This window comes from Mesorhizobium sp. WSM4842, assembly GCF_055901575.1.
The window spans coordinates 228,894-343,122 of sequence record NZ_CM148372.1 but is presented as its reverse complement, the minus strand read 5'-3'; the positions used below and the strand labels follow the sequence as shown (position 1 = coordinate 343,122).

The following is a 114,229-nucleotide window of genomic DNA, read 5'->3' as shown; positions in this document are numbered from 1 at the left end:
GGCCCGTCTATCCGCTGGCATTTCATCGCCCATAGATTTGCGCCGAGGCGACACCGAAAGGAAAGACTGGACGGGGCGAATGATTTTGACGATGCTTTGCTTCGCACCTGCAGCATAAGCGCCGGCTGACGCTTTTTCAAACAGCCGGCAGTCGTTGAGAACGAGAGCTGCATTGGACATTCAACGGGGAAGGGCGAGGAATCGGAGCTACCGTGCAGTCGAGAGGCGAATTGATGACAGAACCCCAGGTCTGCGTGATCATCGCTGCCCGCAACGCGGCGCGGACAATCCCGGTTGCCATCGCATCGGCACTGCGCGAGCCGGAGGTGGCGGAAGTCGTCGTCGTCGACGACGCCTCTACCGACGATACCGCGAAAGTCGCTCGGGCGGCCGACGATGGCAGCGGCAGGCTTTCCGTAATCCGGCTTGACGTCAACGGCGGTCCTTCCTTCGCCCGCAACGCCGCGATCGCCAGCTCCAAATCGCCGTTCATCAGCATTCTGGACGCCGACGATTTTTTTCTTGCGGGCAGATTTCGCGAATTGTTCGCCAGCGCCGATTGGGATTTCGCTGCCGACAATATCATGATGATCAGGGACGACGCGGCCACCGACGTCTCGAAAATCGCCCCTCCGCGGTTCTCGCCCGATCCGGAGTTCCTCGATTTCGAGCGTTTCATCGAAGGCAACATCTCCAGTCGTCGTGTGCAGAGAGGTGAGTTGGGTTTCCTCAAGCCGGTGATCAGCCGTGCTTTTCTCGACCGGCATGGGCTGAACTATGACGAAAACCTGCGACTGGGCGAAGACTATGAACTCTACGCGCGCGCGGTGGCTTGCGGTGCGCGCTTCAAGGTCATCAGGTCCTGCGGCTATGGCGCGATCGTCCGCGCGGATTCCCTGAGCGGCCGGCACAAGACGCAGGATCTCAAGCGTCTGGCCGACGCGGATCTGGCGCTGCTGGCGATCGACAGTTTGCCGGAAGGTTCTAAGGCCGTGCTCAGAAGGCACGAACGGCAGGTACGCGACAAGTACCGGTTGCGAAACTTCCTCGACATGAAGAATGAGCAGGGGCTGACATCGGCTGCGGCCTACGCCCTGGCCAGCCAATCCAACCTTATCCCCATCGTCCGCGGCGTGGCCGCCGACAAGCTGGATGCGCTGTTTCGCCGCGCTGGCTTTGGCTCAAAGCAGCCTGTGCCGCCGTTGCGCTTTCTCATGGCCGCAACCAGCCCGGCCGGCGAGACTTAAGCTTGTCCGCAGCCCGTGCCATGCCGATCCTGTCAACAGGCCCTTACCCCGCCCCATTGTGATGCGAATTTCCGATTCGCCACACTAGGTGGTTGCCTACTCGCCTTGGGGATGGCATGTATGTTGCGGTGCAGCAATTTTGGTTGGCTGTTTGAATCGGCCCGAAAATGTCCCCCTGTCAGAGGAGCTGGACGATGCGACAAGGTTTTGTTGGCCCGGATGGGCACGGGGGTGGCCTCAGGCCGACCATGAGTGCCAGGCCGACCATGACAGGAAACTGAGCGGATGGTCTCGATATTCGGCTTTAGATCAAGGGATCCGGCCCGAGACAGGCAGACCGACATCTCGCGCCTTGACCGCCTGGCAAAGCTGCTTGACCAGATCGCAGCCGAGGTCGAGGCGGAGAAAAACGGCCTTGAGAATCGCTATCGGACCAAGGCCACCAACGCGGCCTTCCTGGTCGAGGCGATGGAGAATGGGGCGGTCTCCTCCAGTAGATCCGCCGAGGTCAGCGAACTGACGAAGTCGATCCTGAATTGCGAGCGGCGCATCGCGGCGCTCGCGCGCCAGAACGAATTAATGAAGGATCTCCGTCATTCGCTGGATGCAATCTTCGACGAAAGCGTCGAGCGTAGCTCCACAACCAAGGCTGATTTCGCCAAGCCGGCTGCCGGCACGGGGTGAACTTCAAGGATCCTGGGTGGCGCCACAGGCAAGGGGTTTGGTGCCACAGCAAAAGGCTGCACAGGACAAAAAAAGCAACACAAGGAAGGTATTGGCAGACGGTCAAGATCATCTCGTTTCGTCATGGTTTGAACGTCGACTTTGGGTTGGGGGCGCACAGCACAAAGGTGAGTTTGGTATGAATGCGGATCCGAAAAGCACGTCCACCCCAGCAACCGGCGACAGGCCGTTCACGCGCACGATCAGGCAAGGGAACCTGAGGCAGCTATGTTCGGACGGCGCGTTTCTGCTGGTCGCACTCGGCAGCCTGATTGCAGGCCCGACCCCTTCCCGTTCGCAGGACATCCCGACTGCGCCATCGTTCGTCGATGATTTCACCAGCTTCGACCGTGCGCGCTGGTACATTGCCGACGGCTGGACAAACGGCAAATTTCAGAACTGCACCTGGTCCAAAAGCCAGGTCAAGCTTTCCGACGGCAAGCTGACGCTCGGTTTCGAAAAGCGGAAGCTGAAGGATCGCGACTTTGCCTGTGGCGAGATCCAGACCAAGAAGCGCTTCGGCTATGGCACCTATGAGGCGCGGCTGAAAACCGATGCGGGCTCCGGCATCAACGCCGCCTTCTTCACATATATCGGCCCCACCGATAAGCAGCCGTGGGATGAAATCGACTTCGAGGTGCTGACCAAGGACACGTCCAAGGTGCAGGTCAACGCCTACATAGCCGGCAAGGGCAACAATGAGAAAGTAGTGGATGTAGCTGGCGGCACCGACAAGGCTTTCAACGACTATGCCTTCGTCTGGGAGAAAGACCGGCTGCGCTGGTACGTCAATGGCCAACTGGTGAACACGATCACCGATCCGGCAAAGCTGCCCAGCCATGCGCAAAAGATTTTCTTCAGCCACTGGGGCAGCGACACGATGAAGGAATGGCTGGGGCCGTTTTCGGATCCGGGCCGCAAGCTCACCATGCAAGTTGACCGCGTCGCATTCACGGCACTGGGCCAGCCATGCCAGTTTCCGGAATCGCTGGCATGCAGCATAAAGTAAAGACTAATCTGAACCGGCCGGACCGAAAGCGCTCCGAAGTCTTGAACAGGAATGACACCAAATGAATTTGACGGTCTTTGGAATTGGTTATGTCGGTCTCGTGCAGGCGGCGGTGCTTGCCGAAGTTGGACACCAGGTGGTGTGCGTCGACATCGACGTGAAAAAGGTCGAGCGGCTCAATCAGGGCCTCATCCCGATTTTCGAGCCCGGGCTCGAAAACCTCGTCAAGGAGAACCATGCGGCCGGCCGCATCAAGTTCACCACCGATGCCGCGGCCGCCGTCAAGCATGGCCAAATCCAGATGATCGCCGTCGGCACGCCTCCGGGCGAGGATGGTTCGGCCGACCTCAAATATGTGCTGGCCGTTGCCGAGGCCATCGGCCGGGAGATGGACGCGCCCAAGATCGTCGTGGGTAAGTCGACCGTGCCGGTCGGCACCTGCGAAAAGATAAAGGCCAAGATCGCCGCGACGCTGAAGGCGCGGGGCCGCGAGGATCTGACTTTCGACGTCGCCTCCAATCCGGAATTCCTCAAGGAGGGCTCCGCGGTGGCCGACTGCATGAAGCCCGACCGCATTATCGTCGGCACCGGCAGTGAGGATACCGAGACGGTGATGCGTGAGCTTTACGCTCCATTCAACCGCAACCACGAGAAGATGATCGTGATGGATGTGCGCAGCGCCGAGTTCACCAAATACGCGGCTAATTGCATGCTGGCGACCAAGATCAGCTTTATGAACGAAATGGCGAATCTGGCCGAGGAGCTGGGTGCCGACATCGAGGAGGTCCGCAGGGGCATCGGCAGCGATCCGCGCATCGGCTATCACTTCATCTATCCGGGCCTCGGCTATGGCGGCTCATGCTTCCCCAAGGACGTGCGCGCCCTGATCAAGACCGCGGAAGGCGTCAAGTTCGATGCCAAGCTGCTGCGCGCGGTCGAGGAACGCAACAATGAACAGAAGTCGGTCCTGTTCGACAAGGTGAACCGCTATTTCGAGGGCAATCTGAAGGGCAAGACCTTTGCGCTGTGGGGCCTGGCTTTCAAGCCCAATACCGACGACATGCGCGAGGCGCCGGCGCGTGTGTTGATGGAAGCGCTGTGGAAGGCCGGTGCCAAAGTGCAGGCTTACGATCCCGAGGCGATGCAGGAATGCCAGGCCATCTACGGACTGCGCGAGGATCTGCTCTTGTGCGGCACCAAGGAGGCAGCGCTGCGCGGCGCCGATGCTCTCATGATCGCCACCGAGTGGAAGAACTTCCAGGCGCCGTCGTTCGATGCGATGAAGGATGCGCTGATCACGCCGATCATCTTCGACGGCCGAAATCTCTACGACCCGAAGGTCATCGCTCGCTACGGCATCGAATATCACAGCATCGGCAGGATGGCGGCGTGAGACCATGCGGGAAAGGCCGGTGACAAGGCCGGCTCGGACATCAAGGACGATCACGAGGGCGCCGATGAACGCGCTCGTGTCAGCAAGGGGTCTTATCTGATGGTGTTGGGCATCAGGCCGGAACAGATCGCCAACGAACATTTTGATCTTGTCGCTGTCGGTTCCGGTTTCGGTTCGGCCTTCTTCCTGCATGCGTTCGCCAAGCAGCGAAAGGCGCGCATTCTGGTTCTGGAATGGGGCCGGCACAACACGCATGAATGGCAGCTCGAGCAGAACGTCAACACCGACATCGAGGACGAGACCACCTACAAGACCAACTCCGACAAGCCGTGGAACTACACCATCGGATTGGGTGGCGGGACGAATTGCTGGTTCGCGCAGACGCCGCGCTTTCATCCGAACGACTTCAGGCTGAAAAGCCTCTACGGGGTCGGCAACGACTGGCCGATCAGCTATGACGAGCTCGAGCCGTTCTACTGCGATGCAGAGGACGTCATGTCGATCTCAGGCGACCCCGACATGGCGGCGATGATGCCGCGTTCCAGGCCGTTTCCCCAACCACCGCATCGCATGTCGACGCCGGACCGGATGATGAAAGCGGCGCAGCCGGACCAGCATTTTGTCGTGCCGACAGCCAGGGCGCGGGTGCCGACCGCGCAGCGGTCTTCGTGCTGCGCCAATTTGCGATGCGGGTTATGCCCGGTCGACGCGAAGTTCACCGCCAACAACGGCCTGATGCACGTCTTCGAGCATCCCGACGTTTCGGTCTGCCTTGGCGCTGAAGTGCGCCGGCTCGACCATGTCGGCGGATCGGTCCGTTCGGTCGCATTCGTTCATGAGGGCAAGGAGTATTCGGTCAGGGGCGATCTTTTCATTCTGGGCGCCAATGCCATCCAGAGCCCGGCGATAATGTTGCGGTCGGGCCTATCGGGCGAATTCGTCGGGCGCGGCCTGCACGAATCCTACGGATGGAACTTCGAAGCCTATCTCGACGGTGTCGACAATTTCGACGGAAGCACCATCACCACCGGCTTGAATTTCGGCCTTTATGACGGCCCTCACAGATCAGACCATGCGGCGGCGCTGGTCTATTTCGAAAACCGCTGGCAACACGGGATGCGCCCCGAAAAGGGACGTGTCCGTCAGACGCTTCCCCTCATCATTGTCACCGAAGACCTGCTCGACCCGGAGAATCTCGTGGTCCTGGACGAGGATGAAAACGCCTTCGTCAGTTTCAATGGGGCATCCGACTACGCGGTCAAGGGCATGGCGCGGGCAAAGGAGAAATTGCCGGCGCTTCTGGCTCCGCTGCCGGTCGAAGAGATTTTCGATCGCGGCATCCGGCGGACCGAGTCGCACGTCCAGGGCACGTTGAGGATGGGCGTGAGCCCGGCGGATTCGGTTGTCGACCGCGACATGATCCACCATCGGCTCAGGAACCTTGTTGTCGTCGGCTCGAGCACATATCCAAGCTGCTCCTGTGCGAACCCGAGCCTGACCGCGGCAGCCCTCTCCTTGCGGGCGGCGAGCCGGATAGCGGGAAAGGAAATGGCCGGATGATCAAGCTTTCGCGACGCGCGGCACTGGCCATCATGGCTGGCGGAGTTGCTTCGACCGGCATCGCCTACGCCGCCGTTTCCTCGCTTTCGGATGAGGACCTGGTGCGCGTCACGCTCGAAAGATATTTCGGCAGGCTGAACATGCGCATCGAGCATATGCAGCAGTTCGTTTTGGAGTTCCAAAAGCGGAATCCCTGGATATTTCCAAACGAAAAGCTGGGCGATGCGGTCACTCTGCTTGAGGCGCTGAAATTGGGCGCCGCCCGCCGGTTGCTGCCCGAACGGAAAAAAGAGGATCTGGGGCATTTCGACCGCTGGGTCATTGCCGAGTTCCATATGCTGACCGACTACGCCCGGCGCAGTTCGCCAACCGACCCGATCCGATTCACCGGATGGCAGCCATGCACCAATCCGTTCGCCAATTTAGAGATGCAGCAGGGTGCCTGAAGGCGGGTTGCAGTCACCATCCGTAAACAAGCGATCCGTCATCGTCCGTAAACTTGAGAATGCGACAGGAGCCGAAACCATGAAAGTGCTTTTTGCAGGCGGCAACGGTTACACGCCCCAGTTCAGCGGCGGTGTCCAGTCCAGCACTCATCATCTTGCCGAGCAGCTGCTCGAGCGCGGACATGAGGCGTCGGTGCTCGCCGCGCTGTTCGGCCAGGGCGTCTTCGGCTACAAGGCGCGCGCCAAGATGAAGCTTCTGAGGCAGCGAGCGGTCATCGACAGCTATCCGGGCTATCCGGTCGTGCGGGCTTGGTTTCCCTGGGAGGCGGCGGGTTTTGCCGTCGAAAAGCTGAGGCCGGACGTCGCCGTGGTCCAGTGCCACAAGTCGGTTCCGATCGGCAAGGCGCTGCAGGCCGAAGGCGTACCGCTGGTCGTGTATCTGAGGAATGTCGAGTTTCATGAATTGGGCGGCGATCTGCGCGAGCTGCATTCGGCGCTTTACATCGCCAATTCCGAGTTCACGGCGCGCTCCTACAAGGCAAAATTCGATATCGATTCGACGGTTATACCGCCGACCATCAATCCCGCACTCTACAGCACGCCGACGACGGGTGCGTTTGTCACGCTGATCAACCCCTATGAGGAAAAAGGTTTCGAGCTTGCGGTGCGCATCGCCGCCGCCTGCTCCGAAATCCCGTTCCTGTTCGTCGAAAGCTGGAAGCTCGATGACGATCATCGGGCCCGGATCGAGCAGACGATCGCGCCGCTCGGCAACGTCACGCTGGAGAGCCGGACCAGCGATATGAAGACGGTCTATGGCCGCACGAAAATCCTGCTCGCACCCAGCAAATGGGAAGAGGCCTGGGGCCGAGTGGCGTCGGAAGCGCATTGCAGCGGCATTCCCGTCGTCGGCTCGCGTCGTGGTGGCCTGCCCGAAGCGGTCGGCTCCGGTGGCGTGGTGCTGGACTACGACGCCCCACTCGCCGACTGGGTGGCAGTGGTCAGGCGTCTGTGGACCGACAGCCAGGAATATCGGCGGCTTTCCGCGGCGGCGCGTGCATTCTCCGAGCGCCCGGAACTCGATCCGGCGAGTCAGTTCGCGACCTTCTTCTCGATGCTAGAGAGGGCGACACGACAGCCTTCGCGGCAAGCCGCCTAATGCATGTCGCCCAAAAGTGCGTAGCGGTTTTGGGACAACGACTGCATAAAACAAACCTTAAAGCGCGTCGCGTGACGCGCTTTAAGTCCCGAAACCAGGTTCAGGCCGGTCGTTTGACCCGGCTCTTGAGCGTCTCGTAGCCGCGTTCGCCAAGCAGCGTGCGCGCGACGGTCTTGATCGCCGTCTTGCGCCCGTCGGGCGAACTGATCTCCTGCAATCTGTCCGGAAGGTTGCGTGCCGTCTGTCGAAGTGCCGGAAGCGACAACGTGTCGGGATAATTTATCACATGCGTTTCCACGCACAGCACCGGTTTGCCGGAAAGCTTGGCGATTTTTAGCGCCTGCTGGTGCTCGCTTTCGATGAACAGGATGGCATCGGATTTGCGGTAGAAATCGGCCTTGAAACTGCCATGCACGCCAAGCCGTTGCCGTTCCGCCTTGCTCGGCAGGTCAAGCATGATCAGCTTGTCGTATTCGATGCCGTGCTTTGCGAGCCATGCTTCGGTAAGCGCGCGGTATCTCTCGAGCCGGCTGGTGACGAGCCAGCCGATCTTGCGGGTCGGGCCAAAGAGAGGCAGTGCTTCGCTCAGAAATTTCTCATAGGCCGGGCCGTCGTCGTTCTCTGCTTCGGTCGGATCCAGGCAGAGCACACCGTCGATGTCGACGCAGCATTGCGCGAGGAATTTGTGGTGCATGAAATTCCACTGGAACATCCTTGGATGCGGCACGACTTCCAAGACGATGTCGGTTTCCTCGTGCTGTGGCAGCAGGCCGAACACAGCGGCAAAGGTGAAATCCGCCTTGATGCCGGCGGCCTCTACGCGGCTGCGTGCCTCGCGCATGGCGGCGCCGCCGCTGACGCTGTCGTCGATCACCAGAACCTTGCGCATGTCGGAAGCCTGCCGGTCGAGCGCGGCCCGGCGTTTGGTGACCCCCGAAGTATAGATCTTTCCGGCAAGGAAACTGTCTAGATCGGTCATAGGGATGTTCACCGTCAGGCTGAGCAGCGTGGCGGCGAGAATGCCGCTTCGGGGAACACCGACCACCAGGTCGATATCGCGCGGCAACCGGTGAAGGTTCCTGACAATGGCATCGTTCATGTCGGAGATCGATCGGTAGTGCATGGGATCAGGCCTGGTCCTCGTATGGATGTCCGTGCAAGTTACTTCGCCTCGCTTGGTGCCGCCGTGGGCGCCCGTGCCGGCAGGAGCTTCAGTGCCTCCCGAAACGCCTCGCGGCCGGAAGCAAACGCTAGGGCGACCACGATGGTGATTATGTAGGATAGCACCACCGCGCTTGCCATGGCGAGGATGTGCTGTTGCGGCAGCAGCGGCTTGGCGAACCAGATAGCGGCAAGCGCCAGATGTGCACCAAGCACGAAGGGCGTTGCCGCGCGAAGAATATGGCTTGCCCGCAGCGGCCCGGTCTTGCCGATATAGAGCCACAGGAAAGGCGTTCTGAGATACTCGCTGACTGCATAGGCGATCGCCACGCCCAGCGCGCCATAGGGCAGGCCGACGATGAAGGCCAGCACCGAGGTCAAGGCTGTTATGATGCCCCAGCGCATAAAATCGCCCGAGCGGCCCTGGCTGATGAAAAGCCATCCCGCCGGGTTGTTGAGCGGCTGCAGCAGCCCGGCAAAACCGAGCGCCAGGAAGATGCTGGAACTCTGCCGCCACTGCTCGCCGAGCACGAACGGTATCAGCACGTCGGCCATGGCGGTGGCGAAGGCGACACCTGGAAGTGCAACCAGCAAGATCAGCGGCATGACGCGAAGATAGGCGCTGCGGTAGCGGTCCGGCTCGTCCTTCAGCCTGGAAAGAGCCGGCACCATGACCTTCGACAGCGGGTTGGTGATCTGGCTCAGCGGAAACAGAAGCAGCTTGTAGGCGCGGTCATAGAGCCCAAGCTGCGCTTCGCCCCAGTATTTTCCGATCAGCACATTGTCGAGATTTCGGGCAAAGAAGTTGGCGAAGTTGAATCCGGTGATGCCGGCGCCGAAATTGATCAGCTCGCTGATGCCGCCAACCTTGCGCGGCAGGCTGGGGCGCCATCGCGAGCTTGCCCAGAAGCAAGTCGTGGGCAGCACGGCTGCTGTCAGCGTGCCAGCAAAAAGCGCCCAGTAGGAACGGTCGATGAAAGTCCAGGCGATCGACACGACGAGGCCGGCGATGGCACTTGCGACGTCGATGATGGCCAGGCGGGCGAACTGCATGCGGCGTGTCAGCAGCGCCAGATGCTGGGCGCCGAGCCCATAGGCTATGATCTGCAGCCCGAGCGCGGCCACCAGATCTGCCACCCGCGGCTCGCCGTAGAAGGCGGCGACCAGAGGCGCCGCGCCGACGAGCACGCAAGCGAGTAACACGCTGACCGCGACATTGATCCAGAAAAGGTAATTGATCTCTTCATGCTTGATTCCGCTTTTCTGGATCGTCGCCTGGGTTAGGCCAAAGTCCTGGAACAGCGCGATGAAGGCAAGCACCGGCGCACACATTGCCACCACACCGAAGTCGTGCGGCGACAGCAGGCGCGACAGCACGATGACGGAGGCGACCTGCGTCGCGACCCGCACCGATTGCGACAAAGCCGTGACGATAGCGCCGCGTCCGACCGATCTTCGGAGAGAGCCCTCTGGCGGATCGAATGCATTGGCTTGCAAATTCAGGATCCCTGATTTTTGTGCCGGTCCCAATATCCGACCCATGGCCGATGCCACCATCAAACTACGGCATTAATTTTGCAGTGCAACAAAAAACATGGATTCCTGCCCCGCTGCACCAAAAATGTTGCGATGCAGCAAAAGCTGTACTAGGGTTTTTCCGGGCGGGCCAACAGCGGTCGAGTTTTCATGCTGCATGTCTTGTACTTGGTACACGACGTCTCCGATCCGGCAGTGCGCCGGCGGATCATAATGCTCAAGGCAGGCGGCGCCCAGGTCACGCTGGCGGGCTTCCGTCGGACTGTAAGCCCGATCGCGGATGTCGAGGGCTTGCGGCCGATCGATCTTGGCGCGACGCGCGACGGCCGATTCGCCCAGCGTCTGGCAGCAGTCACAAAGGCGGCGGTCTCGATCGGTTCGAAACTAGGTTCGATGCCAAGACCCGACCTCATCGTCGCACGCAATCTGGAAATGCTGGCGCTTGCCCGGCGTGCCAGATCGGCGTTCCAGGCAACGGTGCCGATCGTCTATGAGTGTCTCGACATCCATCGTCTGATGCTTCGCGACGACTTTCTGGGCAGGGCCATGCGCGGCGCGGAACGCTATCTGGCCAGGGATGTAAAGCTGCTGGTCACCAGTTCGCCGGCCTTCATCGCCAATTATTTCAAGCCATTCGGGCAGATTGCTGCGCCGGTCGAACTGCTCGAAAACAAATATTTCGAGATTGCCGCGGTTTCGCTGGATGATCGCACAGCGGTGGAGGCCCCCACCCCTCCGCCTTGGCGGATCGGCTGGTTCGGCGCACTCCGATGCCGCCGCTCCCTAGAGCTTCTGGCCGAATTTTCCCGACGGCTCGAGGGCCGCTTCGAAATCATCCTCAGAGGCCGTCCGGCGCTTTCCGAATTTCCGGATTTTCACGGTTTCGTTGAATCCGAGCCCTGGCTCTCGTTCGGCGGGCCCTATCGGAATCCCGAGGATATGGCTACGATCTACCGTGAGGTCCATTTTTCCTGGGCCATCGATTTTTTCGAGCAGGGGCTGAATTCCGAATGGCTGCTGCCCAACCGCCTCTACGAGGGCTGCCGCTTCGGCGCCGTGCCGATCTCGATGGGCAACACCGAAACTGGCCGGTTCCTCGACCGGCAGGGGATCGGCGTTCTTTTGCCTCAAGCCACTCCCGAGGCACTCGAAGCCGCCCTGGGCGAACTGGAGGAGCATCGTTTCGGGAAATTGCGGGCGCGTGTTCTTGCCCGCAATCCGCGAACCTGGAGCCACGACCGCAGCGATTGCCGGGCGCTCGTCGAGAAGCTTCGCAGGTTGACGGCCGTGCCCGATTCATATGCTGCCAAGGCACTGGCTTAGGATGGCGTTGGATGGACATGGGCCAATGATGCAGACCAAAATTCTTCCGTCCGGCCTCATCGTGATTCCGTGCCTGAACGAAGCGTCTCACATCGGCGCGCTTGTTCACGAGCTTCGCCCGGCGGCCGAGAGGCTCGGTGCCCGGATCATCGTTGCCGATGGCGGCAGCAGGGACGGCACAAGGGCGATCGTCGAGGAGATCGCCGGCAAGGATCCGCGGATCATCCTTCTTCACAACGAAAAGCGCCTCCAGAGTGCGGCGATCAATCTCGCCGTGGCCAGTTATGGCGAAGGGGCTGAATATGTCATTCGCATCGACGCGCATGGCGGCTATTCCCCGGATTATTGCGATCGGCTGGTCGAGGAGGCGCGGATCACCGGCGCGGATTCGGTCGTCGTCTCCATGCTGACCAGCGGCAGCGGTATGGTGCAGAAAGCGGTGGCGGCTGCACAGAATTCCAAGCTCGGCACTGGCGGCTCCAAGCACCGGCATCTCTCAGTGGGAGAGTGGGTCGATCACGGCCACCATGCGCTGATGCGAATATCGGCCTTCAAGGCGGTGGGCGGCTATGACGAGACGTTCAGCCACAACGAGGATGCGGAACTCGACTACCGGCTGCGCAAGGCCGGTTACCGGATCTGGATGAGCGGCAAGACGCAAATGATCTATTACCCGCGCTCGTCGCTCGCCGACCTCTATTTCCAGTATCTCGGCTATGGCCGCGGCCGGGCAAAGAACATTCTCAAGCACCGCATGATACCGAAGGTCCGGCAGATGGTACCGCTTCTGGTGTTCCCAGTCGTCCTTCTCGCTGCTTTTTCCTTCGTGCATTGGCTGGCAATCACGCCGCTGCTGGTGTGGGCGTCGGTCTGCCTCGGCTATGGCGCGTGGACCGCGATCAGCCAGCGCACTCCGGACAGTGCGCTTGCCGGGATTTCGGCGATGGTCATGCATTTCGGCTGGTCCGTCGGCTTCTGGCTGCAACTGCTTGGACCCCGATCACAGCGTAGAGTGGCGTGATGGGTGTGGCCGAAAAAAACCGCAGCATTGACATCTGCGTCTGCACCTTTCGGCGGCCGGAGCTTGCTGACACGCTTCGCTCGATAGCCGCCCTTGACGTGCCTTCGGGATACGACATCCGCGTCATCGTGGCCGATAATGATGACGGCCCGACGGCAGAGCTGCTGGTGGCGACGTTGGCGGAGACGTTGAAGTTGCCGATCAGCTACCATCATTGCCCGGCGCGCAACATCTCGATCGCCCGCAACACCTGCCTCGACGCCAGCACGTCGGATTTCGTCGCCTTCCTCGACGACGACGAAACGGCATCGTCCAGATGGCTCGCCGAACTGGTGGCGACGGCGGAGGTGAGTGGCGCCGCCGCAGTGCTCGGGCCGGTGCGGGCGCGCTATCGGCCGGACGCGCCCGACTGGATGCGCCGCGGCGATTTCCACTCGACCCTGCCCGTCTGGGTGCGCGGCGAGATCCGTACCGGCTACACCTGCAACGTCCTGCTCAGGATGGGCGCCGACTGCCTCCGCGGCCGACGGTTCAGCCTGGCGCGTGGCCAGACCGGCGGCGAGGACACCGAATTCTTCGATCATATGGTCAAGGAAGGCGGCCGCATCGCCTTTTCGCCGCAGGCCTGGGTCGATGAAGTGGTGCCGCGCGCCAGGGCCGCATTCGACTGGCTCCGCCGCCGCCGGTTCCGCGCCGGGCAAACGCATGGGCACCTTCTGGGGCGCGACGCGAATGGGCTCGCGCTGGTGAGGCAAGTTGGTCTTGCCTCGGCAAAGGCCGTCTTTTGTTTCGCATCGGCAATCCCGGTCGCCATCAATCCCGTGCGCAGGAACCGCAGCGTGCTGCGCGGCGTCATGCATGTCGGCGTCGTGAGCGGTCTCGTCGGTGTGCGTGAAATCCGCCAGTACGGCCTGCCCTCGCCGCAGGAAGGGGGCAAGCATGCAGCCTGACGTCACCTTTGTCATTGCCGCCTACAATGCGGAACTGACCATCGAGCGGGCGATCGCCAGCGCCATCGCCCAGCGCGATGTCAGCGTCGAAATCATCGTCGTCGACGACCAGTCGCGCGACCGGACGCTCGCTCTGGCGCGATCCTACCCCCAAGACATCGTACGCGTTGTCGCACTTGAGCAAAACCGTGGTCCCGGCGGCGCCAGGAATGCCGGCCTTGAGCTTGCCCGCGGCAGGTGGGTCGCGGTCCTCGATTCCGATGACGCGGTCTATCCCGGGCGAGTCTGCACCATGATTGACCGTGCGGAGAAAGCGGGCGCCGAGATCGCGGTCGACAATCTCCAGGTCGTTCGCGAGGACGGCGTTGCCGAAGAGACGATGTTCCCGGCCGACTACCTGGAGGGGCTCGGTGAAATCTCGCTGGCGGACTATATCGCCGGCAACGTGGTCTTCGAATCCAGGTTCAATCTCGGCTATCTCAAACCGATTTTCCAGCGACGCTTCCTGAGCGAAAACGGGCTTCGCTATGACGAAGGCCTGATCATCGGAGAAGATTACATCCTGCTGGCCAGTGCTCTGGCCAAGGGCGGCAAATGCGTGGTCGAGCCGACGACCGGCTATGTCTACCACATCCGGACCGGCTCCATTTCCCGCGTGCTTGAACTTCATCACGTCGAGGCGATGCGCAAGGCCGACCTCGTTTTCGCCAGGACCCATTCGATGGACGCAGCCGCCGAGGCCGCTTTCGCGAGGCGCACGCGCAGCCTGCGCAAGGCGGCGTCTTTCCTTTCGTTGGTCCAGCACATCAAGGCCCGATCCCCCCTCAAGGCGGTGTGGACGGTGCTCAGCGATCCGGCGGCGGTTCGGCATATGGGAATGCCGATCGCCGTTCGGCTGCGAAGGGTGGCGGCGCAATTTGCCGCGGGTGCGGGGGAGGTGAAGGGTGCAGGCAGCTGAAAAACAGTTTGGCGGCCTGCGACAGGTTGAAGTGATCTCCTCAGAAGGAATATGCAATGAAGAAAGTCAGGAAGGCAGTCATACCGGTAGCGGGGCTTGGAACGCGATTCCTGCCGGCGACCAAATCGATGCCGAAGGAAATGCTGCCGGTCGTCGACAGGCCTGTCGTGCAATACGCGGTGGACGAGGCGTTCGAAGCCGGCATCGAGCACATTGTCTTCGTGACGGGCCGCAACAAGGCGGTCATTGAGGATTATTTCGATCTGCATCCCGAACTGGTCGGGACCTTGGAGCAGACCGGCAAGACGGCTCAGCTTCAGGCGCTCGAAAGCCTGCTTCCCGTGGCTGGCGCGACGAGCTTCATCCGGCAGCAGTCGCCGCAAGGTCTCGGCCATGCGGTATGGTGCGCCCGGGAGGTCATCGGCGATGAGCCTTTTGCGTTGCTGTTGCCGGACATGGTGTCCTTCGGCGGGCGCGGATGTCTCGCCGAAATTGCCGACCTCTATGCGCAGACCGGTGGAAACGTTATCGCTGTCGAGCGCTGTGATCCGACCGAGACCAGCAAATATGGCATTGTCGGCTGCGGCGCGGATGTCGGCTCGGGTTTCGAGGTCACCGCCATGGTCGAAAAGCCGGCTCCGGCCAATGCGCCGTCGAACTACTACATCAACGGCCGCTACATCCTGCAGCCCGAGATCTTCGCGCTGCTCGGCAATCAGCAGCGCGGCGCCGGCAACGAGATTCAGCTGACCGACGCCATGGTCCGCCTTGCGCAGAGCCAGGCTTTCTTCGCCCAGCCCTTCAACGGTCGAATGTTCGACTGCGGCTCGAAGGAGGGGTTCATCCAGGCCAATGTCGCATTCGCGCTGGCGCGTGACGACATGAAGGGGTCGATCTTCGAGATGCTTCAGGAGTTCGTCCGGTCGCATGAGCGCCGGGTGGAAGCCGCATAAAGCCCATTATTTGGGAGCATTAGCAAATGGATGATGACGCAAGACACGCCGGTATGTTTTGCTGCCCAGGTCTCGCGGTGTCTGGCATGAAGCTTGCATCGTAGATATGCTGATGCTCTCGATTTTGCTCTAGCGTCTGCAACTTGAGCATCGGACCCAAAGTGGAGACCGGTTTTGGGAAAATCCGATGTTCGACAAAAATAGAGCGGCGGCACAGTTCGACTTGAGAGACCGCCGCTCTAGGTACAAACTAGAATTGGACCGAAGATGAATTATGCCAATTTTCCTCTCGACAAGAGGAAGCCATTGCCGAGTTCGGACGCAGTCAGCGCCGAAGACTTTATCGATGTCGAGCGCTTGCTCGGCATGGCAGCAAGGCAGGCAAAGGTTGTTGCGGCATGCGCCGCCATCGGACTTTTTCTGGGCGTGCTCTATTTGCAGACCACGCCTCCCACCTATATGGCAATGAGCCGCGTGCTGATCGACGAAGGCTTGAACAAGGTCGTTGATGAGGTCTCGGCGGCGTCGGTGAGCATGCAGACCGACTCCGCCATTTTGAGCCAGATTGAAATTCTCCACTCGGCGAGGCTGGCGGCGGTGGTCGTCGACAAGCAGAAGCTCGATCAGAACGACGCTTTCATGGACCCTCCGACGTCGGCCGTGTCGAAAGCTGCCGATTTTGTGCGCGGCGTGGTCCGGTATTTCCGTCCCAGTCCCGCCGTGGGTACTACCGACGTTACTCAGCTTGATCCGGCGACGCGTGACGCGATGATTGCGTCGTCACGCCGCGATTACGCTATCCTCAAACTGCAAAACGAGGTGCAAGCCGAGCGCATCGGTCGAAGCTATGTGATCTCCATCGCCTACCAGGCGACGGACCCCGCTCTTGCGACCGCGGTCACCAAAGCCTATGCCGACGCCTATCTCGCGGATCAGCTCGATGCGAGCTTCGATGCGACCGAGCGGGCGGCGGTCTGGCTGCAAGGCCGGCTGACGGAGCTTCGCGAAAGTTCCCAGGCAGCGGCGCTCGCCGTCGAGAAGTTCAGGGCCGAACATGGGCTGGCCGTCGATGACGGCCAGTTGATCAGTGACAAGCAACTGTCGGACCTCAATGGCCAGCTCATTGAGGCGCAGGCCGATACCGCCCGCGCCAGCGCCCGTTACCAGCAATACAAGTCGATCGTCGAAAGCGGTTCGGACAACGCATTCAGGGACGCCGCCATATCCGCCGACCAGCCGAGCAACTCGGTCATTTCAACGCTCAAGACCCGCTATCTCACTGTCGCCAAGCGGCAGCAGGATATCGAAGCCAATTTCGGGGCTGAGCATCCCCAGGCGGTCGCACTTGCCAAGGAAAAGGCCGACATTTCGGCGCAGATTTTCGGCGAGCTGAAGCAATTGACCGAAAGCTACCGCAACGAATACGAAGTCGCTCTCGCACGCGAGACGGCGCTCCGCGCAAATGTCGCGCTAGCGGCTGGCAAGAGTTCCATCGACAACCAGTCGAAGGTCAAGCTGCGCGAATTGGAGCAGAAGGCAACCGCGCTGTCGACGCTCTATCAGACGTTCCTTGGCCGCTACGAGGAAGCGTCCCAGCAGCAATCCTTCCCGGTCGGCAAGATCCGCGTCATCTCCGACGCGACGCTGCCGAAGTCCGCGGCAACCCCGCGCATGTCCATAGTGCTGGGACTTTCGCTTGTTCTTGGCATGATGATGGGAGCCGGGGTTGGCGGCCTGAATGAATTCAGGGAACGGTTCTTCAGGACCGGCGAAGACGTTCGCGATCGCGTCGGCCTCAAATTCCTCGGCTACCTGCCGATCATCGGCAGCAAGGTCGTCAAGGATGACAGGCGCGATGACGGTCAGGCGGACCTCAAAACCGCTCACTCACCGTCGATCGCTGAAAGGCGCGCGCGCATGCGGGTGAGCATCGACGCTCCAGCATCGATGTTTTCCGAAACGCTCCGCAGCGCCAAGATTGCCTTCGACGTCGTGATGGAAGGGCAAGGCAGCCGGGTCATTGGCGTAGTCTCGGTCCTTCCCGGCGAGGGCAAGTCGACCGTGGCGGCGAATCTGGCCGGATTGCTTGCCGCCAACGGGTCGAAAACCCTGCTGGTGGACGGCGACCTGCGCAACCCCGGCCTCAGTCGCAGCCTTGGCATGGAGGCCGAGCAAGGCCTTATGGAAGCGGTGGTGAGTGGGCAGACCTGGCAGTCCGTCGGCAAGATCGACCGGCAGACGAAGCTGGCGATCGTCCCGGCCGTCCCGCGCGGTCATTTCTCGCACACTAGCGAGCTTCTGTCGTCGGCCGGAATGCGGCGTTTCATCGACAACGCCAAGGAAACCTTCGAATACATCATCGTCGACCTGCCGCCGCTCGGACCGGTGGTCGATGCCAAGGCCTTTGCCCCGCTTGCCGACGGCTTCGTGCTCGTGACCGAGTGGGGGCGCACGCCGCGTGCGATGGTGCAATCCATACTGAGCTCGGAATCCTATATCGCCAACAAGATCGTCGGCGTCGTCTTGAACAAAGTCGATTTGAAGAAGCTGGCGAAGTATGGATCGATCGGCGCCTCGGAAAAATTCTTCGACAGATATTCGAGCTACTATCTGGAAAAATCGGAAGCGCGGACGAAGGCAAACACCTGAGGCGGTATACAAGAACGAATGTTGAGCACGGCGTCGTCGTCCTGCGCGGCGAGACCGATACCGAGCCTGATGCTGGCGCATGAATGCCCTCGAACAGAGCATGATCGGCAGCCTTGCGCATGAAGCTGACTTGGTCGGCGGGAATGTCGCTTCTGGTGCTGGTCGATCTCCTCGCTTGACCCGAGAGGTCGCCGAACCGCGCCGGGTCGACACGGTTGGAAAAAGGGCTCACCACTGCAGAAGATGATCCACGATAGAAAATAATTCTCGCTTGGGAAGTCGCGTCGTCATGCCGCAAAAGCGTGGACACCAATTTTCGCGCCGCACGTTCACAGCAGGACTTTGCAGCCAGGAACCGGCGTGACACGCCGGCGCGGTTACGCGGCCTTGAGCCGATAGCGGAAGATGGTGTGGTCGAGCAGAAGCCGGATTCGCGGTTCGGCCTCGATCGCAATCAGCCAGCTCGCGGCGATCATGGTCGCGCCGACGATGACCACCGAAAGCAGGTATGGCACTCCCGCGCGCATCAAGGCCCCGAGAATAGCCGCGCCGACGACATTATGGATCAGATAGAGAGGGTAGGTCATCAGCCCGATCCGACGCCAGCCGCGCCAGGACAGGTCGAGCCGTAACGACCACGCCATCAGCGCCATGGCAGCGAGAAACAGGACGATCGGCGGCGCGTAGGGCATCGCGGCTTCGACCTTGATGCTGCGGACGTCGACAGCACTGACGATCTGCAGCACGCCGCCGGCCACGAACAAGGCGCAGAAAACAAGGCGGGCGGGCGTCACTGCCTTGAAACGCATCAGCCAGAGCAGCACACCTGTCGCGAAAAAACATCCGTGATGCACCAGGAGCAGGTCGAGCCAGCGCGCCTCGGCAAGGTCCGACCAGTCGAATGGATAATACAGGCACCAAAAAAGCGTGCTGATCGCGCCGAGCGCAACTGCCACCGCTTCCATCAGATCGAAGCGGCCGAGCCGCAGCAGGATCCAGACGACGGCATAAAAGGCGATCTCGATGCCGAGCGTCCAGTAGACGCTGTCGACCCAGGGGTTGAACGGAACGAACAAGGCGGTGCGCAAGAGCCTGGTGACAGCGTCCGTCGGCCAACTGAGATCGACGAAAAGCAGCACCATCACGGTGACTGGCGCGCAGATCCAGACGGCCGGCGCCAATCGTTTCACCCTTGCCTCGAAAAACCGCAGCGGTGTCGAATGCTCGGCGCTGAAGGCGATGACGAAGCCGCTGATGACGAAGAATATCTGGACGCCGACCCATCCGAATTGGACCAGCCCGCCTATTTCCGGATGGGTCGGGATGCCGCCCGTCGCGCGCGCCGAAACGCCCTCCGGGAACGCCCACACCCAGAAGCCGTAGTGGTAGAACATCACGAGGACGGCGGCGAGAAAACGCAGGATGTCGATGCCGCCGAATGTGGTTTTTTGCTGAGCCATGCCGTGCCTTCGGAATGGCCCCCCACGCAAAGTTTAAGGGCTATTGCTGCATTGCACAACAGACGATTGCAGTGCAGGATGAATTCGTGAATTCGTCCCACGCCGCGATCCGCCTGCCGCGCTCCGAAAGCAACTAAAGCCCGATGCCGCGCCCTTTGAGCGCCGCAGTGATCTCGTCGAGAATGGCCGGGTCGTCGATGGTCGCCGGCATCGTCCATCCTTCCTTGTCGGCAATCTTCTGCATGGTGCCGCGCAGGATTTTGCCGGAGCGCGTCTTTGGCAGGCGCTTGATCGTCACCACCGTCTTGAGGGCGGCGACCGGGCCGATCCGCTCGCGCACCAGGGTGACCACCTCGGCCTCGATGGCGCCGCTGTCACGCGCGACACCCGCATTCAGCACCACGAAGCCGAGCGGAACCTGGCCCTTCATCGCATCGGCGATGCCGATGACGGCGCATTCGGCAACGTCGGGATGCGCGGCCAGCACCTCCTCCATGGCGCCGGTCGACAGCCGGTGGCCGGCGACATTGATGATGTCGTCGGTCCGGGCCATGACGAACAAATAACCGTCCTCGTCCATCATGCCGGCATCCGCCGTTTTGTAGAAGCCGGGGAATTCGTCGAGATAGGCTTGGCGAAACCGGTCATCGGCATTCCACAGCGTCGGCAGGCAGCCGGCCGGCAGCGGCAGCTTGACGACGACATTGCCCAACGTGCCGCGCGGGACTTCGTGCCCGGCATCGTCGAGCACGCGAATGTCGTAGCCGGGCATCGGCACGCCGGGCGAGCCATATTTCATCGGCAGCAGGCCCAATCCGGCTGGGTTGATCGTCATCGGCGAGCCGGTCTCGGTCTGCCACCAATGGTCGATCACCGGCACGTTCAGTTTCTGCTCCGCCCATTTGATGGTTTCCGGATCGGCGCGCTCGCCGGCGAGGAACAGCGTGCGGAACTTCGACAGGTCGTATTTCGGAACGAATTCGCCCTTGGGGTCCTGTCCCTTGATGGCGCGGAAGGCGGTCGGCGCGGTGAACAGCGCGACGACTCCATGCTCGGCGATCACCCGCCAGTAGGTGCCGGCGTCCGGCGTGCCGACCGGCTTGCCCTCGAACAGGACGGTTGTGCAGCCATGCAGCAGCGGGCCGTAGACGATGTAGGAATGGCCGACCACCCAGCCGACGTCGGAAGCCGCCCAGAACACCTCGCCCGGCTTGACGCCGAACTCGTTCTCCATCGACCATTTCAGCGCAACCATGTGGCCGCCATTGTCGCGCACGATGCCCTTGGGCTGGCCGGTCGTTCCGGACGTGTAGATGATGTAGAGCGGATCAGTGGCGAGCACCGGAGCGCAGTCGACATTGGCGCCCGCGGCCCGCTCGCGGGCGACGGCGTCGGCATAGTCGATGTCATGGTTTTCCCTGAGCTCGCAGCGCAGTTGGTCGCGCTGCAGGATGAGGCAGGCCTCGGGCTTATGCCGCGACATCTCGATCGCCGTGTCGAGCAGCGGCTTGTAGGCAACGACGCGCCCCGGCTCCAGACCGCAAGAGGCGGAAATGATCAGCTTCGGCCTGGCGTCGTCGATGCGCGTGGCGAGCTCGTGCGAGGCAAAGCCGCCGAAAACGACCGAATGCACGGCGCCGATCCGGGCGCAGGCAAGCATGGCGAAGGCCGCTTCCGGCACCATCGGCATGTAGATGATGACTCGATCGCCTTTTTGGACGCCGCGGTTCTTCAGCACCGACGTCAGCGCGATCACCTCGCGTTTCAGTTCGGTATAGGTGAATTTCCTGATCGTGCCTGAAATCGCGCTGTCATGGATCAGCGCGGTCTGATCGGCGCGGCCACCCGCCACATGGCGGTCGACGGCGTTGAAGCAGGTGTTGCAGGAGGCGCCGCCAAACCAGCGCCCATAGACGCCGGCATTCGGATCGAAGACCGTGTCGAACGGTGAGAACCAGTCGATGGCTTTGGCCGCATCCGCCCAGAATTTTTCCGGGTCGCGTTTCCAGCCGTCATAGACCTCGTGGTAGCGTGACGCCATCCGGCTTACTCCCCAGGAATGTTTGCTGCCTTTGAAATAGCGTATGCTGTTTTTGCAAGCATGTGCAATTTCGTCGTTTGGCGTTCTCGCCTTGGTCGCAAATACCCGGCATGATGGTCTCGGGTCATAATTGCAGTCTGGTTCATAATTGGGGGCAAGTCGCAATGAAGTTGCGGTGCAAGGTTGGATCTGCCGTTTTGGCGGCGATGCTGTTGGTGGTCGCTTCCGCCGCTCAGGCCGGCGATGCGGCGGCACGGCGCATTATCGGCTTTTCGCCGGACGGTAGCTACTTCGCCTTCGAACAATACGGCACGCTCGATGCCGGCGCTTCGGATTCGGGCTGGTCGGAGATCGACATCATCGACACGCGCACCGATGAATTCGTCGGCGGTAAGCCGATCCGCATCATCGACGAAACCGAGGAGGCGACGCTCACTCTCGATCAGGCGAGGGCACAGGCTGCCGCGCAGGCGGCGCCGATCCTCGCCCGATATGCCATCGCGCCGCGCGGCGAGCGGACGGCTGTGGACAGGTTCACCTTTCCCGACGACATGGTCGCTTACCAAGACATTGCGCGCCTCGAGCAGGTTTCGCAGAAATCGCTTTCGCCGAGCTATGACGTGCTTGGCATCTCTAGCATCCAGCTCGACCAGATCCTGGCCGACAGCACGACGGATTGCTCGTCAAGCTTCGACGAGACGCAGCAAGGCGCCGCGACCGGCAAGGCGTTCGGTTTCCGCCTGACGCTGCAGGGACAGGATGGCAAGCCGTTCAAACTGCTGCATCAGGACAAGGCCGTGCCCGGCTCGAGGCATTGTCCGACTTCCTACAGCCTGTCGGAATCCTATGCATTCACCCCGGACGGCAAACCGGCTGTGCTTGCCGTGCTCGTGCAACGCTTCAGTCAGGGATTTGAAGGACGGGACCGCCGCTTTGTCGCAGTGACCGGCCAGGTGCGTTGAAAAGCGCCTGCTTGCGCTCAAATGCGGTTCTAAAGCGGCAGCGCCGCGAGCATGAGGCCGACACCGCCGGCGATCAGCAAGGCAGCGACCAGCGCCTTTCTGTGACGTTCGAAACCGGTCGGCGCCCGATCCCAATTGTAACGCATGTTCTGCCTCCAAAAACCCGCCGGATTTTCTTACCTTACCAAAGGTAAAGGAAAAGCAACATTGTGCCTAACTCCACCACACTGGCCTGACAATGCTCGGCATAGCGCATGACAGTGTTGTCACCGACTGTCTTTGGGATTCCCTGCAAAGGCCCGCTTCGCAGACCGAAGCGGGCTTTGCTTGACGGCCACTTCTTGTCGTAAGCCGCAGCGCGGCCTTGGCCGTGCTACATCCCCCGGCGTAGCGCAGCCGTATGTACCGGCGCGTCCCACAATGCGATCGTCTCGTCGTCGAGCATGGTCAGCGTGATCGAACAGCCGGCCATGTCGAGCGATGTCACATAGGACCCGACCAGTGAGCGAGTGACCGTCACGCCGTTTTTCTCGAAGATTTTCCGGGCACTGTTGTACATCAGGTAGAGCTCCATCAGCGGCGTGCCGCCGAAGCCGTTGACGAAAAGCAGCGCCGGGCCTTTTGCCCTGTCACCGAGATCGCCTGATATCGCCGCGCAGATCTCCTCGGCGATGGCGTCAGCGCTCTTCAACGCGTCGCGGCGGCGGCCTGGTTCGCCATGGATGCCGACGCCGAATTCCATCTCGCCGTCGCCGATATCGAAGGTCGGCTTGCCGGCGGCCGGCACGGTGCAACTGGTCAGCGCAACGCCCATAGAGCGCGTTGCGCCATTGACGCGCTCGCCGAGCGTCTTCAACGGCCTCAGTGCCATGCCATGCTCGGCTGCGGCACCGAGGATCTTCTCGACCACCAGCGTGCCGGCAACGCCGCGCCGGCCAGTGGTGTAGGAGGAGTTCTCGACCGCGACGTCGTCATTGGTCACCACTTGCATCACGCCTTCCGACATTTCGGCGGCCATCTCGAAATTCATTACATCGCCCTCGTAGTTCTTGACGATGAACAGGCAGCCGGCACCGGTGTTGACCGCTTCCGCGGCCGCCAGCATCTGGTCCGGCGTCGGCGAGGTGAACACCTGGCCGGGGCAGGCGGCATCCAGCATGCCATGCCCGACCAGCCCGCCATGCAGCGGTTCGTGGCCAGAGCCGCCGCCGGAGATCAGCGCCACCTTGCCGGGCTTGAGTGTCCTGCGGCGCACGAATTTATGCTCGTCGCCAAGCGCCAGTATGTCGGCATGGGCGGCAACGAAGCCATCGAGGCTTTCGGTCAGCACCGTGTCTAAAGAATTTAGAAACTTCTTCATGGCCGTCTCCTCCCGAAATAGCTGAACTTGGCGCGACTATGTCCCGCCCTTGCCGGCGATGCTGGTGATCTTCTGGATGAAATCGTTGACCGCCCGATCGAGCGCCGCATTCTGCTTGTCGTCGCCGAAATCGGGAACGATCAGCGAGACATGCCGCGTCTTGCGCATGCCTGATGCCACCGACATTTTCCCGGGATGCGCCTGATGGTAGGCGGCTAGAAAATGGTCGCGTTCGGCCGGGCTGAAATGGCAGACGGAGAAAATAGCCGGCAAATGTTTTGGCGGGATCGGGATCGAGTAGGCCGGGCTGGAAATCTGCGTGACGAAGCTGCGATGCTTGCCCAACGCGTCGGCGAGGCGCTGGCGCATCCCGGACGGGCGCTGGTCGAGGACCTGCGACAGGATCGTCTTATAGGCGCGGATCGCCTCTTCGGAGCCGGCTTCAGGTGTCTTGTCGGCCATGCCGGTGCCTAGATCGAAACGTCCGCAATGGCCGCCTTGGCCATTGCGAGCTGGGCGGGAACCACGGAAAGGTCGCACAGGCCGGCCTCAATCAGCGCCGGGATTGCCGCCGGATCGCCGCCGGCGTCGCCGCATAGGCTGACCGGAATCCTTTGCACGCGGCCGAACGCCGCAACCGAGGCGATCAGCCGAAGCACGGCCGGATGCCTGATCGAATTGAGATGCGCAACCAACGCGTTGTCGCGCGCGGCCGCCATCACATACTGCGTAAGGTCGTTCGAGCCGATCGAGAAGAAGGCGACCTCGGTAAAAGCCTCAGGAGCGATCGCCACCGACGGCACCTCGACCATGATGCCAAGCGGCGGCATTTTTTGCGCGACGCCGCGCGCGGTAAGCGCGGCCTGCTCTTCCGCGAAGAGCGCGGCGGCACGTTCATATTCGTCCCTAACGGCGACCATCGGGAACATCACCTTCAGATTGCCATGCACGGCGGCGCGCAGCAGCGCCCTGATCTGCAGCCGAAAGACCTCCGGTCTTGCCAGCGACAGCCTGATGCCGCGCAGGCCAAGGAACGGATTAGTTTCCGCCACGGTGAAGCCTGGCACCGGCTTGTCGCCGCCGGCGTCGACGGTGCGAATGGTCACCGGTCTGCCTTCAGCCCATTCGAGCACCTTGCGGTAGGCGCGATACTGCGTTTCCTCGTCCGGCAGCGCTTTGCCGAACAGGAACTCGGTTCGCATCAGCCCGACGCCGTCGCAGGTCGAGACATCGATGTTGTCGACATCGGACGGATCGGCGATGTTGACCTGCACCCGCACCGCCGTGCCGGCTTTCGTCACCGCCGGCCGGGCCAAAAAAGTTTCCGCCCTGTCGCGACGCGCCGCGAAAGACGACGATGATCGCCGGAACGCCTCGACCTCTGCCCTTGATGGCGCCAATATGATGCCGCCATGCTCGGCATCAAGCAGGGCGACGCCGGCAAGAAGAGCCGGCGAAGCACCGAGCCCGACTGCCCCAAGCCCCACGACCATCGGCACGCCGCGCGAGCGCGCCAGCATGGCGACATGGCTGGCGGCACTGCCCGCTTTCAGCGCAATACCGCCGCCGGAACTCCAGTCGGTTTCGAGAAAGCGCGTTGGCGCGATGTCCTCGCCGTAGAAGATAGCTCCTGCCGGCGCCGCAGGGTCGCTGTCCTCGGTCAGTGCGCGCAGCACCTGGTCTCTGATGTCGCGCATGTCGGCGGCGCGCGCCCGGAAATAATCCTGGTCTGACGTTTCGTAGCCTACAATTTCGGCGTCGAGCGCCTGCCGCCAGGCCACATCGGCCGGCTGGCCGGCGGCAATCGCGGCAAAGGCCGGGCCGGTCAGCGCATCGTCATCCAGCATGGCGAGCTGGAATTCGAGAATGTCGGCGGCGTCGCCCTTGGTCGCTTCGATGAGCGTCGCAAGCCGGCCTGTCGCTGCCTTGATTGCCGTTTCGAGCGCGAGCCTCTCATCCGCGGCGGTCGCCTTACGGCCATAGCGCGCGACAACCGGATCGAGGTTGAACAGCGGCCCTTCGGCATAGCCGGCCGAAGCCGAAATCCCCTGCAGCCTAAGCGGTTCGGGCATGGTCCACGCCCTCGTCGAAATCGCGCCGCACCAGCTCGACCAGCGCGCCGACCGCCTCGCCGGCGCCGTCACCCCTCGCTCGGATATGCAGGACCGTGCCTTTCGGCGCCTTGGCCGCCATCACCTTGACGATGCTCTTGGCGTCGAGCCACGGCCCGTTCGCGGCGAGCGCCACTTCGACCTCAGCCGAAAATCTCTTGGCCAGCTTGGTGAACTTCACCGAAGGGCGCGCATGCAGGCCGACCTCATGGGTGATCAGAACGGTGGCTTCGGCGGATGCGGACATGCTGTCAAAATTCCTGTTCATTCACGATGGCGACAATTCGTGTGCTGTCGCCACCACTTCCCTGAGCGAAGCGCCGCCGGACGCCTCCGTCGCCGCCATCACCGCGCCCTCGACGATCGGCGCATTGCAGACGATGATCTTGTGCGCGCGCGGCTCGCCGATCATCTCGACCGCCATCTCGCTGTTGGTCTCGGCGCCGCCGAGATCGACAAGTATGGCGACACCCGCCTCCGACCAGGCCTTGTCGATCGCGCCCATGATCGCCTCGACATTGGTTCCCAGCCCGCCATGGCCGTTTCCGCCGCACCATGCAAGCGGCACTTCGTCGCCGACCATCTGGCGCACCATGTCGGCCGTGCCCTCGGCGACCAGCGGTGAATGCGATACGATAACGATGCCGACATTGCTCATGCGTGCCCCTTGATGGTCTCAGTGACAGCCCGCACCAGAAGCGCGACCGAGCGCCCGCCGGCATCCATATGGCCGATCGAGCGGTCGCCGAGAAACGAAGCGCGTCCGCGCAACGCCTTCATTGGCACGGTGGCATCGGCCGCACTGTCCGCGACATCGGCGATTTCCGCCTCGGTTTTTCCCTGCAGCAGGGCGTCATGCACTGGCTGCAGCACGTCGAGCATGGTCTTTTGCCCGACCTGCGACTTGCCCCTGGCTGCCACCGCCTCGATTGCCTTACCGAAAGCCATAGCCAGGTTGGCGCGATCCGGCTCTGCGGAAATCTCCTTGCCGAGCGCCATGAACAGCGTCCCGAACAGCGGGCCCGAGGCTCCGCCGACGGTCATCACCAGCTTGGTGCCGATCGCCTTTAGCGCCTCCGGCAATGGCTTTGCCGCAAACGCCTCGGCCTCCGCCCGCACTGCCTCGAAGCCGCGCTTCATGTTCAGCCCATGGTCGCCGTCGCCGATCGTCTGGTCGAGCGCGGTCAGTTCGTCCGCGTGGGCGGCAATCGTGTCGGCGGTGACGGATATCAGTGTCTTCAGGTCAACCTTGTCCATCGTCCCAGTCTTGTCCATCGACCCAGTCTTGACCATCGTTCCAGCGCTCATCGGTTTGCAATCCTATTGCCGGCCTGGTCGAAGAACAGCGGCGCCCGGTAGCGGATAATCACCCTGTCGCCCTTTTCCAATTGGATGTCGGGGTCGGTCAGCGTCACCAGCTTTCTGCTCCCCACCGTCACATGCAGGTGGTTCTGGTCGCCCAGATGTTCGACCCAGTTAACAACGCCGTCGGCGGGGCCATTCGATGCCTTGCCGATCGACAGATGTTCTGTACGCGCGCCGATCGTTTTGGTTCCCGCCGGCATATCGCCATCCGGCAGCAGGCCGGTCGGCAACAGATTGATCGCCGGCTGGCCGAGCCTTGCGGCGACATGAAGGTTTGCCGGCTCCGAGTAGATGGTGCGTGGCGTGCCGATCTGCACCAGCACGCCGTCGGCGAGAATTCCGATGCGATCGGCCATCGTCATCGCTTCGATCTGGTCGTGCGTGACATAAAGCATGGTGGCGCCGAGCTCGGCCTGGATGCGCTTGAGCTCGAGCCGGAGATCGGCGCGCAGCTTGGCATCGAGCGACGACAGCGGCTCGTCCATCAGATAGATCGAGGGCTTGCGCACCAGGGCGCGCCCGATGGCGACGCGCTGCATCTCGCCGCCGGAAAGCTTGGTGGAGCGGTTGTTCAGCTTGTGGTGGATACGCACCATCTTGGCCACATCCTCGACGCGGCGACGCACCGCGGCCTCGCTCAGCCGCCGCGCCGGCGAGCGCAGCGGAAAGGCCAGGTTGTCGTAGACCGACAGATGCGGATAGAGCGAATATTGCTGGAAGACGAACGCGGTGTCGCGCTCGGCCGGCGACAACATTGTCGCATCGCGGCCGCCGATATGGATTGAGCCCATATCCGGCCGTTCCAATCCGGCGATAAGCCGCAGCGTCGTCGTTTTGCCGGCGCCGGTCGGGCCGAGCAGCACGACGAATTCGCCATCGGCGACGTGCAGATCGAGAGTGTCCACGGCGACATGCTCGCCGAAGCTCTTGGTCACGCTCTTGATGTCCACGTCAGCCATGATGCGCTCTTCCCTGGGAAGCCGCGTCATGGATTGCGGTTCGCACCGCGCGGCCGGAGCCCTTCTCGAACAGCGACAGCCGTGCGCTGCTCAGCGCCAGGCCGACATGGTCGCCCGCATTGAGCCGGATTTCGGCCGGCACCCGCGCCTTGACGATGCCGCCGGATGTCTCCACCGCAACGATCTGCGTGGTGCCGAGATATTCGGTGCCATAGATGGCGCCGCGCAGCTTCGACGCGTCGTCGAAGCGGATGTGCTCCGGTCGGATGCCGAGCGCCATGTCGGCCGGCGCGATGTCCTCGCGCACCTCCGGCACCGCCACTTTGGCGCCTTGCACCACGATCTCCCTGGCGCCCTTTGAAAGCCCGCCGCCGAAGCCGAGAAAGTTCATCGGCGGCGAGCCGATGAAATCGGCGACGAACATGGTCGCCGGCCGGTCGTAGATTTCGCGCGGCGTGCCGAACTGTTCGATGACGCCGTGGTTCATAACCGCGATCTTGTCGGCCATCGACATCGCTTCCATCTGGTCATGCGTGACGTAGACCGTGGTGGCGTGGATGCGGTTGTGCAGTTCGCGCAACTCATGGACCATGAGATCGCGGAATTCGGTGTCGAGCGTGCCGAGCGGCTCGTCCATAAGGAAGCATTTTGGCCGCCGCACGATGGCGCGGCCGAGCGCGACGCGCTGGCGATCACCGCCGGCAAGGCCGGAGACCGATTTGTTGAGCAGATGATCGATGCGCAACAGCTTCGCCGTCTCTTCGACGCGCTGGCGGATTTCGATGCCTGGCATACCTTGTGCCAACAGCGGGAAACCGATGTTCTTGCGCACATTCATATGCGGATAGAGCGCGAACAGCTGGAAGACGAAGGCGATGTCGCGCTCGCGGGCACGCCGCATGGTGACGTCCTCGCCACCGAGCAGGATCTTGCCGCCGGTCGGCAGTTCGAGCCCGGCAATCATGCGCAACGTCGTCGTCTTGCCGCAACCCGACGGCCCCAGCATGACGAAGAACTCGCCATCCCCGACGACGAAGTTGGAATCCTGCACGGCGACGAAATCGCCGAATGCCTTTCTCAGATGCTCGACCCTGATCTCCGCCATCGTCTACTCCGGAAACTTCGAGACGATGATGAACATCGCCGTACCGGCCAGCATGGTGATGAACGAATAAGTGTAGAGCGAGAGCGCGAAGGGCTGGAACAGCATCAGGAAGCCAATGGCAATGATCGCGGTAGCGATATTCTCCATCAGTCCGCGCCTGGCCCATGCCGGCCAGCGCGACTTCCGTTTTGCGGGTTGGGTCAGGCTCATTTGCGCACCGCGCCGAAGGTGATGCCGCGCAGCAACTGCTTGCGAAGCAGGATGGTGAACACCAGGATCGGCACCAGGAAGATCGTCGTGCCCGCGGCGACCGCCGGCCAGTCCTGGCCGCCTTCGCCGATGATGGTGGGGATGAAGGGCGGTGCGGTCTGCGCCGTGCCCGAGGTCAGCAATGCGGCGAACGCATATTCGTTCCAGGCGAAGATCAGGCAGAAGATGGCGGTCGCGGCAATGCCGGTGGTCGCCTGCGGCAGCACGGTGCGCCAGAAGGCCTGCAGCCGCGTATAGCCGTCGATCATCGCCGCTTCCTCATATTCGCGCGGGATCTCGTCGATGAAGCCCTTCAGTAGCCACACTGCAAGCGACACGTTGACCGCGGTGTAGAGCAGGATCATGCCGAGCGCGGTGTCCGACAGGCCAAGCTCGCGATACATCAGGTAGATCGGGATGGCGACCGCGATCGGCGGCATCATCCGCGTCGACAGGATGAAGAACAGGAGATCGTCGGCCAACGGCACCTTGAAGCGCGAGAAGCCATAGGCCGACAGAGTGCCGAGGAACACAGCGCAGAAGGTCGAGCCGAAGGCGATGATCAGCGAATTGACGAAGCGCGGCATGAAATTGGACGGGCCGGCGATCACCATGTTGCGCTTGCGCACTGTCTCGTCGCAGACGCCCGTCGCCGGTCCCAGCGAGTTGATGTATTCCGGTGTCTGCCGGGTCCGGGTCGAGAACAGATTGCAGTAGCCCTCGAGGCTCGGCTGGAACAGGATCTTTGGCGGATAGGCAATCGAATCCGGCGGTGTCTTGAAGCTGGTGGCGAAGATCCACAGCAGCGGCACGATTGAGATCAGTGCGTAAAGCACGATGATCGTGCCGGCGACGCGCTTCGACGTGGCCGAGGGTGCGACGACCGAGTGGGCTGACGTCAGGCTCATCTCTGCTTCACCTTGTTGAGCGCCTTGACGTAGATGTTGGCAAGTCCGAACACCGCGACGAACAGGATGATGGCGAAGGCCGAGGAATAGCCGGTCCGCCAGCTTTCGAAGGCCTGCCGCTTCAGCGTGATCGAGGCGACTTCGGTGGTTGATCCCGGTCCGCCGCCGGTGAGCAGGTTGACCATGTCGAACATCTTGAAGTTCTCGATGCCGCGGAACAGCACCGCCAGCATGATGAAGGGCAGCGCCATCGGCAGCGTGATCGACCAGAACTGCCGCCAGTTGGAGGCACGGTCGACTTCTGCCGCCTCATAGATGTATTCGGGGATCGAACGCAGGCCGGCGAGGCAGATCAGCATCACGTAAGGCGTCCACATCCAGGTGTCGACGATGACGATCGACCACGGCGCCAGCGACACGTTGGAGAGCATGCCGATCTGCGTCGCCGGAATGCCGGTGACGAACGAGATGGCATAGGCGAACAGGCCGATCTGCGGCTCGTAGAGGAAGCGCCAGAAATTGCCGACAACTGCCGGCGACAGCATCATCGGCACCAGAATGATCGTCGTCCAGAAGGCGTGGCCGCGAAACTTCCGGTCAATCAGCCAGGCGAGGGTAAAACCGATCAGCGTCTGCAGGAGAATGGTCCAGAACACGAAATGCGCCGTCGTCTGCATGGCGATCCAGATGTCCTGGTCGCCGAGGATGCGTTTGTAATTGGCAAGGCCGACATTCCTGACGACCTCATTGGGGCGATTGGCGCGGTAGTTGGTGAAGGACAGATAGATCGCCCAGAACAGCGGGAAGATGTTGATGGCGAGAAGCAAGAGGATCGTCGGCGAGATGAACAGCCAGGCGAGGCCCTTGTCGCTGATGCCCCGGACCTTGCGGGCCAACGGCTCAGGCGTAGCCCGGGCAACGCTGTCCGCAGTCCGATTGAGCATGGTCAGTCCCGCTTCGGTCACTTGGGTTCGTCTCGACAATGGAATTTATCTGAACTGTGTCCCGTGCCAAGGGTGGCACGGGACACGCGGTCGTGGCTCGGGAGGAGCCGGTTAGGTCTTGCCCCAATTACATTTTGCCATCGTCCTGGAAGACCTCGGTCCAGTCCTTGACCAGGCCATCGAGCGCATCCTTGGCCGACCCCTGGCCGGCGACGACGTAATCATGGAAGCGCTTCTGCGACGCCTGCAGCAGCGGCGCATAGCTGGGCTCTGCCCAAAAATCCTTCACGATGGCCATGGAGTCGAGGAAGGTCTGCGCGTAAGGCTGGCTGGCCGGGAAGCCTGGATCTTTGACGACTGCGTTGAGGCAGGAAAAGCCGCCGAGCGACCACCATTTGGCCTGAACATCCTTGTTGGCGAACCACTTGATGTATTTGAGCGCAGCCTCCTGCTTGTCGGAGTAAGAGACCACCGAGATGCCCTGGCCGCCAAGCTGGGCGAATTGATCGCCATCGGGCCCCTTGGGATTGGCGAAATAACCAATCTTGTCGCCGCCGACATTTTCGTCCTTCTGCAGGCCTGGCCAGGTAAAGGCGAAGTTCATGTGCATCGCCACCTGGCCGGATTTGAAGGCGTCGACGCCTTCGCCCATGTAGCTGTTCGAGGCCCCGGGAGGCGTGCAGCAGTCATAGAGCGCCTTGTAGAACTCCAGACCCTTCACCGATTTCTCGGAATTGACGAAACCGTCCATCTCGTAGGGCTTGTCGGGGTTCTCATATTTGAAGCCGAAGCTGTAGAGCACGTCCATGGCGCCCATGGTGATGCCTTCGGAGCCGCGCTCGGTATAGATCGACGCGCCATAGACCGTCTTGCCGTCGATCTCGCGCTTCTGGAAGAACTCGGCGATCTGCTTCAGCTGGTCGAAGGTCGTCGGCGCGGCGAGATCCCAGTCGTACTTTTCCTTGAATTCCTTCTGCAGTTCCGGCTTGGAGAACCAGTCCTTGCGGTAGGTCCAGCCGACGACGTCGCCCATTGCAGGCAGCGCCCAGTAGCTCGGCGTGTTCTTCGGCCATTCGGAATAGCCGACGACGGTCGCCGGCACGAAGTCGTCCATGCTGATCTTCTCCTTGTCGAAGAAGTCGTTCAGCTTGACGTAGTGGCCGTTCTCGGCGGCGCCGCCGATCCACTGGCTGTCGCCGATGATCAGGTCGCACAGCTTGCCCTTGGAATTCAGTTCGTTGAGAAAGCGGTCGGCATAGTTGGTCCACGGCACGAATTCGAATTTCATGCCGATGCCGGTTTCCTTGGTGAAATCCTTTGATAATTCGACAAGCGCGTTGGCCGGGTCCCAGGCTGCCCAGCAAAGCGTCAGATCTTCAGCCTGCGCGACATTCGAAACGGCGGTCGACGCAAACATCGCCGATGTCAGTCCCAACGTCAGTTTCAAGGTCGATTTCATGCCTTCCTCCCATTTGCGAAACACGCCCGGATGACGGTTTCAAAAACCTCAACCCCTCCTCAGGGGTCTAAACATATCGACGCGGTTGAGCGGCGGATGTTTAGTAATTTGTTTAGTGATGCAATTTTTACTAAACAAGGCAAGCGAATTCGTCGCTGCGCTGCAGCATAGCGCATCGGTCGCTGGTTCAGGAAAGGCGCGTGTCAGATCGTTCGGCGCGCGGGTGCGCTCATTTGACCGTTTTGGTGCTCACCGTCACCGGCCGGATCACTGGGGCGGGCGGCAGCAGGGCGCGGATATCGGCGAAGGGGAAGATCGGTTCGAAGCGGAAGGCCTCAGCGAAGGAACCGGCCGCGCCATTGCACTGGCCGGCGCGAAACGCGTTCTGCGTGCGCGCCGCATCGACGAAACGTTCGGGATCCTGCGACTGGTGCGCCCGGATCGCCATCGCCTTGAGCTCGAAATGCCCGGAGATATCGACATAGTGCGTCGGCGAAAAACCGGTGCCGCCGAGCGTATCGGCATGCAGCACCGGGACAGCGAAGGACGCCGCGATGCGCACGCCGTCCGACAGCGCACGGTGGTCGCCATGATAGTCGTTCGGCGCATGGGTGATCGCCAGATCCGGCCTGATATCCCCGATCAGCGTCTTCAGGGCCGCGATCAGCGCGGCATCGACAACCAGCGCGCCGTCCGGAAAATCGAGGAAGTGCGATGTTGCGCCAAGCAGGTCCGCCGCCACAGCCGCTTCCTCGCGGCGGGCGCGCGCGAGTAATCCCGGATCGCCCTTCCCGCCCTTGCCGCCATCCGTGGCTATGGCAAAAACCAGTTCTGCGCCTTGTGCGGCATAGGCCGCCATCGTACCGAACATGAAGATCTCGATATCGTCCGGATGCGCACCGAGTGCCAGTATCTTCACTCTGCTCTCTCCCCTGGAACTGGAATAACGGGACGAACGGAATTCTGCTCGCTCTGCTCGCCCATGCAAGCTGTTCATGCAACGATGCCGTTGTCAAAAGCCTGGGCAGATCGCGCCGACGCATTACTTGCAGATCCTCTGGCGGTGATCCTGCGCGCTTTCTCCAGGAATATCCGGATCTTCTGTCGCCAGATCTTCTGTCGCCAGATCTTCTGTCGCTTGTCGGTCTCGCCGTCGTCGGCGGCTCGGGCCTTGTGACGATGGTGCGCGAGGAGGTGAGGCTCGACACGGTGCGCTGGAACCCGTTCTCACGGACCCGGTTTTAAGTTGGCCCGTTGCCGGTTGCGCGGCGATCGCCACGGCTGATATGCGGGCGCTGCGGATCCGCCGCAATTGGATGGATGCATCCTTGGAACAATGACCAGAAAACCCTTGCCGGAGCTTCCGGTCTCCGCCGTGCTGCCGGCGCTCAGCGAAGCGCTCGGTCATGGCAACAGCGCCGTGCTGGTGGCGCCGCCCGGTGCCGGCAAGACGACGCTGATGCCGCTGGCGCTGCTCGAAGCGGCATGGCTCGGCACGGGAAAGATCATTCTGCTCGAGCCGCGCCGGCTCGCTGCCCGCGCCGCCGCCCGCCGCATGGCCGAACTGCTCGGCGAGGAACCCGGCGAGACGGTCGGCTATGCCATGCGCATGGAAAACCGCACTTCTGCGAGGACAAGGATCCTCGTCGTCACAGAAGGCGTGCTGTCGCGGATGATCCTCGACGATCCGGAGCTGCCCGGTGTCTCGGCTGTTTTCTTCGACGAGTTCCACGAGCGCTCGCTCGACGGTGATTTTGGTCTGGCGCTGGCGCTTGACGTGCAAGGTGCGCTGAGGCCCGAGCTGCGATTGCTGGTCATGTCGGCGACGCTCGACGGCGCGCGCGTCGCGCGGCTGCTTTCCGGCGGCCCGGTGATCGAGAGCGAGGGCCGCGCCTTTCCCGTCGACATCAGCTACGACGAGCGGCCGGCCGGCATCGCCATTGAGGACGCCATGGCCAAGGCGATCCGCGCTGCCCTTGCCGATGAGCCCGGCAGCGTGCTCGCCTTCCTGCCCGGCCAGCGCGAGATCGAGCGCACAGCCGAGCGGCTGCAAGGCCGCGTCAGTGCCGACACCGACATCGTGCCGCTCTACGGCATGCTCGACAACAAGGCACAGGACGCCGCGATCAAGCCAGCGCCGTCCGGCCGCCGCAAGGTCGTGCTGGCGACGTCGATCGCCGAAACTTCGATCACCATCGACGGCGTGCGCGTCGTTATCGATTCCGGCCTGTCGCGCCTGCCGCGCTACGAACCGGCCAGCGGCCTGACGCGGCTGGAGACGGTGCGGGTTAGCAGAGCCTCCGCCGACCAGCGCGCCGGCCGCGCCGGTCGCACACAGCCGGGCGTCGCCATCCGGCTATGGCGGGCCGAGCAGACGGCGGCACTTCCCGCCTTCACCCCGCCGGAAATCCTCGAGGCGGACCTTTCCGGACTTTTGCTCGACTGCGCCGCCTTCGGTGTCGCCGACCCGGTGAGCCTTTCGTTCCTTGATCCGCCGCCGGCCCCGGCGCTCAACGAGGCAAGGGCGCTGCTGCGTGCGCTCGACGCCGTCGACGAGGCAGGGCGCCTGACGGAATCGGGTGCTGCGATGCGCAGGCTGGCACTGCCGGTGCGGCTCGCTCACATGGTCGCCGAGGCGGCAAAAACCGGCCAGGCGTTCGAGGCGGCCATGCTCGCCGTGCTGCTCACCGAGCGTGGCCTTGGCGGCGACAGCGTCGACCTCGAACGGCGGTTGATCCGGTTCCGATCCGAAAGATCGCCGCGCGCCACCGCCGCACGGCAGCTTGCCGAGCGGCTGGCGAAACAGGCCTCACCCTCCCCCTCGAGGGGAGGGTCGGCGAGCGAGCCGAGCGCAGCGAAGCGAGGGAGACGGGGTGGGGTCGCCGATGGCGTGCCCGACCCGACCCCACCCCGCTCCGCTTCGCGGATCGACGTACCGGGGCGAGCCACGGGTCTCGCCCGTCCTTCGGACCCCCTCGAGGGGGAGGGTAGGGCCGGCGCCCTCCTCATCCATGCTTGGCCGGACCGCGTCGCCAAGGCGCGCGGCGAGCGCGGCCGTTTCGTGCTGGCCAACGGTTCGGGCGCCATGCTCGACGCCGCCGATCCGCTGGCGGGGGCGGCCTGGCTCGTCGTCGCCGATCTGCAGGGCAAGGCGCAGAACGCCCGCATCACGGCAGCGGCGGCGATAGACGAGGCCGACATTCGCGATTCGCTTGCCGACGAGATCGAGACCAGCCGCGAAACCGGTTTCGACCGCGACAGGCGCGCAGTGCGCGTGCGTGAAACCGTTCGCCTCGGCGCCATCACCCTGTCCGAACGCATGCTGCCGGCGCCGGCCGGCGTCGACGCGGATCGCGCGATCCTTGACGCCTTGCGCGAACACGGCCTGTCGCTTTTGCCGTGGGGCAAGGAAGCGGAAACGTTGCGCCAACGGCTCGGCTGGCTGCATCGCGGCCTCGGCGCGCCCTGGCCCGATGTTTCCGACGCGGCGCTCGTCGACCGCCTCGACGATTGGCTGCTGCCCTTCCTCTCCGGCGCAGCGTCCTTTGCCGCGATCGATCCGGGCGTGCTCTCGGCCGGCCTCATGGCATTGGTGCCGCACGATCTCCAGCGCAGGATCGAGGCACTGGCGCCGACCCATTTCGACGCTCCCTCGGGCAGCCGCGTGCCGATCCGCTATGACGGTGAATGGCCGGTGCTGGCGATCCGCGTCCAGGAGTTGTTTGGTCTCGACCGGCATCCCGCAATCGCCAACGGCACCGTACCGCTGACGCTCGAGCTTTTGTCGCCGGCGCACCGGCCGATCCAGACGACCCGCGACCTGCCCGGCTTCTGGCGCGGCTCCTGGGTCGATGTGCGGGCCGACATGCGTGGCCGCTACCCCCGGCACGTCTGGCCGGAGAACCCGCTTCTCGCCACCGCCACCAGCCGCGCCAAACCGCGGGGGACCTAGCCTTTATCCTTTTCCGGCTATAAATCCTTGGCCATGATAAACATCCTGCGGGCGCCCGACTTCCAGCAAAGCCAGCGGCTGCGCCTCAACACGCTGATCAGACTGCGCTGGCTTGCCATCGTCGGCCAGAGCCTGGCGGTTATCGTCGTTGCCTATGGGCTGAAGTTCCCGCTGCCCGTCAGCCCCTGCTTCGCGCTGATCGCCTGTTCGGCCTGGATGAACCTGTTGCTGACCTTCCGTTATCCGGCGGCGCATCGGCTGACCCCGCTCCCGGCTTTTGCCATCCTGACCATCGACAGCCTGCAGCTTGCCGGCCTGCTCTATCTGACCGGCGGCCTCACCAATCCGTTTTCAGTGCTGGTGACCGTGCCCGTCGTCATCTCGGCGACGTCGCTGCCGCTGCGCCTGACCGCCATCCTCGGCGCGCTGGTGATGGTGGCGGCGAGCCTGCTGGTGTTCTTCCATCTGCCGCTGCCCTGGTACGAGGGCGCGCCGCTGGAGATGCCGTTCATCTATGTCGCCGGCATCTGGATGGCGGTGTTTTCCTCGATCGCCTTCACCGCGATCTACGCCTTCCGCGTGGCCGAGGAAGCCCGGCTGCTCGCCAACGCGCTGACCGCCACCGAGCTGGTGCTGCAGCGTGAGCAGCATTTGTCGGCGCTGGACGGCCTTGCCGCCGCCGCCGCGCATGAGCTCGGCACGCCGCTTGCCACCATCACGCTTGTCGCCAAGGAGATGGAGAAGGCGCTCCGCAACGATCCGAAATACGGCGAGGACGTGACGCTGCTGCGCTCGCAGAGCGAGCGTTGCCGCGAAATCCTCAAGCGCCTGACCAGCCTGTCTTCCGAGGGCGAGGCGCATCTCTCCCGCATGCCGCTAACTTCGCTGGTCGAGGAGATGACGGCCCCGCACCGCGATTTCGGCATCTCGATCAAGCTTCGCCCCGGCGAGCGCATCGGCCCCGAACCGGTCGGGCGGCGCAATCCCGGCGTCATCTACGGCCTCGGCAATCTGGTCGAAAATGCCGTCGATTTTGCCCGCAAGGCCGTCACCGTGCGCTGGAGCTGGAACGAGGCTGCCGTCACCTTCTCGATCACCGACGACGGGCCGGGTTTCCCTCCCGAAATCATCGACCGCATCGGCGAGCCCTATATGTCGACGCGCCAGGGCACCGAGGCCGGCGGCGGCCTGGGACTGGGGCTTTTCATAGCCAAGACCTTGCTTGAACGCTCGGGGGCTACGCTCGATTTCCGCAATTCAAACGAACCGGGCGAGGGCGCCGTCGTGCAGATATCGTGGCCGCGTAGCGTCTTCCTCAATCCTGAATCGGCTTCGGCCACCATGTTTGACACGGCTTGAATTGGACAATAGCGCTCCAAAACTATATTTGCGTAAAAATCAGGCAGCAGGAACTTCAAGACGATGAACGGCGACGAACCGATTGGCGCAATGGTTGAAGGCGAGGACACCTCGCTGTTGATCGTCGATGACGACAAGCCGTTCCTCACGCGCCTGGCCCGCGCCATGGAAGCCAGGGGCTTCGTGGTCGAGACGGCCGAGAGCGTCGAGGAGGCGGTGGCCAAGGCGCGCGCCAATCCGCCCGCCTACGCCGTGGTCGACATGCGGCTCGCCGACGGCAACGGCCTCGACGTCGTCGCCGCCATCCGCGAGAAGCGCGACGACGCCCGCGCCATCATCCTCACCGGCTACGGCAACATCGCCACCGCGGTGACGGCGGTGAAGCTGGGAGCCATCGACTATCTGTCGAAGCCGGCCGATGCCGACGACATTTTCGCGGCCCTTACCCGCACGGCGGGTGAACGCGCCGCACCGCCTGAAAACCCGATGTCGGCCGACCGGGTGCGCTGGGAGCACATCCAGCGCGTCTACGAAATGTGCGATCGCAACGTCTCCGAGACCGCCCGCCGGCTCAACATGCATCGCCGTACGCTGCAGCGGATACTCGCCAAGCGCGCGCCGCGCTGACGCCTGACCGAGCCGAAGGTTCGCGTCGGCGTTTCGCTGGGGATCAAGCGCAAAATCAAAGTGCTACAGCGTCCTTTGCCCGCCCTAAAGGATACGCGGCGCTGTAGAGACTTGCCCTGCCATTGGTGTTTGCGCATCATCGCACGAGGCGACACCGGCCCTGCCGGCCGATAGGACGGAGACGACATGCAGGACCAGAAGCCGCGGCCGATCTCCATTTTTCGCGAATTCCTAGCCAGCGAGGCGGCAGGCGGCATCGTCCTGATGGCAGCCGCGGCATTGGCCCTGGTCGTGGCCAATTCGCCGCTGGCCGAAACCTATTTCGATGCCCTTCACGCCTATCTGGGACCCCTCAGCGTATCGCACTGGATCAATGACGGCCTGATGGCCGTGTTCTTCCTGCTGGTCGGCCTGGAGATCAAGCGCGAGATGCTGGACGGCCAGCTCTCGACCTGGCCACGCCGCGCCCTGCCCGGCATCGCCGCTGCCGGCGGCATGCTGGTGCCAGCACTTGTCTATGTCGCCATCAACCGCGACAACCCAGCCGCTCTGTCCGGCTGGGCGATCCCGACCGCCACCGACATCGCGTTTGCGCTTGGCGTGCTGTCGCTGCTCGGCAGCCGCGTGCCGGGGTCGCTGAAGGTATTCCTCACCGCGCTCGCCATCATCGACGACCTTGGCGCCGTGATCATCATCGCAGTGTTCTACACGAGCGGCCTGTCGCTCGCTTATCTCGGCGCTGCCTTCGCCGTCATCGCTCTGCTCGTCGTTCTCAACCGCATGAAGGTGCTGACGCTGCTGCCCTATCTCGTGCTTGGCGCCGTCCTGTGGGTGCTGGTGCTGAAATCGGGCGTCCATGCCACGCTCGCCGGTGTGGCGCTGGCCCTGACCATACCTTTGAAAATCTCCCCGGGCATCAGCCATGATGTCGACCATTCGCCGCTGCACCGGCTCGAGCACGGTCTGCACAGGATAGTGCCGTTCGTCGTCGTCCCGATCTTCGGCTTCGCCAATGCCGGCGTTTCGCTCGCCGGCCTGAGCGCAGCCACCCTGATCGAGCCGCTGACGCTGGGCGTCGCCGCCGGCCTCGTCGCCGGCAAGCTGGTCGGCGTGTTCGGTTCTTCCGCGCTTGCCATCCGGCTCGGCCTTGCCGATCTGCCGGTCAATGCCGGCTGGCTGCACATGGTCGGCATTTCGCTGCTCTGCGGCATCGGCTTCACCATGAGCCTGTTCATCGGCCTGCTCGCCTTTGCCAGCAACGTCGAGCTGCAGGACGCGGTCAAGGTCGGCATCCTGGCCGGCTCCTTCATCGCCGCGATCCTCGGCGCCGCCGTGCTGCTGATCGCGCCGGCGGCGGGCGAGGCGGAAGCGGACTAGACCGGCGGCAGGCCGAAGGCTGCAAACAGTTCGGGCCCGAGCGGCGGTACATAGATCGTCAGGGAAACGATTTTGCGGTCGGCGGGCTCAATGACATGCAGCGAGTGGGGTCGCCATACACGGTCACGATGGTCCAGTGCATAGACCCCGACAGCGGGCTGGCCGTTGGCTCGGGTGGCCACCGTGCGATAGCCGGCAAAATTGCCCCACACGGTCTCGATGAAATCGCGGATCGCCTTGCGCCCTTGGTACCATTCCCGCCATGGCGGCATGTGGTAGGTGGCGTCATCCCTCAAGAGTTCGATGAAGCCGTCGAGGTTGGCGGTCTGCCAGGCACGCATGTAGCGTTCGAGCAGCAGGCCCTCCTCCGGACTGGACCGTGACCGCTGCACGGGGCGTCCCTGAGGGTATCGCTCGCCAAGCGTTGCGCGGGCCCGCTGCAAGGCGCTGTTGATCGAAGCGGCCGATCCACCCAGCAATTGCGCCGTCTCGACCGCAGACCACCCCAGCACATCGCAAAGCAACAGGGCGGCCCGCTGCCTGGGCGGCAGAAGCTGGATCGCCGCGACGAAGGCAAGTTGCACCGCTTCACGGGTCTCGTAGCGCGCTTCCGGGCCGGGCTCGCCGTCAACGAGGTCCGGAAGCTCGGCGTCCGGATACGGCTCCAGCCAGGTGAGCTCGGCAGGCCCGCCGACGGCCCGCCCGTTGGAGGGCGGCCGTTCGGGTTGCTGGAGAATGCGATGCGCCGTCGACCTCGCCTTGATGGCGTTGAGGCAGCTATTGGTGGCGATTGTGTAGAGCCAGCCGCGAACCGAGCCTCGTCCGTCAAACTGCGACCGTGCGCGCCACGCCCGCAGGAAAGTGTCCTGCACGAGGTCGTCCGCCTCGTGCAACGAGCCCATCATCCGGTAGCAGTGGAGCTTGAGCTCGCGGCGATGAGCCACTGTCAAGCGCTCGAAGGCCAGCCGATCGAGGACCGGCAGGCCCAATGGCTCAACAGGGCCAGGAGCGTCTGTCATAGGAAGCCCGCGGTGCTGAAGTCGGCTGGCATCCTGCGCGCCTCATGCCGCCGCCGCAAGTCCGCTGCCGCTCACCACGAAGGAGCAGCCCTGCGCTTGGCCGGTGGCGAGCGCGACTACAGCCCGTGCGACATCGGCCGGCGTCTGCATGTCGGTCATGCCCGCCAGGAAGTCCGCCGGGCTAATGCCCATATAGGCCGAAATGCCGTCGATGCCGCGATCGCCGACGCCGGTGCCCGGCATGATGCGCGCCGGCGAAAGCGCCATGAAACGCAGGCCGAAACCAAGTCGGTCCGATTCCTTCTGGCTATGACCGGCGAGGAACAGCTGCATGCGTTTTGCGCCGGCATAGCCGCCAGAGTTCGGCGGCCCGCCGCTGAATGCCGCGCCGCTGGAGATCAGAACCACCCGGCTCCCCGGCTTGAGCCGACCCTGGAGTGCCGCCTTGCAGAACAGGAACGATGCCTTGACGTCCATTTCCCAGTTTGCCGAAAAGTCCTCCCAGCTCTGTTCCTGGACGGGCGCGGACGGAGCTAGGGCGCCGGCGCAGATCACAAGGACGTCTGGTTCAAGCGCGGCGAAAACCGCTTCGGGTGCGGTCTCGTTGGTGGCGTCGACCGCCAGCGTCTTCACGCCTGATGTCTCCCAGGAGAGCTCTTGCAGGGCTTCTGTGCCACGAGCAACTGCAAGCACTGTTGCCCCTTCGCCAAGCGCGGCTTCCACGATCGAGCGGCCGACACCCCGGCTTCCTCCGATGACGACGACATTCTGACCTTGTAACGATCCCATGGATCACCTCTCTTTCCGCCACCGGACCATTCCAGCGCCTATTGATCAGGACAGCGCAGGCAGGCGGAAATCATCGGTGCAAGTTCAAAAATCATCTCGAGGGGATCGGCAGGCCCGCAGAAAGGCACGGTCCGATGCCAACGCTGGTGCGACGTGCGAGGCTTGTCGCCGACGCGGCGCACTCCTATTCGCTTTCACCGTCCAGCGCCGGCACCGCCACACCGGCGAGTTCCGCCGCGAGCAGCCGCGATGCACCGGCCCGTGCGATCCTCAGCATCAGCGCCTTGCGCGTGGCCGCCGCCATGCGGTGCTCGGGCGCATCGCGCAGGATTTCGGCGCCGTAGCCGTCGGAGAGGATAAAGCCGCATTCCTGCGGAAAGATCTCCGAGGGCACGCCGGGATGGGTGGCGAAGAACAAGCGGTCGGAGTGCAGCCGGTAGTCCGGCCATTTGCGGTCGACCCTGAAATCCTCGATTGAGGACTTGATCTCGATGATCCAGATGTCGCCCTGGCGGGTCAGCGCAACGAGGTCGGCGCGGCGCCCGGTGGCCAGCGACAGCTCAGGCAGCACATGCGCGCCCATTTCCTTGAGCAGCCGCTGCACGCCGCGCCGAACCAGCATGGCGCGTTCCGACTGGCGGCCGTCGATCAGGGGATTGAGGGGTACAGGTGAGATGATTGGCATGGCGGCACCATGCCAGATTCTGTTCACGGTTTGAACCCGTTTTCTTTCGGCGATTATCTGGCTGACAAACCCACCGGAAAATAATGCAACAGCGGAACAGATCAGCGCCAGTGGGCTGGCTGGAGGTCTGAGTAGGAATTGAACCCACTACGTAGGTTTTGCTGACCGATGCGTCACCGTCCCGCCCTCAGACCTTGGTGCCTCTATGCCTAATCCATCAGCGCTTAGTCAACCTGTCGACGCCCGGCCGGCCTTTCTCTGGGCGATTATCCGGTTAACAAACCCGGCCTTCAACCAACGGGGATCACGCCCTCCAGAGCAATGATCCTTGTCTTTGCGCAGCGTTCACGGATAGCTTTGAGCCGGCTGTACTCTGGAGAGCCGTACCATGCCATGAGGGAGGCCATGTCCGGAAACTCGACAATGACCAGGCGATGAGGTTCCCAATCGCCTTCCAGCACTTTGGTGGCTCCGCCACGAGCGATGTACCGTCCCCCATAGCGCGCTTCGGTTGCTGGCACATCCCGGCGGTATTCCTCGAAAACGGCGGCATCGGTTATGTCTACATCAGCAATGAGATACGCTGCCATTGGCCTTACTCCCTGAAGAAAGCCAGTGAAGCACCTCCATTAGCGGCCCCGCAACTAAGCCAGCGGTACTACGCCTCGGAAACGACTCGCCTCTCCCTGTATCGGGCGCTTTACTACATTCGTTGGGGACAGCTCTGGGAGGAGACGAACCATGCCGATGTATCTCACGCAATTCGGCTATACGCCCGAAACTTGGCGCGCTTGATCGAAAACCCCGAGGATCGACGCGAGGCGGACCGTTCCTACATCGAATCGGTGGGCGGAAAGCTACACGGGTTCTGGTACGCCTTCGGAGAGCACGATGGCTGGAATCTATGGGAGGCTCCAGACAACGTTTCGATGGCATCTGTCATGCTGGCTATCGGTGCGGGCGGGGCGCTCAGCTCGTATGAGACCACCGTCCTCCTAAGCGTCGAAGAGACGATGCAAGCGCTTGGGAAGGCAAAGTCGATCCGGTATCGCCCGCCGGGGTCGTAAGGGCCGCCCGTTTGCGGCCTCGCGGAGTGTCGGAGGCTAGTCGCTCACGCCGCCGCGGAAGCGATTTTATCTCCAGCCTGCGCAGCCCCCGCAATATCGTCCAGGATCGGGCAGTCAGGTCTGTCGTCGCCGTGGCAGGCATGGATCAGCTTCTGCAGGGTCGAGCGCATCGACTGCAGCTCGCGCACCTTCTCCTCGATTGCACTCACATGCGCGGCGGCGATCTCGCGCACGTCATGGCTGGCGCGGCTGCGGTCCTGGTAGAGCGCCATCAGCTGGCGGCAGTCGTCGATCGAAAAGCCGAGATTGCGCGCGCGGCGCAGGAAAGTCAGCCGGTGGATGTCGGCGCCCGAATAGTCGCGGTAGCCGTTGCCGGCGCGCTGCGGTCGGATCGGGCCGATCTCCTCATAGTAGCGGATGGTCTTGGCCGGCAGGCCGGAACGGCGGGCGGCATCTCCGACATTCATGACAGTTCCTCGACTTCTGGCGGGCTGGCGGACCGCCCCATTGAATTTCCTACATAATCTTATGAAGGCCGTTGCCGGAAAGCCACAGTTGCGGACTTACCCGCATGTAAGCCCCTGCATATAGGCATCGCGCGCTTGGCAAGCAAAGCAAATGCCAGCATGAATGATGGCGACCAGGCGGCCGTCTCGTGCCGCTATCTCTTGGGTGGGGCATCGGACCTTTTCATGCGCATGAAGTCATTCGCAATCGTCGCCGCACTTGCGCTGTCGACGGCTATTGCTGGTTGCAGCACCATCGGCTCGCGGATATTCACCAACAACTACGGCCCGATGACCGATGCGGGCTATCAACTGCCGCGCATTCCGATCGAAAGGGTGCCGTTCAAGTACCGCCGGCAGGTCGTTACCTACGACACCGATGAAAAGCCGGGCACCATCGTTGTCGATACGCAGAACAAGTTTCTCTATTACGTCATGGGCGGCGGCGAGGCGATGCGTTACGGCATCGGCGTCGGCCGCGAGGGTTTTGAATGGCGCGGCACCGCCCGTATCGCGGTGAAGCGCGAATGGCCGACCTGGACGCCGCCTTCGGCGATGGTCAAGCGGCAGCCGGAACTCGCAAAATTTGCCGGCGGCATGGAGCCGGGATTGACCAACCCACTCGGCGCGCGCGCCCTGTATCTGTTCAACAAGGGCGGCGATTCGGGCTACCGCCTGCATGGCAGCCCGGAGTGGAACTCGATCGGCAAGGCGATGTCGTCGGGCTGCATCCGGCTGATGAACCAGGATATCATCGACCTTTACGACCGCACCTCGGTCGGCGCCAAGGTCATCGTCCTGTAAAAACTTTCATATGCGGACCGTCTAGGCAACAACAGACGTCCAGAACAGAAAACCGGGCACTTTGGCCCGGTTTTTTGTTTTGTTATCGCGTGAAGGTGAATTAGCGTATTTTTGAGCGGAGTCTCTAAGAGACTTGCTCGACCTGCTGAACCTCGGGCACAAAATGCCGGAGCAGGTTCTGGATGCCGTGCTTCAGCGTCGCCGTCGATGACGGGCAGCCGGCGCAGGCGCCCTTCATGTGCAGGAACACGGTGCCGTTCTCGAAACCGCGGAAGGTGATGTCGCCGCCGTCCTGGGCGACGGCCGGGCGCACCCGTGTGTCGAGCAGTTCCTTGATGGTGATGACCAACTCCTCGTCGGCCTTGTCGTAGAATTCGCCGGTCTGACTGGTCTCGGCGGCGGGGCCGGCCTTGGCCATCACCGGCGCGCCGGACATGAAATGTTCCATGATGGCGCCGAGGATCGCCGGCTTCAGATGCTGCCAATCGGGGCCGTCTTTGGTCACGGTGACGAAATCATAGCCGAAGAAGACGCCGGTGACGCCGGGGATCTCGAACAGCCGGCCGGCCAGCGGCGAAGCCGTAGCGGCGCTGTCGGCATCGCGGAAATCGGCGGTGCCTTCGACAAGCACTTCCTTGCCGGGCAGGAACTTCAATGTCGCCGGATTTGGCGTCGATTCGGTCTGGATGAACATGGACGTCTCCGTGCCCGTTCGGGCAGATAGTTTGGAATAATTCTAAATAGGCCTTATCGGCAGGACATTCAAGCGAAAGCCATCGCCGGAACGGCCGCCCGAGAGAATGAAATTTCTTCCACAGCGCCGCGCGTCCTTATTCGACGTGCAAGGGCTGTAGCACTTCGATTTTTGCGCTGGCCAGGGATTTTGCGCTAAGGTGTGTTGAGATTCAGGTCAGGCCGCGCCGAGAATGGTGGATTCCGAGAACCGGAGCGGAGCGTACTTTGGGTACGTGAGCACCGGAAGCGCAGGAAGCCGCCGCAGGCCGGCCTCACCTGAATATCAGCACACCTTAGGCCAGGCTGTCGATTTCTTCGTCCGACAGGTTCTGCGGCACCACCGTCACCGGGATCGGGAAGGCGGCGCCCTTGCCGGCAACCGCACCGACCAGCGGCCCCGGTCCCTCCTTGCCGGCGCCGGCCGCCAGCACGAGGATGGCGATATCCTGGTCTTCCTCGATCAATTTGTGGATCTCTTCCGTCGGCTTGCCCTCGCGCACCACCAGTTCCGGCTCGATGCCGAGTTTCTGGCGCACCTTGTTGGCGTACGCATCAAGCGCCGCCCGCGCGGTGGCGGTGGCCTCCTCGCGCATGATCTTCTCGACACCCAGCCAATGCTGGAAATCGTCGGGCTCGATCACATAGAGCAGCACCAGCACGCCGTTGGTGCTCTGCGCGCGTTTCGAGGCGTAGACGACGGCCCGCTCGCATTCGGGCGTGTCGTCGATGATCGCCAGGAACTTGCGGCGATGGCCGGCTTCTCGGCTGAGGCGTTTGGAGACCATATTCACCCTGTTCGATGGTTTCGGTCGCAATCTGCCACCGCCACAGCCCGGCCGCAAGCGACCGGCGGATGTAGCGATGTCGGGTGCGTCAGTGCGTCTTTTGCGCGTCCAAATGGACGTGCGGCGCTTTAAGGTTCAGCTTTGCAGCAGGCCGATGATGTCGCGCACGGTCTTCATCGTCGCCTCGGCCAAGGCGCCGGCCCGCTCGCCGCCATCCCTGAGCACCGCGTCGACATAGGCGCGGTCATCGGAAATGCGGCGCATTTCGCCGGCAACGGGCGCCAGCTTTTCCACGGCGAGGTCGGCCAGTGCCGGCTTGAACACCGAAAATTGCTGGCCGCCGAACTCTTTCAGCACCGCCTCCTTCGATATCTCGGCGAGACCTGCATAGATGCCGACGAGGTTTTCGGCTTCGGGCCGGCTGGCCAGGCCGTCCAATTCCCCGGGCAGCGCCTCGGGGTCGGTCTTGGCCTTGCGGATCTTCTTGGAGATGGTGTCGGCATCGTCGGTCAGATTGATGCGCGACAGGTCCGACGGATCCGACTTCGACATCTTCTTCGAGCCGTCGCGCAGCGACATGATGCGCGCCGCCGGTCCGCCGATGATCGGTTCGGTCAGCGGGAAATAGCCGTTCACCGTCTCCTCGCCGACCTTCATCTCGACGCCGACGCCGAGGCCGGCGATGCGGTCCGAAAAGTCGTTGTTGAATTTTTGCGCGATGTCGCGTGTCAGCTCCAGATGCTGCTTCTGGTCATCGCCGACCGGCACATGGGTGGCGCGATAGACGAGGATGTCGGCCGCCATCAGGCTCGGATAAGCGAGCAGCCCAAGCGAGGCGTTCTCGCGGTCCTTGCCGGCCTTATCCTTGAACTGCGTCATCCGATTCATCCAGCCGATGCGGGCCACGCAGTTGAAGATCCAGGCGAGCTCGGCGTGCTGCATGACCCGCGACTGGTTGAAGACGATGTGCTTGTTCGGGTCGATGCCGGAGGCGAGGAACGCCGCGGTGATCGAGCGCGTCTGGTCCCTGAGATCGTCATGGACGAGCTGCGCGGTCAGCGAATGCAGGTCGACGACGCAATAGATGCAATCGGAGGTGTCCTGCAGGGCGACGAATTTCTTGATGGCGCCGAGATAGTTGCCGAGATGCAGATTGCCGGTCGGCTGGACGCCGGAAAAGACGAGTGGCTTGAAGGCAGGCTGATTGAAGACGGGCTGATTGGAGTCAGTCATGGGATTTTCCTGGCTTGTGGAGGGCCGTTTCGCGCGCGGCGAAAGTCTTTCGACGGCGCGCTTATGGACGAGAGCGGGGAGCGGATCAAGGGGCTGTAGGCGATCGCGGCAAAGCAATTGCTTCAGGTCGGATTGCTTGTTCGATGTTGTTGGCGCCGCGCCTATAGCGCCTGTCTCGGCTTGACAGGTCGGCGCCGCCCCTCATTGTCCTGCCGGACATTTCTCCCCGTATAGAGACGGGGAGAAAGACGCGTCATCGACGGTTTCGCCAACGACAAGCGTTGCAGGAAGGGCGCCGAGGGGCGGTCAGCTTCTTTCTCCCCGTTTACGAGGAGAAATGCCCGGCAGGGCAATGAGGGGCAGCGCCGACATCGATATGTATGATAGGGTGGAACGTATTCTGCAAACGATCTGACGAGAAATGGATGACCATTTCCAACGAGAAAGCTTTGGAGCGCCGACATGGCCGCGAGACGCTGTTGGAGACAGTGGCGCGACTTCGGGCCGAATTCGGGATCGAACTTAGCAAGCAGGCACGTAAGCCGCTGCCGCGCCCGGTCTATGACGAATTGTCCGGCGAAGACTGATGCTTGTCGACCGGATCGCTACGGTTAGGCTTACGAATCTGGAGACTATTCCCTAGTCGAAGGGGAGCCCTTCCGCCTGATATTGCGCCGGATCATGCCGAAATCGGCGCCGCCGATGGCGAAGGCGGTGACGAAATAAAGCAACGCCCCGCCGGCTACCAGCGCGAGAAGCGTCGTAGCCTTGATGACCAGCGGTGAGGCCGAGGCAAGTTGGGCGGCAAACCAGTGCTCGGCGGCATAGAGCGCCGCCCCCATCGCCGCCGCCGACAGTACCAGCCGTGGGATGCGTCTCATGAGCGGTACGTCGCGGCCCCAATGGCCGCGCCGGATCAGCACGCCGAGCAGCATCAGCGCATTGACCCAGCCGGCGATGGCCGAGGCGACGGCGATGCCGGGCGCGCCCATCTGCGGAAACAGCGTCAGCGCGGTGGTGATGTTCACAGCCACCGAGATGGCGGCGAAGATCATCGGCGTGCGCGTGTCCTCGCGGGCGAAATAGCCGGGGGTGAACGCCTTGATCAGCACGAAGGCCGGCAAGCCCAAGCCGAAGATCGCCAGGATTGCCGCCACGATCGGCGTCGAGTTGTTGGCGGCAAATGCCCCGCGTTCGTAGACCAGCCCCACGATCGGCTCCGACATGACCAGCAGTGCCGCCGCCGCTGGCAAGGTAAGGAACAAGGTGAACTCCACCGACCGGTTCTGCAGATTGGCCGCCTCGATGAGATTGCCTGACTTCAGCGTCCGCGACAGTTCGGGCAGAAGCACGATGGCGACGGCGACGCCGACGACGCCGAGCGGCAGCTGGTAGATGCGGTCGGCATAGGCGAGCGACGACACCGCACTGTCCTGCGCCGAGGCGATCGCCGTGCCGATCAGCTGGTTGATCTGGGTAATGCCGCCGGTGATCGCCGCCGGCAGCGCCAGGATCAGCAGCCGCTTGACGCTGGGCGTCATCTTTGGCCGGCGAAAGCCGATCGAGATGCCGGCGTGGCGCACCGCCACCCAGACGATCGCCAATTGGACCAGCCCCGCCGCCAGCACGCCCCAGGCCAATGCGAAGCCGACGGTGCGCGCGTCCGATCCCTTGTGCCAGGCGTAGGCGAGCACGCCGATCAGGATGATGTTGAGAAATACCGGTGCCACTGCGGCGGCGAAATAGCGGCGCAGCGAATTCAGCATGCCGGCCATCATGGCGCCGAGCGACATGCAGATCAGGTAGGGAAACATGATGGTCGCAAGCCGGACCGTCATCTCGAACTTTCCCGGCGTGTCGGCAAAGCCCGGCGCCACCAGATAGCGCACGATCAGCGGCATCGCCAGTTCCATGGCGATGGTCAGCGCCAGCAGCGCCGTGAACAGCACCCCGAACACCTCTTCCGAAAAGCGCTTGGCGCCATCGGTGCCGTGGGTCTCGATCTCCTTGGCGAAGAGCGGCACGAAGGCGGCATTGAAGGCGCCTTCGGCAAACAGCCGGCGAAAGGTGTTGGGGAACTGGAAGGCGGCGTTGAAGGCGTCGGCGATCGGCCCGGTGCCGAGTGCGGCCGCCATCAGCATCTCACGGCCGAAGCCGAGCGCGCGGCTCATCAGCGTGCCGGAAGCGACCGTCGCGAATTTCTTGACAAGGCTCATGTGTGTGCAGATTGCCTGGGTGATCGGGAAAAATCGAGGACGGCGTTCACTCGGCGGCGGCCTTGGCCTTGCCGCCGCGCTCGGGCACGGCGCCTTCGAGGACCGAAATCAGCCTGTTTTGGATGGCCGCCATGCGCGTCGGGCTGTCGATCTTCTGGCCGGTGAGATCGGTGACATAGAAGGTATCGATGACCTTTTCGCCGAAAGTGGTGATGTGTGCCGAGGCGATGTCGAGCGACAGGTCGGACAGCGCCCCGGTGATCTCGGACAGCAGGCCCGGCCGATCCAGCCCCTCGACCTCGATCACCGAGAACCGGTTCGACAGGGTGTTGCGGATTTCAGCGCGCGGCTGAATGCGGAAGACCTTGGCGCCACGCCGCGGTTTGGTCCGCTTTTCGATCATCTCCGGCAGCCAGCTCTTGCCCGACAGCACGTCCTCGATCAGCCGGCCGACGCGCTCGGCGCGGCGGCGCTCGTCCTCGTCGCGGTCGAATTCCCTCGAGATCAGGATGGTGTCCAGCGCGCGGCCGTCGGAGGTGGTGAAGATCTGCGCGTCGACGATGTTGCCGCCGGCCGCCACACAGGCGCCAGCAATGACCGATAGCAGGCGCGGATGGTCCTGCGCCAGCACGGTAATCTCGGTCACCGCCTCGAACTGGTGGGTCTTGATCATGGTGGCGAGCTTCTTGCCCGCCCCATCCGCCTCGCGGATGAATTCGGCGTGGCGAAGCTGGTCGGCGAGATCGACCGTCAGCAGATAATTCTCGTAGTGCTTGGCGACATAGCGCTTGCGCGCCTTTTCCGGCCAATCGGCGAGCGCCTCGGCCAGCTTTTCGCGGGCAGCCGCAGTGCGCATCGCACGCGACACCTCCGAAAACCCGCCGGTCAACAGCAATTCGGTCTCGTAGTAGAGCGTGCGCAGCAACTGCCCCTTCCAGCCGTTCCAGACGCCCGGCCCGACGCCTCTGATATCGCAGACGGTGAGGACGAGCAGCAGCTTCAGCCGTTCGACCGACTGCACGGTCGCGGCAAAATCCTCGATCGTCTTGCGGTCATTGAGATCGCGCGTTTGCGCCGTCATCGACATGATCAGATGGTTCTCGACCAGCCAGGCGACTGTTTCGGTGTCGGCCGCCGACAGCCCCATATGCGGGCAGGTGCGCCGCGCGATCCGAGCGCCCGCTTCGGAATGGTCCTCCGGCCGCCCCTTGGCGATGTCGTGCAAAAGCACCGCGACATAGAGCGCCTCGCGGCTTTTCTTCAGCCCCGGCATCAGCGTGTGGGCGAGCGGGTGGATCTTTCCGCCGTCGCCACGCTCGATCTCGGCCAGCACGCCGATACAGCGGATCAGGTGCTCGTCCACCGTATAGTGGTGGTACATCGAGAACTGCATCATGGCGACGATCTTGCCGAAATCCGGGATCAGCTTTGCCAGCAGTCCCGCCTCGTTCATGCGCCTGAGATTGAGTTCGGCATTGCGGTCCGACGTCAATATGTCGAGGAACAGCCGGTTGGCTTCCTCGTCGCGCCGCAATGCCTTGCCGACAAGACCGAGCGAACGGGTCAGCAGCTTCAGCGCATCGGGGTGAAATTCCAACCCGTGCTTGTCGGCAAACCAGAACAGCCTCAAGAGATTGACCGGATCGCGCTCGAACACCAGGTCGTCGGCGATGTTGATGCGATGGTTGTCGATAATGAAATCGGACGTGCCGGCAAGCTTGCGCTTGCGGCGCGAGAAGGTGAGGAAGATACGGTTGAAGCCCGGCACATGCTTGGCCTGCTCTTCCTCGAGCGCCGCGCAGAAGATGCGGGTGAGATCCCCGACATCCTTGGCGACGAGGAAGTAGTGCTTCATGAAGCGTTCGACCGCCGACAGGCCCGGATGTGTGGTGTAGCCCAGCCGTTCGGCGATCTCGCGCTGGATGTCGAAATGCAGCCGTTCCTCGGCCTTGCCGGTGAGGAAATGCATGTGGCAGCGCACCGCCCACAGGAAGTCCTCGGCCTTCTGGAATTCCCGGTATTCGGTGCCGGTGAAGACGCCCTTGTCGACCAGCTCCTCGCCGGTGCGCACCCGGTAGAAATACTTGCCGATCCAGAACAGCGTCTGCAGGTCGCGCAGGCCGCCCTTGCCGTCCTTGACGTTGGGTTCGACCAGATAGCGGCTTTCGCCGGCTTTGGCGTGGCGTTCGTCGCGTTCGGCAAGCTTGGCCTGCACATATTCGGGACCGGTCGTGCGCACCACCTCGCGGTCGAAACGCTGCAGGAGTTCGTCGTAAAGCTTCTGCTCGCCCCACAGGAAACGCGCTTCCAGGATCGAGGTGCGGATGGTGATGTCGGTGCGCGACAGCCGCAGGCATTCGTCGATGTTGCGGGTGGCGTGACCGACCTTCAGCCCCAGATCCCACAGTATGTAGAGCATGTATTCGACGATCTGCTCGCCCCATGGCGTCTGCTTGTAGGGCAGCAGGAAGAGGAGATCGATGTCGGATCCCGGCGCCAGCGTGCCGCGGCCATAGCCGCCGACCGCGACGACGGCCATGCGTTCGGCCGAAGACGGGTTTTTGACGCGATAGACATGGGTGGCGGCGAAATCGTAGAGCGCGCGGATGATCTCGTCCATGAGATGCGACAGCCGGGCGGCGCAGGCGGTGCCGCTGCCGTCGTCCATCAGCATGCGTTCGGCGATGCTGCGGCCGGCGGCCAGCCTGCCCTTGAGAAGCTGGAGAACACCGGCGCGCGCAGCCTTGCCGGAGCCGTCGCCTGCCGTGGCCGCGGTCAGCGCGGTCATCTCGCAGCGCAAGGCTTCGCTGTCGATCAGTTCATCGAGCTTTAGAGAGATTCTTGCCATACGTGCCGTTCGGCCTCGCCGTTTCGGCGGCGTCTATAGCGCGTTTTCCCGGCGCTGGGTATGGGGCGGACGGACACGCTCTCCACGGTAGTCCAACGCGATGATCGCCTCCTGCCGCCGCCGGCAGATGGTCGCTTCGTCCAGGAACTGGCCCTGGACGCACAGCGCTGGAACAAGCTGATAGATGGTCTTGCTGGACGATGTTGCCAAGCCCAAAAGTGGCGGCGTCCATAGCGTGGACGCGGTTTGGCTGCGGGATTTTTCCGCCCAGGCCCGTCCGGCATGCACCAGGGCAACGAAACGTCGAAATTGGCCCTTGACCTTCCAGTCACTGGAAGCACTACCTCCGTTTCGAGATCGAGACAGAGAGGCCTTTCCGCATGACCCATTCCGACCACGACCATCACGCCCATAGCGGCTGCTGCGCGGCGAAAGCTGCTCCGTCCGTGGCCGACGCCGTCATTCGCGATCCGGTCTGCGGCATGACCGTCGATCCGGCCGTCGGCAAGCTGACAGCCGAGCATGGCGGCCATCTCTTTCACTTCTGCAGCGAGCGCTGCCGTTCGAAATTCACCGCCGAGCCGGGAAAGTACCTTACCGCCACCGACCCGGTCTGCGGCATGCGTGTCGACCGTGCCACAGCGAAGCACTTTGCCCGGCATGACGGCCAGGGCTTCTATTTCTGCTCGGCCGGCTGCAAGCTGAAATTCGAGGCGGAGCCGGCAAAGTATCTTGGCGACAGGCCAGAGCCGCAGCCGATGCCGAAAGGCACGCAATACACCTGCCCGATGCATCCCGAAATCGTCCGCGACAAGCCAGGCGCCTGCCCGATCTGCGGCATGGCGCTAGAACCGATGGGCGTGCCGACTGGCGATGAGGGGCCGAACCCGGAACTGGTCGATTTTACCAGGCGCTTCTGGGTGAGTGCCGCGTTGTCTGTGCCATTGCTGATCTTCGCCATGGCGCCGATGCTCGGCGTGACGTTTAGCGCCTTCATCGACGATTCGACCAAGATCTGGGTGGAATTGGCGCTGGCCAGCCCGGTTGTATTGTGGGCCGCTTATCCCTTCTTCCATCGCGGTTGGGAATCGGTTCTCAACCGCAGCCCCAACATGTGGACGCTGATCTCGCTCGGCGTTGGCGCCGCCTATCTCTACAGCGTCGTCGCCACGCTGTTCCCGGATATACTTCCGCACCAGTTTCGCGGTCATGAGGGCACGGTGCCGGTCTATTTCGAGGCGGCCGCCGTCATCGTGGCGCTGGTTTTCCTCGGCCAGGTGCTGGAATTGCGCGCCCGTGAAAAAACCGGCTCGGCGATCCGCGCGCTGCTCGACCTCGCGCCGAAGACCGCGCGGCTGATCGGCGAGGACGGTTCCGAAAACGACGTGCCGCTCGACACGGTCAAGGCCGGCGACCGCCTGCGCATCCGCCCCGGCGACGCCGTGCCGGTCGACGGCATCGTGCTGGAAGGCCGCTCTTCCATCGACGAATCGATGCTGTCAGGCGAGCCTCTGCCGGTCGAAAAGACTGAAGGCGACCCGCTCACTGGCGGCACGCTCAACAAGAACGGTTCGCTGATCATGCGCGCCGAGAGGATCGGCGCCGAAACTACGCTGGCGCGGATCGTCGAGCTCGTCGCCAAGGCGCAGCGTTCGCGCGCGCCGATCCAGGGCCTGGCCGACCGCGTCTCCTTCTATTTCGTCCCGGCCGTCGTGGTGGTTGCGATCGTTGCGTTCATCGCCTGGGCGATCTTCGGGCCGCAACCCAGCCTGATCTTTGCCATCGTCTCGGCGGTCTCGGTGCTGATCATCGCCTGTCCCTGCGCGCTGGGCCTTGCCACGCCGATGTCGATCATGACCGCCACAGGGCGCGGCGCGCATGCCGGCGTGCTGATCAAGGACGCCGAGGCGCTCGAACGCTTTGCCTCGGTCGACACGCTGATTGTCGACAAGACCGGCACCTTGACCGAAGGCCGGCCGAGAGTGACCGACGTCGTTGCAGCCGAGGGCATGACGCAAGATGATCTGCTGGCCCTTGCCGCCGGCCTCGAAAAAGGCTCGGAGCATCCGCTGGCCGAGGCGATCGTCGAAGGTGCCCGTGAACGCGGGGTAAAGATACCCGACGCCGGCGGTTTCGAGGCGGTCACCGGCAAGGGCGTTTCCGGCACGGTGTCGGGAAAGAAGGTCGCGCTCGGCAACGCTGCGATGATGGCCGATCTCGGCATCGATATCGCATCCATCTCCATCAGCGCCGAGACGCTGCAGGCCGAGGGCAAGACTGCGATGTTCGTCGCCGTCGGCAACAAACTGGCCGGCATCGTCGCCGTCGCCGACCCGATCAAGGCGACGACACCCGAGGCGATCAAGGCGCTGCACGACCGCGGCTTGAAGATCATCATGGCGACCGGCGATAACGAACGCACGGCGAAAGCCATCGCAAGCAAACTCGGCATCGACGAGGTGCGTGCCGGCCTGCTGCCGGAGCAGAAGAGCGCGCTTGTCGAGGAGTTGCGCGCCAGGGGCGCCGGCGTCGCCATGGCCGGCGACGGCGTCAACGACGCGCCGGCGCTGGCCGCCGCCGATGTCGGCATCGCTATGGGCACCGGCGCCGATGTAGCGGTCGAAAGCGCTGGGATCACGCTGGTCAAGGGCGATCTCAACGGCATCGTCCGGGCCCGCACACTCGCCCAGGCAACGATCCGCAACATCCGCCAGAACCTGTTCTTCGCCTTCCTCTACAACGTGCTTGGCGTGCCGGTCGCCGCTGGCGTGCTCTATCCTCTCACCGGCACGCTTTTGTCGCCGATGCTGGCGGCGGCGGCGATGAGCCTGTCCTCGGTTTCTGTCATCTCCAACGCGTTGCGGCTCAGGACGTTGAAACTCTGAGCCAAGCCCCCAGATAGAAATTCGTTCAAAAAGGAGACAATGAATGACCTTGGCCAAGAAGATCGTGCTGCTGCTGATGGCGGCGGGAATGCTGCTTGCCGTTTTCCTCGAAAGCATTCCGTCGCAAGCCCAGGAGATGAAACACGACATGGGCGCGCCCGACATGGGGACTATGAGCGCGCAAAGCCCCTCGACCGACGGTTACAAGACGGCGATGGACAAGATGCACACCGACATGATGGCGATAGAATATTCCGGCAATGCCGATGTCGATTTCGCCCGCGGCATGATCCCGCATCACCAGGCGGCCATCGACATGGCCAAGGTCGAGCTTGCCAATGGCAAGGATCCGGAAATGCGCAAATTGGCCGAAGAAGTGATCGCGGCGCAGGAAGCAGAGATCAAGCAGATGCAGGCCTGGCTCGCCGCCCATCCGGTGAAGTAGACATCAGGCAGTTCGCGGGGAATCCAGGGAAGGACTTTTCATCTGGATTTCTCCGGAAGGGTGTGGTGCCATCCAGTCTCGACTGGAGCGCATCATGCCGTCAACGATAAGAACCACCACACTGCCCTCGGGCGAAGCCGTTCCCGTGCTCGGTCAGGGCACCTGGAAAATGGGCGAGGACGGCCGTCGCCGCGCCGATGAGGTCAACGCGCTAAAGCTCGGGCTCGATCTCGGCATGATGCTGATCGACACCGCCGAAATTTATGCCAGCGGCGGTGCCGAGGACGTGGTGGCGGATGCCATTGCCGGGCGCCGCGACGAGGTGTTCCTGGTCTCCAAGGTGCTGCCGTCCAACGCCTCGCGCACCGGCGTGCCGGCAGCCTGCGACAGAAGCCTCAGGCATTTGCGCACCGACCGCATCGATCTCTATCTGCTGCATTGGCCCGGCAGCGTGCCTCTGGCGGAAACGGTCGAGGCCTTCGAGGCGTTGAAAAAGGCCGGCAAGATCCGCCACTGGGGCGTCAGCAATTTCGACACCCATGAGATGGAGGAACTGGTCAGCCTGCCGGCCGGCGACAGCGTCCAGACCAACCAGATCCTCTACAATCTGTCCCAGCGCGGCCCCGAATTCGACCTTGCGCCCTGGAGCCGGCAGCGCGGCATTCCGCTGATGGCCTATTCGCCGGTCGATCAGGGCGTATTGGCGCGCAACGCCAGGCTCGAAGCCATCGCCGCCCGCCACGATGCGACGCCGGCTCAGCTGGCGCTGGCCTGGGTGATGGCACAGGACGGCGTCATCGCCATTCCAAAGGCCGGCAGGCAAGAGCATGTCCGCCAGAATGTCGCTGCGTTGGACATCGAGCTTACGCGTGAGGATTTCGCCGAAATCGACCGCGCCTTCCCGCCGCCGAGGCGGAAGCAGGGCCTGCAGATGATTTGAGGATAGAAGCGGGGAAATAAAACTAAGGGCCGCGTTCCTTCGCGCCCCCCTCTGTCCTGCCGGACATCTCCCCCACAGGTGGGGAGATCGGCTATCCCCATCGTCTTCGCCAATCTCCAACGCTGGAGAAAAGATGCTGTCTGCGAAGCTGCCAATCTCCCCCCAAGTGGGGGAGATGTCCGGCAGGACAGAGGGGGGCGCCGTAGAGCACTATCGGACGAGGCCCAGCTACTTCCCCGCCATTCCCTTCAGCCGATAAAGCGCTTCCAGCGCCTCCCTCGGCGTCATCTCGTCGGGGTTGATCGCGCCGAGCGCGGCACCGAGTGCGTCATCCCTGGCCGGCTTTTGCGCTTCTCGTTTCACCGCCACCGAAAACAGCGGCAGATCGTCGACCAGCCGGTTGGCCTTGCCCGACACCTCGCCCGCTTCCAGCTGGTGCAGCACTTCCCTGGCCCGGCCGACCACCGCTTCCGGCAGGCCGGCCAGACGCGCCACCTGCACGCCATAGGAGCGGTCGGCGGCACCCTTGCCGACCTCGTGCAGGAAGACCACGTCGCCTTCCCATTCCTTGACCCGCATGGTGACATTGTGCAGTCGAGCGAGTTTGCTGGCCAGCGCCGTCATTTCGTGGAAATGGGTAGCGAAGATCGCCCGGCAGCGGTTCTTCTCGTGCAGATACTCGACCGCCGCCCAGGCGATCGACAGGCCGTCGAAAGTAGCGGTGCCGCGGCCGATCTCGTCGAGGATTACAAGCGCACGCTCGCCGGCCTGGTTGAGGATCGCCGCCGTTTCGACCATCTCGACCATGAAGGTCGAGCGGCCGCGCGCCAGATCGTCGGAGGCACCGACACGTGAAAACAGCCGGTCGACGACGCCGATATGAGCTGATGCCGCCGGCACGAAGGAGCCGGTCTGGGCGAGGATGGCGATCAGCGCGTTCTGCCTGAGGAAGGTCGATTTGCCGCCCATATTGGGGCCGGTCAGCAGCCAGATCGCGCCGTTTTTGGCGTCGCCTTCCGGCGACAAATCGCAATCATTGGCGACGAACGGTCCTTCGCCCGAACGCCGCAGCGACTGTTCGACCACCGGATGCCGCCCGCCCGAAATTGCGAAGGCGAGGCTCGCGTCCACGATGGGCCGGCACCAGGCCTCGCTTTCGGAAAGCAAGGCAAGTGCCGACGACACGTCGAGCACGGCAAGCGCATCGGCGCCGGCGCGGATCTTGTCCACCTGGCCGACCGCTTCCGCCGTCAGCCTGTCGAAGGCGGCAAGCTCGATCGCCAGCGCCCGGTCGGCGGCATTGGCGATCTTCGATTCCAGCTCGGCCAGTTCCGTCGTGGTGAAGCGCATGGCGTTGGCCATGGTCTGGCGATGGATGAAGCGCGCCTTCGCCCCATCGCTGCTCGTCATGATCGCATGGTGGTTGGCGGTGACTTCGATGTAGTAGCCAAGCACATTGTTGTGCCGGATTTTCAGGGAGCGGATGCCGGTTTCGTCGATCAGCGAGCGCTCCAGCCCGGCGATCACCTTGCGCGATTCATCGCGCAGCGCCCGCAACTCGTCGAGCTCACCATGATAGCTGGAACGGACGAAGCCGCCGTCGCGCTTGAGCAGCGGCAGCTCGTCACTAAGCGCCTGCGTCAGATGCTCGGCCAGCGGGCGTGGCAGCGCCTCGATCGCCGCCAGCGCCGCCGCCAGTTCTTGCGGCAGGGCGGTCGCCCCAAACAGTTCGGCAATAGCGCCGGCTGCCTCGAACCCGGCACGCAGCGCGCCGAGGTCGCGCGGGCCACCGCGGTTGAGCGCCAGCCGCGACAGGGCGCGGGGCATGTCGGCGACACTCTTCAGGCCCGCCCGCACCGCCTGGCACAGTCGCGTCTCGGAGCGGAAGAACGATACCGAATCCAGCCTCGCACCAATTGCCGCCGGGTCGGTCAGTGGCGCCATCAGCCGGTCGGCGAGCAGCCGCGCGCCGCCGCCGGTCACCGTGCGGTCGATCGCCTTGAACAGCGAACCCTCGCGGCTGCCGGACAGGGTGCGCAGCAGTTCCAGATTGGCGCGTGTCGCCGGATCGATGAACAGCGTCGAACCCTGCTCCTCGCGCTCGGGCCGCGACAGCGGCGGCCGCTCGGCCTTCTGCGTCTTTTCGACATAGGCGATGGCGCCTGAGATCGCCGATAGTTCGGCGCGGGAAAACGTGCCGAAACTGTCCGGCGTCGCCACCTCGAAGAAGCGGGCGATGCGCCCGGCGGCCGACGCTGAATCGAACAGGCTCGGTGGCTGCGGATTGGCGACCCGGCCGAGCACATCGAACACCGGTTTCAGCTCGGCGTCGTAAAACACCTGCTCGGCGACGATCAACTCGCGTGGGTCGACGCGAAAGACATCGGCGAGCAGCCGGTCGGCGGTGGTCTCGGCAACGCGGAAGGCGCCGGTCGATATCTCGATCCAGGCCAGCGCAAAACTTCCTTGGCTCCCTGTCGCGTTGCCGCGCTCCCCGCCTCTTGGTTCCGCTCCGCCTTTGACCCGGCCAAGTGCCATCAAGAAACTCGATTCCGACGGCGCCAGCAACTTGTCCTCGGTGATCGTGCCTGGCGTCACCAGCCGCACCACGTCGCGTCGCACCACCGATTTGCCGCCGCGTTTCTTCGCCTCGGCCGGATCCTCGATCTGCTCGCAGACGGCGACGCGGAACCCTTGTCCGATCAGCTTCTGCAGATAGTCGTCGGCGGCAAGCACCGGCACACCGCACATCGGGATGTCGAGGCCCTGGTGCTTGCCGCGCTTGGTCAGGACGATGCCGAGCGCCCGGCTCGCCTTCTCAGCGTCGTCGAAGAACAGCTCGTAGAAATCGCCCATGCGGTAGAACAGCAGCGAATCCGGGTTCGCCGCCTTGATCTCGATATACTGCTCCATCATCGGCGTCGCCGGCGCAAAGGCCGTCGTAGCGCTGTCGCTGCGAATGGGCGTTTCGTCGTTCAAGAAGCTGCTTCCAAAATTTGCCAAGCCATCTGCTTGGCGGTTTACAGCGGCGAAGTGTAGCCTTAATCCCGAACGTTCCACAAAAGAAAGCATTGCACCCGTCCCAAGCGGTGCCGCACGGGTGAGGAAATCGAAAGCATCATGGCCAGGAAAACCGAAAACCCCGGACCCTCCGTCAGTGCGCAGGAGGCGCTGGAATTCCACGCCATGGGCCGCCCCGGCAAGCTGGAGATCGTCGCCACCAAGCCGATGGCGACGCAGCGCGATCTCAGCCTCGCCTATTCGCCGGGCGTCGCGGTTCCCGTCCTTGCCATCGCCGAGGATCCCAGCCGCGCCTTCGACTACACGGCGCGCGGCAACATGGTCGCCGTCATTTCCAACGGCACCGCCATCCTCGGCCTCGGCAATCTCGGCGCACTGGCCGCCAAGCCGGTGATGGAAGGCAAGGCGGTGTTGTTCAAGCGCTTCGCCGACGTCGATTCCATCGATCTCGAGGTCGACACCGAGGATGCCGATGAGTTCATCAATTGCGTGCGTTTCCTCGGTCCATCCTTCGGCGGCATCAATCTGGAAGACATCAAGGCGCCGGAGTGCTTTATCATCGAGCAGCGGCTGCGCGAACTGATGGACATACCGGTCTTTCATGACGACCAGCACGGCACCGCCATCATCTCGGCCGCCGGCCTGATCAACGCGCTGGAAATCACTGGCCGCGACATGAAGACCACGAAAATGGTCTGCAATGGCGCAGGCGCGGCCGGCGTCGCCTGCATCGAACTGATGAAGGCGATGGGCTTTGCGCCCGAGAACATCATCCTGTGCGACACCAAAGGCGTCGTCTTCCAGGGCCGCACCGAAGGCATGAACCAGTGGAAGTCGGCGCATGCCGTCAAGACCGACGCGCGCTCGCTGGCCGAGGCGCTGGACGGTGCCGACGTGTTCCTCGGCCTGTCCGCCAAGGGCGCGCTGACCACCAAGATGGTGAAGTCGATGGCCGAGAAGCCGATCATCTTCGCCATGGCCAATCCCGATCCCGAGATCACGCCGGAGGAAGTCGCCGAAATCCGCACCGATGCCATCATGGCCACAGGGCGTTCGGACTATCCGAATCAGGTCAACAACGTGCTCGGCTTCCCCTACATCTTCCGCGGCGCACTGGACGTGCGGGCCACCACCATCAATGACGACATGAAGATCGCCGCGGCGCGTGCGCTCGCCGAACTGGCGCGCCAGGATGTGCCCGACGACGTCGCCGCCGCCTACCAGGGCATGCGGCCGAAATTCGGCCCCAACTACATCATCCCGGTGCCGTTCGATCCGCGCCTGATCTCGGCCATTCCGATCGCGGTCGCCAAGGCAGCGATGGAGTCCGGCGTCGCGCGCAAGCCGATCCTCGACCTCGACCGCTACGCGCAGGAGCTTTCCGCCCGCCGCGATCCGATCGCCTCGACGCTGCAGCGCATCTACGACCGCGTGCGCCGCCAGCCCAAGCGCATCGTCTTCGCCGAGGGCGAGGAGGAGCAGGTGATGCGCGCCGCCGTCTCCTATGTGAATCAGCGGCTCGGCACCGCCATCCTGCTCGGCCGCGACGACATCATCAAGGAGAATGCCAGGAACGCCGGCATCGAGCTTGGCAAGCAAGGCATCGAGATCATCAACGCGCGGCTGTCGCGCCGCAATGGCGTCTACACCGACTATTTGTACGAGCGCATGCAGCGCAAGGGCTTCCTGTTCCGCGATTGCCAGCGCCTGATCAACAACGACCGCAACCATTTCGCCGCCTGCATGGTGGCGCTGGGCGACGCCGACGGCATCGTCACCGGCGTCACCCGCAACTATTCCACGGCGCTCGACGACATCCGCCGTGCCATCGACGCCAAGCCCGGCCACCGCGTCATCGGCGCCTCGATCGTGCTGGCGCGGGGCCGAACCGTGATTGTCGCCGACACCGCCGTGCACGACATGCCCAATGCCGAACAGATCGCCGACATCGCCGAGGAAGCCGCCGGCTTTGCCCGCCGCATGGGTTATGAACCAAGGCTCGCCATGCTTGCCTATTCCACCTTCGGCCATCCGCAGGGGGAGCGCTCCGAGCGCGTCCAGGAAGCGGTGCGCATCCTCGACAAGCGGCGCGTCGATTTCGAGTATGACGGCGAGATGGCCGCCGACGTGGCGCTCAACGCGCGTGCCATGGCGCAATACCCGTTCATTCGGCTCACCGGTCCGGCCAATGTGCTGATCATGCCGGCCTTCCACTCGGCCTCGATCTCGACCAAAATGCTGCAGGAACTCGGCGGCTCGACCGTCATCGGCCCGCTGCTGGTCGGCTTGGACAAGCCGGTTCAGATCGTCTCGCTCAACGCCAAGGACAGCGATATCGTCAACATGGCGGCCATCGCCGCGTACACGGCGGGGGCGTGAGGAGCGAGCGCCTCTTCCTTCTCCCCTTGTGGGAGAAGGTGGCCGAGCGAAGCTCGGTCGGATGAGGGGTGCTCCAGAGCCCACAAGGGGAGAAGGAAGAGGTGCCGCCTCCCTACAGCAGGCCTGCCTGCTCAGCCTCGTGGCGCAAATTCTGCCTCGGCCTTGGCCCGATCTGCTGGATGACCAGCCCGGCCGCCAGCGAGCCGAGATCGCCGCAATCCTTCAGGCTGCGCCCTTGCGTGTAGCCATAGAGGAAACCGGCGGCATAGAGGTCGCCGGCGCCGGTGGTGTCGACCAGTTCCCCGATTTTGGTCGCATTGACGGTGACGGTCTCGTCGCCGCGCACGATGACCGAGCCCATTTCCGAGCGTGTGACGGCGGCGATCTTGCAGTCCTTGCGGATCTGGGCCAGCGCCTCGTCGAACGAGGCGGTCTGGTAGAGCGCCTTGATCTCGTGGCTGTTGGCAAAGACGATGTCGACGGTGCCCGAGCGCATTAGGTCCAGAAACTCCTCGCGGTAGCGGTCGACGCAGAACGAATCCGACAATGTCATCGACACTTCGCGCCCGGCGGCATGCGCGAGCTTGGCCGCCTGCCGGATCGCTTCCTTGGCGCGCGGCGGGTCCCACAGATACCCTTCGAAATAGGTGACCGCCGCACCGGACGCCTTGTCTGCCTCGACATCTTCCGGCCCGAGCTCGATGCAGGCGCCGAGATAGGTGTTCATCGAGCGCTCGCCGTCTGGGGTGACGAAGATCATCGAGCGCGCCGTCGGTGGCTCGCCATTGAGCGGCCTGGTGTCAAAGGCGACGCCCTGCGCATGGATGTCATGGGCGTAGATTTCGCCGAGCGCATCGTTCGAGACCTTGCCGAAGAAGGCGGCGCGTCCGCCGAAGCTGGCGACACCCGCCGCCGTGTTGCCGGCGCTGCCGCCGGAGGCTTCGATCGCCGGGCCCATGCGGCTGTAGAGCAGCTCGGCGCGCCTCGTGTCGATCAGGTTCATCGCGCCCTTGATGATGCCGTTCGTTTCCAGAAATGCCTCGTCGCACTGCGCGATGATGTCGACGATGGCATTGCCGATACAAAGCACGTCATAATTCGGCATCAATGATGTCTCCGCGAAAACCACCGGCTTTCTGGCACGCCGGCCGCGGGCGGGTCTAGCGATTTGATGCGGCTTTGCCTAGGGTCGGATCGATTAATCTGTCGAACGGCAGATGCACCGCATCGCGCTGTGTGCCTGTGCCTTGTCCTGTCTCCGCCTGCCTCGGAGATACCAGCCATGGAATTGGAAACGCCGTGATCTCCAGCGCCGCCCGCGCCGCCGCCAGCCGGTTGTTCTCGCCCGAATTCCGCTCGGTGTTCGTGAAGACACTGGGCTTGACCTTGCTGGCGCTCGCCGCGCTGTGGTTCGCAATCGAGGGCCTGTTCGAATGGCTGGCCTGGCCATGGATCGACGCATGGCTGCCCAGCCTGCCGTCCTGGGCCGGATGGCTGGGCGTCATCGTCGCCGGGATCGGTCTCGCGCTGGGTCTGGCGCTGCTGATCGCGCCGGTGACGGCGATCATCGCCGGCCTGTTTCTCGACGACGTCGCCGAAGTGGTCGAGCGCACCGACTATCCCAACGACCCGCCCGGCCGCGCCATGCCGGCACTGCGCTCGATGGTGCTGGCGATAAGATTCTTCGGTGTCGTCATTCTCGGCAACATCGTCGCCTTGCTGCTTCTGCTGGTGCCGGGCATCAACATCGCCGCCTTCTTCATCGTCAACGGCTATTTGCTGGGGCGCGAATTCTTCGAATTCGCCGCCATGCGCTTCCGCCCGGAGGCCGAGGCACGGGCGTTGCGCAAAAAACATGCCGTCACGGTGTTCCTCGCCGGGCTGGTTGTCGCTGCCTTCCTCGCCGTGCCGCTGCTCAACCTTTTGACGCCGCTGTTCGCCGCCGCCATGATGGTGCACCTGCACAAGGCGATCTCGGCGCGGGAAGCGGCTTAGGAGTGCTGATGCTCAGGTGATGCCGGCGTGCGAATGGCGGTGTCCGGTGCTTCCGGTGCGTAGCCAAACGTTACGCTCCGTTCCGTTTGTTAGGCCCGACGCTAGCGTAAGAGAAAACCGCGTCCCAGTTCGTCGTCGGATTCGACGATGAATTCGGCCCGGCCGCAGTAGAACGCGCGGCCGCCGACACAGGCGATGATGGCGTCATGCGGCCCGGCTTTCGCGATCCTCGCCACGCTGCCGGAAAACCGCGAGCCGGCGATACTCTCGAACAGCCGCGTCTGGCCGGCGATTTCGCCCTTTGCATGCATTGCCGCCAGCCGCGCTGTGACGCCGGAGCCGGTCGGCGAGCGGTCGACCTGGGCCTCGGCGAAGACGCAGATGTTCTTGGTCGGGCTATCGGAGAATACGTCCTGTCCGTCGGTCAGGATGGTGCCGTAGAGAAAGGCAAGGCCGGCATGGTCGGGATGCGACAGCGGGAATTCCTTCTTCAGCTTCTCCGTCAGCGCCGTCGCCGCATCGACGAAATCACGCACGCGGTTCCGGCCGAATTCGAGGCCGAACTGGCGGCAATCGGCGAGCGCATAGAAGGCGCCGCCATAGGCGATGTCGAAGCCGATCGCCCCGAAGCCCGGCAATTCGACCTCCTGGTCGCGGGCGAACAGAAAGGCCGGCACGCTTTCGAATGACACAGCACCTGCCTTGCCGTCTTGCACCTCGACCGAGGCAACGACCAGCCCGCACGGCGCTTCAATATTGACTGTCGTCACCGGCTCCTGCCGCGCCACCAGCCCCTCGTCGACGGCATAGCGGCCGAGCGCGACGATGGCGTGGCCGCACATCGTCGAATAGCCCTCATTGTGCATGAACAGCACGGCGAGGTCGGCGCCGGGCAGGTCGGGTTCCACCAGCAGCGCGCCATACATGTCGTAATGGCCGCGCGGCTCGAACATTAGGATCTTCCTGAGATGGTCGAGGTGGTCGCGCACATAGGCACGTTTTTCCAGGATCGTGCCTGCGGGGATCTTGGGATAACCGCCGGTGACGATCCGCAGCGGCTCGCCGCCGGTGTGCATGTCGACGACGGTGAGTGTCATGCGTTGGGTTCGGCAAACAACGCCTGCAGCTTGCCGAACGGCATGGCGGCACGGGTGAAGCCGAAGGTGCCGTCCTGCTGGATCTCGCGCGCCGCCGTCTCCAGCATGCCGAAGGCGTAGTTAGTCAGCCAGGGGCCGAGCGAAATGCGCTTGACCCCTGCCAGGGCAAGATCGGCGATGGTGAAGCCGGGCCTCACCATGACGTTGACCGGCTTGGTCAGCGCCGAGCAGACGGTCCGCACCGTCTCGATGTCACTGATGCCCGGCGCGTAGAGCACGTCGGCGCCGGCCTTCTCGAAGGCTTGCAGCCGCTTGATCGTGTCGTCGATGTCGGGCCTGCCCCACAGAAAATTCTCGGCCCGCGCGGTGAAGACGAAATCGTGCTTCAGCGCCCGTGCCGCCTCCGCTGCAGCGGCGACGCGCTCGACTGCATGCGAAAAATCGTAGATCGGCTTGTCGGGCTCGCCGGTGTAGTCCTCGATCGAGCAGCCGGCAAGGCCTGCCGCCTCGGCTGCAAAGACGGTCTCGGCGGCACTTGTCGCGCTGTCGCCCTTGCCCTTCTCGAGATCGGCCGAGATCGGCAGGCCGGTCGCCGCCGCCACGTCGCGGCAGTGGTGGATCATCGCCTCGAAGGTCACGGCGCCGTCGGGCAGGCCGCGCGAAAAGGCAAAGCCGGCGCTGGTCGTCGCCAGCGCCTTGAAACCGAAGGAGGCCAGCAGTTTCGTCGTGCCGACGTCCCAGGGGTTGGGCATGACGAAGATCGAACTGTGCAGGTCGCGAAAGATTTTGCCCTTGTCCATGGATGCTCCCCAGAGTGCGAAGCGCATTTTATCCCGCCACTGCCCGACGGGCAAACGAATGCGATTGGTTCAGAAGCGATTGGCGTTCTCTCCTGCCAATTTGTCCAATGCGTCGGACCCCTTGAAGTATGCGGTCCCGTCCCAATGGTAGGTGACGGAGATGTCGCGCGAGGAAGCCTCGGGCGCCGGATCGTCGCAGCTTTCGCCATTCGGCACGGTGGCATCGGTCACCGTCGCCTTGATGGCCGCATAGGGCTGGCCGTCCGCAACGGTCTGAAACGCCAACTCCTGCGTGCGCCTGTAGGCGCACAGGGACTCGTCGAACGTATAGATCAGGTCGACCAACTCGAACCTGTCGTCGCGGACCAGGATCAGCGGCGTGCTCACATAGCCCTGGCTCGAATTGAAATGCGTGCTCAGGGTGATGATCGCGTCATCACCGGGCCCGATCGGCAGCTTGCCCGGATCGCGGAAAGTGTTGCTTCGGTCGACGGCGACATTGACAGCGTCGAGCAGTCTCGGCTTGCCGGCAAGATCGTAGAGCGCCAGAACCGCGAAACCCTCGGCGCTGTCGGAGGAGCTGCCGAGGTCGAACAGCATGGCCAGCCGATCCTTGCCGCCCGCCTTGATGTCGAGCGCGGCGGCGTTGGAGAGGCCCGACGTTTCGGGCGGCGAGCCACCGCTATCCGGACCCTCGATATGGCGCATCTCGATCGGCATAGAACCCCGGTAGAAGCCGTCCTTGTCCGCCGCCAGATCGGGAATGACCATCCTGGCGAGGTCGAAATAGGTCGTGTCCTGGTGGCCGGGAACGGCGCTGCCAAGGTCCGGGAAGCTGCCGTCTTGCGCGCCGGCCGTCGTCCACAGGCACGGCAGCAGCAAACAGGCGAGGACGAAGCGAAGCAGGATGGAATTCATACGCTGGCGCCTCCCACGGTCGAGCGTCCGCAAGCTAGCACGGACGACCGAGGCGTACAGCCGGATAACAAGCCTGAAGATAGATCAGTGGATCGGCACCAGCCCCGCAAGCTCGCGCATGTCGTCGAACAGGATGCCGCCGGCCTCGGTCAGGCCGTCGCGGTCGGAATGCGGGTCGCCGTGATAGGAATAAACGCGCATGCCGGCGGCAATGCCGGCTAATGTCCCGGCGACGCTGTCCTCGATGACGATGCAGTCGGCGGGCGCGAAGCCCATCGTGCTTGCCGCATGCAGGAACAGGTCGGGAAACGGCTTGCCGCGCGAGACCATGGTCGAGCTGAACAGCGCATGCTCGAACAGCGGCAGCAGCCCGGTCTGGCCGAGCGTGATGTGCATTTTCGACACCCGTGCCGATGAAGCGACGCAAGTTGCGATGCCGGCCGCGTGCACGGCTTCGATGAACTCCCTGACATAGGGGACGGCTTCGACGCCATGCGCGAACAGGTCCGGCAGGCCGGCATTCCAACGCTCGACGAAATCGGCGCCGAGGCTGACGCCGGTCGCCTCGACTTCCTTCTGCACCGAGACCATGGAGCGGCCGGAGAAATTCTTACGGCAATATTCGAAGCCCGCAGGATAGCCGGCGGCGCTGAGCCATTCGGCGAGGCGTCGATTGGCCAGGTTCTCGGTATCGACCAGAACCCCGTCGCAATCGAAGATGACGAGTTTGGGGTGGGATCGTGTTTCAGTCATATTGAACCATTCTGCCGGAGGGAATTCGGGTCAAGGTCGAGGCCTTCGGCGTAGGCCGTGCTGGTGGCACGGCCAAGTCCGAAGGCCGAAGGATTTGGCTCGAATTAACCCTGCAGGATGGTTCAATATGATTGAAATACGACCCAGACATCAGGCCGTGCCGGTCGATCCGAAGCCGCCGGAGCCGCGCGTCGTTCCGCCGGCCAAGGTGCGCTCCTCGACCGTCGCCTGCGTCACCGGGGCGAAGACGATCTGGGCGATCCGCATGCCACGCGTCACCGCGAAATCCTCGTCGCCGAGATTGATCAACAGCACCTTGACCTCGCCGCGATAGTCGCTGTCGATGGTGCCCGGTGTGTTGAGACAGGTGAGGCCGTGCTTGAAGGCGAGGCCTGAACGCGGCCGGACTTGGCCCTCTACGCCCTCTGGGATCTCCAGGATCAGTCCGGTCGGCACCAGCGCGCGTTTTCCCGGCAGGATCAGCAGCGGCCGGTCGTCCGGCACCGCGGCGCGCAGATCCATGCCGGCGGCGCCCGAGCTTTCATAGGCGGGAAGCGGCAGGCCTTCGCCATGCGGCAACCTGACGAAGCCGACGGCCGGACCGATGACGGAGGAAGTGTAGAGGGCTGCGCGCATGAGGCTGATCCTATCGCTGTCAACGCCGATTCGGTCAACTCGGCGGCTAGGCTATCAACGGCTTTCTTTCAGCGCAGTTCCGCTTCAGCGCAGCTCTACGGGGACGACCGTCGTCTCCTTGATCTCCTCCATGACGAAGGAGGCCGAAACGTCTGACAGCGCCACCTTGGCGATCAGCCGCTGATAGAGCCGGTCATAAGCCTTCACGTCGGCGACGCGGGCACGCAACACATAATCGAGGTCGCCAGACATGCGGTAGACACCGGTGATCTCGGGAAAACCGGTCACTGCCGCCCGGAATTTTTGCAGCCAGTCCGGATCGTGGTTGGAGGTCCGGACCAGGATGAACACCGAGAGGCCGAGGCCAAGTTTGTCGGGATCGACCAGCGCCACCCGGCCGGTGATGACGCCGTCTTCTTCCAGCCGCTTCACCCGGCGCCAGCAGGCGTTGCGCGACAGCGACACCCTTTCCGACAATTGGTCGACCGACAGCGTGCCGTCGCGTTGCAGCTCGGCCAGCAATCTTCGGTCGATTTCATCGATTTCCAGCGGCATGTGGGGATGTTTGTCCCAATAGCTACCAAAATACAAGGATGATTTGGGACCGATGAACCAAAAGCTCGTGCCAGAATACTCAGCATCGGGGGGCTTATCACGGTAGGAGGCATTACCATGACGACACGGCTTTCAAGACTCTTTACCTCTCACCCGGCCAAGGTGGGCGAGACCTATTTCAGCCATATGGCCTTCGCGGCGTGGTTCTGCTCGCGCCTGTTCATGGCGGCGTTCGCCGCGCTCATTCACGCTTTCTTGCCGTTTCTGTTTGAGACTACGGCCAGCCGAATCGTTCGCGAGCTCTATGAGCGCACGCACAACAGAGGCACACACGCGATCAAGGAGCCTGCGGCTCTCATGGATCGCGCCTAGAGAACGGTAGAAGCGATGTGCCGATGGGCGGCCTATCTCGGCGAAGCGGTCTTTCTCGAAGACATCGTCACGGCGCCCTGTCATTCGCTGATCGCCCAGAGCCACTGCGCCCAGGAAGCCAAGTCGCCGACCAATGGCGATGGCTTTGGCCTCGCCTGGTACAGTGACCGGCCCGACCCCGGCCTCTATCGCGACATCCTGCCGGCCTGGTCCGATCCCAATCTGAAGAGCCTGTGCCGCCAGATCAAATCCGGCCTATTTCTCGCCCACGTCCGTGCCTCGACCGGCGGTGCCACCAGCCGCATGAACTGCCATCCCTTCACTGCCGGCCGCTGGTCGTTCATGCACAACGGCCAGATCGGCGGCTTCGAAAGAATCCGCCGCGCGCTGGAAAATTCGCTCTCCGACGCGGGCTTCGCCCAGCGCGAAGGCACTACCGATTCCGAACTCTTCTTTCTCCTGATGATCGACGAAGGGCTGTCGGGTGATCCGGAGGGCGCTGTTCTCCGCGCCACCAGCCGCGTTATGGACGCCTCGCGCCGCGCCGGCTTCGAACCGGCGCTGAGACTTACCGCCGCCTTGTCGGACGGCGAATCGCTCCATGCGGTGCGCTATGCGACCGATGCCCATGCGCCGACGCTCTACACCTCCGTCTTCCGCAATGGCGGCGGGCGATGCCTTATGTCGGAGCCTTTCGACCGTGATGGCGGCGACTGGCAGCCGATCCCGCCCTCTAGCTTCGTCACCATCACCAGAGACGGCATGACCATTCGTCCGTTTGCGCCGGAGTCGGCGAGACTGGCGCTGGCCGTGTAGATCCCTCGCTATCGCGGCAATATCGCGGGACGGCGCCGACCTCACCAGACCCTCGCAGCGCAATTCCGATCAAGCGCCGCCTGTCCTCGAATGCTGAACTCGGCTTGAAGACGCGCCGTAGCCCGCCATTTGGTGAGGCTGACGCCGCTAGCAAGCCGGAGCATTGGTCATGGACCTCGTCTTTTCCTCCACCACAGAATTGGCTGCCGCGATCCGCGACCGCAAGATTTCCGCCGTGGAAGCGCTGGACGCGCATTTGGCTGAGATCGACAGGCAAAATGAGGCGGTCAACGCGGTCGTCACGCTCGACAGGGTAGGGGCTCGCGCTCGAGCGAAGAAAGCCGACGAAGCCCAGGCGCGCGGCGACGCTCTCGGGCCGCTGCACGGTGTGCCGTTCACGCTGAAGGACACGCACGAAACACTGGGGATGAAGACCACGGTTGGCTTCCCGCCCTTTGCCGACTATGTGGCGAGAAAGGACAGCCCGGTCGTTCTCAGGTTGAAGGCGGCCGGCGCCGTGCTGGTCGGCAAGACAAATGTCGCAACGATGCTGAGCGACTGGCAATCGAACAATCCGCTGTTCGGCCGCACCAATAATCCATGGGATCTCTCGCGCACCGCCGGCGGTTCCAGCGGGGGAGCGGCGGCAGCACTTTGCGCGGGCATGACACCATTCGAGATCGGCACCGACATGCAGGATTCGATCCGCCTGCCTTCAGCCTTTTGCGGCGTCTACGGCCTCAAGCCGACCGAGCATCGCGTCTCCCTGGCCGGCGCCTTTCCCGATCCCGCCGGTGCACCGCGCAGCGTGCGGCTGATGTCCTGTATCGGTCCGCTGGCCCGCAACGTCGAAGATCTGGCGCTGATACTGGGGATCATAGCAGGGCCAGATGGCAGCGACACAGATCTTGCGCCGGTGCCTGTCGAGGGCACGCCGAAGCTTGATCCCAAGACCCTGCGCATCGCTTTCGCGCCGGCCTTTCCGGGTTTTCCGGTAGCCGGCGAGATCAGGGCCGCGGTCGAAAGTCTGGCCGAGCAACTCAAGTCTGCGGGGGCAGCCGTCGAGGAAGCAAGACTGCCGACGCTCGACCTGCATGACGATCTGACGCAAGGCGGCGCGCTTATCGGCATGATGCTGGAGGCTGCGCAGCCGGAGCCGCCAGAAGAACCGACACCGGTCTCGCGCTGGTTCGAGGCGCTCGCCCGCCGCGACCAGTCAATCCTTGCCTGGGACCGGTTTTTCGAAGGTTGCGATGTCTTGCTTTGCCCCGTCGCCATGACCACGGCCTTTCCGCATTGCGAGCCGGGAACACCAATCAAGGTCGATGACAGGGAGCAGAGCTACTGGCTGCTGCCGGCCCATGGCGCGGTGTTCAACTATAGCGGCCACCCGGCACTGTCGATGCCCTGCGGGCAGGACCGCAACGGCCTGCCTATTGGCCTGCAGCTGGTTGGCAAACGCTGGTCGGAGTCACGGCTGCTTGGCATCGCAGCGGCCATGGCGCCACTCACCGGCGGCTTCCGCCGCCCGCCGGGCTATTGAGCGAAGCGGCCAGCGTAGGACGCAAGCAGTGGGTCGCGCCGTGCCAGCGCCGACCTCGATCGACCTCGGCGGCGCAATTCCAATTAAGCGCACCTAGTTCGTAATTTCGAACGTTACATTGTCGAAATTGCCGTTCGCCAAGTCATCGCGACTGATGAATAGGACGATGGAATACATGTCGCCCCAGATCCATCCAACCATATCGCTTGTCCGAAGCTCCAACAAAACCGCATTCGGTGTCGCCGGCCCGTGAGGCGTGTAGACATGGCCAGCCGGAGCATGCCCCATAGCGCCCCGTTCGTGCAGGGCATCGAATTGCCAGATCATTTCCATGCGAGAGCGCAATTCGGGATGAAGCGTCTCGGGAGCGCGTGTGTAGGCGCAGACGGCATGCCGATAAAGCTGGTCAGCATAGGTGTACCACCATTGCCCAACCGGCTTCTCGCACAGTCTCAAGGTCGAAGAACTGAAAAAGGCATAGCCATCTTCGTCATCTTTCAAATAGCGTACATATCGGAAAGGTATGTCCGCGATCTGCGCCAGCAAGTCTTGGATCGGTGCGCGCTGGAAGTCCTTTGTGAAGGGTATGAGCAAATCCCTGATGTGTGAAAACCGCCCCATCGACCGGGACGCTTCCAACTGCATGCTCTCCAGTTCCGTTCTACCCTCGTCGCGGTGTTTCCTTTTGAGCAGGCCGTCGATGTGCGTCCTGCCTAGGCTGAACTGGTCCTCAATGGCATTGAGAAGCGCCGCGAGCGTCGCTTCGTTGAACGGATGAAAGGCCGCGTTGGAGAGGTCCGGAAACTGAGCATGGCGGGGATTGGGCAAGCCGGGCGCCTTGCCCTTGCGCCATCCCGTGGGCGGAGGAGGTTGGCCAACGTGCTCGCTGATCATGATTGGCCACCTCGGCGAGTGGGCTTGCACCGGCGGCCTGCCTTTGGATGATCGCGGCCGGAACCAGACCGCATCCGCCTGCCCAGGTCCGTCGCGCCACTTCAGTTCTCCATCGACGTGGAGCACCTTGGGAGCCGTTTCTTCGGCATGAGCCGTTTCCTCGGCATGCAGGAAAACAGCAAGCCAGCCTTTCCTGGGACCGAGGCCAGACCAGATGTTCTGGGGCAAGGCGGACAGGTCTATCTGACATACGAAACGAAGAGGTTCGCCCTCGATCTCTGGCCACGCAACGTCATCGGGCAAGCAAGGCGCACCGCCAAACCAGCCGGCGCTCTGCTGTGCTGGGAGCGGTACGACGGGAGTGAGCAGGACATAGGGTTCCTCGATGTTTCTCGCATTGGCCAGCATCTCGAAGGTTGCGACTTCGTTCTCCACGATGCCACGTACTAGCCCGGCAGCGAATTCGCGCGACGCTTGGTCTGCCTTGCGCTTACCAAAGATTTTTCTAAGTACCCGGATGATCATCTGCCACCTGGTTGCCTGCCCGCCACGCGGAAAAAAATGCCCGCTACAAGTAAACATCCTGATAAAGTCAATAAGAAGTAGTGAAGTAGAAGTGACGCGAATCTCATTCGATTTCAGCTTCAGATCATCCACGAATTGATTCCGAACGAGCAGCCGATCGCCAGCTATCGCTACGTGCTTCTCCCTCATCCCGCTGCTTCGCAGCCTCTTCTCCCGTTAGAGAGAAGAAGCTTACGCCGTGGCTGGCGAAACTCCGCTCCTCTCGAGGGTTCCGAAGGGACGAGCAAGGCACGCGGCTCGCCCCGGAATGGTCGGCCGAGCAAAGTGAGGGCTGGGGTGAGGGGTGCCCGATGCGATTTGCCTACTCGGGCTGCTGAGAAAACCGTCCCAGCCCATAGGGCGCCAGCAGCGGATCGCGCTCCCCGTCGAGGATTTCGCGGACGGCAAACAGGCCGACGGCCGGCGCCATCGTGATGCCCGAATGCATGACCGCGACATAGAGGCCGCCCACGCCTTGAGCCCGCCCGATGATCGGAAAGCCGTCGATCGGCGTCGGCCGGTAGCCGACGGTGTGGAAATCCAGTTCCAGCCCGTCGGCACCGCGCAGCATGGTTTTCATCGACGCAAACAGCTCGCGGGCGGTGGCTGCGGCATCCATGCCCGGATCGGCGCCGCCGAAATCCGAACCGGCGATGATGCGGCCCTCGGCAATCTGGCGCATATGCAGCCGATCGCCGATCACCAGGCCGTTGAGCAGCCTTTCGTAGGGGCGTGAGTGGACGATCAGGCCGGGCGGCGTCTCGATCGGCAGTTTTAACCCGGCCGTCGCCGCAATTGCCTGAGAGCCGACGCCGGCTGCGATCACCACTTCGTCGGCGGCAATCCGTCCGCCTGACGTATCCACGCCGGTAATCCTGCCATTGGTCTCTATCAGCGCGGTGACTGTCGTGCCGGTCATCACCCGCGCGCCAAGCCGCTCGGCGTCGGCCAGCAGCGTCTGCGTGGCCGCGACCGGCTCGGCCACGCCCTCCTCAGCGACGTGAAGGGCGAAATCGGGAAGCTCGGTCAAATTGGGCTCTATACGTGCGGCTCCCACGCGGTCGACGCGCTCGATGCCGTAACCCCAGCCGGAGTGCTCGGCGGCATAGGCTTCCAACTCGGCCGGCGGCAGGTCCCAGCACAGGCCGCCGCACCATTCCAACGGAATGCCGGGCACGTCATGCGCAAGCCGCGTCCATTCGGCCATCGAACGGGTACGCAGCCGAAAATAAGGCTCTGGATTGCCCCAGCTGGCATTGATCCAGGCAAAGGAATTCGGCGTCGCGACGCCGCCGGCATCGCTGTCGGCAACGACCGTCACGTTCGCGCCGGCCTTCGCCAAATGCCAGGCGATGGACGCGCCGATGATGCCGGCGCCGACGACGATGACTTGCTTGGCTGCGCTCATCGATGGTCCTTTGTCGAATCGGGTCTTCTGATGTCGTTGCGGCAACCCTATCTCAAGACCGGGCAACTGCCCAAAACTGTTCGACAGGCTACAAAAGCGCTGCTAGAAGCCCGCGCACCACATGGGATTCCATAAATTGGCTGAAGACATCACGAACGCGGTGGCGCGCCGCCGCACTTTCGCGATCATCGCGCATCCAGACGCCGGCAAGACGACGCTGACCGAAAAGCTGCTTTTGTTCGGCGGCGCCATCCAGCTTGCCGGCGAGGTCAAGGCCAAGAAGGATCGCATCCAGACCCGGTCGGACTGGATGAAGATCGAGCGCGAGCGCGGCATCTCGGTCGTCACCTCGGTGATGACCTTCGAGTATGAGGACAATGTCTTCAACCTGCTCGATACGCCCGGCCACGAGGATTTCGCCGACGATACCTACCGCACGCTGTCGGCAGTCGATGCGGCGGTCATGGTCATCGATGCCGCCAAGGGCATCGAGCCGCGCACGCTAAAACTGTTCGAGGTCTGCCGGCTGCGCGATATCCCGATCATCACCTTCGTCAACAAGATGGACCGCGAAAGCCGCGACCCGTTCGAGATCCTCGACGAGATCGAGCAGAAGCTGGCACTGGACACCGCACCGATCACCTGGCCGATCGGCCGCGGCAAGACCTTTTCAGGTACCTATCATCTGGCGCTGAACGCGGTGCGCAAGGGCGACGCGGAGAAGGAACGCACGCCGGTCAATGGACCCGACTCCAACCGCGTCGCCGGCCTGTTGCCGGAGAACGAGCGCGAAGCCTTCATCGAGGAGCTCGAGCTGGCGCGCGAAGCCTGCCGTCCGCTCGACATCGACTCGTTTCGCGAGGGCCACCTGACGCCGGTCTATTTCGGCTCGGCGCTGCGCAATTACGGCGTGCGCGACCTGATCGAAGCGCTTGGCGCCTACGGGCCGCCGCCGCGCGCGCAGGAGGCTGACACCCGCAAGGTCGAGGCGACCGAGGACAAGATGACGTCCTTCGTCTTCAAGATCCAGGCCAACATGGATCCCAACCACCGCGACCGTATCGCCTTCGTCCGCGTCTGCTCGGGCAAGCTCGAGCGCGGCATGAAGGCCAAACTGGTGCGCACGGGAAAACCGATGAGCCTGTCGGCGCCGCAATTCTTCTTCGCCCGCACACGCGTCACCGCCGACGAGGCTTTTGCCGGCGACGTCGTCGGCATCCCCAACCACGGCACGCTGCGCATCGGCGACACGCTGACCGAGGGCGAGGAGATCCTGTTCCGCGGCGTGCCGAACTTCGCGCCGGAAATCCTGCGCCGCGTCCGCCTGGGCGACGCGATGAAGGCCAAGAAGCTGAAGGAAGCGCTGCACCAGATGGCCGAGGAAGGCGTCGTGCAACTGTTCTCGCCGGAGGACGGTTCCCCGGCAATCGTCGGTGTCGTTGGTGCGCTGCAGCTCGACGTGCTGAAGGAGCGGCTGAACATCGAATACTCGCTGCCCGTCGATTTCGAGATGTCGCGCTTTTCCGTCTGCCGCTGGATATCGGCCGGCGACAAGGCCGAGGTGCATCGCTTCATCGAGGCGCATCGCGGCGACATTGCCCGCGACCTCGACAACGATCCGGTGTTCCTAGCCCAGCACGCCTTTTCGCTCAACTACGAGGCCGAGCGCTGGAAGGCGATCCGTTTTGCGGCGGTCAAGGATTATCAGGTCCGCGACAAGGCGGCTTGAACTGCGGCCCTCCCTTCCCCCCTTGTGGGGGAAGGTGGATCGGCGCGCAGCGCCGAGACGGAAGAGGGGTGTTGGAAGAAACTCGGCGTGAAACGTCGAAGGGTTCTAGGCGTTTACCTCTTCAAGGTAGCGATCCTTCCAGCACCCCTCATCCGACCGAGCTTCGCTCGGCCACCTTCTTCCACAAGGGGAGAAGGGGAGGTCGCCTTCCCTCAGCCCTTGGCTGCCTCTTCGATCTTGGCGATGTCGATCTTGGTCATTTGCATCATCGCCTGCATGACACGGCCGGCCTTTTCTGTGTCGGGGTCCTGCAGCAGCCTCGGCAATTGCTCCGGCACGACCTGCCAGGAGACGCCGAATTTGTCCTTCAGCCAGCTGCACTGGCTGGGCTCGCCACCGCCCTCGATGAGCCTGTCCCAGAAATAGTCGACCTCCTCCTGCGTCTTGCAGTCGATGGAGAGCGAGACTGCCTCGGTGAACTTGAATTGCGGCCCGCCGTTGAGCGCCTGGAACTGCACGCCGTCGAGCTCGAAATAGGTCACCAGCACCTTGCCCTCATTATCGCCGCTGCCCTTGGGCCAGCGCATCACGCTCAGCACCTTCGAGTTCTTGAAGATGGAGATGTAGTGGTTCATGGCCTCTTCGGCCTGGTCGTCGAACCACAGGCAGGGGGTGATCTTTTGCATTTGCTTGCTCCTCGGGCTGTTTTCGGTTGCTATCACGGTGAAACGGCTGGCTCCGAGAATGCTGCCATCCTCTTGCCGTTTGCCCAAGGACGGCTGCTCGGCACGCAATCCGACAGTGGTATCGAAATTTTCGAAAGAATCTGGCGCGGCGCAAAATTGTGGCCAGACCAGGCGTCGGCGTCTATAACGCCTGCGGTCGAATTCAGCGCCGCCGCGCTCCCATCGAGCGTCGCCGGCCAGTCAAGGAAAATTCATGCCTGCCTATCGCTCCCGCACCACCACCCATGGCCGCAACATGGCCGGCGCCCGCGGCCTGTGGCGCGCCACCGGCATGAAGGATTCCGATTTCGGCAAGCCGATCATCGCCGTAGTCAATTCCTTCACCCAGTTCGTTCCGGGCCATGTCCATTTGAAGGACCTCGGCCAGTTGATCGCCCGCGAGATCGAGAAGGCCGGCGGCGTGGCCAAGGAGTTCAACACCATCGCTGTCGACGACGGCATCGCCATGGGCCATGACGGCATGCTCTATTCGCTGCCGTCGCGCGAGCTGATCGCCGACTCGGTCGAGTACATGGTCAATGCCCACTGCGCCGACGCCATGGTCTGCATCTCCAATTGCGACAAGATCACGCCGGGCATGCTGATGGCGTCGCTGCGCCTCAACATCCCGACAGTCTTCGTCTCCGGCGGGCCGATGGAAGCCGGCAAAGTGGTGCTCGCCGGCAAGACGCAGGCGCTCGATCTGGTCGACGCCATGGTCGCTGCCGCTGACGACAAGATCTCCGACGAGGACGTCAAGACCATCGAGCGCTCGGCTTGCCCGACCTGCGGCTCCTGCTCGGGCATGTTCACCGCCAATTCGATGAACTGCCTGACCGAGGCGCTTGGCCTTTCGCTGCCCGGCAACGGTTCGACGCTGGCGACGCATGCCGACCGCAAGCGGCTGTTCGTGGAGGCCGGCCATCTGATCGTCGATCTCGCCCAGCGCTACTACGAGCAGGACGACGACACGGCGCTGCCGCGCAGCATCGCCTCGAAGGGCGCCTTCGAGAATGCGATGACGCTCGACATCGCCATGGGCGGCTCGACCAACACCGTGCTGCACATCCTGGCTGCCGCGCATGAGGGCGAGGTCGATTTCACCATGGAGGACATCGACCGGCTGTCGCGGCGCGTTCCGGTGCTGTGCAAGGTTGCGCCGGCCAAGGCCGACGTCCATATGGAGGACGTCCACCGCGCCGGCGGCATCATGGCGATCCTCGGTCAGCTCGACAACGCCGGACTGATCAACCGCGACCTGCCAACCGTGCACACCGCAAGTCTCGGCGAAGCGCTCGACCATTGGGATATCTCGCGCACTTCAAGCCAGAACGTTCGCGATTTCTTCCTTGCGGCACCAGGCGGCGTGCCGACGCAAGTCGCCTTCAGCCAGGACCGGCGCTGGGACGATCTCGACACGAACCGCGAAACCGGCGTTATCCGCTCGGTGGAGCATCCCTTTTCCAGGGACGGCGGCCTTGCCGTGCTCAAGGGCAATCTGGCACTGGACGGCTGCATCGTAAAAACCGCGGGCGTCGATGAATCGATCTTGAAATTCACCGGCCCGGCCAGGGTGTTCGAAAGCCAGGACGCCAGCGTCAAGGCGATCCTGTCCAACGAGATCAAGGCCGGCGATGTCGTCGTCATCCGCTACGAAGGGCCGCGCGGCGGCCCCGGCATGCAGGAAATGCTCTACCCGACCAGCTATTTGAAATCGAAGGGCCTCGGCAAAGCCTGCGCGCTGGTCACCGACGGCCGCTTTTCCGGCGGTACCTCCGGCCTGTCGATCGGCCATGCTTCTCCCGAGGCGGCGGAAGGCGGGCTGATTGGGCTGGTGCATGAGGGCGACACGATCGAGATCGATATCCCGAACCGCACCATCCGGCTTGCCGTCGACGATGCCGAACTGGCCGCCCGCCGCGCCGCGATGGAGGCAAAGGGAGCTGCCGCCTGGAAGCCAGAGGAAAAGCGCAAGCGCAAGGTGACGATGGCCTTGCGCGCCTACGCGTCGATGGCGACCAGTGCTGCAAAGGGTGCGGTAAGGTATGTGCCGGAATAGGTTCGCTTTTCCTTCTCCCCTTGTGGGAGAAGGTGGATTGCCGCGTAGCGCCAAGACGGTTGAGGGGTGCTGGACGGAGTGCCGCTGGTGCCAAGCTGGAGCACCCATCATCCGGCCGCGGAGCCTGTCCTCGGGCTTGCCGGAGGCAAGACCCGTGGGCGGCCACCTTCTCCCACAGGGGGAGAAGGGAGAGCCGCGGCTGAAGGTTCCGGCTTTTTGAACGAGGTGGCTTTAGATGGATTTTGACCTTATCGTCCGCGGCGGCATGCTGCCCGACGGCACGATCGCCGATATCGGCATCATCGGCGAGACGATCGCGGCCATCGAGCCCGAGCTGAGCGTTACCGCGGGCACGGCGATCGACGCCCATGGCAATCTGATCTCGCCGCCTTTCGTCGATCCGCATTTTCACATGGACGCCACGCTCTCCCTGGGCATACCGCGCATCAACGCGTCGGGCACGCTGCTGGAAGGCATTTCGCTGTGGGGCGAGCTGAAGCCGCTGTTGACGCACGAAGCGGTGCGCGAGCGCGCGCTCGCCTATTGCGACTGGGCGGTGTCCATGGGCCTGCTCGCCATCCGCACCCATGTCGATGTCTGCGATACGAGGCTGCTGGCGGTCGAAGCCCTGCTCGATGTGAAGAAGACGGTCGCGCCCTATATCGACCTGCAACTGGTCGCCTTCCCGCAGGATGGGTTTTATCGCTCGCCGACGGCGCGCGATAACACCGTTCGGGCGCTCGACATGGGGGTCGATATCGTCGGCGGCATTCCGCACTTTGAGCGCACCATGGCCGATGGCACGCGTTCGGTGACGGAACTGTGCGAAATCGCGGCAGAACGCGGCCTGATGGTCGACCTGCATTGCGACGAGACCGACGATCCGCTGTCGCGCCATATCGAGCAACTGGCCTATGAGACGCAGCGCCTCGGCCTGCAGGGCAGGGTCGCCGGCTCGCATCTCACTTCGATGCACTCGATGGACAATTACTATGTCTCGAAGCTGTTACCGCTGATCGCCGAGGCAGGCGTCTCGGCGATTCCCAATCCGCTGATCAACATCATGCTGCAGGGCCGCCACGACACATTCCCCAAACGCCGCGGCCTGACGCGGGTCAAGGAAATGCTTGCCCACGGCATCCGCGTCGGGTGGGGACAGGATTGCGTGCTCGACCCCTGGTATTCGCTGGGCACCGCCGACATGCTCGATGTCGCCTTCATGGGCCTTCACGTCGCCCAGATGTCGAGCCCGGCCGACATGGCGCGCTGCTTCGACATGGTCACTAACGTCAACGCCGCCATCATGGGCCTCGACCATCTCGGCCTGGCGGTTGGCAAGCGCGCCAGTCTCGTCGTCCTTGATGCCGGCGACCCGGTCGAGGCCTTGCGCCTGCGCCCCGAGCGCCTCTGCGTCATCGCCAGGGGCAAGGTGGTAGCCGAGCGGGCCAGGCAGGAAACCCAGCTTTCGATCGCGGGACGGCCGGAAACGGTGAACCGCAGGCATCGCCCGTCCACTTCATGACCAATAATTGGCAGGCCCAATAAGACGTTGGGCCTGCTCAGGCCGCACACGTCGATCAGATTGATAGGCCCTGATCTTAAGTCTACAGTCAGTCTCCAGTTTTATGGCGAGGAGGACACGATGTGGCACAAGACGGCGATGGTGGCGTTGGCGGCGACCTGTGCAGGCTGCATGACGGCCGAAGACCGCAGACGAGGCGAAATGCCGGTCCTACGGCTTCGTCAGGAAGAATGATGCCTTCGCCGAATGTCTGCAGCGCATCGATCTCGCGCGCCGCGCGGACCTCAGAAGTGCGTCGGCTTTCGATCCCTGGGACCGGCCGGTGATCTATCGTCCGGTCATCATTCGGCCACGGCCAAAGTAAGCCATTGAAGCGGCGATCTAGATTATCGCACCCAATCCGATGCTGAAATAAAGACAGAGCGGCGGTTCGATTCGATTTGAAAGTCCGCCGCTCTAGTGTAGGCCCAGCCGATTTTCGGCTCTGGTCCGGCCGGGTTCCCGATTTTGGCTCGTCAAAGCGGCTGCTTGCGTCTACGACGCTGCTCACCGAGCTTTCATGCGGGAGGAAGCGACATCGGCATGGCACAGCCAACAGCCCAGAATTCGACGATCAGGAACGTGCTTTTGGCTGGCATTCTGCTGATGCTGGCCGGCGATTTCCTGTTTGCGTTGAACGATGCGATGGGCAAATGGCTGGTCGCCAGCTTTTCCGTCGGCCAGGTCGTGCTGATCCGTTCCATCGGCGCCTTTTTCGTGCTCGGTCCGATGATCGCGCGTCAAGGTACGGCCAAGCTGTTCCACATGGAGCGCCTGGAACTGCAGGTCTTGCGCGTCGTCATGACGACGCTCGACACGGCGCTGTTCTACGCCGCCGTCGTCTATCTGCCGCTCGCCGACGTCATGAGTTTCTACATGGCCGGACCGATCTACGTGGCGGCGCTGTCCCACCTGTTGCTCGGTGAAAAGGTTGGCTGGCGCCGCTGGATGGCGATCCTGGTCGGCTTCTGCGGCGTGCTGATCATGCTCAAACCGTCCTCGGCCGCGTTTTCGCTGTCGTCGACCTTCGCCCTGGCCGGAAGCATTTCATTCGCCTTCGCCATTATCCTCAACCGGCGGCTGCGTGGCACCAGCGACACCTCGCTCGTTACCTGGCAAACCATCGGCACGTTGCTGGTCGGCGGATTTCTCACCATCGGCAACTGGCAGACACCGTCCTCGCTCGATTTCGGCGCCATGCTGCTTCTTGGCGTCGTCTCCTGCGGCGCGCACCTGATGATCACCAGGGCGCTGAAGCTGGCGCCGGCTTCGACGCTGGCGCCGCTGCATTACAGCCTGCTGCTGTGGGCCGTGATCTTCGGGCTGGCCTTCTTCGGCGACATGCCCGGCCCGCGCATCCTGATCGGCTCGGGCATCATCGTGCTGGCCGGCCTGTTCATCTTCCATCGCCAGAAAGTGGTCGACACGGTGCCGCCGGAAAACGTGCCGAAAGGCGTCAACTAGGGTCCAGATTTCTGGTACCTTAAGGTTCAGATTTTTTGGTACTTAACCCGCGCGCACCGCCGCCAGATGCCTTGAGAAGTCGGCCGTCTCCATCAGCGTCCTGCAGCGTGAAAAGCGACCGTCGGCATAGGCGCGGAAATCGTCGACCGGATTGCTGTTGGCAAGCTGGATCAGCCCCCACAGCGTCCACAAGAGATCGCACATCGCCTTGTAGATGACGATGCGGCCGCGCTCCGCCGGCGTTGGCTCGCCACCGAAATAGGCGCCCATCATCTCTTCCTCCTGCGCGATGTCGAATTGTCCTTCGACGCTGAGGTCGCCGAGATCCCAGAGCGGATCGTTCATGCCGGAATATTCCCAGTCGACGATCCACATCCTGTCGCCCGTATCGAGGAAGTTTTCGCACAGCGGATCGCAGTGGCAGGCGACAAGGGGCAGGCGATGCGCGGCAAGCGCCGAGCGTACGGTTTCCGCCTCGCATACGACGTCGTGGTAGCCGGCGGGCAGGGTGACGTCCTTGGTCGACAGCACCTTCAGATAGTCGTCGATCATCGCGAAAAGCTCGAAGCGGAAGGGAAACACCGCGCCGGAAGCGTGCAGCTTACGGAAGGCCTTGCCGGCGCGCGCCGGACTGCCGTGCCGGGTCTTGAACTTTTCCGGCGACATCGTCTCGGCGCCGGCGACGAAACGCGTCACCATCACGCCTGTCTCGCCGTCGACATGCAGCAGCTCGGGGCTCACGCCGGCCTTGGCGGCTTCCCGTGCCGCCACCGCCTCGTTGGCGCGGTTGATATACTCCTCGGTGCCTTTGCCGGGAATCCGCAGGCAGACATCTCCAGCCCTGAACACGAGGTTGGTGAGGCCGCCAAGCCGCTCCAAGGGTCCCTCGTAGCCGGCCAGCCCCGGAATGGCTGCAAGCGCCGCGCGTGCTTCCTCGTCCACCATCGCTTCCGCCCTCTTTGCGTCTTTATTTGTGGCCACGACGGTTCCACAAATTTCGCCGTTTGGCTATCATCGGCGGCATGCGATTCACTCCAGCGCCGCACGGTCCTGTCGGACGCGGAAGGACGCTGCTGCACCTTGATTTTGCGGACGGGACTGCGATGGCGGACAGGAAAAATGAAGGCGCGCTCGCCGCGGCCTATGCAGCGAAGCGGCCTGAAGAAGTGGCGGCGCTCTACGACCGCTGGTCCGACACCTACGACGCCGACATGTCGGCGGCCGGTTATCGCCATCCGACCATCTGCCTTGCCCTGCTTGCCCGCCACCTGCCGCGCGGCGCAGCACCGCTCCTCGATGCCGGCGCCGGCACCGGGCTCATCGGCGAGTGGCTGAAGATCGCGGGCTACCCGCAGGTCGAGGCGCTCGACATTTCCGAGGGCATGCTGGCCCAGGCAGCGCGCAAGGGCGTCTATTCGGCGCTTCACTGCCTGGCGCTCGGCGGACCGCTGCCCTTCGCGGATGACGCCTATGCCGGCATCATATCGGCCGGCGTCTTCACCCAGGGCCATGTCGGCGCCGAGGGGCTGGACGAACTGATCCGCATCTGCCGGCCGGGCGGGATAATCGTGCTGACGGTCAAGAACACGCTGTGGGACGCCGGTTTTGCCGCGCGGATCGCGGACTTCGAGGCGAAGGGCGTCGTCACACGTGCCGAGGAGACGTCGCCCTATGTCTCCATGCCGGGCGAGGCCGACACCGTGCCGAGCCGCGGCCTCGTTCTGCGCGTGAACTGATCATTCTTCCATTCCCCTCGTTAAGGTTCCCGTGCGCTCGATGTCACCAAAAGTGATACTGCTGGCGAAGTCAATTTGGCCGCGGCTAGACAATTGACAGCCCGAGTTTACAAGCAACATGTTGCCCCCGAACTGGGCTTATTTCCGACTTCGCCAGCAGTATCAAAAGTGCCCAAGAGCCGACCTCCTTTACGCCTCCGGGGAATTCAGGCGGCTTGCAGCCGTCGGTGAAGGTGCGTCAACGCCGCCGTCTGTCCGACATTTCATTGGATGATTCTCCTCAGCACTGCCTTCACAGGGCTGGGCAGGAACCTGCTCAATCGCGACCGCAGACCTCTCGACCTTCTGCGCGACACTCCGGTAATGCACGGGAGCTGCTCGATATACTCTGGCCTTTCGGGGCGATCGATCTCGGGCGATGCGTCCGTAATGGGCGAGGAGAGCAGTGGCTGACTCCGCCCTTTGATAGCAACCAGGGTGATGCGATCCCTCCAGACGACATGCCTGTCCCCTTCTGCAGCCAGCGGCCAGTTGGGATTATGATACTCGTAGGGGTTCAAGCACTCGTAGACGGACGTGAAGCCCACGTGTCGGAGTAGGTTGCAGAGCGATGCACGCGTGAAGAGGAAGGCCTTCGGGTTGTCGAGCGAGTTCCAGAGCGCTGCCAGCTTCTCCTCGGAGGTCGCATCAGTATCGTGTTCCTTGCCATACCTGCCCCAGTAAGTCTTCCCCTTCCAAGTGTACGACGCTTCGTCGCTGAGGCTGATATGGGTATCGATTATTGATATCTTTCCGCAAGCCTTCGAGATTCTCTCCACGAAGTCCATGACATCCGGAGCATCCAAGTGATAAAGGATCCCCAAACATAGAACAACATCGAAACGACCATGGCGCTCCTCGTCGAGGTTGCGCACGTCATTTAGGGCGAGTTCGAGGTTGTCCAGGGAGAGTACCTCCTTAGCGAAGTGCACCTTCTCAAGGTTCGCCTCCCGACCCTCGATGGCGAGCACGTCGGCCCCATGGAGCGCGAACTCGATCCCGTATTGCCCCTCGAGACACGCCAGGTCCAGAACGCGAAGCTTCTCCAACGGCTTCCCCGCAAGATCTGCAGCGATCTGCACGAAGCGCCTCAATCGGGCGTCCCAGTGCGGCTCATCGAACGTGTCAATTTGATCGGCCAGATGGATGGAACCTGCCGTCCAGGGGCCGAACCTTTCGATAATCTTCTGCTTTTTCTCCTTGATTTCGTTTATTTGCATATTGTGCCCTCGTCATAGAAAAACAGTCTCGAACGTGTAGACTCCAGGGGAAATGCTAGACAAGTTTCAGGAAAAGTGAATAGGATGTTATCCTCAGTAACCCTAGAGCGGTTCTCGATCTGACGTACGGATTCAAGCTCAATGCTTATAGGCGCCGGCTTTTCCGCACGGATCGCCGACCTCGAGGCGAAGGGCGTCGTTACGCGCGCCGAGGAGACGTCGCCCTATGTCTCCATGCCGGGCGAGGCGGACACCGTGCCCAGCCGCGGCCTCGTTCTGCGCGTGAGCTGATCTAGGCTCTGATCCTTGCTCCCGCCGGATCGTAAAGCGGCTCGAGATGGATTTTTGCCGGCGTCCGCTCCATCGCCACCACCAGTTCGTAGTCGCCGGAGGCGAGGAAATCGTCGCTGACGCCGTCGGCGTTGCGCACATAGCCGTAGCCGATGTTTTTGCCGACCGTGTAGCCATAGCCGCCGCTGGTCAGGTAGCCGACCGGCTCGCTGTTGCGCAAGATCGTCTCGCGCCCGAGCAGCACGATCTCGCAATCGTCGACCGTGAAGCCGGCAAAGCGTTTTTTCAGCGCGGCGCCGCTGATCTCGTCCAGCGCCCGCCGCCCGAGAAAATCGGTATTCTTGCGAAGCTTCACCGCCCAGCCGAGGCCGGCCTCCTGCGGCGTGTCATTGGGCGTGATGTCGGAGCCCCAGGCGCGGTAGCCTTTTTCCAGCCGCAGCGATTCCAGCGCCCGGTAGCCGACCGGGCGGATGCTGTGCTCCTCGCCCGCCGCCATCAGCGCGTCGAAGATTTCGCCCGTCGCCGCGATCGGCACATGCAGCTCCCAGCCGAGCTCGCCGACATAGGTGACGCGCAGCGCCCGAACTGTGTGGCCGGCGATCGAGATTTCCCGCACGTGTCCAAATGGGAAAGCGGTGTTCGACACGTCCGCATCGGTCACCGCAGCCAGCACGTCGCGGGCGCGCGGCCCCATCAGCGACAGCGTGCCGAAATCCTCGGTGACATCGGTGAGCGTCACGTCGAGCTCGTTGCCGACATGGTCGCCGATCCACGAGAAGTCATGCGTCCTAAAACCGGTGCCGGTGACGACGTAGAATCGTTCTTCGCCGAGCCGAGCCACGGTCAGGTCGGCCTCGATGCCGCCGCGCGTGTTGAGAAGCTGCGTGTAGGTCAGCCGGCCGACCGGCTTGGCGACGTCGTTGGCGCAGATCCAGTCGAGCGCCTTCAGCGCGTCCGCCCCGGTCAGTTCATATTTGGCGAAGGACGACTGGTCGAAGATGCCGACGTTCTCGCGCACGTGCCGGTGCTCGTCGCCGACCGGCAAAAACCAGCTCTGCCGGCCCATCGAATAGATGTCCTTCGGCTCGACGCCTTCGGGCGCGAACCAGTTCGGCCGCTCCCAACCGAGTTTGGAGCCGAACACGGCGCGATGCTTTTGCAGCCGTTCGTAGAGCGGCGACACGATCCGTGGCCGGCCCGTGACATACTCCTCATGCGGGAAGCCGATCGTATAGTGCTTGCCATAGGCTTCCAGCGTGCGGTCGCGGACCCATAGCCGGTCGCGGTGCAAGTCGGAAAAGCGTCTGATATCGACCACCCACAGATCGAGTGGCGCCTCGCCGTCGACCACCCACTGCGCCAGCACCCAGCCGGCGCCGCCGCCCGCCGCGATGCCGAAGGCGTTGAAGCCGGCGCCGACGAACATGTTGGCGCATTCGGGTGCCACGCCGAGAATGAAATTGCCGTCCGGCGTGAAACTCTCCGGCCCGTTGATCATCTGCTTGACGCCGACGGTTTCGAGCGCCGGAACCCGCGCGATCGCCTGGTTCATATGCTGCTCGAAATGATCGTAATCGTCGTCGAACAGCCGGAACTCCCAGTCATCAGGGACATCACCGCCGGGAAGATCGGTCGTCCAGGCTTGCGGGTTCGGCTCATAGCCGCCCATCACCAGCCCGCCGACCTCCTCCTTGAAATAGATGCGCCGGTCGGGGTCGCGGATCGTCGGCGCATCGGTCGCCAACCCGTCTATTCTTTCGGTGATGATGTACTGGTGCTTGACCGGCTGCAGCGGCACATTGATGCCGGCTAGCGTACCCACCTGGCGCGCCCATTGCCCGGCACAGTTCACCACCTTGTCGCAGGCGATATCGCCCTTGTTGGTCTTTACCGCGGTGATGCGGCCATCCTGTATGTCGAAGCCGGTGACGCGGATATCCTCGAACAGCCTGGCACCGTGCATGCGAGCGCCTTTGGCCAGCGACTGCGTGATATCGGAAGGGCTTGCCTGGCCGTCGGTCGGCAGCCAGCTGGCGCCGACGAGATCGCCGGTTTCCAGCAGCGGCCACATTGTCTTGACCTCGGCCGGTGACAGCAACTGCATATCCATGCCGAAGCTTTTCGCCGTCGTCGCCAGCCTCTTGTACTCGATCCAGCGGTCGGCATTGGTGGCGAGCCTAAGGCACCCGGTCATCTTCCAGCCGGTGGCCAGCCCGGTTTCGGCTTCCAGCCCCTTGTAGAGATCGACCGAATATTTGAGCACGCGGGTGATAGAGGCCGACGAGCGCAACTGCCCGACCAGCCCCGCCGCATGCCAGGTGGAGCCCGAAGTCAGCTTGCCCTGTTCCAAAAGTACGACATCGGCCTTGTGGTCACGCGCCAGATGATAAGCCGTCGAACAGCCGATTATGCCGCCGCCGATGACGACGATCTCGGCGTGGGCGGGCAATTTCATGATTTCTGTCCGTATTTTGTTCGGTAGTTTTCCAGCGCGGCATCGAGCCGCGTCAGGTTTTCGTCGGTATAGGCAACGTAGTCGATGCCGGGCGCGTCGAGATAAAGTTCGGAAACCATGCTCCACATCGCCTCGCGCAGCAGCGATGCGCATTGCATGGCCGCATGTGAGCGGCGGATCGCCTCATCCGGCTCCTTCATGAAATAGGCGGTCAGGAAGGCGAATGACTCCTCGTCGTTCATGCTGGCGTTCGAGGCGACACCGGCAAGGTCGAACATCGCCGTGTTGAAGCCGGCATACTCAAAATCGATCAGCCACAGCCTGTGGCCGTCGTCGAGGATATTAGCCGGCAAAAGGTCATTGTGACCGAAGACGATCGGCAGCAGTTTTTGCGCCCGTTCGAGTTCGTCCGCAAGCGTCAGCAGCCGCGGCAACTCGCTTCGCATGCGGCTGCCGGCTTCCTCCAGCGTGCGCGCATAGTCGCGGATGACATGGAACACCCAGAACATGAAGCCGGCGCCGGAGACATGATTCGGCATCTCGCGATGGAAGCCGCGCATCAGGGCGGCGACGCGGCCGATATTAGCGCGTACGTCTTCCGCGACATAGGTCTTGGCGCCGAGAAATTCCGTCACCAAAATGCCGGGCTCGGAATAATGGACCGCTGGCGCGAAGCCGGCGGCGTGCGCCGCGCGCGCGGTCATCACCTCGCGCTCGCGAAAGACGTGATGGAACGGAAAGTCCTGGCCAAAGCGCACGACATGCCGCCCGGCGGCGTCCTCGACCAGATAGTTGGCGTTGCTCAAGCCGCCCGGCAGCGGCGCGATCTCGATGCTGCCGGTCCAGCAGGGCAAGGCGCGGATGCGGTCCTCTGCGGTCACAGGTTCATCCCTCGTTGCGCGGGGGTCAAGGTGCCGCGGGCGACACAATGATGGCGGCCGGCAGGAGGGAGCAATGCGAAGATCTCGTCGGTGCGGGATCCCGGGATCGGTATCCCGCACCGCACCGACGAGCCCCTGTGCCGGGTTCTTCGACTCCGGCATCCGCCCCCGCGGATTCGAAAAAATCCTTTTCCCTTGCGCCAGACGACTTTCCAGCCGTTCGGGCAGGCGAATTTTGGTGCGGCTCTGCCATCGTTCTCCCGTGGCAGTTCCGAGCCTGTCACGAAGCCAGTGTCACGCCATGTGATCCGGCTTGTCAACGAAAACTTGTGGCTTTTTGCCCGAAACCACAAGGATTTCTTGTAAGCTGTGGCCGATTTGCCTTAGAAGCGGTCAGCAGCGCAACAATCCGATTGGGCGAACCCGATGATCCATTCGAAGCGGCATGGCGAAATCCTGCGTCTCTTGCATGAAGAGGGCACTGTCACCATCGCCAGTCTGGCCGACCGGCTGGGCGTCTCGCTGGAGACCGTGCGCCGCGACGTCAAGCCGCTGACCAGTGACGGTTCGATCCTGAAGATGCATGGCGCAGTCGGCCTGCCGTCGATGGCCGGCGAGGCGCCGTTCGAGCGGCGCATGCGCGAGAATGCCGATGCCAAGCGCGCCATCGCCCGCATCGTTGCCGCGACCATCCGCGACGGCGAATCGATCATGCTCGACACCGGCACCACCACCTCTTTCCTGGCCCGCGAGCTGCTCGGACACCGGCGGTTGACGGTGGTTACCAATTCCTCCGACATCGCCCGCACGCTGGCCACCGTCAACGGCAACAAGGTCTACATGGCCGGTGGCGAATTGCGCAGCGATTCGGGCGCCGCCTTCGGCGTCTCGGCGATCGAATTCGTCAGCCGCTTTTCCGTCAGCCATGCGGTGATCTCCACCGGCGCGGTCGATGCCGTCACGGGCGTGATGGACTATGATCTGGAAGAGGCGGAATTCGCCCGCATGGTGCTGTCGCGCGGCCAGCGCTCGCTCGTCGTCACCGACCACACCAAGTTCGGTCGCCAGGGCCTGGTCCAGGTCTGCGGCCTCGACGGTTTTTCCGAACTCGTCACCGATCGGCCGCCGCCGCGCGCCATCGCCGCCGCCCTTGGGCAAGCGGGCGCACGGCTCAGCATTGTCGGCGACGAAAGCGGGATCTGATCTGACCAGAGCAGTAAAGCGGTGGGCGGCTTTTCTTCCTTACCGTCCCGGTGTTTAGTCCGGTCATGGCCTTCACAATCCGTCAATTGCAGTTCTTCATCGCCGTCGCCGAGCAAGGCACGGTGTCTGGCGCCGCCCAGAACCTGTCCATCTCGCAATCGTCGGTCACCGAGGCGATCAAGGAGCTCGAAGGCGATCTCGGCGTCGAACTGTTCGAGCGCCATCCGCGCGGCCTCAACATCACCCACAAGGGCCATCAGTTCCTGCGCCATGCGACAAAGATCCTTGCCGACGTTTCCGATGCGCGCCGCGCCTTCTTCGGCGAGCAAGCGGCGGCGGGCGGCCGGCTGCAGCTCGGTGTCACCTCGCTGGTCGCCGGCTATGTGCTGTCCGACCTTCTCGCCCGCTATCGTCGCGCGTATCCGGGCGTCGAGATCTCGGCCATCGAGGACAATGGCGATTACCTCGAACATCTCCTGATCGGCGGCAAGCTCGACATCGCCGTTATGGTCACCTCGAACCTGCGCGACCGCACCGCCTTGCAGTCCGAAATTCTCGAAGTCTCGGCCTACCGGCTATGGCTGCCGCTCGGCCACCCGCTGGCCGGCGCCGACATCATCGGCATTGGCGACATCGCCTCGGAGCCGCTGATCATGCTGACCGTCGACGAGATCGAAGAGAATACCGGAAAACTGCTGGCGGCGATCGGCGCCAAGCCGCATGTCGCCTTCCGCACCCGCTCTGTCGAAGCGGTGCGCAGCCTCGTCGCCACCGGCGCCGGTGTGGCGTTGCTGCCCGACCTCGTCTACCGGCCATGGTCGCTCGAAGGCGACCGCATCGAATCGCGCGATATTTCGGGCTCCTTGCCGGTGGTCCAGGTCGGCATGGTCTGGCGGCGCGGCTCCGGCCTGCCGCAGGCCGCACGCGACTTCATCGGGCTTGCCCAGTCCCAGCGCATGGTCCGTCAGCGGCCGGAGAAGATTGGACGTTAATCTATCGGAAAAACCGATATCGCCTTTCTGATAAATGAATTTGCGAAACCGGGAATTTCACAGCACCTTCATGATCGGGACCAAGCCGCCACGACAGGGCGGCGCCCCTTAGAGTCGCGCATGTTCCTTTCCGAAAACCGGAACCGGTTTTCGGGGTCATCCGCCAAAATGGGAGATCGACGATGAATTCATTCCTGAAGTCATGCACTGCATTGACGGTCGCGCTGACCTTCTCCGGCCAGGCGATCGCTCAGGTGACGGAACTCGGCAAGGGCGAAGGCCAGGTCAACATCGTCGCTTGGCCCGGCTACATCGAGCGCGGCGAAACCGACAAGGGCTACGACTGGGTCACGTCCTTCGAGAAGGACACAGGCTGCAAGGTCAACATCAAGACCGCCAACACATCCGACGAGATGGTCGCGCTGATGAACGAGGGCGGATTCGACCTCGTTACCGCCTCGGGCGACGCTTCGCTGCGCCTCGTCGCCGGCAAGCGGGTCCAGCCGATCAACACCGATCTCATCCCGAGCTGGAACACGGTCGACGACCGGCTGAAGGATGCGCCGTGGTTCACTGTTGGCGGCGTCCACTACGGCGTCCCCTACCAGTGGGGACCGAATGTGCTGATGTACAACACCGAGGTGTTCAAGGAAGCGCCGAAGAGCTGGAACGTCGTCTTCGAGGAGATGACCTTGCCCGACGGCAAGTCGAATAAGGGCCGCGTCCAGGCCTATGACGGGGCGATCCACATCGCCGATGCCGCCAACTATCTGATGTTTCACAAGCCGGAGCTAGGCATCAAGGATCCCTACGAGCTGACCGAGGATCAGTACAAGGCCGCCCTCGATCTCTTGCGCGTCCAGCGCACGCTGGTCGGACGCTACTGGCATGACGCCGCCATCCAGGTCGACGATTTCCAGAACGAAGGCGTCATTGCTTCCGGTTCATGGCCCTACCAGGTCAACACGCTGGCTGCCGCCAAGAAGCCGGTCGCTTCGACCGTTCCTCAGGAAGGCGTCACCGGCTGGGCCGACACGACCATGCTGGCGGCCGAGGCGGCCAACCCGAACTGCGCCTATATGTGGCTGGAGCATTCGCTGTCGCCGAAAGTGCAGGGCGATGTCTCCGCCTGGTTCGGCTCGCTGCCGGTGGTGCCGGCTGCCTGCAAGGGCAACGAACTGCTCGGTGACGAAGGCTGCAAGACCAACGGCTACGACAATTTCGAAAAGATCAAGTTCTGGAAGACGCCGGTGTCGAAGTGCGCCACCCAGAACGATCAGTGCGTGCCTTACTATCGCTGGGTGTCGGACTATATCGGCGTCATTGGCGGACGGTGAGTTCCCTTACCCTCCCCCTTGTGGGGAGGGTCGACGCGCAGCGTCGGGGTGGGGGTCCGCTCGGCAGTTCTTGCCAAATAACCCCACCCGCGGGCTTCGCCGCGACCTCCCCACAAGGGGGAGGTAGGGCGTCGCGCAAGTTCGCTGGCCCCGCCCCCTATCCGTGGCGGCGCCGGCGATGTCAACACATCAAACCGGCAACAGACTGACAGCCCATGACAGCAGCCGTTTCCTTCCAAAAAGTCTCGCGCCATTTCGGCAGCGTGCGCGCCGTCGATATGGTCGATCTCGACATCGTGCCGGGCGAGTTCTTTGCCATGCTTGGACCTTCGGGTTCCGGCAAGACAACCTGCCTACGTCTGATCGCCGGCTTCGAGCAGCCGACATCGGGCTCGATCTCCATCTTCGGCGAACGTGCCGAAGGCGTTCCGCCCTATCGCCGCAACGTCAACACCGTCTTCCAGGACTACGCGCTGTTTCCGCATCTGAACGTGCTCGACAATGTCGCCTACGGGCTGATGGTCAAGGGCGTCGGCAAGCTCGAGCGGCAGAAGGCGGCCGAGGAGGCATTGTCGCTGGTGCGGCTTCCCGGCTACGGTGCCCGCCGTCCCGGCCAGCTTTCCGGCGGCCAGCGCCAGCGCGTCGCGCTCGCCCGCGCCCTGGTCAACCAGCCCAAGGTGCTTTTGCTCGACGAGCCGCTTGGCGCGCTCGACCTCAAGCTGCGCGAGAACATGCAGGAGGAGCTGAAGTCGCTGCAGAAGGCGCTCGGCATCACCTTCGTTTTCGTCACCCACGACCAGGGCGAGGCCCTTTCGATGGCCGATCGCGTCGCCGTCTTCAACGACGGCAAGATCATGCAGATCGGCACACCCGAGGACATCTACCAGCGCCCGAAGACGCGCTTCGTCGCCGATTTCGTCGGCTCGTCCAATGTGCTGCCGCCGGACTTCGTCCAGCGTTATTCCGGCCAGCATCGCTGGGGCAGCCTGCGGCCTGAATCCATTCGCATCGGCCGGGCGACCAAGGGCGACGGCGTTGCCGCTCGTCTCGTCTCGACCAATTATCTCGGCGCCATGACAAGACTGGCGCTCGACGCCGACGGGTTGAGATTGCATGCGATCGTGCCGGCCGGTGCCACATTGCCGAAGGAAGGTGAGACGGTCGTGCTCACCTTCAACCGCGAGCACCTGCATTTGATGGACGAGCCGGCATGATGGCGCTGAGGAAAGTCTTGGCTGACAGGCCAAGTGCGGCGCTTCATGGCGCCCCCCTCTGTCCTGCCCACTTTGCCATCACTTGGCATCTCCCCCACTTGGGGGGAGATCGGCAGCTTCGCCAGTGGCGCCTCTTCTGCAACGTTGGTGATTGGCGAAAGCAGTCGCGACAGCCAATCTCCCCCCTCGTGGGGGAGATGTCCGGCAGGACAGAGGGGGGCGCGAAGGATCGCGACCTGTCGAAGAAACCATGACTCTGACCGCGACCCCGGCAAAATCTGCCCCAGCCCTCCTTCCTCGCGCCGGCGGCCTGCGCGGCGCGCTGTTGGACCTGTTCTGGCGCAAGCCGAAGCTGCTGCTGCTCTTGATGCTGCTACCGCCGGTGCTGTGGCTCGGCATCGTCTATATCGGCTCGCTGTTCGCGCTGCTCTTGCAGAGTTTTTTTTCAATCGACGAATTCTCCGGCCTTATCAATCGCGAATTCACGCTGAAGACCTATAGCGACCTGCTGCAGGCCGCCAATCTCGACATCATCCTGCGCACGGTAACGATGGCGGCTCTGGTCACGCTCGCCTCGGCGATCATCGCCTTCCCCATCGCCTATTACGCGGCGCGCTATGCGCGCGGCCGCTGGAAGGCGCTGTTCTATCTCGGCGTGATGCTGCCGCTGTGGTCGAGCTATCTGGTCAAGATCTACGCCTGGAAGCTCATCCTCGCCAAGGAAGGCATCCTGTCCTGGCTGCTCGCCAAGCTGCATCTTCTATGGCTGCTCGATGGCTGGCTGTCGCTGCCGATCGTCGGCGGCAATTCTCTGTCGGTGTCGTCCACCGGCACCTTCATCGTCTTCGTTTACGTCTGGCTGCCTTTCATGATCCTGCCGGTTCAGGCGGCACTTGAGCGCGTGCCCGGCAATCTGGTCGAGGCCTCGTCCGATCTCGGCGCCTCGCCCGGCCAGACCTTCCGCAATGTGCTGTTCCCGCTGGCGCTGCCGGGCATCGTCGCCGGTTCGATCTTCACCTTCTCGCTGACGCTCGGCGATTACATCATCCCGCAGATCATCGGCACCTCGCGCCTCTTCATCGGCCAGGCCGTCTATTCGCAGCAGGGCACCGCCGGCAACATCCCGCTCGCCGCCGCCTTCACCGTGGTGCCCATCGTCATCATGGGTTTCTACCTCTGGGGCGCCAAGCGCATGGGGGCCTTCGATGCGCTCTGATGGCTCGCAATCCACCCCTCTCGGCTTGAAGATCGCTGCTGCCTGCGGTCTGCTGTTCCTGCATTTGCCGATCTTCCTGATCTTCGTCTATGCCTTCACGACCGAGGAAAAGAGCTTCGTCTGGCCGCCGCCGGGACTGACGACGCAGTGGTTCGCCGTCACCTGGAACCGCCCGGACGTGTGGCAAGCGCTGTCGCTGTCGGTCCGGGTCGCCGCCATCTCGACACTCGTCGCCCTGGTCCTCGGCACGCTCTGCGCCGCCGCCGTTTCGCGAACACAGTTCTTTGGCCGCGAAACCATCTCGCTGCTGGTCATCCTGCCGATCGCGCTGCCCGGCATCATCACCGGCATCGCGCTGCGTTCGGCCTTTTCGCTGGCCGAGATTCCATTCTCGTTCTGGACGATCGTGCTTGGCCACGCCACCTTCTGCGTCGTCGTTGTCTACAACAACGCAGTCGCCCGCTTTCGCCGCACTTCCGGCTCGATGATCGAGGCATCGATGGATCTCGGCGCCGACGGCTTCCAGACCTTTCGCCATGTCGTGCTGCCCAATATCGCCACCGCGCTGCTCGCCGGCGGCATGCTCGCCTTCGCGCTGTCGTTCGACGAGGTCATCGTCACCACCTTCACCGCCGGCCAGCAGCAGACGCTGCCGATCTGGATGCTGGAGGAACTGATCCGTCCGCGCCAGCGCCCAGTCACCAATGTCGTGGCCATGGTCGTCGTGCTGGTGACGCTGCTGCCCATCCTCCTTGCCTACTACCTGACCCGCGACGGCGACCAGATCGCCGGTTCGGGCAAATGACGTCAAGAATCCATAAGGGAGAGACTTCCATGGACACAAAGATGCTGATCGGCTCGAAATTCGAGAAGGGCACCGAAACCGAGGAGCCGATCCTCAATCCGAAGACCGGAGCGACTATCCTCAACCTGCCTGAAGCCAGCCAGGCGCAGATCGAGGCAGCGGTGCTTGCCGCCGAAAAGGCCTTCGTCACCTGGTCGCGCACCACGCCGGCGCAGCGCTCGGGTTATCTGCTAAAGATCGCCGATCGCATCGAGGCCGACGCAAAGGATTTCGCGGCACTCGAGGCGCTCAATTGCGGCAAGCCGATCAATGCCGTGCTCAACGACGAAATCCCGGCGATCGTCGACTGTTACCGCTTCTTTGCCGGCGCCGTCCGCTCGATGCCCGGCCAGGTCGCCGGCGAATACATCCCCGGTCACACTTCGATGGTCCGCCGCGATGCCATCGGTGTCGTCGCCTCGATCGCGCCATGGAACTATCCGCTGATGATGATGGCCTGGAAGCTGGCGCCGGCGATTGCCGGCGGCAACACCGTCGTCTTCAAGCCGTCGGAGCAGACGCCGCTGACCTCGCTGAAGCTGGCGAAGATCCTCGCTGAAATCCTGCCGGACGGTGTTGTCAATGTCGTGCTCGGCCGAGGCGACAGCGTCGGCAACACGCTGATCAACCACCCGAAAGTCAACATGATTTCGATCACCGGCGACGTCGCCACCGGCAAGAAGGTGCTGCAGGCCGCAGCCAAATCGGTCAAGCGCACGCATCTCGAACTCGGCGGCAAGGCGCCGGTCATCGTCTTCGACGATGCCGATCTCGGCGCGGTGATCAATGGCCTGCGCGCCTTCGGCTACTACAATGCCGGCCAGGACTGCACTGCCGCCTGCCGCATCTATGCCGGCAAGAAGATCTACGACAAGCTCGTCGCCGACCTTTCCTCGGCCGTCTCGACCATCAAGTACAACCGCCCCGACGACACCGAGAACGAGATCGGGCCGCTCATCTCACGCCGCCAGCGCGACCGCGTCTCGAGCTTCGTCGAACGCGCCTCGGAGCTGAAGCACATCGAGATCACCACCGGCGGCAAGCCGGGCGAAGGCTCCGGCTTCTTCTACCAGCCGACCGTCGTCGCCGGCGCGCTGCAGGAAGACGAGATCGTGCGCCGCGAAGTGTTCGGCCCGGTTGTCTCCGTCACTCGTTTTTCCGAGGTCGACGAGGCGGTGAACTGGGCGAATGACAGCGACTACGGCTTGGCATCGTCGGTATGGACCAAAGACGTTTCGCGCGCCATGGCGACGGCAGCCCGGCTTCAGTATGGCTGCACCTGGATCAACACCCACTTCATGCTGACCAATGAGATGCCGCATGGCGGGCTGAAACAGTCCGGCTACGGCAAGGACATGTCGCTTTACGCACTGGAGGATTATACCGCTGTCCGCCATGTGATGGTGGCGCACGGGTAGCGCCTTCCTTCTCCCCGTTGACGGCCCGTTGACGGGGAGAAGGTGGCCCAGAGGGGCCGGATGAGGGCCAGCACAAGTCTTGCTCAGCTGGTTCCGCCCCTCATCTGCCTGCCGGGCATCGATCTGCCATCTGGCGCTGAACATCGCTACCTCCTCACTCGTCCCATGTTTGCACGACGGTCTGCCGCGCAATTTGGCCGTCCTTCAGCTCCAGCATCGCCGCGCAGAACACTTTCGTGCCGTCGGGGTAGCTGCAGGCCTGCGTGAAGGCGAGATTGTCGCCGTCGGCGATGGTGGTGTCGACCTTGTGGGTCATCGCCCGGCTGCAGATGTCGTCCCAGAATGTGCTGATCGCCGCGCGTCCGCGAATTTCGCGCGGCTTGCTCGGCGGATTGTTGCGGTCGATCACCCGCACCAGAGCGTCATCGGCATAGAAGCTCGCGAGCATTTTTCCGTCACGGCCCTCGATTGCATTCTTGATCGCCGCGCCATTCACTGGCTTTGTCTTGGTCGGCATTTTATCCTCCATGTGCCCGTCTTCACGATCGGGCTGTTGATGATCAGAAGCGGGTATCGATGCGGTCCGACAGGCCGGTGCCGCGCTTGTCGAACAGGATCAGCCGCGAGAAGGCTACAGCCGCTTCAGCAGCCGGCTGTAGCCTTCGTCTTCCCAGTGCAGGTCGAGATTGGAAATGAAGCCCGGCACGAAAACGAGATCGAACGATCCCTGGCCGACCACCTGATAGGCGATCCGCACGTCGCCACTTCGGGCGTATCGCGTTTCGACGGCCTCACGAGATTTGTCCGCCAGGCCCGACGATTTCTGGTCGCTCAACATAGCAGAGGCGCGACGCTTACGGCAGATCAAACGTTAGAAGATGGGAATGCAAGCGTATGGGCCATGAGAGGCACGTTTGCTGACTACTTCTGCGAAGCGGCGATCCCGGCATTCGACTCACCGGCCCCAGGGCCTTTGCCGCCTGGAACGACGCCCCCGGCATCGGCGCGGAAGCCCACTGCTTCCGGTGCAGCCGGCCGCTTGATCCTTGCCGAGGCGGCCACGACAAGCTCGTTGAAGCCTTCGCCACCGCCGTCCAGCATTTCGAACAACTGCCGCCGCATCCTCGGTTCCCAGAACTTGTTGATATGCTCGGCGACGCCGGCAATGCCTTCCTCGCGCGGCTTGGAGTGAAAAAAGGCGGCGATCTGATTGGCCATGCGGACCAGCTTCTCGCTGGTGCTCATGATGTGGCCTTCGTCATGCGACATGCTTGGCAACTCCCGAAACCACCCGTTCGGGGTGGGTGAAGATATCGAAATCATTGCCGCGCACCAAAGCCACCAGCGTCATGCCGGCGTCCTCGGCGGTGCGGATGGCAAGTGCCGTCGGCGCCGAAACGGCGATGATGAACGCAGCGCCGATCGCCGCCGTCTTCTGCACCATCTCGACCGAAACGCGCGACGTCACCACGACGGCACCCAAGGTGCCATCGATGCCGGCTTTGGCGAGTGCGCCGGCCAGCTTGTCGAGCGCATTGTGGCGGCCGACATCCTCGCGCGCCATGACGATACCCTTGCCGGAGATATAAAAACCGGCGGCGTGGACCGCGCCGGTCTCGGCATGCAGCGGCTGCACTTTCGACAAAAGCTTGACCGAACGGACGATGTCGTCCGCCGTAAGCGTAAGTTTTGACGAACCGACCGTCTCGACCGAACGCATCGCCTCCTCGATCGACTCGATGCCGCACAACCCGCAGCCGACCGGTCCGGCCAGCCGCCGGCGCCGCGCCTCGAAGCGCGTATTGGCCTGGTCCTTTAGCCTGATCTGGATGTCGATGCCGGCGCCGTGATCTTCGACTTCGATCGCCTCAATTTCTTGCCGGTTGGCGATAATGCCCTCGGTCAGCGAGAAGCCGAGCGCGAAATCCTCGAAATCGGCGGGACTTGCCATCATCACCGCATGGGTGGTGCCGGCAAAGGAGAACGCCACCGGCGTCTCTTCCGGCACCATCCGGTTGGCGGCCGCAGTGCCGCCGGCGCGGTGCGCCAGCCGCGAGATCTGCGTCGTGGCTTTGCGGCGCGCGCTCAACGATTACTCCGCTGCTTCCAAGGTCGCGATGCGACGGCTGTTGCGGGCCTGCTCGTCATAGTCGAGCTGCCATTCCGACGGTCCGTTGGACGCGCCGACCTGCACCGCCGTCACCTTGTATTCCGGGCAGTTGGTCGCCCAGTCGGAGAAGTCGGTGGTGATGACGTTGGCCTGCGTGTCTGGATGGTGGAACGTTGTATAGACCACGCCCGGCGACACCTTGTCGGTGATCAGCGCGCGCAGCGTCGTCTCGCCGGAGCGGCTGGTCAGTCGGACCCAGTCACCGTCGCGCAGGCCGCGGTTTTCGGCGTCATGCGGGTGGATCTCGAGCCGGTCCTCGCTATGCCACATGATATTGTCGGTACGCCTGGTCTGCGCGCCGACATTGTACTGCGACAGGATGCGGCCGGTGGTCAGCAGCAGCGGGAAGCGCGGTCCCGTCCTCTCGTCGGTCGCCACATATTCGGTGCGGATGAACTTGCCCTTGCCGCGCACGAAGCCGCTGATATGCATGATCGGCGTACCTTCCGGCGCCTGCTCGTTGCACGGCCACTGCACCGAGCCCATCTTGTCCAGATAGTCAAAGGAAACCTTGGCGAAGCTCGGAGTCGTCTTGGCGATCTCGTCCATGATTTCCGACGGATGCTGGTAATTCCAGTCAAGCCCCATCGTCTGTGCGAGCTTCTGCGTCACTTCCCAGTCGGCCAGCCCGTTCTTCGGCGCCATCACCTTGCGCACGCGATTGATGCGGCGCTCGGCATTGGTGAAGGTGCCGTCCTTCTCGAGGAAAGTCGAGCCGGGCAGGAAGACATGCGCGTAGTTGGCGGTCTCGTTGAGGAAGAGGTCGTGGACGACGACACATTCCATCGCCGCGAGGCCCGCGGCGACATGCTTGGTGTCGGGGTCGGACTGCAGGATGTCCTCGCCTTGCACATAGAGGCCCTTGAACGAGCCGTCGACGGCGGCGTCCAGCATGTTGGGGATGCGCAGGCCGGGCTCATCGTCGAGCTTGACGCCCCAAAGGCTCTCATAGATATCGCGCACCGCGTCGCCGGAGACGTGACGATAGCCGGGCAGCTCATGCGGGAACGAGCCCATGTCGCAGGAGCCCTGCACATTGTTCTGGCCGCGCAGTGGGTTCACGCCGACGCCTGGCCGGCCGATATTGCCGGTCGCCATGGCGAGGTTGGCGATGGCGATGACGGTGGTCGAACCCTGGCTGTGCTCGGTCACGCCGAGGCCGTAATAGATCGCGCCATTGCCGCCGGTGGCAAACAGCCGTGCGGCGCCGCGGATCTCTTCGGGATCGACATTGGCAAGCTGGCCGACAACTTCCGGGCTGTTTTCCGGCAGCGCCACGAACGACGCCCAGTCCTGGAACTCGTCCCAGTCGCAGCGCTCGCGGATGAAGGCCTCGTCGAACAGGCCTTCGGTGACGATGACATGCGCAAGCGCGGTGACCACGGCGACATTGGTGCCGGGCTTCAGCGGCAGATGATGCTGCGCCTCGATATGGGCCGAGCGCACGATGTCGGTGCGGCGCGGGTCGAGCACGATCAGCTTCGCGCCCTTGCGCAACCGCTTCTTCATGCGCGACGCAAACACCGGATGTGCGTCGGTCGGATTGGCACCGATGATCATCACCACGTCGGTCTGCTCGATCGAATCGAAATCCTGGGTGCCTGCCGAAGTGCCGAATGTCTGGCCAAGACCATAGCCGGTCGGCGAATGGCAGACGCGGGCGCAGGTATCGACATTGTTGTTGCGGAAACCCTGTCGGATCAGCTTTTGCACCAGATAGGTTTCCTCGTTCGTGCAGCGCGACGAGGTGATGCCGCCGATCGAGGTTCGGCCATACTGGTACTGGATGCGGCGGAACTCGTTGGCAGTGTGGGTCAGCGCTTCGTCCCACGACACTTCGCGCCATGGATCGGTGACCTTTTCGCGGATCATCGGATTGAGGATGCGCTCCTTGTGGGTCGAATAGCCGTAGGCAAAACGGCCCTTGACGCAGCTATGGCCACGGTTCGCCTTGCCGTCCTTGTAGGGCACCATGCGCACCAGCTCGTCGCCGCGCATTTCGGCCTTGAACGAGCAGCCGACGCCGCAATAGGCGCAGGTGGTGACCACCGAATGCTCCGGCTGGCCGATCTTGATCACCGACTTCTCGGAGAGCGTCGCTGTCGGACAGGCCTGCACGCAGGCGCCGCAGGACACGCATTCGCTGTCGATGAACAGCTGATGCATGCCGGCCGACACCCGGCTTTCAAAGCCGCGGCCCTCGATGGTCAGCGCGAAGGTGCCTTGCACCTCCTCGCAGGCGCGCACGCAGCGCGAGCAGACGATGCATTTCGACGGATCATAGGTGAAGTACGGGTTGGACTCGTCCTTCGCCATCCATTTGAAGTTTTCTGCGCCATCATTCTTCTTGAAGACGTGGTTGTCGCCCTCATAGCCGTAGCGCACGTCGCGCAGGCCGACGACGCCGGCCTGCGTTTGCAATTCGCAGTCGCCATTGGCCGCACAGGTCAGGCAGTCGAGCGGATGGTCGGAGATGTAGAGCTCCATCACGCCGCGGCGAATGTCCTTCAGCCTTCCGGTCTGGGTGTGCACGACCATACCCGGCGCCACCGGCGTCGTGCACGAAGAAGGCGTGCCGTTGCGGCCGTCGATCTCGACCAGGCAGAGCCGGCAGGAGCCGAAGGCATCGACCATGTCAGTGGCGCAAAGCTTCGGGATGGTGATTCCGGCCTCCATCGAGGCGCGCATGATCGAGGTGCCTTCCGGCACAGTGACGGTGAAGCCGTCGACGGTCAGCGTCACCTGCTTCTCGGAGGTCGAGGCCGGTGTGCCGTAGTCGATTTCCTGAACGAGACCCATGGCGAGACTCCTATTCTGCTGCTTCGGCGACCGGCGCCGGCTTGAAATCATCGCGGAAGTGGTTGATTGCGCTCATCACCGGATAGGGCGTGAAGCCACCCAGCGCACAGAGCGAACCGAACTTCATCGTGTTGCAGAGGTCGGTCACCAGTTCGATCTGCTTTTCCGGCTCGATGCCTTTGGCGATCTTGTCGATCGTCTCGACGCCGCGCGTCGAGCCGATGCGGCACGGCGTGCACTTGCCGCAGCTTTCGATGGCGCAGAACTCCATGGCGAAGCGCGCCTGCTTCAGCATGTCGGCTGTGTCGTCGAAGACGGTGATGCCGGCATGGCCGATCAGCCCGTCCTTGGCGGCGAATGCCTCGTAGTCGAAAGGCGTGTCGAACAGGGAGCGGGGAAAATAAGCTCCCAATGGACCCCCGACCTGCACCGCCTTGACCGGCCGTCCAGTGGCCGTGCCACCGCCGATGTCGTCGACGATCTCGCCAAGCGTCATGCCGAACGCCGCCTCGAACAGGCCGCCATATCTGACGTTGCCGGCGATCTGGATTGGAATGGTGCCGCGCGAGCGGCCCATGCCGAAATTCTTGTAGAAGGCAGCACCCTTGTCCATGATCACAGGCACCGAGGCCAGCGAGATGACGTTGTTGATCACCGTCGGCTTGCCGAACAGGCCCTGGATGGCCGGCAGTGGCGGCTTGGCGCGAACGACGCCGCGCTTGCCTTCGAGGCTGTTGAGCAGCGAGGTTTCCTCGCCGCAGACATAAGCGCCGGCGCCGACGCGGATCTCCATGTCGAAGGCGTTCGGCGAGCCCAGCACATTGACGCCGAGCAGGCCGGCCTTGCGGGCGACCTCGACCGCCTTCTCCATCATCGCCACCGCATGCGGGTATTCCGAGCGGATATAAACAAAGCCCTTGGTCGCGCCAGTGGCGATGCCGGCGATCGCCATGCCTTCGATCAGCACGAAGGGATCGCCCTCCATGATCATGCGGTCGGCGAAGGTGGCGCTGTCGCCCTCGTCGGCATTGCAGACAATGTATTTTTTGTCGGCCGTCGTATCGAGCACGGTCTTCCATTTGATCCCGGTCGGGAAGCCGGCGCCGCCGCGTCCGCGCAGGCCCGACTCCGTCACCTGTTTGACGATTTCGGCCGGAGCCATCGCCACGGCGTTCTGCAGGCCCTTCAGCCCGCCATGCGCCTTGTAGTGATCGAGCGACAGCGGATTGATGACGCCGCAGCGCGCGAAGGTCAGCCGCGTCTGCTTTGCCAGGAACGGGATCTTGTCGGGTGCACCCAACCAGCGCTTGTGGTAGCCGCCGGTGAGAAAGCCACAGTCGAAAAGGCTTTTGACGTCGGACGGCTTTACCGGCCCATAGGCGACGCGGCCATTGGCTGTCGCCACCTCGACCATCGGCTCGAGGGAATAGGCGCCGCGCGAACCATTGCGCACGATCTTGGCCTCGATACCGCGGTCGGCCAATTCCTTTTCGATCGCCTTGGCGACCTTTTCAGCACCGAGCGCCAGCGCGCCGGAATCGCCGGGAACGTAGATGCGCGGGATCATGAGCGCACCTCGGTCACGATCTCGTCAAACTTTTCGTCATCGAGCCGGCCGATCACCTCGCCGTCCAGCATTGCCGATGGCGCGCAGGCGCAAAGGCCGAGGCAATAGACCGGTTCCAGCGTCACCGAACCGTCGCGGGCCGTCTCGTGGAAGCCGATGCCCAGCAATTGCTTGAGCTTGGCGGCAATGGCATCCGAGCCCATCGATTGACAGGCTTCCGCCTGGCAGAGCTTCAGCACATGCCGCCCAGCCGGATGGCTGCGGTAGTCATGATAGAAGGTGACGACGCCGTGCACCTCTGCCTTGGAGATGTTCAGCGCCTCGGCGATCACCGGCAACGCGTCCTGCGGCACATGGCCGAATTCTTCCTGGATGCCGTGGAGGATCGGCAACAGCGGGCCTTCGAGGCCCTTCAACTCCTGGACGATCGCCGCCGTGCGCGACGCGATCTCGGTACCTGCAGGCTGCATTGTCATGCAGCGCCCTCCCTGGTCGTAGTAATCTTCCGCTAAGTGCTTAGGAAATCAGAGGAAACCCACCAAATCAATAAAGCTGATCCGTTGTTCGATAGAAATCTTCTATCGACACCGTCCAGCCTGCAATCTCTAGCTCAGTGGCGGGCGCGGAAATCGTCTGCCAGCGCCATCGCCTCGTCCAGCAGCGCCGAGACCAGCGGAGTGTGCGGCTCGCGCGGTGTCGCCACCAGCCCGACGGTGTGGCTGGCATCCGGCTCGACGATCGGAATGGCCCGGATCGGCTCGGAAAAGCCGAACGTTTCCGAGAGGTTGAGCGGCATGATCGACGACCATTTGCCGGTGCGGATATGGGAGAACAGCACGATCATCGAATTGGATTCGAGTGTCGGCCGCACCTCAACGCCGGCCTCGGCAAGGTGCTGGTCGATGATGCGGCGGTTCTGCATGTCCGGCGTCAACAGGCAGAGCGGCAGCTGGCTAAGCTCCGCCCATGTCACTTTGTCGCGGTCGGAATAGGGGGTTCCGACCGCGGTGATCAACTGATAGCGCTCGTCATAGAGCGGCACGCTGGTCACCCGCCCCAGCGGCTCGTTGTCGAGATAGGTAATGCCGGCGTCGATATCGAAATTGCCGAGCAGCGACAGCACCTCGATCGAGGTGCGCGACAGCACAGAGAAGGTGACGCCGGGATGTTTTGCCCGAAAAGGTGTCGTCAGCCGCGCCACCATGGCCAGCGCCGTCGGGACGGCCGCGATGCGGATGCGCCCCGAGAGGCCGTGGCGCGCCGCCCGCATTTCCTCGCGCATGGTGCGGGTATCGCCGACGATGCGGCGCGCCCACACCAGCACCTGTTCTCCCTCCGGCGTCAGCCCCTGAAAGCGCGATCCGCGCAATACCAGCATCACGCCGAGCTGGCCCTCCAGCTGCTTGATGCCGGCCGAAAGCGTCGGCTGGGTGACGCCGCACACATCCGCCGCCCGGCCGAAATGCTCTTCCCTGGCCAGCGCGATGAAGAATTCCAGCTTGTCGATCATGAGCGGACGCTACCCGGCCAAGTGAGGTTACGCCAGGTGCATGCTGTTTTTGCTTGGCGAATCCTCATGCGGCCGAAGCTTCGCCTCCGTCCAAGCTAACGGTCGACCAGGTTCAGAATGTTGCCGTCAGGATCCTTGAACCAGGCGACCTTCATGCCGTAGCCGACATGGATGTCGCCTTCCAGCGTCAGGCCCGGCATATCGTAATGTTCGAAGACGACGCCCTTCGACCTTAACGCGCTGACAATTTTTTCGATCTCGTCGCCGACCATCCAGGTTACCGCCGTCGCTTTGTTGGTTCCGGCGAACATCGAGCGATACACGTTGATGCTGGTGTCACCGCATTTGTAGACGATCAGTTCGCCCCCCTCGTTGTGAACCTCCGTCAGACCCAGAACGCCTTCATAGAAGGCCTTGGCCTTGGCCAGGTCCTTCACCGCGAGATTGGCCGTTGCGTTGCTGTTTGCGAGCATGATTGGTCTCCTTTCCTTGCTGGCGAGCACGTCCGAAGCCCTGCAACAAGATAGGGCTGCTTCGTTTTCCGGCGACCGCAGCTTGTGCGATTGGCGTGCCTCTTCCCTAAAGACGTTTTGTCTCCCGCAAATCCCGACAAGCAGACGCGAATTTTGAAGCCCTGCCACTGTGCGTGTCGTTCCGCCGCTTGGTTCTGTTCGGGAACTGCATTATCTCAGGCGGAAAGCAGAGGAAAAAGCTCATGTCCGTCACCAAGGAAATCGTCATCGAGCGCCTGAAGACGGTCAACGGACCGGACTTCACCGGCAACATCGTCGACCTCGGCATGGTTTCCGAGATTTTCATTGCTGATGCCAAGGTCTTCTTCTCGATCACCGTCCCTGCCGCCCGGGCTCAAGAGATGGAGCCGTTGCGCGCCGCCGCCGAACGCGTCGTCAAGGCGATCCCCGGTGTCGCCGGCGCCGTGGTTGCGCTGACGGCGGAAAGGAAAGGCGGCGGCATGGAGGCTCCGGTTCCGCAAAGGCCCGCTCCCAGGCCCGCGCCGGCCGCACCCGCTGCCGCGCCACGACCGGCCCCGCATGCTCCAGCCTCGCACAGCCAGGGCAAGCGCGGTGTTCCCGGCATCGAGGCGATCATCGCTGTTGCTTCCGGCAAGGGCGGCGTCGGCAAGTCGACCACCGCCGTCAACATCGCGCTAGGCCTCGCCGCCAACGGCCTGAGGGTCGGCGTGCTCGATGCCGACATCTACGGCCCGTCGATGCCGCGGCTGCTCAACATCCATGGCCGGCCGCAGACAGTCGACGGCAAGGTCCTGAGGCCGATGGAGAATTACGGCCTGAAGGTCATGTCGATGGGCTTCCTCGTCGATGAGGAGACGCCGATGATCTGGCGCGGGCCGATGGTGATGTCGGCATTGACGCAAATGCTGCGCGAGGTCGAGTGGGGTCCGCTCGATGTGCTCGTCGTCGACATGCCGCCCGGCACCGGCGACGCGCAGCTGACCATGGCCCAGCAGGTGCCGCTGGCCGGCGCCGTCATCGTCTCGACGCCGCAGGATCTGGCCCTGATCGATGCCCGAAAAGGCCTCAACATGTTCAGGAAGGTCGACGTGCCGGTGTTGGGCATCGTCGAGAATATGAGCTATTTCCTCGCCCCCGACACCGGCAAGCGCTACGACATCTTCGGCCATGGCGGCGCGCGCCGCGAGGCCGAGCGTCTCGGCGTCACCTTCCTCGGCGAAGTGCCGCTCGAGATGGGCATCCGCGAAAGCTCCGATGCCGGCACGCCGGTGGTGGTCTCGAAGCCCGATAGCGCCGAGGCGAAGATCTACCGCGACATCGCCTCGAACGTCTGGGGCAGGGTCAACGAAGAACGCGGCGCGGCCGAAGCCGCCGTGCCAAGCATCGTGTTCGAGTGATCCCCTCCCCCTTGAGGGGAGGGTGCCGCGCGAAGCGCGGCGGGAGGGGTCGCCTCAGCTGCCTCGACCTCTTACGAAAGAAATGTCGGAGCGCGTCGCCACCGACCCCACCCGGCCCTTCGGGCCACCCTCCCCTCAAGGGGGAGGGGAATGCTCAGCCGCCCACCTTCTCGCCAAAACTCGAAAAAAACTGCCCGGCAAGTTTCTTCGACGTCGATTCGATCAGTCGGCTGCCGAGCTGGGCGATCTTTCCGCCGACATCGGCCTTGGCCGCATATCTGAGGATCGTCGCCTCCGGCCCGTCGGCGGTCAGCGTCACATCGGCGCCGCCTTTGGCAAAGCCGGCGATGCCGCCCTTGCCCTCGCCCTGGATGGTGTAGGAATGCGGCGGGTTGAGATTCCTGAGCGTCACCTCGCCGTTGAACGTCGCCTTGATCGGGCCGATCTTGAGCACCACGGTCGCCCCCATCTCGGTGTCTGACTTCTTTTCGAGGCTTTGGCAGCCTGGAATGGTCTGCCTCAGAACGTCCGGGTCGTTCAGCGCTTCCCACACTTTTTGCAGGGGTGCGGCGATGCGTTCCTCGCCTTCGATCACCAAAGCCATCAAAATCTCCCGGATACAAAATTGACAAACCCCGATCCCGTCTAGCGTGGGGCCCGATGTATGTCTATCGCACCAAAGTCCGGATTCGGATGGCGCGTGCCTCTTGCCTGCTCTCGCGCGTTGTCATATCGATTTGTCATACAAATACGGAGACCATGATGGCCGGCGCCCCCACAACGAAGAAGAAATTTCGCTCGCAGGAGTGGTTCGACAATCCCGACAATCCGGGGATGACGGCGCTTTATCTCGAGCGCTACCTGAATTACGGACTGACGCGTGCCGAACTGATGTCGGGCAAGCCGCTGATCGGCATCGCCCAGACCGGTTCGGATCTGTCGCCCTGCAACCGCCATCATCTCGAACTGGCCAAGCGCGTGCGCGAGGGCATCGTGTCGATGGGCGGCATCCCTTTCGAATTCCCGTGCCACCCGATCCAGGAGACGGGCAAGCGCCCGACCGCCGCACTCGACCGCAATCTTGCCTATCTCGGCCTGGTCGAGGTGCTCTACGGCTACCCGCTCGACGGCGTCGTGCTCACCATCGGCTGCGACAAGACGACGCCGGCCCTGCTGATGGCCGCCGCCACCGTCAACATTCCGGCCATCGCGCTGTCGGTCGGCCCGATGCTCAACGGCTGGCACAAGGGCAAGCGCACCGGCTCCGGCACCATCGTCTGGGAATCGCGTCAGCGCCTATCGGCCGGCGAGATCGGCTATGACGAGTTCATGGACATCGTCGCTTCCTCGGCGCCGTCCACCGGCTATTGCAACACAATGGGCACCGCCACCACCATGAACTCGCTGGCCGAGGCGCTCGGCATGCAACTGCCGGGCTCGGCCGCGATCCCCGCGCCCTATCGCGAGCGCGGCCAGATCGCCTATGAGACAGGAAAACGCATCGTCGACATGGTGCATGAGGATCTGAAGCCCTCCGACATCATGACGCGGCAGGCCTTCGAGAATGCGATCGTCGTCAATTCGGCCATCGGCGGCTCGACCAACGCGCCGATCCATCTCAATGCCATCGCCCGCCATCTCGGCGTGCCGCTCGACAATGACGACTGGCAGAAGGTCGGCCTCAAGATACCGCTTATCGTCAACCTGCAGCCGTCGGGCGAATATCTCGGCGAGGATTATCACCATGCCGGTGGCGTGCCGGCGGTGGTGGCCGAACTGATGAAGGCCGGGCTGTTGCCCCATCCCGACGCCATGACCGTCAACGGCAAGACGATGGGCGACAATTGCAGTGGGGCCGTCAACGAGAATCTCGACGTCATCCGCACCGTCGCCGAGCCGCTGAAAGCCAATGCCGGCTTCATCAATCTTAGGGGTAATCTGTTCGATTCGGCGATCATGAAGACCAGCGGCATCTCGCCCGAATTCCGCGAACGCTATCTGTCGAACCCGAAGGACCCCGAGGCCTTCGAAGGCAACGCCATGGTCTTCGACGGGCCCGAAGACTACCACGCCCGCATCGACGATCCGGCGCAAGGCATCGACGAGCACACGATCCTGTTCATGCGCGGCGCCGGTCCGATCGGTTATCCCGGCGGCGCCGAAGTCGTCAACATGCAGCCGCCGGCCCATCTCATCAAGAAGGGCATTCATGCGCTGGCCTGTATCGGCGACGGCCGCCAGTCGGGCACGTCGGGCTCGCCGTCGATCCTCAACGCCTCGCCCGAAGCCGCCATAGGCGGCGGGCTGGCGCTGTTGAAGACCGGTGACCGCGTCCGCATCGACCTGCGCAAGGGCACCGCCGACATTCTCGTCACCGACGACGAGATCACGCGCCGGCGCGCCGAGCTGCAGAACAGCGGCGGCTATCACTATCCCAAGCACCAGACGCCATGGCAGGAGATCCAGCGCGGCATGGTCGACCAGTTTTCCGAAGGAATGGTGCTGAAACCGGCGGTGAAATACCAGGATGTGGCGCACACCAGGGGCGTGCCGCGGGACAATCACTGAACGCCTCTTCTTTCCTTCTCCCCTTGTGGGGCCCGAAGGGCGGGCGAGGCGCGTGACTCGCCCCGGGCGGTGGATTGGCGCGCAGCGCCGAGACGGAAGAGGGGTGTTGGACGGAGTGCGGTCGGTGCCAAGCTGGAGCACCCCTTATCCGACCGAGCGGAGCCGGTCCTTGGGCCTGCCGGAGGCAAGACCCGTGGGCTCGGCCACCTTCTCCCACGAAGGGGAGAAGGAAAGAGCCGCGTCCAAGCAGCGCCTATAGATATCCGGTGATATCAGGCGCCTGATCCTGCCTGTCGCGCTTGCCGTCCTCGTAGACGATCGGTGCCGCGCCGAGTTCCACTTCGGTGACGTCGTCGAGGCAGGCGACGTTCACCGCCCAGAAATTCCCGCCCATGAAGTCGAGATAGCCGCGCGAGAGAAAATTCGCGCCGCAGTTCGGGCACATATAGTGGTTGATGTCGCCTTCCGGCCAGTTCGACGGCGTCGCCTGGTATTCCCGCATCCGGTCGCGGCCGTCCGTCACCCGCACGGCTTCATAGGCTGCGAAGGACTTCCGGTAGCCGAGTTTCCAGCAGAAGCTGCAATTGCATTTGCGGATGCCTTCGGCGAGGTCGATTTCGGCTTCGAAACGCACCGCACCGCAATGGCAGCTGCCGTGATAGGTCTTTTTCATGGTTTCCTCCCAGACGTGTTCTGGCTCCGCCAAGCCGGCCGCCGGAGCCAGAGCATCCTTTGCTCCAGGCATGACGCTTGACAAGCGAGCGCGACAAATCCACGATCATGGCAAGGGGTGCATCGCGACGACCCCGTGAGGCGTCAGCCCAACGTTCGCGTCCAAGCTTCTCTCTCAAGGAGGTGGACGCCATGCCGTCGACAACCGCTATCACCGTATCGCAACTTTCCCGTCTGATTGGTCTGCCGGGTGCGCCCGCGATCATCGATGTTCGCATCGAAGAGGACTACAACGCCGATCCGCGCCTGCTGCCGGCCTCAAGCCGGCGTGATTTCAAAACCGTCTCGACCTGGGCATCCGAATTCGCCGGCAGCCGAGTGGCGGTCGTTTGCCAAAGAGGACAAAAGCTCTCGCAAGGTGTGGCCGCATGGCTGCGGCACGAGCGCATCAGTGCCGAATCCCTCGAAGGCGGGTTCGAAGCCTGGCGCGATGCCAAGGGACCTTTGATCCATGCCGGCAAGATACCGCCCCGCGATGAAAAAGGCCGCACCGTGTGGGTGACGCGGACCCGCCCGAAGGTCGATCGCATCGCCTGCCCCTGGCTGCTCCGGCGTTTCATCGATCCGAGCGCGGTCTTCCTCTTTGTCGAGGCGGCTGAAGTGTCGGCCACTGCCGACCGCTTTCAGGCCGTGCCTTTCGACATCGACAATGTGTTCTGGACTCACCGGGGCGAACGCTGCACCTTCGACACGATGATCGAAGAGTTCGGGCTCGAATCCGAGGCGCTCGACCGCCTGGCCATGATCGTGCGCGCAGCCGATACCGCAAGCCTCGATCTGGCTCCCCAGGCGGCCGGATTCCTGGCCGCCTCGCTTGGCCTGTCGCGGATGTTTCGCGACGATCTGGAACAGCTGGAGGCAGGCATGCTGCTCTACGATGCGTTTTTCCGATGGTGCCGCGACGCCACCGAGGAGACGCACAACTGGCCAGGCAAGCCATCATGAGCGCCCAAGCTTCGGAAGAAAAGGGGCCTTCTGACAAAACGGGGGCTTCTGACAAAATGGCGACTTCGGGAAAAACGGGCGAGACCGTCGAAGCGCCGGCTGCGCCATCCTTCCGTGAAGGCGTAAAACTCTGGGCGAAAATCGGCCTGTTCAGCTTCGGCGGGCCGGCCGGGCAGATCGCACTCATGCACAAGGAATTGGTCGAGGAACGGCGTTGGATCGGCGAGCAACGTTTCCTGCATGCGTTGAACTACTGCATGCTGCTGCCCGGCCCTGAAGCCCAGCAACTCGCCATCTATATCGGCTGGCTGCTGCACCGGACGATCGGCGGCCTGGTCGCCGGTGTCCTGTTCGTCGCGCCGGGCGCGCTTGTGATGCTCACCTTGAGCATCCTCTATGCGCTGTATGGCGACGCTCCCCTGGTCGAGGCGCTGTTTTTCGGGGTGAAAGCAGCCGTGCTCGCCATCGTGATCGAGGCGATGATCCGGATCGGACGACGTGCCCTGAAGAACCGGGTCATGGTTTCGATCGCGCTCGCCGCCTTCATCGCCATCTATGCATTGAACATGCCGTTTCCGCTCATCGTCCTGCTTGCCGGTCTGACGGGCTGGATCGGAAATCGTGTTGCGCCGGCCCTTTTTTCCGGCGCGGCGCACGGCAAAGATGTGGTTCCCGACATCAAGGGCGCGGTCGACATGATGTTCGAGCGCGGCGAGCTGGCTCACACCAGGCCGACGCGATGGCATGCGCCGCGCATCATTGCGATCTGGTTGCCGATCTGGCTCGGGCCGATTCTTCTGATCTGGGCTTTTACCGGGTCTGCTAGTGTGTGGACGCAGATCGGTGGCTTCTTCAGCGTCATGGCGGTCGTCACCTTCGGCGGCGCTTACGCGGTCCTCGCCTATGTCGCGCAGGCAGCGGTCGAGTCCTTCGGCTGGCTCGCACCCGGTGAAATGGTCGATGGCCTCGGGCTTGCCGAAACAACGCCGGGTCCGCTCATTCTCGTCCTGCAGTTTGTCGGCTTTCTTGCCGCGTTCCGCCAATCCGGATCGTTGAGCCCGCTGCTTGCCGGATCGCTTGGGGCGATGCTCACGCTGTGGGCCACGTTCACCCCTTGCTTCTTCTGGATATTCCTCGGCGCGCCCTATATCGAATCCCTGCGCGGCAACAAGGCACTGTCGGCGGCGTTGGGCGCGATCACCGCCGCTGTCGTCGGCGTCATCATGAATCTCGCTCTGTGGTTCGGCTTGCACGTCATCTTCGGCGAAGTGCGCAACGTCGGTCTTGGGATGGACGTGCCGGTGTTTTCATCGATCGACTGGGGTGCGGCGCTGCTGTCGTGTGCTGCCATGATCGCCATCCTGAAGCTGAAGATCGGCATGCTGCCGACGCTTGCGGGATCGGCCCTCGCTGGCGTTTTGTTGCTGGCAGCGAGTGGTTAATGCATGTCGCGCAAAAGTGTGCAGCGGTTTTGCGATAACGACATGCATAAAGCAACAACCTAAAGCGCGTCGCATGCGCCCGGTCAAACGCGACGCGCTTTAGCGGCTGCGTGCGGCCGGCGCTTCGCTGCGGTTTCGGGCGTTCGGATAGGAACATCATGGCGAAACGGCGCTCCTCCCTAGGCTTCCTCGGAATGTTCGGCCGTTCAGGCGACCTCAGGCAACTCGACGCCGCGTTACGTGGCGTCGACCTTCATCCCGCCCTTGTGCCGGAGGGAGCAAAGCTCACCATCGTCAATCTGATGAAGGATCACTGGCCTGACGAGCCGCCACCACAAGCCTATCCACCGGTGGCACAGCTGCTTGGCTATTGTATTGCCGGACCGGAAGCATTCGAGCAATCCAACGGCCTTCAACGTAGGCTGGATGCGGAGCGCCGGATTGAAGCAGCACTTGAGGCCGGCGACAGCTTCGATGCGCAAATCATACTGATGACACTGCATGCCAAGCTGATCAGTGGCGAGGTCGCCGAGCGCTATGGTTTGAGCGCCGACTGACAGTTTTTTGACGAGAAGCGTCCTCAGCCGCCCATGCCGCTGCGCGGCAGGTGGATCAGATTGCCGAAGCGGGCGCGCAACTTGTCGTCGACCGGCTTCGGCACATGGCGCGGGAAGCGCTCGGCGAGGATGCGTTTCTTCTCGATGATCGCCCGCTGCAAGATGTCGGGCCTGCCCTTCTCGTTCCACTCCTTCGGCGAAAAGCGGTCGCCGACCGCCGGATAGAAATATTCCGTCTGCATCAGCCGCAGCGTCTGCTCGTTGCCCAGATAGTGACCCGGGCCCTTCAGGCAAACGTCGGCGATGGTGTCTATCGACAGCGACTCATCGGTCACCTCGATGCCGCGCACGCAGCGCAGGCAATGGCCGAGCATGTCGTTGTCGATGATCAGGCTCTCCAGGCAGAAGCCGAGCAGCGAGGCGTGCATGCCGGCCGATTCGTAGACAAGGTTGAGGCCGGCAAGGCCGGCCATCACATCGGTGATGCCTTTTTCGTAACCGGACTGAATGTCGGGCAGTTTCGAATCCGTCATGCCGGCGGCCGAACCGCCCGGCAGGTCGTAGAATTGCGCCATCTGGGCGCAGGCAGCGGTCAGCACCGCTTGCTCGGCCGAGCCGCCGGACATGGCG

99 protein-coding genes, 1 tRNA gene and 2 pseudogenes (1 of these 102 running past the window's edge) are annotated in these 114,229 nt (G+C 63.1%); 47 read left to right on the top strand and 55 right to left on the bottom strand.

The genetic code is table 11. The features are described 5' to 3' along the window. Nucleotides 1-233 precede the first annotated feature (233 nt). From AC0NIE_RS01550 to AC0NIE_RS01520, 7 genes are all read left to right on the top strand, one after another. Nucleotides 234-1,247 (top strand): glycosyltransferase family 2 protein, encoded by a 1,014-nt coding sequence (locus AC0NIE_RS01550; protein ID WP_473484208.1) that lies wholly within the window; start codon nucleotides 234-236, stop codon nucleotides 1,245-1,247. Nucleotides 1,248-1,532: 285 nt separating this feature from the next. Next, a complete protein-coding gene (locus AC0NIE_RS01545) occupies nucleotides 1,533-1,931 on the top strand; it encodes a single stranded DNA-binding domain-containing protein (RefSeq protein WP_473484205.1) in 399 nt (132 codons plus the stop codon). 178 nt (nucleotides 1,932-2,109) lie between these two features. Beyond that, the gene (gene exoK / locus AC0NIE_RS01540) at nucleotides 2,110-2,979 is read left to right on the top strand and encodes an endo-1,3-1,4-beta-glycanase ExoK (protein ID WP_473484541.1); all 870 of its coding nucleotides are present in this window, start codon (nucleotides 2,110-2,112) and stop codon (nucleotides 2,977-2,979) included. A gap of 61 nt (nucleotides 2,980-3,040) precedes the next feature. Next, nucleotides 3,041-4,372, top strand: a complete 1,332-nt coding sequence (locus tag AC0NIE_RS01535) for a UDP-glucose dehydrogenase family protein (protein ID WP_473484202.1) — start codon at nucleotides 3,041-3,043, stop codon at nucleotides 4,370-4,372. A 99-nt stretch (nucleotides 4,373-4,471) separates the two neighbouring features. Then, nucleotides 4,472-5,932, top strand: a complete 1,461-nt coding sequence (locus AC0NIE_RS01530) for a GMC oxidoreductase (RefSeq protein ID WP_473484199.1) — start codon at nucleotides 4,472-4,474, stop codon at nucleotides 5,930-5,932. Continuing rightward, nucleotides 5,929-6,378 (top strand): hypothetical protein, encoded by a 450-nt coding sequence (locus AC0NIE_RS01525; protein ID WP_123146383.1) that lies wholly within the window; start codon nucleotides 5,929-5,931, stop codon nucleotides 6,376-6,378. The genes AC0NIE_RS01530 and AC0NIE_RS01525 overlap by 4 nt, the downstream gene beginning before the upstream one ends. 79 nt (nucleotides 6,379-6,457) lie before the next feature. Beyond that, nucleotides 6,458-7,537 (top strand): glycosyltransferase, encoded by a 1,080-nt coding sequence (locus AC0NIE_RS01520; RefSeq protein ID WP_258120737.1) that lies wholly within the window; start codon nucleotides 6,458-6,460, stop codon nucleotides 7,535-7,537. A gap of 100 nt (nucleotides 7,538-7,637) precedes the next feature. On the opposite strand, the gene AC0NIE_RS01515 is transcribed toward AC0NIE_RS01520, so the two are convergent. Then, nucleotides 7,638-8,660 carry a phosphoribosyltransferase family protein gene (locus tag AC0NIE_RS01515; protein WP_473484196.1) on the bottom strand — a complete coding sequence of 341 codons (1,023 nt, stop codon included), beginning with the start codon at nucleotides 8,658-8,660 and terminating at the stop codon, nucleotides 7,638-7,640. 38 nt (nucleotides 8,661-8,698) lie between these two features. After that, complete coding sequence (locus AC0NIE_RS01510; protein ID WP_473484193.1) at nucleotides 8,699-10,195, bottom strand: lipopolysaccharide biosynthesis protein; 1,497 nt, start codon at nucleotides 10,193-10,195, stop codon at nucleotides 8,699-8,701. Between the two features lie 189 nt (nucleotides 10,196-10,384). On the opposite strand from AC0NIE_RS01510, the gene AC0NIE_RS01505 reads away from it, so the two are divergent. From AC0NIE_RS01505 to AC0NIE_RS01480, 6 genes are all read left to right on the top strand, one after another. Beyond that, a complete protein-coding gene (locus AC0NIE_RS01505) occupies nucleotides 10,385-11,557 on the top strand; it encodes a glycosyltransferase family protein (RefSeq protein WP_473484191.1) in 1,173 nt (390 codons plus the stop codon). Between the two features lie 25 nt (nucleotides 11,558-11,582). Next, nucleotides 11,583-12,578, top strand: a complete 996-nt coding sequence (locus tag AC0NIE_RS01500) for a glycosyltransferase family 2 protein (RefSeq protein WP_473484189.1) — start codon at nucleotides 11,583-11,585, stop codon at nucleotides 12,576-12,578. Continuing rightward, entirely contained in the window at nucleotides 12,578-13,528 is a 951-nt protein-coding gene (locus AC0NIE_RS01495; protein ID WP_473484186.1) for a glycosyltransferase family 2 protein, read from the top strand. The genes AC0NIE_RS01500 and AC0NIE_RS01495 overlap by 1 nt, the downstream gene beginning before the upstream one ends. Then, nucleotides 13,518-14,486, top strand: coding sequence for a glycosyltransferase family 2 protein (locus tag AC0NIE_RS01490; RefSeq protein ID WP_473484183.1), 969 nt, complete (start codon nucleotides 13,518-13,520; stop codon nucleotides 14,484-14,486). Before AC0NIE_RS01495 ends, AC0NIE_RS01490 begins: the two co-directional genes overlap by 11 nt. A 56-nt stretch (nucleotides 14,487-14,542) precedes the next feature. Continuing rightward, nucleotides 14,543-15,439, top strand: coding sequence for a UTP--glucose-1-phosphate uridylyltransferase (locus AC0NIE_RS01485; RefSeq protein WP_473484181.1), 897 nt, complete (start codon nucleotides 14,543-14,545; stop codon nucleotides 15,437-15,439). Nucleotides 15,440-15,706: 267 nt separating this feature from the next. After that, nucleotides 15,707-18,088, top strand: a complete 2,382-nt coding sequence (locus tag AC0NIE_RS01480; protein WP_473484178.1) for a polysaccharide biosynthesis tyrosine autokinase — start codon at nucleotides 15,707-15,709, stop codon at nucleotides 18,086-18,088. A gap of 377 nt (nucleotides 18,089-18,465) precedes the next feature. Here AC0NIE_RS01480 and AC0NIE_RS01475 read toward each other — a convergent pair whose 3' ends face one another. Next, complete coding sequence (locus AC0NIE_RS01475; protein ID WP_473484175.1) at nucleotides 18,466-19,548, bottom strand: acyltransferase family protein; 1,083 nt, start codon at nucleotides 19,546-19,548, stop codon at nucleotides 18,466-18,468. Between the two features lie 133 nt (nucleotides 19,549-19,681). Then, nucleotides 19,682-21,589 (bottom strand): propionyl-CoA synthetase, encoded by a 1,908-nt coding sequence (locus AC0NIE_RS01470; RefSeq protein ID WP_473484173.1) that lies wholly within the window; start codon nucleotides 21,587-21,589, stop codon nucleotides 19,682-19,684. A 206-nt stretch (nucleotides 21,590-21,795) separates the two neighbouring features. On the opposite strand from AC0NIE_RS01470, the gene AC0NIE_RS01465 reads away from it, so the two are divergent. After that, a complete protein-coding gene (locus AC0NIE_RS01465) occupies nucleotides 21,796-22,551 on the top strand; it encodes a DUF2259 domain-containing protein (protein WP_473484539.1) in 756 nt (251 codons plus the stop codon). Between the two features lie 373 nt (nucleotides 22,552-22,924). On the opposite strand, the gene dhaK is transcribed toward AC0NIE_RS01465, so the two are convergent. From dhaK to AC0NIE_RS01400, 13 genes are all read right to left on the bottom strand, one after another. Beyond that, nucleotides 22,925-23,911, bottom strand: a complete 987-nt coding sequence (dhaK, locus tag AC0NIE_RS01460; RefSeq protein ID WP_473484171.1) for a dihydroxyacetone kinase subunit DhaK — start codon at nucleotides 23,909-23,911, stop codon at nucleotides 22,925-22,927. Between the two features lie 36 nt (nucleotides 23,912-23,947). Beyond that, nucleotides 23,948-24,373 carry a hypothetical protein gene (locus AC0NIE_RS01455; RefSeq protein ID WP_473484169.1) on the bottom strand — a complete coding sequence of 142 codons (426 nt, stop codon included), beginning with the start codon at nucleotides 24,371-24,373 and terminating at the stop codon, nucleotides 23,948-23,950. An 8-nt stretch (nucleotides 24,374-24,381) separates the two neighbouring features. Next, nucleotides 24,382-25,983 carry a phosphoenolpyruvate--protein phosphotransferase gene (gene ptsP, locus AC0NIE_RS01450; protein WP_473484166.1) on the bottom strand — a complete coding sequence of 534 codons (1,602 nt, stop codon included), beginning with the start codon at nucleotides 25,981-25,983 and terminating at the stop codon, nucleotides 24,382-24,384. Continuing rightward, on the bottom strand, nucleotides 25,967-26,269 hold the full coding sequence (locus tag AC0NIE_RS01445; protein WP_095494124.1) for an HPr family phosphocarrier protein: 303 nt from the start codon (nucleotides 26,267-26,269) through the stop codon (nucleotides 25,967-25,969). Before AC0NIE_RS01445 ends, ptsP begins: the two co-directional genes overlap by 17 nt. A 21-nt stretch (nucleotides 26,270-26,290) precedes the next feature. Continuing rightward, on the bottom strand, nucleotides 26,291-26,680 hold the full coding sequence (dhaM, locus tag AC0NIE_RS01440) for a dihydroxyacetone kinase phosphoryl donor subunit DhaM (protein ID WP_027151568.1): 390 nt from the start codon (nucleotides 26,678-26,680) through the stop codon (nucleotides 26,291-26,293). Continuing rightward, complete coding sequence (dhaL, locus tag AC0NIE_RS01435) at nucleotides 26,677-27,279, bottom strand: dihydroxyacetone kinase subunit DhaL (RefSeq protein WP_473484537.1); 603 nt, start codon at nucleotides 27,277-27,279, stop codon at nucleotides 26,677-26,679. The genes dhaM and dhaL overlap by 4 nt, the downstream gene beginning before the upstream one ends. 47 nt (nucleotides 27,280-27,326) lie before the next feature. Further along, nucleotides 27,327-28,346 (bottom strand): ABC transporter ATP-binding protein, encoded by a 1,020-nt coding sequence (locus AC0NIE_RS01430; protein ID WP_473484164.1) that lies wholly within the window; start codon nucleotides 28,344-28,346, stop codon nucleotides 27,327-27,329. Then, entirely contained in the window at nucleotides 28,339-29,451 is a 1,113-nt protein-coding gene (locus AC0NIE_RS01425) for an ABC transporter ATP-binding protein (RefSeq protein WP_473484162.1), read from the bottom strand. Before AC0NIE_RS01425 ends, AC0NIE_RS01430 begins: the two co-directional genes overlap by 8 nt. 3 nt (nucleotides 29,452-29,454) lie before the next feature. Beyond that, nucleotides 29,455-29,661, bottom strand: coding sequence for a hypothetical protein (locus AC0NIE_RS01420; protein WP_254017500.1), 207 nt, complete (start codon nucleotides 29,659-29,661; stop codon nucleotides 29,455-29,457). Continuing rightward, a complete protein-coding gene (locus tag AC0NIE_RS01415; RefSeq protein ID WP_123146400.1) occupies nucleotides 29,658-30,608 on the bottom strand; it encodes a carbohydrate ABC transporter permease in 951 nt (316 codons plus the stop codon). The genes AC0NIE_RS01420 and AC0NIE_RS01415 overlap by 4 nt, the downstream gene beginning before the upstream one ends. After that, nucleotides 30,605-31,552: a carbohydrate ABC transporter permease gene (locus AC0NIE_RS01410; protein WP_077377482.1), complete on the bottom strand. Its 948-nt coding sequence runs from the start codon at nucleotides 31,550-31,552 to the stop codon at nucleotides 30,605-30,607. Before AC0NIE_RS01410 ends, AC0NIE_RS01415 begins: the two co-directional genes overlap by 4 nt. 127 nt (nucleotides 31,553-31,679) lie before the next feature. After that, entirely contained in the window at nucleotides 31,680-33,011 is a 1,332-nt protein-coding gene (locus AC0NIE_RS01405) for an ABC transporter substrate-binding protein (RefSeq protein ID WP_473484160.1), read from the bottom strand. Nucleotides 33,012-33,240: 229 nt separating this feature from the next. Next, nucleotides 33,241-33,930: a PIG-L deacetylase family protein gene (locus tag AC0NIE_RS01400; RefSeq protein ID WP_473484158.1), complete on the bottom strand. Its 690-nt coding sequence runs from the start codon at nucleotides 33,928-33,930 to the stop codon at nucleotides 33,241-33,243. Between the two features lie 417 nt (nucleotides 33,931-34,347). On the opposite strand from AC0NIE_RS01400, the gene hrpB reads away from it, so the two are divergent. From hrpB to nhaA, 4 genes are all read left to right on the top strand, one after another. Further along, nucleotides 34,348-36,963: an ATP-dependent helicase HrpB gene (gene hrpB, locus AC0NIE_RS01395; protein WP_473484156.1), complete on the top strand. Its 2,616-nt coding sequence runs from the start codon at nucleotides 34,348-34,350 to the stop codon at nucleotides 36,961-36,963. A gap of 33 nt (nucleotides 36,964-36,996) precedes the next feature. Beyond that, a complete protein-coding gene (locus AC0NIE_RS01390; RefSeq protein ID WP_473484535.1) occupies nucleotides 36,997-38,322 on the top strand; it encodes an ActS/PrrB/RegB family redox-sensitive histidine kinase in 1,326 nt (441 codons plus the stop codon). A 63-nt stretch (nucleotides 38,323-38,385) separates the two neighbouring features. Then, complete coding sequence (locus AC0NIE_RS01385) at nucleotides 38,386-38,949, top strand: ActR/PrrA/RegA family redox response regulator transcription factor (RefSeq protein WP_123146405.1); 564 nt, start codon at nucleotides 38,386-38,388, stop codon at nucleotides 38,947-38,949. A gap of 186 nt (nucleotides 38,950-39,135) precedes the next feature. Continuing rightward, on the top strand, nucleotides 39,136-40,326 hold the full coding sequence (gene nhaA / locus AC0NIE_RS01380; protein WP_473484154.1) for a Na+/H+ antiporter NhaA: 1,191 nt from the start codon (nucleotides 39,136-39,138) through the stop codon (nucleotides 40,324-40,326). On the opposite strand, the gene AC0NIE_RS01375 is transcribed toward nhaA, so the two are convergent. From AC0NIE_RS01375 to AC0NIE_RS01355, 5 genes are all read right to left on the bottom strand, one after another. After that, on the bottom strand, nucleotides 40,323-41,345 hold the full coding sequence (locus AC0NIE_RS01375) for an RNA polymerase subunit sigma-70 (RefSeq protein WP_473484151.1): 1,023 nt from the start codon (nucleotides 41,343-41,345) through the stop codon (nucleotides 40,323-40,325). The two genes, nhaA and AC0NIE_RS01375, sit on opposite strands and share 4 nt — an antisense overlap. A 42-nt stretch (nucleotides 41,346-41,387) precedes the next feature. Continuing rightward, a complete protein-coding gene (locus AC0NIE_RS01370) occupies nucleotides 41,388-42,134 on the bottom strand; it encodes an SDR family NAD(P)-dependent oxidoreductase (RefSeq protein WP_473484149.1) in 747 nt (248 codons plus the stop codon). Between the two features lie 184 nt (nucleotides 42,135-42,318). Next, complete coding sequence (locus AC0NIE_RS01365; RefSeq protein ID WP_473484533.1) at nucleotides 42,319-42,819, bottom strand: MmcB family DNA repair protein; 501 nt, start codon at nucleotides 42,817-42,819, stop codon at nucleotides 42,319-42,321. A gap of 120 nt (nucleotides 42,820-42,939) precedes the next feature. Further along, a tRNA-Cys gene (locus AC0NIE_RS01360) sits at nucleotides 42,940-43,013 on the bottom strand. Nucleotides 43,014-43,109: 96 nt separating this feature from the next. Beyond that, a complete protein-coding gene (locus AC0NIE_RS01355) occupies nucleotides 43,110-43,409 on the bottom strand; it encodes a DUF1330 domain-containing protein (RefSeq protein ID WP_127317620.1) in 300 nt (99 codons plus the stop codon). 151 nt (nucleotides 43,410-43,560) lie between these two features. Here AC0NIE_RS01355 and AC0NIE_RS01350 point away from each other — a divergent pair. Next, nucleotides 43,561-43,886, top strand: a pseudogene (locus AC0NIE_RS01350) (GYD domain-containing protein). A gap of 44 nt (nucleotides 43,887-43,930) precedes the next feature. On the opposite strand, the gene cueR reads toward AC0NIE_RS01350, so the two are convergent. Next, nucleotides 43,931-44,353 carry a Cu(I)-responsive transcriptional regulator gene (gene cueR / locus AC0NIE_RS01345; RefSeq protein WP_473484147.1) on the bottom strand — a complete coding sequence of 141 codons (423 nt, stop codon included), beginning with the start codon at nucleotides 44,351-44,353 and terminating at the stop codon, nucleotides 43,931-43,933. A gap of 225 nt (nucleotides 44,354-44,578) precedes the next feature. On the opposite strand from cueR, the gene AC0NIE_RS01340 reads away from it, so the two are divergent. After that, nucleotides 44,579-45,196, top strand: a complete 618-nt coding sequence (locus AC0NIE_RS01340; RefSeq protein ID WP_473484530.1) for a L,D-transpeptidase — start codon at nucleotides 44,579-44,581, stop codon at nucleotides 45,194-45,196. Between the two features lie 124 nt (nucleotides 45,197-45,320). On the opposite strand, the gene AC0NIE_RS01335 is transcribed toward AC0NIE_RS01340, so the two are convergent. From AC0NIE_RS01335 to trpS, 3 genes are all read right to left on the bottom strand, one after another. Further along, nucleotides 45,321-45,890, bottom strand: a complete 570-nt coding sequence (locus AC0NIE_RS01335) for a NifU family protein (RefSeq protein WP_095493837.1) — start codon at nucleotides 45,888-45,890, stop codon at nucleotides 45,321-45,323. A gap of 334 nt (nucleotides 45,891-46,224) precedes the next feature. Beyond that, nucleotides 46,225-46,716 carry a universal stress protein gene (locus AC0NIE_RS01330; RefSeq protein WP_095493836.1) on the bottom strand — a complete coding sequence of 164 codons (492 nt, stop codon included), beginning with the start codon at nucleotides 46,714-46,716 and terminating at the stop codon, nucleotides 46,225-46,227. Nucleotides 46,717-46,851: 135 nt separating this feature from the next. After that, nucleotides 46,852-47,949, bottom strand: a complete 1,098-nt coding sequence (gene trpS, locus AC0NIE_RS01325) for a tryptophan--tRNA ligase (RefSeq protein ID WP_473484144.1) — start codon at nucleotides 47,947-47,949, stop codon at nucleotides 46,852-46,854. Between the two features lie 425 nt (nucleotides 47,950-48,374). Here trpS and AC0NIE_RS01320 point away from each other — a divergent pair, with 425 nt between their 5' ends. Continuing rightward, a complete protein-coding gene (locus tag AC0NIE_RS01320) occupies nucleotides 48,375-48,536 on the top strand; it encodes a hypothetical protein (RefSeq protein ID WP_473484141.1) in 162 nt (53 codons plus the stop codon). A 45-nt stretch (nucleotides 48,537-48,581) separates the two neighbouring features. Here the strand turns inward: AC0NIE_RS01320 and murJ are convergent, their stop codons facing one another. Continuing rightward, on the bottom strand, nucleotides 48,582-50,165 hold the full coding sequence (gene murJ / locus AC0NIE_RS01315; RefSeq protein ID WP_473484139.1) for a murein biosynthesis integral membrane protein MurJ: 1,584 nt from the start codon (nucleotides 50,163-50,165) through the stop codon (nucleotides 48,582-48,584). Between the two features lie 46 nt (nucleotides 50,166-50,211). Then, on the bottom strand, nucleotides 50,212-53,013 hold the full coding sequence (locus AC0NIE_RS01310; RefSeq protein ID WP_473484136.1) for a [protein-PII] uridylyltransferase: 2,802 nt from the start codon (nucleotides 53,011-53,013) through the stop codon (nucleotides 50,212-50,214). A gap of 380 nt (nucleotides 53,014-53,393) precedes the next feature. On the opposite strand from AC0NIE_RS01310, the gene AC0NIE_RS01305 reads away from it, so the two are divergent. The 3 genes from AC0NIE_RS01305 to AC0NIE_RS01295 all read left to right on the top strand — a co-directional run bounded on the left by AC0NIE_RS01305 (nucleotide 53,394) and on the right by AC0NIE_RS01295 (nucleotide 57,283). Next, nucleotides 53,394-55,898: a heavy metal translocating P-type ATPase gene (locus AC0NIE_RS01305; RefSeq protein ID WP_473484133.1), complete on the top strand. Its 2,505-nt coding sequence runs from the start codon at nucleotides 53,394-53,396 to the stop codon at nucleotides 55,896-55,898. A 43-nt stretch (nucleotides 55,899-55,941) separates the two neighbouring features. Next, nucleotides 55,942-56,343: a CopM family metallochaperone gene (gene copM / locus AC0NIE_RS01300; RefSeq protein WP_473484131.1), complete on the top strand. Its 402-nt coding sequence runs from the start codon at nucleotides 55,942-55,944 to the stop codon at nucleotides 56,341-56,343. Between the two features lie 94 nt (nucleotides 56,344-56,437). Next, nucleotides 56,438-57,283 carry an aldo/keto reductase gene (locus tag AC0NIE_RS01295; protein ID WP_473484128.1) on the top strand — a complete coding sequence of 282 codons (846 nt, stop codon included), beginning with the start codon at nucleotides 56,438-56,440 and terminating at the stop codon, nucleotides 57,281-57,283. A gap of 228 nt (nucleotides 57,284-57,511) precedes the next feature. Here AC0NIE_RS01295 and mutS read toward each other — a convergent pair whose 3' ends face one another. Then, nucleotides 57,512-60,262 carry a DNA mismatch repair protein MutS gene (gene mutS, locus AC0NIE_RS01290; RefSeq protein ID WP_473484125.1) on the bottom strand — a complete coding sequence of 917 codons (2,751 nt, stop codon included), beginning with the start codon at nucleotides 60,260-60,262 and terminating at the stop codon, nucleotides 57,512-57,514. 141 nt (nucleotides 60,263-60,403) lie between these two features. Between mutS and AC0NIE_RS01285 the strand changes: the two genes are divergently transcribed. Next, nucleotides 60,404-62,683 carry an NADP-dependent malic enzyme gene (locus tag AC0NIE_RS01285; RefSeq protein ID WP_473484123.1) on the top strand — a complete coding sequence of 760 codons (2,280 nt, stop codon included), beginning with the start codon at nucleotides 60,404-60,406 and terminating at the stop codon, nucleotides 62,681-62,683. 112 nt (nucleotides 62,684-62,795) lie between these two features. On the opposite strand, the gene AC0NIE_RS01280 is transcribed toward AC0NIE_RS01285, so the two are convergent. Then, the gene (locus AC0NIE_RS01280) at nucleotides 62,796-63,788 is read right to left on the bottom strand and encodes an adenosine kinase (protein ID WP_473484121.1); all 993 of its coding nucleotides are present in this window, start codon (nucleotides 63,786-63,788) and stop codon (nucleotides 62,796-62,798) included. Nucleotides 63,789-63,982: 194 nt separating this feature from the next. On the opposite strand from AC0NIE_RS01280, the gene AC0NIE_RS01275 reads away from it, so the two are divergent. Continuing rightward, nucleotides 63,983-64,678, top strand: a complete 696-nt coding sequence (locus tag AC0NIE_RS01275; protein ID WP_473484119.1) for a sulfate transporter family protein — start codon at nucleotides 63,983-63,985, stop codon at nucleotides 64,676-64,678. A 101-nt stretch (nucleotides 64,679-64,779) separates the two neighbouring features. On the opposite strand, the gene AC0NIE_RS01270 is transcribed toward AC0NIE_RS01275, so the two are convergent. From AC0NIE_RS01270 to AC0NIE_RS01245, 6 genes are all read right to left on the bottom strand, one after another. Beyond that, a complete protein-coding gene (locus AC0NIE_RS01270; protein ID WP_473484117.1) occupies nucleotides 64,780-65,775 on the bottom strand; it encodes a proline racemase family protein in 996 nt (331 codons plus the stop codon). Continuing rightward, complete coding sequence (locus AC0NIE_RS01265) at nucleotides 65,772-66,575, bottom strand: isocitrate lyase/PEP mutase family protein (protein WP_473484115.1); 804 nt, start codon at nucleotides 66,573-66,575, stop codon at nucleotides 65,772-65,774. The genes AC0NIE_RS01270 and AC0NIE_RS01265 overlap by 4 nt, the downstream gene beginning before the upstream one ends. A gap of 69 nt (nucleotides 66,576-66,644) precedes the next feature. Then, the gene (locus AC0NIE_RS01260; protein WP_473484113.1) at nucleotides 66,645-67,493 is read right to left on the bottom strand and encodes a hypothetical protein; all 849 of its coding nucleotides are present in this window, start codon (nucleotides 67,491-67,493) and stop codon (nucleotides 66,645-66,647) included. An 84-nt stretch (nucleotides 67,494-67,577) separates the two neighbouring features. After that, nucleotides 67,578-68,246 (bottom strand): HAD family hydrolase, encoded by a 669-nt coding sequence (locus tag AC0NIE_RS01255; protein ID WP_473484110.1) that lies wholly within the window; start codon nucleotides 68,244-68,246, stop codon nucleotides 67,578-67,580. Between the two features lie 150 nt (nucleotides 68,247-68,396). Then, nucleotides 68,397-68,882, bottom strand: coding sequence for a dUTP diphosphatase (gene dut / locus AC0NIE_RS01250; RefSeq protein WP_192355879.1), 486 nt, complete (start codon nucleotides 68,880-68,882; stop codon nucleotides 68,397-68,399). An 84-nt stretch (nucleotides 68,883-68,966) separates the two neighbouring features. Then, entirely contained in the window at nucleotides 68,967-69,437 is a 471-nt protein-coding gene (locus AC0NIE_RS01245) for an Lrp/AsnC family transcriptional regulator (protein ID WP_473484107.1), read from the bottom strand. Between the two features lie 117 nt (nucleotides 69,438-69,554). Between AC0NIE_RS01245 and AC0NIE_RS01240 the strand changes: the two genes are divergently transcribed. The 3 genes from AC0NIE_RS01240 (at nucleotide 69,555) to AC0NIE_RS01230 (ending at nucleotide 72,168) form a co-directional block, all read left to right on the top strand. Further along, nucleotides 69,555-69,809, top strand: coding sequence for a DUF6356 family protein (locus AC0NIE_RS01240; protein WP_473484105.1), 255 nt, complete (start codon nucleotides 69,555-69,557; stop codon nucleotides 69,807-69,809). Between the two features lie 15 nt (nucleotides 69,810-69,824). Continuing rightward, complete coding sequence (locus tag AC0NIE_RS01235) at nucleotides 69,825-70,625, top strand: class II glutamine amidotransferase (RefSeq protein WP_473484102.1); 801 nt, start codon at nucleotides 69,825-69,827, stop codon at nucleotides 70,623-70,625. Nucleotides 70,626-70,794: 169 nt separating this feature from the next. Continuing rightward, nucleotides 70,795-72,168 carry an amidase gene (locus AC0NIE_RS01230; protein WP_473484100.1) on the top strand — a complete coding sequence of 458 codons (1,374 nt, stop codon included), beginning with the start codon at nucleotides 70,795-70,797 and terminating at the stop codon, nucleotides 72,166-72,168. Nucleotides 72,169-72,261: 93 nt separating this feature from the next. Here AC0NIE_RS01230 and AC0NIE_RS01225 read toward each other — a convergent pair whose 3' ends face one another. Further along, the gene (locus AC0NIE_RS01225) at nucleotides 72,262-73,719 is read right to left on the bottom strand and encodes a DUF1963 domain-containing protein (protein ID WP_473484097.1); all 1,458 of its coding nucleotides are present in this window, start codon (nucleotides 73,717-73,719) and stop codon (nucleotides 72,262-72,264) included. A gap of 229 nt (nucleotides 73,720-73,948) precedes the next feature. Next, a complete protein-coding gene (locus tag AC0NIE_RS01220) occupies nucleotides 73,949-75,034 on the bottom strand; it encodes an NAD(P)/FAD-dependent oxidoreductase (RefSeq protein ID WP_473484095.1) in 1,086 nt (361 codons plus the stop codon). A 136-nt stretch (nucleotides 75,035-75,170) separates the two neighbouring features. Between AC0NIE_RS01220 and AC0NIE_RS01215 the strand changes: the two genes are divergently transcribed. After that, nucleotides 75,171-76,763, top strand: a complete 1,593-nt coding sequence (locus AC0NIE_RS01215) for a peptide chain release factor 3 (protein ID WP_473484093.1) — start codon at nucleotides 75,171-75,173, stop codon at nucleotides 76,761-76,763. Nucleotides 76,764-76,975: 212 nt separating this feature from the next. Here the strand turns inward: AC0NIE_RS01215 and AC0NIE_RS01210 are convergent, their stop codons facing one another. Beyond that, nucleotides 76,976-77,449: a VOC family protein gene (locus AC0NIE_RS01210; protein WP_473484090.1), complete on the bottom strand. Its 474-nt coding sequence runs from the start codon at nucleotides 77,447-77,449 to the stop codon at nucleotides 76,976-76,978. A gap of 253 nt (nucleotides 77,450-77,702) precedes the next feature. On the opposite strand from AC0NIE_RS01210, the gene ilvD reads away from it, so the two are divergent. From ilvD to AC0NIE_RS01195, 3 genes are all read left to right on the top strand, one after another. Next, complete coding sequence (gene ilvD, locus AC0NIE_RS01205; RefSeq protein ID WP_473484088.1) at nucleotides 77,703-79,547, top strand: dihydroxy-acid dehydratase; 1,845 nt, start codon at nucleotides 77,703-77,705, stop codon at nucleotides 79,545-79,547. Between the two features lie 235 nt (nucleotides 79,548-79,782). Beyond that, nucleotides 79,783-81,069: an amidohydrolase family protein gene (locus tag AC0NIE_RS01200; RefSeq protein WP_473484085.1), complete on the top strand. Its 1,287-nt coding sequence runs from the start codon at nucleotides 79,783-79,785 to the stop codon at nucleotides 81,067-81,069. Between the two features lie 582 nt (nucleotides 81,070-81,651). Beyond that, a complete protein-coding gene (locus AC0NIE_RS01195) occupies nucleotides 81,652-82,572 on the top strand; it encodes a DMT family transporter (protein ID WP_473484082.1) in 921 nt (306 codons plus the stop codon). Between the two features lie 42 nt (nucleotides 82,573-82,614). Here AC0NIE_RS01195 and AC0NIE_RS01190 read toward each other — a convergent pair whose 3' ends face one another. Further along, nucleotides 82,615-83,517, bottom strand: a complete 903-nt coding sequence (locus AC0NIE_RS01190; protein WP_473484527.1) for a phosphotransferase — start codon at nucleotides 83,515-83,517, stop codon at nucleotides 82,615-82,617. 158 nt (nucleotides 83,518-83,675) lie between these two features. Between AC0NIE_RS01190 and AC0NIE_RS01185 the strand changes: the two genes are divergently transcribed. Further along, nucleotides 83,676-84,308, top strand: a complete 633-nt coding sequence (locus AC0NIE_RS01185) for a class I SAM-dependent DNA methyltransferase (protein ID WP_473484079.1) — start codon at nucleotides 83,676-83,678, stop codon at nucleotides 84,306-84,308. Nucleotides 84,309-84,571: 263 nt separating this feature from the next. Here the strand turns inward: AC0NIE_RS01185 and AC0NIE_RS01180 are convergent, their stop codons facing one another. Continuing rightward, nucleotides 84,572-85,567, bottom strand: coding sequence for a class I SAM-dependent methyltransferase (locus tag AC0NIE_RS01180; RefSeq protein ID WP_473484076.1), 996 nt, complete (start codon nucleotides 85,565-85,567; stop codon nucleotides 84,572-84,574). A 156-nt stretch (nucleotides 85,568-85,723) separates the two neighbouring features. Here AC0NIE_RS01180 and AC0NIE_RS01175 point away from each other — a divergent pair. Next, a pseudogene (locus tag AC0NIE_RS01175) lies at nucleotides 85,724-85,858 on the top strand (class I SAM-dependent DNA methyltransferase); the annotation flags it as partial. A 1-nt stretch (nucleotide 85,859) separates the two neighbouring features. On the opposite strand, the gene AC0NIE_RS01170 reads toward AC0NIE_RS01175, so the two are convergent. After that, nucleotides 85,860-88,313 (bottom strand): GcvT family protein, encoded by a 2,454-nt coding sequence (locus AC0NIE_RS01170; protein ID WP_473484075.1) that lies wholly within the window; start codon nucleotides 88,311-88,313, stop codon nucleotides 85,860-85,862. Further along, nucleotides 88,310-89,194, bottom strand: a complete 885-nt coding sequence (locus AC0NIE_RS01165; protein WP_473484072.1) for a phosphotransferase — start codon at nucleotides 89,192-89,194, stop codon at nucleotides 88,310-88,312. The genes AC0NIE_RS01170 and AC0NIE_RS01165 overlap by 4 nt, the downstream gene beginning before the upstream one ends. A 426-nt stretch (nucleotides 89,195-89,620) precedes the next feature. Here AC0NIE_RS01165 and AC0NIE_RS01160 point away from each other — a divergent pair, with 426 nt between their 5' ends. The 7 genes from AC0NIE_RS01160 to AC0NIE_RS01130 all read left to right on the top strand — a co-directional run bounded on the left by AC0NIE_RS01160 (nucleotide 89,621) and on the right by AC0NIE_RS01130 (nucleotide 97,418). Next, a complete protein-coding gene (locus AC0NIE_RS01160) occupies nucleotides 89,621-90,397 on the top strand; it encodes a DeoR/GlpR family DNA-binding transcription regulator (RefSeq protein ID WP_473484070.1) in 777 nt (258 codons plus the stop codon). A 65-nt stretch (nucleotides 90,398-90,462) separates the two neighbouring features. Next, the gene (locus tag AC0NIE_RS01155; protein ID WP_123146441.1) at nucleotides 90,463-91,389 is read left to right on the top strand and encodes a LysR family transcriptional regulator; all 927 of its coding nucleotides are present in this window, start codon (nucleotides 90,463-90,465) and stop codon (nucleotides 91,387-91,389) included. Between the two features lie 182 nt (nucleotides 91,390-91,571). Beyond that, on the top strand, nucleotides 91,572-92,726 hold the full coding sequence (locus AC0NIE_RS01150; RefSeq protein WP_473484068.1) for an ABC transporter substrate-binding protein: 1,155 nt from the start codon (nucleotides 91,572-91,574) through the stop codon (nucleotides 92,724-92,726). Nucleotides 92,727-92,941: 215 nt separating this feature from the next. Next, complete coding sequence (locus AC0NIE_RS01145) at nucleotides 92,942-93,940, top strand: ABC transporter ATP-binding protein (protein WP_473484065.1); 999 nt, start codon at nucleotides 92,942-92,944, stop codon at nucleotides 93,938-93,940. A 250-nt stretch (nucleotides 93,941-94,190) separates the two neighbouring features. Then, a complete protein-coding gene (locus AC0NIE_RS01140) occupies nucleotides 94,191-95,156 on the top strand; it encodes an ABC transporter permease (RefSeq protein ID WP_473484062.1) in 966 nt (321 codons plus the stop codon). After that, entirely contained in the window at nucleotides 95,146-95,961 is an 816-nt protein-coding gene (locus tag AC0NIE_RS01135) for an ABC transporter permease (RefSeq protein ID WP_473484059.1), read from the top strand. The genes AC0NIE_RS01140 and AC0NIE_RS01135 overlap by 11 nt, the downstream gene beginning before the upstream one ends. 29 nt (nucleotides 95,962-95,990) lie before the next feature. Next, a complete protein-coding gene (locus AC0NIE_RS01130; protein WP_473484057.1) occupies nucleotides 95,991-97,418 on the top strand; it encodes a gamma-aminobutyraldehyde dehydrogenase in 1,428 nt (475 codons plus the stop codon). A 154-nt stretch (nucleotides 97,419-97,572) separates the two neighbouring features. Here AC0NIE_RS01130 and AC0NIE_RS01125 read toward each other — a convergent pair whose 3' ends face one another. From AC0NIE_RS01125 to AC0NIE_RS01085, 9 genes are all read right to left on the bottom strand, one after another. After that, entirely contained in the window at nucleotides 97,573-97,935 is a 363-nt protein-coding gene (locus AC0NIE_RS01125; RefSeq protein WP_473484054.1) for a nuclear transport factor 2 family protein, read from the bottom strand. Nucleotides 97,936-98,049: 114 nt separating this feature from the next. Beyond that, nucleotides 98,050-98,175: a hypothetical protein gene (locus AC0NIE_RS01120; protein ID WP_474045787.1), complete on the bottom strand. Its 126-nt coding sequence runs from the start codon at nucleotides 98,173-98,175 to the stop codon at nucleotides 98,050-98,052. 164 nt (nucleotides 98,176-98,339) lie between these two features. Beyond that, complete coding sequence (locus AC0NIE_RS01115) at nucleotides 98,340-98,687, bottom strand: formate dehydrogenase subunit delta (protein WP_095493685.1); 348 nt, start codon at nucleotides 98,685-98,687, stop codon at nucleotides 98,340-98,342. Then, nucleotides 98,677-99,507, bottom strand: coding sequence for a formate dehydrogenase accessory sulfurtransferase FdhD (gene fdhD, locus AC0NIE_RS01110; protein WP_473484049.1), 831 nt, complete (start codon nucleotides 99,505-99,507; stop codon nucleotides 98,677-98,679). Before fdhD ends, AC0NIE_RS01115 begins: the two co-directional genes overlap by 11 nt. Nucleotides 99,508-99,510: 3 nt before the next feature. Next, the gene (fdhF, locus tag AC0NIE_RS01105) at nucleotides 99,511-102,387 is read right to left on the bottom strand and encodes a formate dehydrogenase subunit alpha (RefSeq protein WP_473484046.1); all 2,877 of its coding nucleotides are present in this window, start codon (nucleotides 102,385-102,387) and stop codon (nucleotides 99,511-99,513) included. Between the two features lie 10 nt (nucleotides 102,388-102,397). After that, complete coding sequence (locus AC0NIE_RS01100) at nucleotides 102,398-103,954, bottom strand: formate dehydrogenase beta subunit (RefSeq protein WP_473484044.1); 1,557 nt, start codon at nucleotides 103,952-103,954, stop codon at nucleotides 102,398-102,400. Beyond that, on the bottom strand, nucleotides 103,951-104,430 hold the full coding sequence (locus AC0NIE_RS01095) for a formate dehydrogenase subunit gamma (protein WP_473484041.1): 480 nt from the start codon (nucleotides 104,428-104,430) through the stop codon (nucleotides 103,951-103,953). The genes AC0NIE_RS01100 and AC0NIE_RS01095 overlap by 4 nt, the downstream gene beginning before the upstream one ends. A gap of 134 nt (nucleotides 104,431-104,564) precedes the next feature. After that, a complete protein-coding gene (locus AC0NIE_RS01090) occupies nucleotides 104,565-105,464 on the bottom strand; it encodes a LysR family transcriptional regulator (RefSeq protein ID WP_473484038.1) in 900 nt (299 codons plus the stop codon). A 95-nt stretch (nucleotides 105,465-105,559) separates the two neighbouring features. Next, a complete protein-coding gene (locus AC0NIE_RS01085; protein ID WP_473484036.1) occupies nucleotides 105,560-105,937 on the bottom strand; it encodes a VOC family protein in 378 nt (125 codons plus the stop codon). Nucleotides 105,938-106,179: 242 nt separating this feature from the next. On the opposite strand from AC0NIE_RS01085, the gene AC0NIE_RS01080 reads away from it, so the two are divergent. Continuing rightward, entirely contained in the window at nucleotides 106,180-107,355 is a 1,176-nt protein-coding gene (locus AC0NIE_RS01080) for an Mrp/NBP35 family ATP-binding protein (RefSeq protein WP_473484034.1), read from the top strand. 154 nt (nucleotides 107,356-107,509) lie between these two features. On the opposite strand, the gene AC0NIE_RS01075 is transcribed toward AC0NIE_RS01080, so the two are convergent. After that, on the bottom strand, nucleotides 107,510-107,959 hold the full coding sequence (locus tag AC0NIE_RS01075) for an SRPBCC family protein (RefSeq protein WP_292647781.1): 450 nt from the start codon (nucleotides 107,957-107,959) through the stop codon (nucleotides 107,510-107,512). A gap of 158 nt (nucleotides 107,960-108,117) precedes the next feature. Here AC0NIE_RS01075 and AC0NIE_RS01070 point away from each other — a divergent pair, with 158 nt between their 5' ends. Then, entirely contained in the window at nucleotides 108,118-109,923 is a 1,806-nt protein-coding gene (locus tag AC0NIE_RS01070; RefSeq protein ID WP_473484525.1) for an IlvD/Edd family dehydratase, read from the top strand. A gap of 253 nt (nucleotides 109,924-110,176) precedes the next feature. Here the strand turns inward: AC0NIE_RS01070 and AC0NIE_RS01065 are convergent, their stop codons facing one another. Beyond that, nucleotides 110,177-110,596, bottom strand: a complete 420-nt coding sequence (locus AC0NIE_RS01065) for a GFA family protein (protein ID WP_473484031.1) — start codon at nucleotides 110,594-110,596, stop codon at nucleotides 110,177-110,179. A 191-nt stretch (nucleotides 110,597-110,787) separates the two neighbouring features. Between AC0NIE_RS01065 and AC0NIE_RS01060 the strand changes: the two genes are divergently transcribed. From AC0NIE_RS01060 to AC0NIE_RS01050, 3 genes are all read left to right on the top strand, one after another. Next, nucleotides 110,788-111,600 (top strand): chromate resistance protein ChrB domain-containing protein, encoded by an 813-nt coding sequence (locus AC0NIE_RS01060; protein WP_473484029.1) that lies wholly within the window; start codon nucleotides 110,788-110,790, stop codon nucleotides 111,598-111,600. Nucleotides 111,601-111,656: 56 nt separating this feature from the next. Continuing rightward, a complete protein-coding gene (gene chrA / locus AC0NIE_RS01055) occupies nucleotides 111,657-113,042 on the top strand; it encodes a chromate efflux transporter (protein WP_473484027.1) in 1,386 nt (461 codons plus the stop codon). Nucleotides 113,043-113,200: 158 nt separating this feature from the next. Beyond that, complete coding sequence (locus AC0NIE_RS01050; protein WP_473484024.1) at nucleotides 113,201-113,599, top strand: hypothetical protein; 399 nt, start codon at nucleotides 113,201-113,203, stop codon at nucleotides 113,597-113,599. A 23-nt stretch (nucleotides 113,600-113,622) separates the two neighbouring features. On the opposite strand, the gene AC0NIE_RS01045 is transcribed toward AC0NIE_RS01050, so the two are convergent. Then, nucleotides 113,623-114,229: the final stretch of a trimethylamine methyltransferase family protein gene (locus tag AC0NIE_RS01045; protein ID WP_473484022.1), read on the bottom strand. It continues 983 nt past the right edge of the window; only the last 607 of its 1,590 coding nucleotides appear in the window; its start codon lies beyond the right edge, outside the window; the stop codon is at nucleotides 113,623-113,625.

Coding starts and splice junctions, on each gene's coding strand:
- AC0NIE_RS01270 (WP_473484117.1), bottom strand. CDS start 65,775: ATGACACTCACCGTCGTCGACATGCACACCGGCGGCGAGCCGCTGCGG.
- AC0NIE_RS01210 (WP_473484090.1), bottom strand. CDS start 77,449: ATGCAAAAGATCACCCCCTGCCTGTGGTTCGACGACCAGGCCGAAGAG.
- AC0NIE_RS01220 (WP_473484095.1), bottom strand. CDS start 75,034: ATGAGCGCAGCCAAGCAAGTCATCGTCGTCGGCGCCGGCATCATCGGC.
- hrpB (WP_473484156.1), top strand. CDS start 34,348: ATGACCAGAAAACCCTTGCCGGAGCTTCCGGTCTCCGCCGTGCTGCCG.
- AC0NIE_RS01305 (WP_473484133.1), top strand. CDS start 53,394: ATGACCCATTCCGACCACGACCATCACGCCCATAGCGGCTGCTGCGCG.
- AC0NIE_RS01365 (WP_473484533.1), bottom strand. CDS start 42,819: ATGCCAATCATCTCACCTGTACCCCTCAATCCCCTGATCGACGGCCGC.
- AC0NIE_RS01370 (WP_473484149.1), bottom strand. CDS start 42,134: ATGGGATCGTTACAAGGTCAGAATGTCGTCGTCATCGGAGGAAGCCGG.
- AC0NIE_RS01320 (WP_473484141.1), top strand. CDS start 48,375: ATGACCATTTCCAACGAGAAAGCTTTGGAGCGCCGACATGGCCGCGAG.
- AC0NIE_RS01070 (WP_473484525.1), top strand. CDS start 108,118: ATGGCCGGCGCCCCCACAACGAAGAAGAAATTTCGCTCGCAGGAGTGG.
- AC0NIE_RS01415 (WP_123146400.1), bottom strand. CDS start 30,608: ATGAGCCTGACGTCAGCCCACTCGGTCGTCGCACCCTCGGCCACGTCG.
- AC0NIE_RS01075 (WP_292647781.1), bottom strand. CDS start 107,959: ATGGCTTTGGTGATCGAAGGCGAGGAACGCATCGCCGCACCCCTGCAA.
- dhaK (WP_473484171.1), bottom strand. CDS start 23,911: ATGAAGAAGTTTCTAAATTCTTTAGACACGGTGCTGACCGAAAGCCTC.
- AC0NIE_RS01280 (WP_473484121.1), bottom strand. CDS start 63,788: ATGCCGAATTATGACGTGCTTTGTATCGGCAATGCCATCGTCGACATC.
- AC0NIE_RS01550 (WP_473484208.1), top strand. CDS start 234: ATGACAGAACCCCAGGTCTGCGTGATCATCGCTGCCCGCAACGCGGCG.
- dhaL (WP_473484537.1), bottom strand. CDS start 27,279: ATGGACAAGGTTGACCTGAAGACACTGATATCCGTCACCGCCGACACG.
- ilvD (WP_473484088.1), top strand. CDS start 77,703: ATGCCTGCCTATCGCTCCCGCACCACCACCCATGGCCGCAACATGGCC.
- chrA (WP_473484027.1), top strand. CDS start 111,657: ATGGCGACTTCGGGAAAAACGGGCGAGACCGTCGAAGCGCCGGCTGCG.
- AC0NIE_RS01080 (WP_473484034.1), top strand. CDS start 106,180: ATGTCCGTCACCAAGGAAATCGTCATCGAGCGCCTGAAGACGGTCAAC.
- AC0NIE_RS01190 (WP_473484527.1), bottom strand. CDS start 83,517: ATGGTGGACGAGGAAGCACGCGCGGCGCTTGCAGCCATTCCGGGGCTG.
- AC0NIE_RS01405 (WP_473484160.1), bottom strand. CDS start 33,011: ATGAAATCGACCTTGAAACTGACGTTGGGACTGACATCGGCGATGTTT.
- AC0NIE_RS01330 (WP_095493836.1), bottom strand. CDS start 46,716: ATGGTCTCCAAACGCCTCAGCCGAGAAGCCGGCCATCGCCGCAAGTTC.
- AC0NIE_RS01445 (WP_095494124.1), bottom strand. CDS start 26,269: ATGTCCGCATCCGCCGAAGCCACCGTTCTGATCACCCATGAGGTCGGC.
- AC0NIE_RS01390 (WP_473484535.1), top strand. CDS start 36,997: ATGATAAACATCCTGCGGGCGCCCGACTTCCAGCAAAGCCAGCGGCTG.
- AC0NIE_RS01140 (WP_473484062.1), top strand. CDS start 94,191: ATGACTCTGACCGCGACCCCGGCAAAATCTGCCCCAGCCCTCCTTCCT.
- AC0NIE_RS01500 (WP_473484189.1), top strand. CDS start 11,583: ATGATGCAGACCAAAATTCTTCCGTCCGGCCTCATCGTGATTCCGTGC.
- cueR (WP_473484147.1), bottom strand. CDS start 44,353: ATGAATGTCGGAGATGCCGCCCGCCGTTCCGGCCTGCCGGCCAAGACC.
- AC0NIE_RS01195 (WP_473484082.1), top strand. CDS start 81,652: ATGGCACAGCCAACAGCCCAGAATTCGACGATCAGGAACGTGCTTTTG.
- AC0NIE_RS01095 (WP_473484041.1), bottom strand. CDS start 104,430: ATGACAATGCAGCCTGCAGGTACCGAGATCGCGTCGCGCACGGCGGCG.
- AC0NIE_RS01155 (WP_123146441.1), top strand. CDS start 90,463: ATGGCCTTCACAATCCGTCAATTGCAGTTCTTCATCGCCGTCGCCGAG.
- AC0NIE_RS01515 (WP_473484196.1), bottom strand. CDS start 8,660: ATGCACTACCGATCGATCTCCGACATGAACGATGCCATTGTCAGGAAC.
- AC0NIE_RS01340 (WP_473484530.1), top strand. CDS start 44,579: ATGCGCATGAAGTCATTCGCAATCGTCGCCGCACTTGCGCTGTCGACG.
- nhaA (WP_473484154.1), top strand. CDS start 39,136: ATGCAGGACCAGAAGCCGCGGCCGATCTCCATTTTTCGCGAATTCCTA.
- AC0NIE_RS01490 (WP_473484183.1), top strand. CDS start 13,518: ATGCAGCCTGACGTCACCTTTGTCATTGCCGCCTACAATGCGGAACTG.
- AC0NIE_RS01485 (WP_473484181.1), top strand. CDS start 14,543: ATGAAGAAAGTCAGGAAGGCAGTCATACCGGTAGCGGGGCTTGGAACG.
- AC0NIE_RS01525 (WP_123146383.1), top strand. CDS start 5,929: ATGATCAAGCTTTCGCGACGCGCGGCACTGGCCATCATGGCTGGCGGA.
- AC0NIE_RS01240 (WP_473484105.1), top strand. CDS start 69,555: ATGACGACACGGCTTTCAAGACTCTTTACCTCTCACCCGGCCAAGGTG.
- AC0NIE_RS01230 (WP_473484100.1), top strand. CDS start 70,795: ATGGACCTCGTCTTTTCCTCCACCACAGAATTGGCTGCCGCGATCCGC.
- dhaM (WP_027151568.1), bottom strand. CDS start 26,680: ATGAGCAATGTCGGCATCGTTATCGTATCGCATTCACCGCTGGTCGCC.
- exoK (WP_473484541.1), top strand. CDS start 2,110: ATGAATGCGGATCCGAAAAGCACGTCCACCCCAGCAACCGGCGACAGG.
- AC0NIE_RS01200 (WP_473484085.1), top strand. CDS start 79,783: ATGGATTTTGACCTTATCGTCCGCGGCGGCATGCTGCCCGACGGCACG.
- AC0NIE_RS01430 (WP_473484164.1), bottom strand. CDS start 28,346: ATGGCTGACGTGGACATCAAGAGCGTGACCAAGAGCTTCGGCGAGCAT.
- AC0NIE_RS01505 (WP_473484191.1), top strand. CDS start 10,385: ATGCTGCATGTCTTGTACTTGGTACACGACGTCTCCGATCCGGCAGTG.
- AC0NIE_RS01475 (WP_473484175.1), bottom strand. CDS start 19,548: ATGGCTCAGCAAAAAACCACATTCGGCGGCATCGACATCCTGCGTTTT.
- AC0NIE_RS01545 (WP_473484205.1), top strand. CDS start 1,533: ATGGTCTCGATATTCGGCTTTAGATCAAGGGATCCGGCCCGAGACAGG.
- AC0NIE_RS01375 (WP_473484151.1), bottom strand. CDS start 41,345: ATGACAGACGCTCCTGGCCCTGTTGAGCCATTGGGCCTGCCGGTCCTC.
- AC0NIE_RS01085 (WP_473484036.1), bottom strand. CDS start 105,937: ATGCTCGCAAACAGCAACGCAACGGCCAATCTCGCGGTGAAGGACCTG.
- AC0NIE_RS01100 (WP_473484044.1), bottom strand. CDS start 103,954: ATGATCCCGCGCATCTACGTTCCCGGCGATTCCGGCGCGCTGGCGCTC.
- AC0NIE_RS01185 (WP_473484079.1), top strand. CDS start 83,676: ATGGCGGACAGGAAAAATGAAGGCGCGCTCGCCGCGGCCTATGCAGCG.
- AC0NIE_RS01335 (WP_095493837.1), bottom strand. CDS start 45,890: ATGTTCATCCAGACCGAATCGACGCCAAATCCGGCGACATTGAAGTTC.
- AC0NIE_RS01170 (WP_473484075.1), bottom strand. CDS start 88,313: ATGAAATTGCCCGCCCACGCCGAGATCGTCGTCATCGGCGGCGGCATA.
- AC0NIE_RS01535 (WP_473484202.1), top strand. CDS start 3,041: ATGAATTTGACGGTCTTTGGAATTGGTTATGTCGGTCTCGTGCAGGCG.
- fdhF (WP_473484046.1), bottom strand. CDS start 102,387: ATGGGTCTCGTTCAGGAAATCGACTACGGCACACCGGCCTCGACCTCC.
- AC0NIE_RS01310 (WP_473484136.1), bottom strand. CDS start 53,013: ATGGCAAGAATCTCTCTAAAGCTCGATGAACTGATCGACAGCGAAGCC.
- murJ (WP_473484139.1), bottom strand. CDS start 50,165: ATGAGCCTTGTCAAGAAATTCGCGACGGTCGCTTCCGGCACGCTGATG.
- AC0NIE_RS01235 (WP_473484102.1), top strand. CDS start 69,825: ATGTGCCGATGGGCGGCCTATCTCGGCGAAGCGGTCTTTCTCGAAGAC.
- AC0NIE_RS01160 (WP_473484070.1), top strand. CDS start 89,621: ATGATCCATTCGAAGCGGCATGGCGAAATCCTGCGTCTCTTGCATGAA.
- ptsP (WP_473484166.1), bottom strand. CDS start 25,983: ATGCCCGAACCGCTTAGGCTGCAGGGGATTTCGGCTTCGGCCGGCTAT.
- AC0NIE_RS01530 (WP_473484199.1), top strand. CDS start 4,472: ATGGTGTTGGGCATCAGGCCGGAACAGATCGCCAACGAACATTTTGAT.
- AC0NIE_RS01520 (WP_258120737.1), top strand. CDS start 6,458: ATGAAAGTGCTTTTTGCAGGCGGCAACGGTTACACGCCCCAGTTCAGC.
- AC0NIE_RS01470 (WP_473484173.1), bottom strand. CDS start 21,589: ATGGCGTCACGCTACCACGAGGTCTATGACGGCTGGAAACGCGACCCG.
- AC0NIE_RS01245 (WP_473484107.1), bottom strand. CDS start 69,437: ATGCCGCTGGAAATCGATGAAATCGACCGAAGATTGCTGGCCGAGCTG.
- copM (WP_473484131.1), top strand. CDS start 55,942: ATGACCTTGGCCAAGAAGATCGTGCTGCTGCTGATGGCGGCGGGAATG.
- AC0NIE_RS01465 (WP_473484539.1), top strand. CDS start 21,796: ATGCTGTTGGTGGTCGCTTCCGCCGCTCAGGCCGGCGATGCGGCGGCA.
- AC0NIE_RS01115 (WP_095493685.1), bottom strand. CDS start 98,687: ATGTCGCATGACGAAGGCCACATCATGAGCACCAGCGAGAAGCTGGTC.
- AC0NIE_RS01455 (WP_473484169.1), bottom strand. CDS start 24,373: ATGGCCGACAAGACACCTGAAGCCGGCTCCGAAGAGGCGATCCGCGCC.
- AC0NIE_RS01130 (WP_473484057.1), top strand. CDS start 95,991: ATGGACACAAAGATGCTGATCGGCTCGAAATTCGAGAAGGGCACCGAA.
- AC0NIE_RS01150 (WP_473484068.1), top strand. CDS start 91,572: ATGAATTCATTCCTGAAGTCATGCACTGCATTGACGGTCGCGCTGACC.
- AC0NIE_RS01135 (WP_473484059.1), top strand. CDS start 95,146: ATGCGCTCTGATGGCTCGCAATCCACCCCTCTCGGCTTGAAGATCGCT.
- dut (WP_192355879.1), bottom strand. CDS start 68,882: ATGCGCGCAGCCCTCTACACTTCCTCCGTCATCGGTCCGGCCGTCGGC.
- trpS (WP_473484144.1), bottom strand. CDS start 47,949: ATGACTGACTCCAATCAGCCCGTCTTCAATCAGCCTGCCTTCAAGCCA.
- AC0NIE_RS01255 (WP_473484110.1), bottom strand. CDS start 68,246: ATGACTGAAACACGATCCCACCCCAAACTCGTCATCTTCGATTGCGAC.
- AC0NIE_RS01385 (WP_123146405.1), top strand. CDS start 38,386: ATGAACGGCGACGAACCGATTGGCGCAATGGTTGAAGGCGAGGACACC.
- AC0NIE_RS01265 (WP_473484115.1), bottom strand. CDS start 66,575: ATGGACAAGGGCAAAATCTTTCGCGACCTGCACAGTTCGATCTTCGTC.
- AC0NIE_RS01410 (WP_077377482.1), bottom strand. CDS start 31,552: ATGCTCAATCGGACTGCGGACAGCGTTGCCCGGGCTACGCCTGAGCCG.
- AC0NIE_RS01355 (WP_127317620.1), bottom strand. CDS start 43,409: ATGGCAGCGTATCTCATTGCTGATGTAGACATAACCGATGCCGCCGTT.
- AC0NIE_RS01180 (WP_473484076.1), bottom strand. CDS start 85,567: ATGCAAATAAACGAAATCAAGGAGAAAAAGCAGAAGATTATCGAAAGG.
- AC0NIE_RS01050 (WP_473484024.1), top strand. CDS start 113,201: ATGGCGAAACGGCGCTCCTCCCTAGGCTTCCTCGGAATGTTCGGCCGT.
- AC0NIE_RS01420 (WP_254017500.1), bottom strand. CDS start 29,661: ATGAGCCTGACCCAACCCGCAAAACGGAAGTCGCGCTGGCCGGCATGG.
- AC0NIE_RS01285 (WP_473484123.1), top strand. CDS start 60,404: ATGGCCAGGAAAACCGAAAACCCCGGACCCTCCGTCAGTGCGCAGGAG.
- AC0NIE_RS01065 (WP_473484031.1), bottom strand. CDS start 110,596: ATGAAAAAGACCTATCACGGCAGCTGCCATTGCGGTGCGGTGCGTTTC.
- AC0NIE_RS01145 (WP_473484065.1), top strand. CDS start 92,942: ATGACAGCAGCCGTTTCCTTCCAAAAAGTCTCGCGCCATTTCGGCAGC.
- AC0NIE_RS01295 (WP_473484128.1), top strand. CDS start 56,438: ATGCCGTCAACGATAAGAACCACCACACTGCCCTCGGGCGAAGCCGTT.
- AC0NIE_RS01260 (WP_473484113.1), bottom strand. CDS start 67,493: ATGAATTCCATCCTGCTTCGCTTCGTCCTCGCCTGTTTGCTGCTGCCG.
- AC0NIE_RS01495 (WP_473484186.1), top strand. CDS start 12,578: ATGGGTGTGGCCGAAAAAAACCGCAGCATTGACATCTGCGTCTGCACC.
- AC0NIE_RS01425 (WP_473484162.1), bottom strand. CDS start 29,451: ATGGCGGAGATCAGGGTCGAGCATCTGAGAAAGGCATTCGGCGATTTC.
- AC0NIE_RS01125 (WP_473484054.1), bottom strand. CDS start 97,935: ATGCCGACCAAGACAAAGCCAGTGAATGGCGCGGCGATCAAGAATGCA.
- AC0NIE_RS01060 (WP_473484029.1), top strand. CDS start 110,788: ATGCCGTCGACAACCGCTATCACCGTATCGCAACTTTCCCGTCTGATT.
- AC0NIE_RS01090 (WP_473484038.1), bottom strand. CDS start 105,464: ATGATCGACAAGCTGGAATTCTTCATCGCGCTGGCCAGGGAAGAGCAT.
- AC0NIE_RS01480 (WP_473484178.1), top strand. CDS start 15,707: ATGAATTATGCCAATTTTCCTCTCGACAAGAGGAAGCCATTGCCGAGT.